Here is a 115,343-nt window from a genome sequence, read left to right on the forward strand (position 1 = left end):
GGCGCTGTCTTGTTTTTTGTGTCTTAACTACTGATTCACAATTAATTAAACCCAAAACTCGCGTTAATAGAATTTACCCTTGACCTCAAACAGGCTAAAACACCTCCGGAAGGCAATTTTCATTTGAATAATTTGAAAGAAAAGGCGCACTTGGTAACAACCAGGTGCGCCTTTTGCCTTTGCTGCTTCACGACCTTCAGCACGGAACCTTCAGGTGCTATCTAAAGTTTACCTACTAACAACCGTTAGAATATATAAAGGTGTTTCACTAGCTCATAACTTTTGCCTTTCTCGCGCTGTTATCTTAACTTGAAGATCTAACCTGCTACTCTGGTACCCTATATGAAAGGACTTTGGCTTTTACTCTTTGCCTTAGTTACAGCCTCATCGGCTTTAGCACAACAGGGTATCACCCCTATCCGCACCAACCTGGAAGCTCTGCAAAACCTATCGGCTGCAGCCGGGAGAGATTACAAAGTAAATCGTGCCAGGGCCATAGAACTGGCCAACAGAAACGGCTGGGTTATAGAAAAAACGTACAAAGACGGTACCCACATGTCGCTGCAGGGCCTCGATGCCAAAGGCCTGCCGATCTACTACATTACCTACAACAACACTCGCGCAGCCGCCACCACCAAAACCGATCAGCTCTGGTCAGGCGGCGGCTTAGGTTTGAATTTGAGTGGCGCAAACAGCAGCGTGAGCTCTAAGTTAGGCGTTTGGGATGCTGGCCGCGTGCTCGAAACGCACCAGGAACTGCGCGGAAGGGTTGTGCAGAAAGACAATGCCAATACAGCCGATGACCATGCCACCCACGTTGCCGGCACCTTAGTAGCCAGTGGCGTAAACGGTTTTGCTAAGGGCATGGCCTTTGGGGTAAGGCAGCTGCAGGCCTACGACTATAACAACGATGTGTCGGAAATGGCAGCCGCAGCCAATAACCTGCTGGTCTCTAACCACTCCTACGGCTCCATTGCCGGCTGGCGCTATAACTCCGACCGCAAAGGCACCAAAGGAGACCCCTTCTGGGAATGGTGGGGCGATGCTGAAATAAGTGACACCGTAGACTATAAATTCGGCTACTACTCCGATGTTGCCACATCCTGGGACCGCATCTCTTATAACGCACCCTATTACCTGATCGTGAAGTCGGCAGGCAACAACCGCAACGACAACGGACCAGCCGTTGGTGAACCTTACTACAAACGGAGCCGCAATGGCAACTTTACGCTGGAAGCTTCGCGACCTGCCAACATCAGCAACAACAACGGCTACGACAACATACCCACCTACGGCACAGCCAAAAACATTTTAACTGTAGGAGCAGTTGCACCCATTCCGAATGGCTATAATAAGCCTGCAGATGTTGCTGTCTCTGCTTTTAGCAGCTTTGGCCCCACCGACGATGGCCGCATTAAACCCGATATTGTAGGCAACGGCGTGGCAGTGCTCTCTACCAGCAGCACCAGCGACTTCGCTTATCGCTCCTCCAACGGCACCTCCATGGCCTCGCCTAATGTGGCTGGCACCTTACTGCTGTTGCAGGAGCATTATGCCAATTTAAACAACGGCGCTGCCATGCGCTCTGCCACCCTGAAAGGCCTGGCTATTCATACTGCCGATGAAGCTGGTCCTGCTCCAGGCCCTGATTACAGGCATGGCTGGGGGTTACTTAACGCCGACAAGGCTGCCTCCGTTATTTCGAACACCAACCAGGCACACCTGCTACAGGAAAGAAGTCTGAACCAATCGCAAACTTACACCTTTCAGGTAGTGGCCTCGGGTTACGGCCCATTGGTTGCCACTATCTGCTGGACCGATCCCGAAGCCACAGCTACACCTATAGGCAGAGAGGCCCTGAACAACCGCACGCCCCGCCTGGTCAACGACCTGGACCTGCGTGTAAGCGGCCTTGGCACCACCCACCTCCCCTGGACGCTCAACCCGCTAAACCCTGCCCAGGCAGCCAGCCCCGGCGATAATACCCTGGATAATGTAGAGCAAATTACGATTGCCAATGCAGTACCCGGCGAAACCTACACCATCCGGGTATCGCACAAAGGCACGCTCCGCAACAGCAGGCAGGACTATTCGTTGCTGGTAAGTGGTATTGGCGGCAAGGCTTATTGCACCAGCGCCCCCTCCTCCGATGCCGGTGCCCGCCTTAACAGCATCTCCCTGGGTTCCCACACCCTTACAATGCCAGCCGGCTGCAGCACCACCCGCAATTACACAGCGGCTGCTCCTATCTTTTTTGAGCCGGGCCAAACGCAGGTGTTCACCTTAAACACTGGGTTCTGCGGAACAGAGGCTCCCACAGCCGCAAAAGCCTTTTTCGACTGGAACAACAATGGCAGCTTTACCGATGCAGGCGAAGAAGCAACTTTTGTTACCGGCACTTCCAATACCTTAACAGCTGCTGTAACAGCTCCTGGCACGGTGGTAGCAGGCAATAAGGTAAGAATGCGCCTGGTACTGCAGGAAACGGAGAACAGCAGTAGCATAAGCGCCTGTGGCTCTTACAGCCGTGGCGAAACGCAGGACTATGTGGTGCAGCTTATAAGGCAGCAAAACGATGTAGGCATCACCAACATATCGATTCCTGGCGGCACCCTTTGCGCTACACCATCACAAGCACTCGTTATCAGGTTGCGGAACTTCGGAGAGGCCGCGCAAACCAACATTCCGGTGTCGGTACGTGTGCTGCAGAATGGGATGGAGGTGGCTACTTTAACCGGCGTTTACAACCGCACGCTGGCTCCTTTCTCAGAAGAAGAAATGCTGCTGGAAAGTACTTTCTCCACAGAGGCTGGTACTACCTACGAACTCGTGGCCACCTCTGCCCTCGAAACCGATGTTGTGGCATCCAACAACCGACTTGCCCGCACCATTACCATCAGCACGCCAGCTGCACCACCACAAGCTTCGGCGGTGCGGTGCGGCACCAGTTCCCAATACACCCTCAACAGCTCGGGCGGCAGCTCCACCTATTGGTACGCCTCTCCTGATGCAGCAATGCCGGTAGCAGCCGGGCACCAGCTGTCGGCAGACCTAGGGCTGGTAGGCAGCAGCCTGTACGTGGCACTCAACGATTTTGCAGCTACAGTTGGGCCTCCTACTAAAAGCTTCGCAACGGGTGGCGGTTATAATCAGTTTACCCCCGATGTGTTGGTTACCACTAATGCGCCTATGCTCCTCGAAAGTGCGCGGCTCTACATTGGCCACAGCGGCCGTATCACGTTCACGGCTTTTAACGCCGATGGTGCCCCCGTCTCCAGTCGCACCTTAAATGTAGTGGCAACCCGAACTACACCAGGCACAGGTGTGCAACCCGACGATCCTGCTGATGCAGGTGCCGTGTATTATCTGGGTCTTGCTTTACCAGAAGCCGGCAACTACAGAATTGGCATAGCCTACGAGGGTGGTGCCACTATTTACAGGAACAACGAAGGTGTAGAAGGTTATCCGTTCGGTTTACCTAATGTTTTCAGCATTACCGGTTCCAGCGCTAACCCCGGCCCACTCAGTTACTATTATTATTTCTATGATTTAAAAATAAAGGCACTGGGTTGCCAGAGCGAACGTGTGTTGGCCGATATAACCACAGGAGCATCAGTTCCGCAACCAGTTGTTACACGCCTCGACAGCACCCTGGTATCGTCTGCGCCAACCGGCAACCGCTGGTACCTCAATGGAAGGCTATTGGTTGGCGCCACCGGCAACACCTATATTCCGCAGGAAACAGGCAGCTACAGCGTGTCAGTTTTAGGGGATGGCTGCATCTCGGAAATGTCGGTGCCGTACACGTACATTTACAGGCCCGATGTGCCGGAGCTGGGGCCAGAGCTACTCGTATCGCCAAATCCAAGTACAGGGCGTTTCAGGCTGGAATTGGAAACAGCCCAGGCCGAAGACATTACCTTTGAAGTAACCGATATGGTGGGCCACCTGCTGTACACAGGCAAAGTAGAGCAACGCAACGGGCAGTTCGAAGGCTTTGTCGATCTATCCGGAAAAGCATCGGGTGTGTACCTCCTGCGCGTGCAGCATGGCAGCAGGCACTACAGCAGAAAGCTGGTCGTGCAGCGGTAGCGTTTCACCTAAGTTAACCCTTGGCGACTTTTAACTCAAAAGTCTTCGGAAGGCTGTTTTCATTTGAATAATTACTGGTTAGTAGACGGCTTAAGCTGAGGTAGTAAGATTAACCATGCAGTACTCTGACGAAAAATCATGTTGTTCTGTTATTTTATAGACAATTTGCAGCTCAATACCTAAAGCTCACCTATACCCTTTACACCACATCTACTTCTCATGAAAAATGTATTCTTTTCGCTGATGCTCCTGTTGCTGCTGGCAGGTTGCACAACTTCGCCAACGGCCCAACGGAAACAACCGGAAACCTTTTACAATAGCCTGGCTGCGTTATGCGGCAACTCCTACCAGGGCACAGTTGTGCACCCCGCCGATGGCACCGACCCTTTTGCAGGCAAAGCACTAGTAATGCATGTGCAAACCTGCTCCGACACCACTTTGCGCATTCCGTTTTTGGTAGGAGAAGACAAATCGCGCACCTGGCTGGTACGACAAACGCCTGAAGGCCTGCAGCTCAAGCACGATCACCGCCACGAAGACGGCACTCCAGACGAGGTTACTATGTATGGCGGCATCTCTACAGCTCCTGCAGCGTCGCTCACTCATTCGTTCCCGGCAGATGCACACACCGCAAAGTTACTGCCTGCCGCCGCCACCAACGAATGGACGCTGGCTCTAAGCTCCGATGGCACTACCTTCAGCTATATCCTCAAACGCGACAACCAACTCCGTTTCCAGGCCGACTTCGACCTGACAAAACCGCTGTAGCCTGGACATCCAAGGGCTCTAAATGCCTTCGGAAGGCTGTTTTCATTCAAATAATTGTACTAAAGAAAAGAGCGCCATACCCTTTGCAGGATATGGCGCTCTTGTTGGGTTACTTTAAAACTGCAGGATTACAGGTCCTCTTCCCGCACCAGCATCAGCACGGCGCTTTGCGGCACGATGTAGTACTTCTCGTTAAGATAGTTAATCTCAATGGCATCGCGCTGCAGGTAAATAGCCAAATCCCCCTCCTTCGATTGAAGCGGAATATACCGTACCATTTCTTCCTCCTCTTCCCGCTCCCACGACTCCTCATCGAAACCATAGTCAGCCGAAATCGGATAGCCTGGTCCCACTTTCATAATGTAACCTTCCTGCACCTTCTCTTTTTCCTGCACACCAGGTGGCAGGTACAAACCACTTTTGGTCTGCTCCCGTGCTGATTTAGGTTTAATCAGCACCCGGTCTCCTACAATGATTATTTTCTCCAGTTTATTCTTTTCAGAAACCCTCATCGGTAATGAACTCAAACTCATAATTATGATATAGCTAATCTACTCCACCCTCTAACAGGTTGGGAATTAACTACAAAATTACACAAAATTTAATTATCCTGGCATTCCTATAGAAATGACCTCCTGCCACTACTTTTCATGCTGCCCTGAATCTGGTTTTGGTAAAACGTCGCAACAGAAGCCTGGCAACTATTACGGTTTATGCCTTCCAGCTCATCGGATATTTTTCATCCAGAAACCTGAGCGCATCTTCTGTTAAATGTAGCGGATTAAAGGTATCGATCATCACAGCATATTCTGTTGTTTCTTTCTTACCAATGCTGGCTTCTACAGTGCCTGGGTGCGGCCCGTGTGGTATGCCACCCGGATGAATCGTAAAGGAGGCTTTGTCTACGCCTTTGCGGCTCATAAAATCGCCATCTACGTAATACAGTACCTCGTCGGAGTCTACGTTGGAGTGGTTGTAGGGGGCCGGAATAGCCAGCGGATGGTAATCGAAGAGGCGAGGTACAAAAGAACAGATAACGAAGTTATGCGCCTCAAAAGTCTGGTGCACCGGTGGCGGCTGGTGCACACGCCCTGTTATGGGTTCGAAATCATAAATAGAGAAGGCATAAGGGTAAAAGTAACCATCCCAACCTACTACATCGTAGGGGCTGAAGTCGTAGTAGTACTGATGCAGAAAACCATCCTTCTTAATTTGCACCAGGTGCTCCCCTCCCGGCTGGTACTCGATGAGCTCGTGTGGCGGTCGCAGGTCGCGCTCACAGTAGGGCGCATGCTCCAGCAGCTGTCCGAAGTGGTTGCGGTAGCGACGCACAGTCTCTACCGGGCTAAACGACTCGATGACCAGCAGCCGAACAGGGCCATCGGCAAATTTAAACTGATGAATAATAGTACGCGGAATAACCAGATAATCGCCTTCGCTAAACTCGAGCTTGCCCATTTGCGAGTATAACACCCCGCTGCCTTCGTGCACGAATACCACCTCATCGGCCTGGGCATTTTTGTAGGAATAGCTCATTTCCTTCTCGGTGGGGCTGCAGATGCTGATGGTTACATCGTTGTTGAGGAGCATGGTTTTGCGGGCACTCAGGTAGTCGGAGCCGGTTTCGGTTTGCTGCAGGGTGCGCAGGTGGTGTGGCGCAAGCTTTACGTTAGCTGCCGCTTTAGGTGCATAGGGTTCGGGCTCTCCTATTTTACTGATGCGTGTAGGCGGGTTAACGTGGTACAGCAACGAGGCGACACCGCTAAAGCCAAGGGTGCCAACGACCTGCTCGGCATACAGGCTACCATCGGGCTGCCGGAACTGCGTATGCCGCTTATGCGGAATGTTTCCTAACTTACAATAGTACGCCATAACATTACCTCCAATCTTAGATCTTATCTAAACGAAGAAACGCTACTTTCAGATACTGCATATCCGAGAGTAGCGTCTCATTTTATCCTGATTTAAAAGTTACCAGTTTCCTAAACCGCATTCCGCCTCAACCCCTTGGCCCTCTACACCCTAAACCACCTTTGGAAGGGTATTTTCATTTGAATAATTGCGAAGGGCTTTATGGTTTGTTTGCTAAATGGTTAAATGGCTGTTTTTTAAAATACTGAATGCCAAAATGAGTGTGTGAGTGAATGGATTATAATTAAACTTTTAACTCTTAACTTTTAACTCTTAACTTATTTAAGCTCCTCCTTTGGCAAGCTGACCAGCTCTGGAGAACTGCTTTAGTGCCTCCTGGAACTCCTCGTCTGACTCGTGCAGCACCGGGAAGAAACCATCGTTGCCATACACGCTGCGCCCGATAAAGGCTTTCAGGTTGTTGCGGAGCAGGTTCTTGGAGCGCTTAAACTGTTCTTCGTCATAATCAATGTCGGCACTTTTCGCCAGTCTTACCACGTCCTGCAGCATTTTGTCGGTTACTTCAAAGTTTTTCTGGAAACGGTCAAACGGCATTTTATCCAGGTCTTTGCGGTTGTCGCGGTAGTAGCTCAGGGTATACTCCCTGATTACGTTTTTGCTGTACAGCTGGCTCATGTAATGCGAGAGCTCTGTTGTATCGCGGGCTACAAACACATCGGGCATAATACCACCGCCGCCATACACGGTGCGGCCACGGGTTGTTTTATATTTAAGCGAATCTACAAACAAGCTGCTATCCGGATGGAAGTATTCGCCACGCTCAAACCTGTGCAGCATGTCGAGCTGGTACTCTTCTGATCCGGCTACATACGGCTTCTGAATAGAGCGGCCGCTTGGCGTGTAGTAGCGCGAAATCGTAAGGCGCAACTCCGAACCATCGTTCATCGGAATGGGCATTTGCACCAGGCCTTTGCCAAACGAACGTCGGCCCACAATCAGGGCGCGGTCGTTATCCTGCAAGGCTCCTGCCACAATCTCAGAAGCAGAGGCACTGCCTTCGTCTACGAGTACAATCAGAGCGCCTGATTCAAATTCACCTTTGGTTCTGGCAAATGTTTTTGAATCGTATTTAGAGCCTTTTCCGTCGGTATACACAATCAGTTTGTTCCCCGACAGAAACTCATCGGCCATGCGGGTGGCATGGTCCATGTAACCGCCGGGGTTGCCACGCAGGTCCAGGATGAGTTGTTGCAGCCCTTTTTTCTTGAGGCCGGTAAGTGCCTGCTTAAACTCTTCGAAGGTGTTGGCTGAGAAACGGCTCACTTTTATGTAGCCGGTGTTGTCGTCTACCATATAGCTTACATCTACCGACCTGGTAGGTATTTTGCTGCGGCTAATGGTAAAGTTAAGCGGCTTGTTGCTGCCTTTGCGCTGAATGGTCATACTTACCTTGCTGCCTTTGGGGCCGCGCAGGCGCTTAAACACACCCTCGTTAGTAATTCCGATACCAGCCACATTCTCGTTTTCTACCTTCACGATCTTGTCGCCTGCCTGTATGCCGGCTGCCTCAGATGGTCCTCCGCTAATAGGCGTCACCACATAAATTGTATCTTTAAAAATATTGAATTCCACGCCAATTCCTTCAAAATCGCCTTCTAGGTAGGAGCGTGCCATAGCCAGTTGCGCAGCCGGTATGTAAGAAGTATGCGGATCCAGTTTTTCCAGCATCTTGGTAATGGCAAAATCAGACAACTCCGAAATGTTAACCGTATCCACATAATCGCGGTCTATGTAACTCAGAATGTCACGAAATTTCAGGTAGCTCTTGGCTGTGTCTTGCGGGTTGCCGGTGCTGGGCGAGAAGGTATTGGCTCCTATGAGTACACCTACTACCAAGGCCATGGCTATGAACAACGGTAACCTTATCTGAAACAAGGAATTACCGTGCCCTTTCCGCTGCGGTGTTGGTGTCTGCTCCTCTTGTGGGGTATTTATTGGCTCTTCACTCATTTCATCAATCTAGCTAAAGAATGGGGTAATATATTAAAAAATTTTGCCTGCCACATCTAAAAAAAAGCAATCAGACTTCTTTCTTTTACCGCTGCAGGAGTGGCTATGTTCTAGGTTAACAGTAAAAGGTACAAACTTTGTTCGTATTATTTTAATTTTATGCGCTTTTGATTTGGCTTTGGCGGTCTTGTTCACCACCACGAACCAAGAGCTTGAAAAAAACTATTACCTTTGTAGTACAAATTGTGTGCTACATCTGCCATACCTGCCAATGTAGCACACATTCAGCTATAGTAATGGGAAGAATTCTGGCCATAGATTACGGGACTAAACGAGTGGGCATTGCCGTAACGGATACGCTGCAGCTAATTGCGAACCCTTTAGAAACCGTTCATGCCAAAGATGTGTTAGTTTATCTGAAAGCTTACCTGCAACGCGAACCGGTAGAGGCTTTTGTGGTAGGCATGCCACGCAACCTCCTGGGTAACCCCACCGACTCTACCCAGCATGTAGTAGGTTTTGTGAGGAAACTGCAGAAAGAATTTCCGGCCACACCTGTGCATACCGTAGACGAGCGCTTTACCTCGCGTATGGCCCAGCAAGCCATGTTGGCAGGAGGGCTGAAAAAGAAAGACCGGCAAGATAAAGGCACGGTAGACCGAGTAAGTGCCGCCATTATTTTACAATCGTATTTAGAAAGCAGAACCATATGATTTACCCGATTACAGCCTACGGCGACCCTGTACTGAAAGAGCACGCGCAGGACATTCCAAAGGACTTTCCTGAACTGAAAGAACTCGTAGACGACATGTTTGCCACCATGTACCATGCCCATGGCGTAGGACTTGCCGCCCCACAGATAAGCAAGAGCATCCGGTTGTTTGTGATAGACTCTGAACCGATGATGGACGATGAAGACGAAGGCAAAGGCGTTAAGAAAGCATTTATAAACCCCGAGATACTGGAGGAAGACGGTGAAGAATGGGGTTTTGAGGAAGGCTGCCTGAGCATACCGGGCGTTCGCGAGGTAGTGTACCGCCCCGAGCGCATCGTTATCCGCTACTTCGACGAAGACTGGAACGAACACACCGATACGTACGACGGCATGACGGCCCGCGTTATTCAACATGAGTACGATCACATCGAGGGTATTCTGTTTACCGACTACCTCTCTGGCCTGAAGAAGCGCCTGCTCAAAACAAAGCTCACCAAAATTTCGAAGGGCTATGTAGATGCCGATTATAAAATGAAATTCCCGGCACTGTCTAAAAAGCGATAGTGGCTAAAACCGGAACAAACTAAAAACCGCCTGCTGCAGCTTTGCAACAGGCGGTTTTTAGTTTTATAAACTTTACCAGCGGCTTTACCTTACTGGCTCGTAAGCTGGGTTAGCTGGTTTATAAGTTTTTCGCGCCTGGCCGTAACAAAGGGGTAGCGCGTGCCATCTTTGGTAACCACATCCAGCCCCATCGGCAGAATAAGCAGCCTGTTCTTCTTCTCAAATCGGTCTATTTCCTTTAACCGCACAAAGGTGCTGTCGCGGCCATGCACATATACCGGAACAGGCCAATACTGGGGCTGCGGCACAAATATCAGCTCATCTTCGGTAGCGGCTACCCAGCCTCTCGCCGGCCAGATGTTTGGCGACTTCCGATGTAGCTCCACATTCTTCTGCACCATCACCAGTTTCTCACCAGATGCCGAGTACATGGGCGTTTTATGCTGGCATCCGAAAGTGAAGAGAGCAGCCAGCATGACCAGGGCAAAGGTCGTTTTCATAAAAAGGCAAGTTCGTAATAAGGCTACGGATTCTTTTCTTTAGACAAGATAACTTAAAAATTGTTTAAACTTAAACATTGGAACATTATTTTATATTTTCCCTGAAAACACCCTTGACTACTTTTATGCTGAAATTCTTTTGGAGGCTGTTTTTATTTGAATAATTGCGTGTGTAACATATTACATTATAATTGCGTGTGTAACATATTACATTGTTTTCATATGATGATAATTTTATAAAGAGGTTCCATCTGGCTTAGCTGCTGCTCAATCCAATGCCCTGCTACAGTTTTTTTGCATAGCCTTGGCTCTGAGCGCTCAGAGCCCTAGCAACGGAGCAAAAAAGCCAGAGGGCACCGAATCAAGCAGAAGCAAAAAGTACTGGAACCAACTACTGGAACCAACTAAAAGAAGCAACCAGTTCTTAATTTTTAACTCCTACCCAAGTAGCTAATCTAAAAAACTATCGGCATAAAAAAGGAACTCCTGAACCTCTGCCTGTTACAAATCCGTACCTCATGGTTATGACAGCTGCGTTTCGGATTATAGCACTTTTTCTGGCCTGCTGGCTCCTGTTGCCGCTCAATGGCTTTACCTGGGGCTTTTTTGCGCATCAGCGCATTAATCGGCTTGCAGTTTTCACGCTGCCTCCTGATATGGTTCCGTTCTACAAAAAGCATATCCGCTACATTACCGAGAATGCCATTAACCCCGACCGCCGCCGCTATGCCGTGGCAGGCGAGGCCCCACGGCATTACATCGATATTGATGTGTACGGCGACAGCGCCATCTACAAAATGCCACGCTACTGGCAACAGGCCGTCGAGAAATACTCCGAAGATACCCTGATGGCTTACGGCATCGTTCCCTGGCACATCAACCGCATGAAGTACCAGCTTACAGAAGCATTCAGAGAACGTAACGTCGACAGGATTCTGCGTATTTCCGCTGATCTGGGCCATTACATTGCTGATGCCTGTGTACCCTTGCATACCACCCACAACTACAACGGGCAGCTAACGGGGCAGCGGGGCATACACGGCTTCTGGGAATCCCGGCTTCCGGAGCTGCTCTCCGACGACTACGACTTTTTTGTTGGACCTGCCACTTACATAGAGCAACCACAACTCCGCGCCTGGGACCTGGTAACCTCCGCACACATGGCCTTAGACTCGGTGCTTCGGTTTGAGCGGGAACTCACACAACAGTTCGACGAAGACAAGAAATATAGTTTTGAAGTGCGTAACAACGTAACGGTGCGTGTTTACTCCAGCGCCTTCTCCAGAGCCTACCACGCCAGGCTAAACGGGCAGGTGGAGCGGCAGATGCGCCTGGCCATACAAACTGTGGCCAGCTTCTGGTACACTGCCTGGGTAGATGCCGGCCAGCCGCACTTAACCGGCGATATTTCGGAACAAGAGATACAACTGCTGAAGATGGAGGAAAAGGATTACGACAAAGGCTCACACAAAGCCCGCGAAGAAGGCGACGCCTCCCTACCTCCACAGCACCAGCACAACCAGCACCTGGTGCTTTGCTGCGGTAGAGAAGAAGAGTAAATAGTTTTGCAGCTGCTGTGCATTAAACACTCGCAGCGTGCGCAGCTCCTGCGAGTGTTTAATGCACAGCAGTTAGAGTGGCGGCAACTGAGCCCCATCGCTCATTCGAGCAATTTTAGTCGCTGTAGCTTCTGCGATTGTAGCAGACACGCTGCAACTATTACTGCTTCTCCTTGCCTGTAAATTTGCTGTAGATAGCCATCCGGAGTTGGCGGAGCAGTTTCAGGGGTAGCGGCAGGTTATTGTATTGCCACATCAGAAACGCAACGGGTGTGGAGCCGAAGCTGGCGTAAAAATGAGAGATACTATCCAGCGAAGGGCTTTCGAAATCCAGCACCCAATCAGAAGAAGCGTTTTGTTTTATCACCTCATCGAGCAGCAGAGTTCGGCCATTTTTAACTCTGCCGGCCTCATTTGCTGCATTAAACAAGTAAATAATCCGGTCGCCGTAGAACACGAACATGGCTGCTGCGTTAAGTGTGCCGTCGGGTGTGGTGGTGTACCACAGCTTCACCAGCTTGCGTTGGAGCAACTCCTGGTACAGCTTCCGCAAGAGGGTGTAGGCTACTTCTGCCACGCCACCATAAATTTTGTGCTGCACGTTTTCCCTGAAAAACCGGATCATGGGGTCCGGATCATCCAGTTCCACCAGGTGCAGGTTTGCCTGCTGCGCGCGTTTCAGGTTTAGTTTACGGTCGCGGGTGTAGTGGCTGCGGAGAGTTTCGTACGGCTCATGGAGTGGCAGGTAATGCGTGAAGCAGGTGGTAAACGCCGGCTGCTCCGGCAATGCCTGTAGCAGGTCGGTGTTGGCCGTGTTAAAGCTATAGGTGGTGCTGAGGCTGAAGTGGCTCCGGGCAATAGCCAGCATCTCCCCTATCTGCTGCCTCTTAAAATGCGGCCTGGCAAAAACCCCTAATTGCTGGCAAAAAAGCGGCTGGCGCAGATAGTGCACCCCCAGCTTTTGGGCCACCGGCAACGGCAGCACCGCCAGGTATTCCCCCTGCTCCTCTTCTACCACGGCCCACCACCCCGGCGACACCACATCCAGGTACCACGAGAGCGCATACACCTGCTTTTCTGCAGAGGCCTCTATGCAGGCATCCCAGGCTTGTTTGTTTAGCTGGTGGTGTCGGAGCAGTTGCGCCAAATCGGGTTTCGGTTTTTATGAAGAGAAAAATTCTTGTGTCTTGTGTCCTGCGTCTAAAAAGAAGAACTACTCTTCTTCGGCTACACCTCTGTTTGGCTTTAAGGCGCGGTAGAGCTTCATGCGCAGGTCCCGGATGAGGCGCACCGGAAGTGGCAGCTTGTTCTGGTGCAGAGCCAGGTACTGCACCTGCTTTGCCCCGAAGCTGGCATAAAACTGGTCTATCTGCTCAATGGCCGGGCTTTCAAAGTCGAAGGTGAAGCCGGAGCTGGCGTACTGCCGTATCACCTCGTCCAGCATCAGGGTACGGCCGTTGGTGACACGCCCTACCTCGTCTGCGGCATTAAAGGTGTAGCTCACCGTGCCTTTGTAGTTGGCAAAAAGACAGCCTGCATTCAGCTTTCCATCTATAGAAGAGTAAAACAGCTGCCCCATCCGGTGTTCCCGCATCTTTGCAAAAATATCGCGTAGCATCTGATAAGTAGGTTCTGCCACACCGCCTACCACTTTATGTTCCACGTGCTCCTTAAAAAACGAGATCATAGGTTCTATGTCTTCACTCTCTGCTATAACCAAACCAGCCCGTTTTGCCCGTTTCAGGTTCATTTTGCGGTCGCGGTTGTAGCCTCTGTAGAGTTCGGCGTACGGCTTGTCGAGGAGCAGGTAGCGGGTGTGGCGGGGCTGCAACTGGTATTGTGGTCTGAGTTGCAGCAGCGCCTGCGTGTTTTCCGTCACAAATTTGTAGTTGTGTATAAACCGGAAATGCCTGGTGGTTTCGGCCAGAAAAGCTGCTGCCACCGCATCTGCTCCACCCGGCTTCACCGACATTATACCCAATTGCTGACAATAGTAAGAGGGGCCAAGGCGCGAGAAGCCCATTTTGGACGAGCCCGGCAGCGGCATTACCGTCAGGTAGCGGCCGTTCTCCTCCTCTACCAGCGCATGCCAACCCGGCGACACAATATCTAAGTACCACGACAGCGCACACAGCACCCCCTCCTCAGAAGCCTCTATGCAGGCATCCCATTGGGCTTTATCTAGCTGGTGGTGGCGCAGGTACCGGATCATAGCAAACTCTCGAAAGTACGCAAGCTAGCAAATAGCAGCATCAATCTGAAAAATTAGGCTAAAAACCCTCGACACCTTACAAGCCAAAAACCCTTCGGAAGGCTGTTTTCATTTGAATAATTTGGGTGTTGGTTCTTGATTGGTAGTTGTTAAATGGTTCAATTGTTAATTGGTTGGGAATAGCAGGTAAGACCTCGCAGCGTGCGCAGCTCCTGCGAGTGTCTGGACTAAACAGATACTCGCAGGAGCTAACCTCAAAGCACATGCAAGAAAGTTTTCAGGATAAATCAACCTGTTTCAGTGGTAACATCGAAATTATTCAAATGAAAATACCCTCCAGAGGATTTTTCATCTGAATTTTGCCAAGGGTCTATCAGGCAGAAAAGGGCTTATGTCCTCTGTCTTATGTCCTCGAAAAAGTTTAACTTGCTCAATGTTTGACGTATTTATTTCCGCATGATGCCTTCTCTACACTACTTTCTACAATTTCGGCACGCTCTTTTGCTGGTGTTTTTTGCCTTGGTACAGGTGCAGACCCAGGCGCAGCAAACGGTTAAACCTGCCGAGTTAGCCACACTCGATGCTTATTATCAACAAGCGCTTAAAGACTGGGATGTACCTGGCATGGCTATCGCCATTGTTAAAAACGATTCGGTTATTTTTGCCAAAGGCTACGGAGTGCTCAACGCTACAGCTGGCGGGCAGGTAGATGCTAACACGGTTTTCGGTATCGCCTCTAACACCAAAGCTTATACAGCGGCAGCCTTAGGAATCCTAGTGGATGAAGGCAAAATAAGCTGGGACGACCCGGTAGCCAAGTACCTGCCTTACCTGCAGCTCTACAACCCTTACGTAACGCAAAGCCTCAATATAAAAGACCTGCTCAGCCACCGGGCCGGGTTCAAAACCTTTAGCGGCGACCTGCTCTGGTACCACACCACCTACAGCCGCCGCCAAATTCTGGAGCGGGCAAAGCACCTGGAGCCGGAATATGGCTTCCGTGATGGCTATGGCTACTCGAACCTCATGTTTATAGCAGCCGGTGAGGTAATAGAAGCTGTTACCGGCAAAACCTGGGAAGCTTTTATACAGGAGCGGTTCTTCCTGCCACTCAACATGACCAGCAGCTACACCTCTGTCACGCAGCTGGCAGGCAAACCTAACATCGCCTCTCCTCATGGCTTCGACGAGAAAGGAAAACCTGTTCCGACCACCTTCCGCCCCTGGGACAGCTGGAACCCGGCTGCCGGCATTTTTACCAGCGTAAACCAGCAGGCCCAATGGATGCGCCTGCAACTCAACCGCGGCACTTACAAAGGCAAACGTATTTTTAGCGAAGATGCCAGCCAGATAATGTGGACAGCACACAATCCGTTTCCGGTAACACGGCAGGCCGAGCGCATGGTGCCATCCACGCACTTTCAGGCGGCAGGTCTGGGCTGGATGATGAGCGACTACGAAGGGCGCAAAGTTATAAACCACGGTGGCGGGCACGAAGGCATGAACAGCCGCACGGTACTGGTGCCGGAAGAAAACCTGGGTGTGGTTATTCTGACCAACAGCATGAGCAGCATAATGACGCCAGTGGCCAATTACACCATCGATAAGCTTTTCGGGAAAGAAAACGGCCGCGACTGGAGCAAGTTTTACCTCGACCTGATGGCCCGTGGCAGGCAAGCTGAAAAAGACGCAGCGGCCAAGGCCCCCAAAGTGAAGCCAGTGAAAGGAAAACCAACCATGCCGCTACAGGCTTACACCGGCACCTACAACAGTCCCTTCTATGGCGATGCCACCATCAGGCTGCAAAACGGAAAACTTGAACTGCACCTGGCACCTGCTCCTACTTTAGGCGGAACACTCAAGCACTGGCAGCATGATATTTTTGATCTGGAGTGGAAGAATAACTATGCCCTGCTCACCCCCACCCGCGTCAGGTTCCTGGTTGGTGAAGACGGTACTATAGCAGGCATGCGCTTAGATGCCAACAACCCTGATTTCCATTTCAGCGAGCTGAAGTTTACAAAGGTGCAATAACTGTAGTAACGGGCGGAAAGCGGTGAGCTTAGCTTCAAAAGGCAGTGTCGCATCTGGTGAGCCTATATATGCAAAAGGCCGTACTTTTAGTGCGGCCTGTATGCATGTAGTTGAGGTGAGAATTAAGTTAAGATAGCTGCAATAGTGCTGATAACAGCAAAATAGCCGGCAATGAGCCAGTAAGCCATCGTTTCATCGCTGTTGTGTAGAGTTTTTTTCATGATTGACATATTTTTGATTTTACAACAATAGAATCATATCAACTTAATGATATTGTTATATTTTTTACGAGTGATAACTACTATTTGTTTGTCAATCAGGAGCTATTTCGAAAGTATTTTATCTATATTTTTGATAAGAACCATTTTATTTAAAACATCATATTATATAAGTATATATATTTTTATATATTATAACTAGTTCTTTTGCTTTTATACAAGCCGTTTTCAAACTGGGAACACGGCTGTTTTGCAGAAAATAAGCAGAATTTCATTTCCCAAAATGGTGCAATTTTCTATTAACAATAGGCGCAGATACAAAAAAGCCTGCTGCATAACTGCAGCAGGCTTTCCCAATTTGATTTAACCTTAATTTATAGTTGGCACCAGCCTAAACCAGTTTTTTGTACCTGATTCGTTTTGGCTCATAGTCACCCAGTCGTTTTTTCTTGTTTTCTTCGTACTCGGTATAGTTTCCTTCGAACCAGTAAACCTGCGAGTCGCCTTCAAAGGCCAGAATATGAGTGCAAATTCTGTCGAGGAACCAGCGGTCGTGCGATATAATTACAGCACAACCGGCAAAGTTCTCCAGCGCATCTTCCAGCGCACGGATAGCGTTTACATCCAGGTCGTTGGTTGGCTCATCGAGCAGCAGCAGGTTACCGCCTTCTTTCAGGGTCATGGCCAGGTGTACCCTGTTACGCTCACCACCCGACAGCTTATCTACTTTCTTCTCCTGGTCGCCGCCCGAAAAGTTGAACTTGCTCACATAGGCCCGCGACACGATCTGGCGACCTGCCATCATCATGTGTTCCGTGCCACCCGAAATTACCTCAAACACCGACTTGTTGCCATCCAGCTGCGCATGTTCCTGGTCTACGTACGATGTCTGCACTGTGGAGCCAACAGTAAAGTCGCCGGCATCTGGTTTCTCCTGGCCGGTTATCAGCTTAAACAACGTGGTTTTACCGGCACCGTTTGGCCCGATAATGCCCACAATCCCACCTTGCGGCAAGGCAAAGCTCAGGTTCTCGAACAACAGCTTATCGCCGTATGCTTTGCTTACGTTGTTTACCTCAATTACCTGCGCGCCCAGCCGTGGGCCATCTGGTATAAAGAGCTCCAGTTTCTCTTCTTTCGATTTAGACTCTTCGCCTGCCAGTTTGTCGTATTGGCTCAAACGGGCCTTCGACTTGGCATGACGTGCTTTCGGAGCCATCTTCACCCATTCCAGCTCACGCTGCAGCGTTTTCTGGCGCTTGCTCTCTGTCTTCTCTTCCTGCGACAGGCGGTTAGACTTCTGCTCCAGCCAGCTGCTGTAGTTGCCTTTCCACGGAATACCTTCGCCACGGTCGAGCTCCAGAATCCAGCCAGCCACGTTATCGAGGAAGTAGCGGTCGTGAGTAACGGCTATAACAGTTCCTTTGTAGTGCTGCAGGTGTTGCTCCAGCCAGTCAACCGATTCGGCATCGAGGTGGTTGGTAGGTTCATCGAGCAGCAGTACGTCCGGCTCCTGCAAGAGCAGGCGGCACAGGGCCACACGGCGCTTCTCACCACCCGACAGGTTCCCGATAATGGCATCTTCCGGCGGGGTACGCAGGGCATCCATGGCACGCTCCAGGCGGTTGTCGAGTTCCCAGGCGTTGAGCTGGTCCAGGCGCTCCTGCACCTCGCCTTGGCGTTCAATGAGCTTGTTCATGGCATCGTCGGTCATTTCTTCGCCGAACTTCATGTTAATCTCGTCGAACTCACGCAGCAGGTTCACCACCTCGCTAACACCCTCTTCTACTACCTCCCGCACGGTTTTAGAGGCATCCAGTTGCGGCTCCTGCTCCAGGTAGCCAACCGTATAACCCGGCGACCACACCACTTCCCCCTGAAACTCTTTATCGACACCGGCAATTATTTTAAGCAAGCTAGATTTACCTGAGCCGTTGAGGCCGAGCACGCCTATTTTTGCGCCATAGAAAAAAGACAGGTAAATGTTTTTAAGTACTTGTTTCTTTGGCGGGTAAATCTTGCTTACCCCAGCCATTGAGAAGATGATGGTTTCGTTACTCATATTGCATTTATCAGTTATACACGTACTCTTTAAAATTTGAACTTGAGGTGCCTGAAAGACAAGCATATCAGGCTTTGACCCTGCTTCTAACATTAAAATGTTCGAAGAATTACAAATATCGGAAAAAATCATGCATTTTGCCTTCACAAAATTGATTTGAAATGACTAAACTTGTAATAACTATGGGTATGCTACACTGGCAGTTGTTTTAAGATGGCAGCATTTTGTATAATTTAGGCTGGTTCATTACCTACAGGCACTACAGCAAACGCATTATTTATAGCTGCGTTTGGTTATTTAGAATTTAGTTTACACCTAGGAGTATGTTTAAACTTCGTCTTTTGCGGTGCAATAAGCTGAAGAGAAACCTGCTCTTACTCCCTTAGAGAGGCAAAACCCTAATCCTTAAATGGAAAACAACGAGCTATTGGAAACAGCCAGAAATTACGGGTTCATTCAGGACCAACAGGTTTGGCTAAAACCCTTCATGAAGTACCCTGCCCGGCAGGTGGGCGATGTAAAAGAGTCGGAAGATGACTCGCTGATTTACTTTGCCAAACGTTTCGAGATGTTTCAGGAAAAGGTAAGCAGCCTGCTACAGCGCATCGACACATCCGAGAACAAGGGCTCTTTCCTGATGAAAGTGCTTCACATGAAAGAGCAGATCGGTGACTACGATGCCCTGGGCGATTTCGAAACCCTCTACCAGCAGCTCAGCGCGGCCGAGACGGAAATAAACAAAACCATTAAGCTTAACCGGGAGAAAAATTTAGCCATAAAGGTTGGCCTGATACAGGAAGCCGAGGCTTTGCAGGAGAGCATTGAGTGGAAAGAGACATCTGACAAGATGAAAGACCTGCGGGCCACCTGGATTAAGACAGGCCCTGTAGACAAAGAAGTAACAGAAGAGATAGAGGAGCGGTTCCGAACAGTGCTGGAAGCTTTTTTTGAACGGAAGAAAAACTTTTTCCTGGATAAGAAGCAGATGCAGAACCGAGCCTACGAAAAGTACCGCAGCCTGATAAACCGGTCGGTGGCCTTGCAAAACTCCGAAGAATGGGAAGCCACCACGATTAAACTGAAGCAACTGCAGAACGAGTGGAAGGAAGTGGTGAGCGGCACACTTTCGCGGAAGGCGGTAACCAACCTCTGGACGGAATTCAGGAAGGCGCACAACCACTTTTTTGAACGCCTGAAGGTGAAGATCAACAACGAGAAGAACCAGTCGAAAGACAAGTTTTATGATACCAACCTGGAGAAAAAACAGGCGCTTGTAAGTGAGGCAGAGCAGCTGATACACACGCACAGCCTGGGTGAGGCCGTAAAACGCGCCAAAGAGTTGCAGGCCGAGTGGAAGAAGGCCGGTCCGGTACACCCTTCTGTGTCTGATGCCATTTGGGAGCGCTTTATTAAAGCCTGCGATAAAGTGTTTGAGATGAGCAGCCTGGAGCACTACATCCGCAAGCGCCAGCAAGCCTCTAACGAGAAACTGAACGGCACCGATGGCATAAACGCACGCATAACTGCCCTGAAAGAGTTTATAAAATCGGATAACCAGGAGCTGGGGCTGCTCGAAACCAACCTCGACAAACTAAGCGACACTCCAGGCAACGAATCGTTCAGGAGCATGCTGCAGGGCAAAATCAGGAATTTTAACCGGAAAATACATACCAAAACAGAACTGATCGAGATGTTTAAAAAACAGCTCACCACCACCGATAACTAAACCACCGTGGTTGTAAGATTGTAAAATGTACCGCTGCAGGCCTTTTAATTAAAAAGAATATTGGGGCAAGTTAGTGGAGGCAAAGGGTAAATTATTTTGGCGCAATAAGAACAATTCTGAACTGTTTGCGTTGTGTTGAAAAAAACAGAACAAAAAAGCAAATTAAAATCTGCAAAAATTTTTGTTTACAAATATTTTCATACTTTTGCAAACTTATTTTTTTAAAAGCCACAAGTTAAGTAAGGAGAACATACTATGTATTGGACATTAGAATTAGCTTCATACCTGGAGGATGCACCCTGGCCAGCTACTAAAGACGAATTAATTGATTACTCAATTCGTTCCGGAGCGCCTATGGAAGTTGTAGAAAACCTGCAGGCTCTTGAAGACGACGGACAGCCTTATGAGAACATCGAAGAAATCTGGCCTGATTACCCTACCAAGGAAGACTTCATGTTTAACGAAGACGAGTACTAAGTTTAATTAGAAATTAAAAATTATGAATTAGAAATTACTGATTCTGGTTCAGCACCGGGCAAACTGATTTCTATTTTTAAATTTTTAATTTGAAGGAACTTGATTATTGAAGTAAAAAATCTGGTTGCGGGCTACGAACAGCGTGTTCTACTCCGCAACCTTTCTTTTTCTGTACCTGCCCCTGCTTTTATAGCCATTATCGGGCATAATGGTGTAGGTAAGAGCACCCTCTTTAAAGCGTTTCAGCAAAAAATACCCTACCAGGGCCACATTCTGATACAGAACCAGGACCTACGCCATATTGCCAAACCCACAGCCACAGGCATACTGGGCTATCTGCCTCAAAAAAACATCGTTTCTTTCCCGATTAAGGTACACGAGCTGGTGGTGATGGGGCTTTTCAGGAAGAAGAAGTTTCTGGAGAATTACGATGCAACCGACTATGCCCAGGCCGCGCAGGTGGTGGCGCAGCTACAACTTTCCGACCTGCTCGACCACGATTTCACGACCTTATCGGGTGGGGAGCAGCAGCTGATCTGGCTGGCGCAACTCATGCTGCAGGATGCCCATATCTGCCTGCTGGATGAGCCATCGCAGCAGCTCGATGTATATTACAAAAAGCAGGTGTACAGTTTGCTACAGGATTGGGTGCTGCAACACCAGAAAACAGTGCTCTGCATTACGCACGACCTGCACAACCTGCTCCCGCTGAAAGGCTACCTGCTCAATCTTTCTAAGCCTGCGCCATCGCTGGAGGTTATTAGTCCGGAGGTAGTGCTGCAAAACCAGGAGTACCTGGAGTCGCACCCGCGCAGGTTATAACTTTTCTTCCTGCAGAAAGGCTTCTGCCAAAACCAGGTCTTCGGGTGTGGTTATTTTGATGTTGCGGTAGCTGCCTTCCACCAGCACCATCTGCTCACCCAACTGCTCCACCACCGAGGCATCGTCGGTAAAGAAGACTTGCTCCGGTTGCTCGTATGCTCTACGCAGCAGGCTTGCTTTGAAGGTTTGCGGTGTCTGCACCAGCTTATACTCCGTTCGTGGCACAGCCTTGCTCCCGCCACCTGCCACCAACTGCCTGATAGAGTCTTTTGGCGACACGGCCACAATGGCATTTCCGTAGGCGGCTGCTTTAAGGTAGGCTTCCTGAATAGTAGCGGTAGAAGTAAAAGGCCGTACGCCATCGTGCACTGCTACCAGCGCCTCCTGCTCCAGCACCATACCCAGGCCATTTTTTACGGAGCCGAAGCGGGTAGCACCACCTGCCACCACCATATGAAACAGCTTGAACCGGTGCTTCTGGCACAGCTCCCGCCAAACATCCAATTGGTTTTCGGGTAGCACCACAATTAACCTGACGGCAGCGTTGTAAGCAAAAAACTGCTCCAGCGTATGCATCAGCACTGGCTTGCCTCCAATTTCGATGAACTGCTTTGGTAACTCGCGCTGCATGCGGCTACCTGTGCCACCTGCCACTACAATAGCATATTCGGGTAATTTATCTTTCATGTGTAGTACGCGTAGTAAGTTAAGAGTTAAAAGTTATGAGTTATGAGTTATCTGGCCAATCCTTCCTTACGCCATCTCCACATCAACCATTTAGCCATTAAACAATTTAACAATCAACAATTAGCAATTATTCTAATGAAAACAAGCTTCAGAAGAGTTTTTGTCTTTTTAGTGCCAAGGGTAAATCGTGCTGTTTTAGCCAAAGTGATTTCAACTCGCCCAGACACTCGCAGGAGCTGCGCACGCTGCGAGGTCTTTGCTGCTCTGACTTAAATCAGCCATTGAACCATTTAACAATTAAGCCATTAAACAATCAGCAACTAACAATCAACAACCAGCAATTATTCCAAAGAAAAAGCCCTTCCGAAGCTTTTCTGCCTGTTTTCATCCAAGGGTCAAGGCATTGGCAATTTAAAACAAAAATGCCCCGGCTGTAGCAGTCGGGGCATTTTTGTTTTAGGTTTGGTCTGACTACAGAATCAGCATTACGTCGCCGTAGCTGAAGAAGCGGTACTTCTCTTTAACGGCTGTTTCGTAGGCTTTCATCACCAGGTCGTACCCACCAAAGGCGGCTGTCATCATCAGCAACGTAGACTCCGGCATATGGAAATTGGTTACCAGGCTGTTGGCAATCTTGAAATCGTAGGGCGGAAAAATGAAGCGGTCTGTCCAGCCATCGTTCGGCTTCAGGCGGCTGTTAGCCGATACCGAAGACTCCAGGGCACGCATGGTGGTGGTACCGATAGAGCAAACACGCTTTTTGTTGTCGAGCGCTTTGTTTACCATTTCGGCAGTGGCACCAGGCACCATAAAGTTCTCGGAGTCCATTTTGTGCTTGGTCAGGTCTTCTACATCTACCGGGCGGAAGGTGCCTAAACCAACGTGCAGCGTAACAGGCGCCACATCCACGCCTTTAATTTCGAGGCGCTTCAATACTTCTTTCGTAAAGTGCAGGCCAGCTGTTGGAGCAGCCACGGCACCTACGTTTTTGGCATATACGGTTTGGTAACGCTCTTTATCTTCTGGCTCAGCCTCCCGCTTAATGTATTTCGGAAGCGGAGTTTCGCCCAGGTCGTTTATGGTTTTGTAAAACTCTTCGTCGGAGCCATCGAACAAAAATTTGATGGTTCTGCCACGCGAGGTTGTGTTATCTATTACTTCAGCCACCAGGTCGCTTTCGCCAAAGTACAGTTTGTTACCTACCCGGATTTTACGCGCCGGGTCTACCAGCACATCCCAGAGGTGAATGTCTTTGTTGAGTTCACGCAACAGGAACACCTCGATTTTAGCGCCGGTTTTTTCCTTGTTGCCATACATGCGTGCCGGAAAAACTTTGGTATCGTTCACCACCATCACATCGCCATCGTCGAAATACTCCAGAATATCTTTAAAGATCCTGTGCTCGATCTTACCTGAGTCGCGGTGCAACACCATCATGCGAGACTCGTCGCGGTTCGGGGAAGGATGATTGGCCAGGAGTTCTTGTGGCAACTCAAATTTAAACTCTGATAACTTCATAAATAGTACGGTATCTAGTAGATCATTTTTTCGATGCTTGAGCGCATTGAAACTTATTTTTATCTTGCAGAACAATAGGCAGGCATATTTCCCTGTTTTATTATATTGGGTTTATTGCCCTGCTTTTTAGAAAATTGTTGCAAAGATACGTTTTTTATCTGATACGGCCGTAAAAATCTGCTGTTTTCGCCATTGCCAAGCCCCGGATTTTTAACGTTTTACTACACCCCGGCTACTTTACTGCAGCTCCTGCGGCTCCCACACCTGCTATATTCGGGGCCTTATTCTGCCGCCCATTATCTTACGCAAAAAACACGTGCCGAATTAAACTCCAACTATCTTAGCCTTTTAAACCTGTGCCTGCTCCTGCAACACCTGAACCTTAACAAAAAAACGATCTGGGGGTGGGGCATATTTTAATTAAATATTGTTAATTTAACAAACTTACAAGCTTCTGCCCTGAACTATGATTTACCTGCGCCTGATAGTTGAAAGTTTCCGGTTTGCCTGGCAGGCACTCAAATCGAACCTGCTCCGGACTATATTGTCGTTGCTGGGCGTTACCATTGGCATTTTTGCTATTATATCGGTTTTCACGCTGGTCGACTCGCTGGAGCGCAATGTGCGCGAGGCCATGAGCTTTGTAGGAGAGCGGGTAATTTATGTGCAGACCCAACCCTGGACCTTCGGGCCGGGCGGCAGGCCTTGGTGGGACTACCTGCGCCGCCCACAGCCAACTGCCCGCGAGTTCAGGCAAATGGAACGCAACATTACTATGGCCGAAGGCATTGCTATCTTCTCCGAAAGGGGCGGCAACACGTTTAAATACCGCAACAGCAGCTACTCCAACGCTATTTTGTCGGGAGCCACCTACGACTTTAATAAGATCAGAGATATTCCTATTGAAAATGGCCGTTATTTCGTGCCGCAGGAAGTAGATGGCTCGCAGAACGTCATTATTATCGGCAGCGACATTGCAGAAGCCTTTTTCCCGAACCAGGATCCTTTAGGGAAACAGATAAAAGTAAAAGGCCACCAGTTTATGGTGATCGGGGTAATGGAGAAGCAGGGCGAAAGCATGTTTGGCATGTCGAATGTAGACAAGCAGGGCATTATTCCGTTTGGGGCCTATAGCAAAATTTACACCATGGGCCCGAAAGGTATGTATGCCACCATTGCCTTAAAAGGGCGCGAAGACGACAAGGGCCTGCAGGAACTGGAGTACGAAACACAAGGCCTGCTGCGCAACATCAGGGGGCTACGGCCACGCGACAAAGATAACTTTGCCCTGAACCGCTCCGAAATGGTGGCCGAGCAGGTGACCAGCCTCTTTAGTGTAATTGGCGTGGCGGGTTGGGTTATTGGCGGCTTTGCTATTTTGGTAGGAGGGTTCGGCATTGCCAACATCATGTTTGTGTCGGTAAAGGAGCGAACCAACATTATTGGTATACAAAAATCGTTGGGTGCCAAAAACTTCTTCATCCTGTTTCAGTTCCTGTTCGAGTCGGTGTTTCTGAGCTTGTTAGGTGGTGGCTTCGGCATTTTACTTGTGTTCCTGCTCACGCTTATTCCGCAGGACATGATGGAGATTATGCTATCTTTTAGCAACATCGTGCTGGGGCTAAGCGTATCGGCGGTGATAGGGATGCTCTCTGGTATAATACCGGCTGTGCTGGCAGCGAACCTCGATCCGGTAATGGCAATCCGCTCAAAATAAATCCAGACAAAGCACTAATAACGGGCCTTTTTGTTGCGTGCTTGCCGCAAACGAAAGAAAGGCCTTCAATTTATTTACACATAATGGCATTGGCAGCTCTTGCGGTGCCGCAGGAGCTGGTCTCCTGAAGACGAAATTACTATGACGAAACTTAGAAAAACAAGCAAAACCAAACTCAACGACGAATCTCTTAACACGGGTAGCGGGCAAACCATTTTACAGCCAGATGCCAACGAGAACAAAGCCAAAACAATTACAGACCTGCGCGAGAGTGGCGAAGTAACGGCTCCCCCAGCTTCCGAAGAAGATATCAGAATTAGAAGAGCCTTTGTAGATAAAGACTGGAACGAGATAAAGATTGCCGACTCCTGGCAAATATTTAAAGTGATGTCGGAGTTTGTGGAAGGCTTTGAGAAACTGTCTAAAATCGGCCCTTGTGTGTCTATTTTCGGATCGGCACGCACCAAGTCTACGCACAAATACTACCAGATGGCCGAAGAAATTGCCGCCAAACTGGTGCGCCACGGCTACGGCGTTATAACAGGCGGTGGCCCCGGCATTATGGAGGCTGGTAACAAAGGAGCGCACTCAGAAGGCGGCAAATCTGTCGGGCTAAACATACAGCTCCCGTTTGAGCAGTTCAACAACATCTACATCGACTCCGACAAACTCATTAACTTCGATTACTTTTTTGTGCGCAAGGTGATGTTTGTAAAGTATGCACAGGGCTTTATTGTAATGCCTGGCGGCTTTGGCACACTCGACGAGCTTTTTGAGGCGATTACGCTGATCCAGACAAGAAAAATCGGCGCTTTCCCGATTGTGCTGGTAGGCCGCTCTTTCTGGGAAGGTTTACTTAAATGGGTAGCCGACGTAATGCTGACCATGGAAAGCAACATAAGCCCGGAAGATCTGGACCTGGTGCACATTGTAGACGATGCCACAGAAGCTGTAAAAATAATAGACGACTTCTATAGCAAATACCTGCTGTCGCCAAACTTCTAAGGCAAATTATTTAAATGAAAATGCCCTTCAAAAGCAAAAAGCGCTATTTTGATCCAAGGGTGTGAGTAAACCTGATTCGAATTTAATTTCTGATATTTTCTAAACATTTATAAAGGCAGGCCAAGTGGTCTGCCTTTATTGTAACTATTCTTAATCGTCCGTTACCTCGCCGTGTATTTTCAGAGCAGAGTTCTGGGCAAACCTGCCGATTCCGGCAAATAAGGGAATTAGCTTCAGGACCTCAAAAGGTTCTCAGAACACAGAAACGGCCGGGTAGTACCTGGCCGTTTCTGTCTATACCTGCACAGCCAGAATCCCCATTTTTAGCTGGAAAATACGGGCGATGTTCTGGGCCTTGAACTTAATGTCTTCTGCTTTTTCGCCTTTATACAAGGCATCTACAGTGGAGACAAACAGCTCTACCCACCGCTCGAAATGCTGCTCCTTTACCGGCAGCCGCAGGTGTTTTGGAAATGGCTGCCCTTTGTAGGCCATAGATCCGAACAGCACCGTGCTCCAGAAGTTGTACATAACTGGCAGATGTGTTTCCCAGTTTACCTGCGCAAAATCGTTAAAAACAGGCGCCAGTAGCTCATCCTGGTTTACCTGCCCGTAAAAACTGTCGACCAGAATCTTAATATCCTCTTCTCGTTCTATATCTCTCATAGCACACCTCCTTTTATGGCAGCTTAAGCCGCACCTTTTGAACTAACCCGAAGGTAACGCAATAGAACAGGAAGTAAAATGACATTTATCAGCAGGAGTACTTTATAGTATGGCAACATGATGAGCAGCGTGCCGTTTTATTACAAAAGGCTTAACTTTAACCGTAGTTCACACCGCTACACCAACTCCTCTGCATGGCCGATAACCGCTCCCTTATTCTCGACTGCTCCTTAAAGTTGTTTGCGGCAAAAGGCTACGATGCTGTAGGCGTGCAGCAGATGGTGGAGGCAGCGGGCATAAAAAAGCCAACCTTGTACCACTACTTTGGAAGCAAGCGCGGTGTGCTCGAAGCCCTGATGCAGGAGCAGTTCGCTCCTTTCCTGACGCAGCTCAACAGTGCCGCCACCTACAGCGGAAACCTGCCGCTTTCGCTGCGGAAGGTGGTGGAGTGCTACTTCAGTTTCGCTTTAAACAAGTCTACGCTCTACCTGATGCACCTGGCCGCCTGGTTTGCAAACCCCGACAATGAAGCATCACAGATTATAACGCCTTACATTCTGCAGCAGCACCAGGTACTCGAAACCCTCTTTCAGGAGGCTACGCACGACCATGGCAACATGCGTGAACGCCATAAAGTATATGCCGCTACCTTTCTGGGCACCATAAACACGTACATTGTGCAGGCGCTGCACCAGCAGCTAGACCTGAACGAAGCTACTGTGCAGCAGGCAGTGCAGCAGTTTTCTTACGGCATTTATTCCTGAGCATTAAATGAACTAAAAGATTATCATTTATGTACCTAACGGTATGTATATTTAAATTATTTTGTTCTCATGAAAAATACGAATGCTTCCTGGGCTGCAGATGCGACCTTCTATCATATTTATCCATTGGGTTTAACAGGCGCTCCAACACAAAACAACTTGGTAGCCGCACCAGACCCCCGGCTGGCCGCTGTGCAGCAGTGGATTGGCCACATAAAATCGCTTGGCTGCGATGCACTTTACCTGGGGCCACTCTTCGAATCGGGTACACACGGCTACGACACTATTGATTATTTTACGGTAGACCGCCGGCTGGGCACGAACCAAACACTGCAGGAACTTATAGAGCAGTTGCATGAGCAGGGCATAAAAGTGGTGCTGGATGGCGTGTTTAACCATGTTGGCCGCGACTTTTGGGCTTTTAAAGATCTGCAGGCCAATGGCCAGAACTCTGCGTACAGGCATTGGTTCGCTGGCGTTAACTTTAACCACAGCAGCCCTTACAACGATGTATTTAGCTACGAAGGTTGGAACGGCCATCACAACCTGGTAAAACTGAACCTGCAACACCACGAGGTTCGGGCTCATTTATTTGCAGCCACCAAAATGTGGATAGAAACTTTCGGGATAGATGGTATTCGGTTAGATGCTGCTGATGTGATGGACCACGGCTTTCTGAAAGATTTAGCCAGTTTTTGCCGTAGCCTCCGCCCCGATTTCTGGCTGATGGGAGAGGTTATTCATGGCGACTACCGCAACTGGGCCAACCCCGACATGCTTGACTCCACCACCAACTACGAATGCTACAAAGGCCTCTACTCCAGCCACAACGACCGCAATTATTTTGAGTTAGCTTTCTCTTTAAACCGCCTGTTTGGCGAGCAGGGCATCTACAAGCACCTGGCGCTCTACAACTTCGCCGATAACCACGATGTAAACCGCATCGCCAGCACGCTGCAGAACCAGGCGCACCTCTACCCGCTGCACGCGCTGCTCTTTACCATGCCGGGCATACCAGCTGTGTACTATGGCAGTGAGAGTGGCATAAGCGGCACAAAACTGCCACACACCGATGCTCCTCTACGCCCGACCTTTGCCTCCCCTGATATGCTGCAGCAGGCACCGCATCCGGAGCTAGCCACTGCCATCAGCCAGTTTGCCAGCATAAGGAAGAGAAGCCACGCCCTGCGCCACGGCACCTACAAGCAATTGTTTGTTGCGCACCAGCAGTTCGCCTTTGCCCGCCACTCCAGCCACGACGATGTAGTAGTAGCTATAAATGCGGCAGAGGCACCGGTAACACTTACCCTACCAGTAGATTTACCTGACGGAAGTGTGCTGAAGAACCTACTCGACCAGCAGCAGTACCGGGTGCAGAACAGGCAACTTGTACTGGAAAACCTGCCGGCCAACTGGGCCTGTATCCTGCAGCGCCAGTAAGTGCGACAGGCGCCGTTTAAGCGCGTTTTAATGGTTGCCGCTAATTTGTTTTTACTCCTAAAACTCTCTGAAAGGGCAGATAAAGCACTAACCTACACAGCAACAGCTACCGTATATAGTTTTATGGGAATAAAGGAGATACTGACCCGAAAAGCCAGACGAGACTTAAGAAAAGCGATAAAGCTCAAAAAGCAGCAGAACATGGAAATCCGCGATAGCCTGGCTATGGAGCGGACCAAGCTGGCCAACGAGCGCACGTTCCTGTCGTATGAACGAACGGCTGTCGCCATGATTCTGGGCGGGCTCACCTTTATTAAACTTTTCGACGATCTAATTTACGTTGGGCTGGGTATTCTGGCTATTCCGGCGGGCATTGCCATCGGTGTGTTTGGCTACATGCGGTTCAGCCGGAAACGAAGTGAAATTCTGCACCACACCCGCGCCTACACCCCCACCAGCCCCGTACTTGCCGAAGTAGACGCTGAGGAGGAAGACGAAGAGGAGCAGAACAGGCCTGCTTCAAAATAAACCTTTTGCGGAGGCAAGGACAGAAGAAATTTTAAAGGAGTGATTAAAGTATCTTTTAACCCTTGACCATCAAAAGCCCAAAAAGCTTTTAGAGGCTATTTTCATTAGAATAATTAGTTGTTGATTGTTATTTGCTGAATGTTTATAGTAAATGGCGGCACAACTTATCGGAAATCAACATTTGAATTTGTCCATTTCAACAGGATAAAATAATCTTATGTCTTGTGTCCTTTTAAAGGTGGCAGTGCAATTCCAAAATCCGATAGGTAAAGACGAAGTCTATAATGGCTGATTCTGGAACTTGAGAAGTGACAAAGACCTCGCAGCGTGCGCAGCTCCTGCGAATGGCTGGGCAAGAGCAGCAATGACCTTGGCTAAACACGACACCATTCACCCTTGGCACTAAACTGGCCAAGTTCCTTTTGGAAGGCCATTTTCATTCAAATAATTTACAGGCTTTTTGTGTCTACTCGATTTACAAACAATTAATTTAACCAGGCACAGAAGCAGCTAAACCTATTTCGTTAATAATCTGTTAAGAAGGGTTAGTGTCTTGCGCAGCAGAACACTAGTAATTTTGTACCTTTGCTTTTTAAAATCAACATATCCTGAATGGCTTTTAACCAAGAGCAAACTGATAATACGGGCATCGCTACTGCTGCTCCCTCTCTTAACGGAGATGCGCAACAGATAGAAGTATATGGCGCCCGTGAACATAATCTTAAAAATATCACCCTGCAGCTGCCCCGCTACAAGCTGGTCGTGTTTACGGGCATTAGTGGCTCCGGCAAATCATCGTTGGCCTTCGATACGATTTATGCCGAAGGGCAGCGCCGCTACATGGAGACCTTTTCGGCCTACGCCCGCAGCTTTATGGGTGGCCTGGAGCGCCCAGATGTAGACAAAATAGAAGGGCTCTCGCCGGTAATTTCGATTGAGCAGAAAACCACCAGCCGCAACCCCCGCTCCACGGTAGGCACCATTACCGAAATTTACGATTTCATGCGCCTGCTCTGGGCCCGTACCGCCGATGCCTACAGCTACGAAACCGGAGAGAAAATGGTGCGCCAGAGCGATGACCAGATCGTGAGCCATATCATGGAAAATTTCGATGGGAAGCGTCTGGTTATACTGGCACCGGTAGTAAAAGGCCGCAAAGGGCACTACCGTGAGCTGTTTCAGCAAATCCGGAAGATGGGTTTTATACGTGCCCGTGTAGATGGTGAGCTGGTAGAGATCACGCCTAAAATGCAGGTAGACCGCTACAAGATCCACGACATCGAAATTGTGATCGATAAAATTGTGGTGAAGGAAGACGACCGCTTCCGCCTTTCCAGTTCCATCCAGAATGCTCTGACACATGGTAAAGGCATGGTGCTGGTAATGGATGCGGATACGAACCAGACGCACTTTTTCTCGCGTCACCTCATGGACCCCGCCACCGGCATCGCTTACGATGACCCGGCTCCGAACTCCTTCTCCTTTAACTCCCCCTATGGTACCTGCCCTGTGTGCAATGGCCTCGGCGAAATTCAGGAAATTACCGAAGAAACCGTTATTCCGGACAAAAGCCTGAGCATTCGCCGTGGTGGTATTGCTCCGCTCGGCGAGTACCGCGACATCTGGATTTTTAAGCAGGTAGAAGCGCTTTTCAAGTATTTTAAGGTATCGGTTGCCACGCCTATTAAAGACCTGCCGGAGCATGTGCTAAAGGTGCTGCTTTATGGCCTGGAAGAAGACCTGGAAGTAAACACCAAAAAGGGCAACTACATTATCGAGTTCGAAGGCATCATCCATTTCCTGAAAAGCCAGATGGAGTCTGATTCCGACAACATACGGGCCTGGATAGAAGACTACACCCAAACCACCACCTGCCCCGAGTGCAAGGGCTATCGTCTTAAAAAGGAATCGCTGCACTTTAAAATTGATGGCAAGAATATAGGCGAGCTTTCGGTTGTAGACATCAACAAACTGGCTGCCTGGTTCCATAACCTCGAAGACAGGCTGAGCGAGCGCCAGAACACCATTGCAAAAGAACTCCTGAAAGAAATCCGGAAGCGCATCGGCTTTTTGCTCGATGTAGGCCTCGACTACCTGAGCCTGCACCGCCCTGTGCGCACGCTCTCCGGTGGCGAAAGCCAACGCATACGCCTGGCCACCCAAATTGGAACGCAGCTGGTGGGCGTGCTCTACATTATGGATGAGCCCAGCATAGGCCTGCACCAACGCGACAACGAGCGCCTGATAAACGCCCTGAAAGACCTGCGCGACCTTGGCAACTCCATTATTGTAGTGGAGCACGACAAAGACATGATCCTTCAAGCCGACTATGTGGTAGATATTGGTCCGGGAGCCGGTATACACGGTGGCCAGATTGTGACCGCAGGCACTCCGGCAGAGATGATGGAGGCCGGCACCACGACAGCCAATTTCCTGAGCAACCGCCGTGGCATAAAAATACCACGCGTAAAACGACCAGGCACCGGCGAGTGGCTGAAGCTGAAAGGAGCCACCGGCAACAACCTGAAAAACGTAACGCTGAAGCTGCCATTGGGCAAAATGATTTGTGTAACAGGCGTATCGGGCAGTGGCAAGTCGTCGCTCATCCACGACACGCTGTACCCGATCCTGAACCAGCACTTTTTCAGGGCCAAACGCGAACCGCTGCCTTACAAGAACCTGGAAGGGCTGGACCTGATAGACAAAGTAATAGAAGTAGACCAGTCGCCGATTGGCCGCACGCCACGCTCGAACCCTGCCACCTACACGGGTGTGTTCGGAGAGATCCGCTCTCTGTTTGCCTCGCTGCCAGAAGCCAAGATCAGAGGCTATACTCCCGGCCGCTTCTCTTTTAACGTGAAAGGCGGACGTTGTGAGGCCTGCGAAGGAGCTGGCATGCGCACCATCGAAATGAACTTTTTGCCGGATGTGTACGTGCCTTGCGAAACCTGCAAAGGCAAGCGCTACAACCGCGAAACGCTTGAAGTACGCTTTAAAGGCAAGAGCATTACCGATGTGCTGGACATGACTGTAGAGAAGGCAGTAGAATTTTTTGATAACCAGCCACGTATTCTGCGCAAGATCGCCACACTCAACGATGTGGGCCTTGGCTACATTACGCTAGGGCAGCAGGCTACAACTTTGTCTGGAGGAGAGGCGCAACGGGTGAAACTGGCGACAGAGCTCTCAAAGAAAGACACAGGTAAAACGCTGTATATTCTTGATGAGCCTACCACTGGTCTGCACTTCCAGGACATTGAGCACCTGACAGATGTGCTACATAAGCTCACAAATAAAGGCAACACCGTGCTAATAATAGAGCACAACCTCGACCTGATTAAAATTGCAGACCACATTGTGGACATCGGCCCTGAAGGAGGTGAAGCAGGCGGCACCATAGTTGCCAGCGGCACCCCCGAAGAAGTAGCAGCTTCCGGCAAAGGCTATACCTCCAGGTTCCTGGCCGAAGAACTGAAAACCAGCCATTACCAGGAGCCGGAGCAGGAGGCTTAACAGCAGCAGAAGTTGCACAGAAACAACAAAGCCGTTACCTATGCAGTAGCGGCTTTGTTGTTTTTAAAAGTGTGGTGAGGAATATCTTTCTTTAATTAGATGTTCTGCACCTTTCTCTCCAGTGCCTGGGCTGTTTCCAGGTGCTGCCGCAGGAGGGGAACCTGCCTGGAGGCATATTGCTTTACTTCCATAGTAACGCCATTGTCTGCCATAGCTTCGTGCCGCTTCAGCAGGTTCTGGTGTTCCTGCACAATGGTTTTAATATAAGATAAGTCGAAAGAAAGACCAGACCGTGCTGATACATTATCCAGTGATTTCTGATGTGCAGCACCAAGCTCTGTAGGGAGCACAAAATTACTTTGGCTGGCCATTGTCTGGAGTTCGTCGGTCATGCGGCCATGGTCTGCGGCCATACGCTGGGCCAGGCCTTTTACCTCCGGGCTCACGGCCTGCCCTTCGGCTAAACCAGCCAGCTGCACCTGCAGCATGTTGGCACTGGCAGCCTCTGCTACAAACAAGGCATCGTTGTTCATATTCTGCACGCCAGCCTCCTCAAACTGCTGCACACTCTGCTCTGTGGCCCGGTATATGCTGTCGTCGGGGGTGCAGCTGCTGATGCCACATACCAGAAGAGCGAATGCAAAAAGAGTCGTAAATGTTCTGTTCATCGTATTTTCCATAAACCAGAAGCATCTGCAGGTTTAACCCACAGATGCTTCTTTTTTAACTTCTGTTACTAATGATTATTGTCGGCTGGGAGTAGCACGATTGGTGTTAGTACCTGCGGTGTTCCCCAACTTGTCGTCTAAGGTTTTAGCGTGTTCGCGGTGCTGTTGCAGCACTGGCAGCGTTTTAGATGCAAAGGCTTTTACTTCAGCATCTTCCAGATCTTCAGCGGCATCTTCAAAAAGGCTGACAGCTTTATCATGCGCATCAACCATGGCATCTACATATTCTTCGTCGAACTCAGCGCCATTTTTATCTCTCAGGCTTTGCAGCTTATCCATGTGCTCGCGGCTCATGCTGTCTGGTAGCGTAATGCTTTTCTTCTGGGCGAGCGCCTTCAGTTCGTTACTGGCCTTTTGATGGTCGGTAACCATTTGTCCGCCAAACTTCTTCACTTCTGCGTTCTGTCCTTTTTGCTGCGCCAGTTTACCGGCTTCAATCTCAAACATACCATCGCTGGCGGCTCTGGTCATAAAGTCAGACTGATCTATTTTGCGGTCTTCCATGGAAGTATCCTCAAATGCCTGCTCGTTTGTTTCCTGTGCCTGGTCTACATTGTCTTTGTTCTCGGATGTGCAAGAAGCTGTGCCAAACAAAAAGGCACTGGCTATAAAGGCGGTTAGTGCTAATTTTTTCATAGTATTTAAGATTGTTAGTTTTATTAAACTGATTATAATTCAAATTTTATTTCAAATTACTTCATATACGCCCTTGCAGCTAAGTAGTTCTGTTTCCGGCTAAACCTGCTGCTTGTAATTAACAGCAGGCTCTGTTACAAGCCAATGCGCTGCATCTAAACACGGGGCAACGCAGAGCCTGCTGCCAATACGTAGCATAAACATAAATTTTACGCAACAAACCAATGTTGCAACTTTGCTATAAAATTCTGGTACTTTTGTGAAGAGCTGTGCCTCAAGGCCTTGGCGCACTTCTACCACAGCCGGTTCTTTTATACTCTTATTGTTCTATTATGAAAGTAAACACACTTAATAAAGTAGTTAGCTTGTGTAGTTTTCTGCTGGTACTGTCGCTTGTTTCGGTGCAGGCGCAGCGACTTGACTCGCTGGAGGCCAAATTTGAAGCACCTGCCAACCCAGGGCATGACAAGGTTATAAAGCTACACCCAGTTCAGCTGGCACTTGGCGAAATTTATTTGGGTTACGAACGCGCACGCACGCAGTTTGTCAGCAACGAAATCGGGTTTAGTTATATTCACCGGATTTACCTGAAAGATGGCGATTCCCACACATCGCGCGACCTGCCTCTGAACACCCATGGTGTAGGCATCAGAATGAGCCAGCGGCATTATACATCAAAAAAAGGAAACGCTCCGTTCGGCTTTTTTCACGGCCCATCGTTTGGTTACCGGTTTATCTTGTTCCAGGACAGCAGCTATGAGATTTTAGGCTTACCCGAACCTAATCAAACGGATCCGGATGCGCGTTATGTAGGCAGGCTCTACCTGAACACGTTCGACCTTACGTACCAGTTGGGCGGCCAGTTTAAACTAAGCAACCACTTTACGCTGGAGGTAGCCGGTGGCATTGGCGGCAGACTGAAATACGCTTACGCCCGTGATGCCGATGAGCTTCTGCATGACCTTTTCGTTGGAAAAGAAGTGCTCAGCGATACAAACGGAGCATTTCTGGTAACGCCACTCCCGCAGCTGAAGCTTTCGGTAGGTTATTCTTTTTAAACGCAGCAGTTTCTTAACCCGAAGCCTTAAACTAGGAGTACCCTTGGCCTTCCGGAGTCTAAAAACCTTGGGAAGGCCATTTTCATTAGAATAATTTGATTGTCTATAACTTAAGGAGCTTCGCCAAATTAGAAATTCAGGATTAGAAATGTTGAAAAAGGTACTTCAATGGCCCGTTCAGAAGCATTTTCAGCCGTTTTTTAGTTAGGAGTTGCTGATTTGTTATGTCAGCTTTACTTAGATAGTAGACCCTGTCAGGAGTTAAGAGTTAAGAGTGATTCATGATCCATTCATCTACTCAATTACTCATTCAAAATTTTCTCCATCTTCAAATTTTCAAATCATCACATCTCTAAATCAACAATTTAACATTTAACAACTAACAATAGGCAACCAGCAATTATTCAGATAAAAATGGCCTTCCGAAGCAATTTCAGCTTAAACAGGTCAAGGGTTTTAGAGGTAGTGCAGCGTTACTGACCTTTAAATTTCGGCTTTCGCTTTTCGTTAAAGGCACTTACACCTTCGTGGTAGTCTTCGGAGTTACCGGCAATTTTCTGGCAATAGGCTTCGTACTCGAGCATTTCTTCGAGCGAGGAGTGGTACGATTTGTTGAGCATTCTCTTTATAAGCCCTATGGCTTTGGTGGGAGCTGTTGCATAGCGGGCGCTGAGTTCTGCCACTGCTGCATCGAGTTCGTGCGGCTCTACCACTTTGTTTACCATGCCCAGCTGCAGAGCCTCTGCTGCTGTTACTTTAGAACCCAACGTACTTAGCTCGAAGGCTTTTAGAGAACCAACTAACCGTGGCAGAAAAAAGGAAGACCCTGAGTCGAGCACCAGCCCTATGTTTATGAACACCTCTATCAGGCTTGCTGCCGATGATGCCACAATTACATCGCAGGCGAGCGCCAGTGAACAACCGGCTCCGGCTGCCACACCGTTTAGCTTACAGATAATAGGCTTTGGCAGGTGGCGCATAGCCTTTATTATAGGGTTGTAGCGTTTCTCCAGCGACTCCGACAAGTCGCGCTGGCTGGCTGTAGCGGCAGCCTTCAGGTCCTGGCCCGAACAAAAAGCCTTGCCGGCACCTGTCAGCACCACTACCCGTACCTGCTCCTGGCGGGCAACCTGCTTTAGCGCATCCTGCAGTTCGTAGCTTTGCTTGTCGTTGAAGGCGTTGAACACAGCCGGCCGGTTTAAAGTAATAGTAGCCACGCCATCCTCTAAATCAAAAAGTAGGCACTCGTAGGTCATAGGTTTATGGATTTATTCTAGGTTATAGTGGCAGTTTAGATGCCTGCCTTCAAAAGAAAAGCTGCTCTGTGTCCGGTTATGAACATTGTGTCCGAAAAAGGACACTTCAGATCTATATTATCCTACTTCTCAATTCATTTTACTATTTATGGAGCAAATTATAATTAAACTGTTCTGAGAACTACTATTACGTTTATTTGGTATATTTTAATTATTAAATAAAATTTTTTACCTGTAAATATACCTTTTCTTTATTATTAGCATCATTTTTGTTTATGCTCAAAAGCTGCAGCTAATTATTTATAATTCGTTGTCTGCTACTTCATTACATACGCGCTAAATCACTTTATCTATAAAACTATGAGAAATTTACATGCCATATTCATGGCAGGCCTGTTGCTGTGCACTGGTTTAGGAGCCGAGGGGCAGCATATTCAGAACAACTCGGTTAAACTGCCAAACACTACGCCTGCATTACTGCCACAGGCACTTAACCCACAACTCCGTACTACCTCCACTACTATTCAGGTTCCGCAAACCGAACTGGAATATAGCTGGTCTGCAGCCACTGCTGCCTGGACACCGGTATACGAAAAAACCTACGAGTACGACAACAGAGGCTGGCCTACCCAACAGATTACAAAAGACCTTGCCGAAGACAAACCCTCGACCTTAGTCATGCATATGTACGATGCACAGGGCCGAGACACCTTACTTACCGTGCAGGAAGACGCAAACGGCACGTGGGTTAATGCCAGCCGCATACGAACAAAATACGATGCACACGGTCATTTAACGTATATGGGTGCTTTTAGGTGGCATAATGCTGCATGGCAGTTGGTGCATGCCAACCGCTATACATACACTTTTGGCCCCGGCAACCGGGTGGAGCAGGTTGTAAAGCAGCTGTATAGCGGAACCAACTGGACTGATATGAGCAAAGAAGGCTTTACCTATACTGGCAACAGCGCGCTACCCGGCACCAAAACCGAGTACATAAACACCGAGATCGGCTGGATGCCTACTCAGCGGTTCGTTAATATAACTTATGTACCAGAAAACCAACGGGAACAAAGCTATACCAAACAAAGCTGGGTTGGTGCGGCATGGCAAAATGTAAGTATGCATACCTTTACCTACACCACCAACTCCACCACATTTGCTAACATTACCGAAGAGGAAGTATACCGCTATACCGGCACCAGCACGGTGTTAGAAAGAAAAATTATGGAAGAATACCTGCCTAGCGGCCAGTTTATGCAGCACAAAGAAGAAGTGCTGATAAATGGCAGGTGGTTAGTAGACACTGAAAACAGCCTAATGGGCTTTGGCGTTAACGAGCCCCAGGGCGGAGGTTTTACTGAGTTTACCTACCAGACCTTTAGCTACACGCCTCAGGGCCACCTGAGCTACATTAACTACAAAAAGCACACCTACAGCAATTTTGTGAACATACTGGTAACCAGCCATGGCGAAGAATTGCCCGCAACAGCAGTAACGCTGTACCCGAACCCTACTAAAGATATGCTGCACATTAGCCTCCATGCCACTACTGCAAAAGAGGCTGCAGTTAGTATCTATAACTTAACCGGCCAAAAAGTAGCTAAAACAGCTATTATACATAGCGAAGGCACAATTAATTTAAGCCACTTACCGAGCGGCATTTATGTAGTAAACGTAAAAGACAATAATAGCAGCAGCATGACTAAAAAAATAGTAAAACAATAATTTTACTAGCTTTATTAACATTTTTAATATTACCTTTGTAATAGCACCTACTGCTGCTTGCTTACCTTATTTTCTGACTCCCCTTTACGCTATTTTACTGGCCTGAAAGATGCACCCTCCTCTTTTCCGGTGCTATGCCATAAGCTAGCTTTTTTCTTGAGAAAGCTGTAGTTAAACCTCCTTCTTTACCATTTCTTCTCCACAACGTTCTGGTGCAACCTATCAACGGATCTTCATCATCATTACAATTCCTAACCTTTTTTCTGAACCATTTATCTCTATGAAAAGAATTCTAATTACTTTTTCGGGTGCCTTTCTGGCACTTTCTGCCACTCTCTGTGCAGCACAGCCAACTATGGCCCCTTCCACAGAAAAACTGCAGGCTAAATTTGTACAGGCTGCCATGGCGCATAAAGCCGAACAGCTGGCCAACAAGAGATTAGCCAGCATGCGGGTGGCCCAGCAGGAAACACAGTCTTTCTGGGACGCTGATGAGGAAGAGTGGGTACCGACTGTGCACTATACCTACACCTACAACACGCAAGGTTTCTGGGAAACTGTTACAGAGAGAGCTCTGCCAGAAAATGAGCTGACCAAACGCAGCATCGACATTACCTACGATGGGCAGGGGCAGGAGCTACAACGTATTAACCAGGTACGTACTGGCACCGCCTGGGTAAACCACACCCGCGAGCGCACCGAATATGATGCTATAAATAATATGCTGAAACTCATGGTTACAGACCAATGGGTAGCCAATACCTGGCAACTGCAAGGCGGCAGCAGGCACACCTACACTACCGGCGCTGGTAATCGCATAGAGCAATCTTTAACCGAAGAATACGAAAACGGAGCGTGGGTAAACGATAGCAAAATAGTTTACACCTTCAGCGGGTCTGGCACCATGCCAGTTGGCAGCACGACCTCCGAATGGCAAAACGGTGCCTGGGTAGAAACATCGCGTACATCGCAGATAGTTTACGAAAATGGCCAGATGGTGAGCGCCGTGGAAGAGTATTACGACGACGAAGAAGAAGAGTGGATGTCGTCGAAATCTACCATTACTTTCTCAGCAGATGCCACCAAGCAAACCGCTACCACGGTTATTACGCAAGCAATGCAGCTAGGTCAGGACTGGTTTCCTGTTTTAAGACTTACGCTCACCACCTTTACCTCCGGCGAAACTTACCTGGGCCCTCAGAATATTTCGGAGATAAAAACGGAAGTGAACATGGGTACAAGCTGGGCTATTTTTACACACCTCACAACCGAGATTACCCGCGACAACGATGGCCACATTACGCAACTGATCGCGAAAAACTATGATGAAGAAACTGAAGAGTATGTAAATCTGAGCCGCTTTGTTTACAGCGATTTCATAACCCTGAACACAACCTCTGCCGAAAACGAGGTATTGGCTGCCGCTTTACAACTCTACCCGAACCCGACCCAAGGCAACCTGAAAATTGCACTTGACCCGACCAAGGTGAAGGATGCCAGCCTGAGCATTCATAACCTTACGGGGCAGAAGGTGTACGAGCTGGCCAGTGTACGCGGCGAAGCGCTGGTAGATTTGGGCCAGCTGCCAAGCGGTATATACATGGTGCGTGTGGCAGGTGCTAACAATGCTGCCATCACCCGAAAAATTGTGAAACAGTAAAAGTAGCCCTTGACTAAAAATGCCCCAAATTCTTTTGGAAGGGCAATTTTATTTAAATAATTCCGACGTTTACAAGCCTGCAGGCATGGTTAGCTACGCGTTACCTTGCTTTTAACGCAAAAGCTCCGACCAGTTTGGCCGGAGCTTTTTATGTTAAAAGGTTCCTAACTTTAGAGCGCTAAGGCAGCTGCAGTCAGGGCCAGCAGCAGGCCGCTCCCGAAACCGGCATACACCTGTGCCGGCGTGTGCACATGCAACGAGAGCCTGGCCGACAGCACCGCACCTGCAATAAAAATAGTAAGGGCCAGGGGCGGCACCATATCCGAATCTGGCGACAGCCGGCTCAGCACCAGCAGCAAACCCAGAGCGCCTCCTACCCCTATGCTGTGCGCACTTATTTTCCAGAAAAGCGAAATCACAAACGCCAGAAACACCGAGGTGGCCAGAATAACCATGATCACGAAAAAGAGCCGGTCGAAGATGTTCTCGCGGTGCAGCAGGTAGGCCGTTACCACATAGCAAACGCCCGTAAACAGCAGTGGCAGGCTGCGTTGCTCCCGCCGGTCCATCTCCAGAGAATCTACGTGCCCGGCACGCACCATAGTGTAGGCTCCTAACCCCGGAATGATGAAAGTTGTAAAAAAGATAAGGCTTAAAACCACCCAGCGGCCACGCAACGGCAACGACACCAGAGGTGCCGGCAAATAATAAAACAGGAAAGCGAAAAGGTAAGTAGGCAACAGCAGCGGGTGAAAAACCACCGACAATAACCTGGCAAGAGAACGGCTCACAAATCTACGATATTAAAAATTTAGTGTGGGTACATGAAAACCTATACGAAGAGCAGCAGCAGGTGGCAACTTTAAGAACAGCAATAACAGGCGCTTGTAAACATTTAAATTACCCTTGGCACAAAACAAGGCTCAGGCCTTCTGAAGGGTCTTTTCATTAGCATAATTTGGTTGCTCCTGATTTCTGAGCGTATTGTTTCGGCTGCTGAACCTACTTTAGCACCTACAGCTCTTTGCGCAGGCGGGCCACCGGAATATTGAGTTGCTCGCGGTATTTGGCCACGGTACGCCGGGCAATGTTGTAGCCTTTGTCGTTGAGCATTTTCTCGATCTTCTCGTCGGATAGTGGCTTGCGCTTGCTTTCCTTGTCGATGATCTCTTTCAGGATGTGCTTTACTTCGCGGCTACTGGCATCTTCGCCGGAGTCGGTGGCAATGCCTTCCGAGAAGAAATACTTCAGCGGATAAATACCAAACTCGGTCTGCACGGCTTTGCTGTTGGCTACGCGGCTCACGGTACTAATGTCCATGCCGATGTCTTCGGCAATGTCTTTCAGGATCATGGGGCGCAGCAGGCTTTCATCTCCCTCTACAAAGAACTCGTGCTGGTATTTTATAATCGACTCCATGGTGCGGAGCAGCGTGTTCTGCCGCTGCCGGATGGCATCTATAAACCATTTGGCGGCATCGAGCTTCTGCTTCACAAAGGTTACTGTCTCTTTCAGCTTCTTGTCCTTCTTATCCGATTTCTCATAAGCATCGAACATATCGGCGTAGGAGCGGCTAATGCGCAGGTCAGGCGCATTGCGCGAGTTGAGCGAGAGCTGCAACTGCCCGTTCTCGTTGGTAAGTATAAAGTCTGGTATAATGTACTGCACCCGGGTCATGCCGGCACCGGCGCCACCTGGTTTGGGGTTCAGCTTTATAATAAGGTCTACTGCCTCTTTTAAAGCCGCATCTGACACGCCAAACCTTGCCTGTATTTTGTGGTAGTGCTTTTTGGTAAACTCATCGAAGGCATCGGAAATAATGCGCTCGGCCAGCCTGGTCGTGCTATCCTGCTCGCGCCGCATAAGCTGCAGCAACAGGCATTCCGGCAGGTCGCGGGCGGCAATACCGGCCGGGTCGAAGGTCTGGATCATCTGCAGCACCAGCTCTATTTCTTCTTCGCTTGTTTCTATGTTCTGCGAAAAGGCCAGGTCGTTGGCAATGGAGCTCAGCTCGCGCCGTATGTAGCCATCACTGTCTATGCTGCCGATCAGTTGCATGCCAATGGCATACTGTTTGTCGTCGAGGTTCAGGAAGCCCAGCTGGTCAAGCAGGTTATCGGTGAGGCTGGTGGTAACGGCAATTGGCATTTCGCGGTCATCTTCGTCGTCGCCGCCACGGTCGCCCTGCATTTTGTAACCGCTTATTTCATCTTCGTTAATATAATCTTTTATATCAACGTCGTCGTTGCCATAGTCGTCGTCTCCCTCGTAATCGTCGCCAGAAGTATCGTCAAAATTATCCGTATCGCCTTCCTCGCGGCCTTCTTCCAGGGCAGGGTTTATCTCCATTTCCTCTTTTATGCGCGCTTCCAACTCAACAGTAGGTATCTGCAGCAGCTTGATAAATTGTATCTGCTGCGGCGATAACTTCTGAGATAAAAGTTGTCTTAAATCGAGTCGCTGCATAAGGTATAAACTAATCTGGATGTATGGTACACTCCTTCAAATTTAGGATAATTTTACTCTCATTTACAAAAAAGGTTAAAATATCGTTACTTTGAGGGATTATAGCTAACTACCAGGCCTCCAGGAAAGGTTTAAAGGCAAAATATGCTTTGTTTAGCTGGTGCTGCTGCCTGTAAGCCGCAGCAACGCATGCCATTACCTGAAAAGGTGCTGTATAAGTTACCTTACAAAAAGATCGACATACGCTATTTATTATACAGATGCAACGCACAAAAATAAAAGAACTGCTAACAGGTGCCGAGGTCGGCAACGATGTGCTGCTGAAAGGCTGGGTCCGCACCAAGCGCGGCAACAAATATGTAAACTTTATCGCCGTTACCGATGGCTCCACTATTCAGAACCTGCAGGTAGTGGCCGATGCCGAGAAGTTCCCGGAGGAGACCCTGAAAGACGTGACTACAGGTGCCAGTGTGGCCATAACAGGCGAACTGGTAGCCTCGCAGGGCAAAGGCCAGGCCTACGAAGTTATTGCCAAAACCATAGAGGTGCTCGGCAAAGCAGACCCCGAAACCTACCCGCTGCAGAAAAAGGCGCACTCGCTCGAGTTCCTGCGCGAAATTGCCCACCTGCGCTTCCGCACCAACACGTTTGGCGCTGTGTTCAGGGTGCGCAACACGCTGGCTTTTGCGGTGCACAAGTTCTTTAACGAGCGCGGCTTTGTGTATATGCACACGCCTATCGTAACTGCCTCCGATGCAGAGGGAGCCGGAGAAATGTTCCGGGTAACTACCCTGGACCTCGACAACCTGCCCCGCACCGATGAGGGTAAAATAGATTTTGAAGAAGACTTTTTCGGGCGTGCCACCAACCTGACAGTTTCGGGGCAGCTGGAGGGAGAGCTGGCGGCCATGGCTTTCAGCGATATTTACACCTTTGGCCCCACCTTCCGGGCCGAAAACTCCAATACCGCCCGCCACCTGGCTGAGTTCTGGATGATCGAACCTGAGATGGCTTTCTATGACCTTAAAATGAACGCCGACCTGGCCGAGGACTTCATTCGGTACGTAATCCGGTATGCCATGGAGCAGAACCGCGAAGACCTGGAGTTCCTGGCGCAACGCCTGCAGGAAGAAGACAAAGCCAAGCCGCAGCAGGAGCGCCAGGAAATGACTTTGCTAGAAAAGCTGGAGTTTGTAGTGAGCAACCAGTTTGAGCGCATTACGTACACCGATGCCATCGATATTCTGGTAAACTCACCGGCTTACAAGAAGAAGAAATTCCAGTACGAGGTGGCCTGGGGCGTAGACCTGCAGAGTGAGCACGAGCGCTACCTGGTAGAGAAGCACTTTAAGAAACCGGTAATTGTAACCGATTACCCCAAAGACATAAAATCGTTCTACATGCGCCTCAACGACGACGGTAAAACCGTAGCCGCCATGGACATTCTGGCCCCTGGCATTGGCGAGATTGTAGGAGGCTCGCAGCGTGAGGAGCGCCTGGAGCTGCTGACCCAGCGCATGGACGAGATCGGCATACCAACCGAGGAAATGTGGTGGTACCTCGATACCCGCCGCTATGGTGGCTGCCCGCATGCCGGTTTCGGCTTAGGTTTTGAGCGATTGGTGCAGTTCGTAACGGGTATGGGCAACATCCGCGATGTAATTCCTTTCCCGAGAACGCCGAAGAATGCTGAGTTTTAAACTTGCAAAAAAGCCTGATGTATTTATCAGGCTTTTTTTTATACCTTAGGCCCAAAATCTTAACTAAGCAGGAAGGATATAACTTGCCTCGCTTACAACTAATAAACCGACACGTGCCATTTCGGTATGTATGGCACCACTATATTTTCAGACAGGCTTATAAGCTAGTGATCATCTAAAATAGCAGAGCATATGCCCTTTACAACCTTCTACGAATCGGACTTCTACAAAATAGAAGTTGACACAGCCCGTAATCTGCTGCAGGCTATGTGGCTGAGACCAGTAACTGGCACAGAACTACAGGAAGGAGGAGTTAAGCTCTACGAGGTGCTTCGCGATACAGGAGTAGAGTTGGCAGTAGCCAATGCTAAAGTTTTAACTTCCTTGTCTGCCGAAACCAAAGCCTGGATGTCGAGCACATTTTACGAGCTTTTGTCTCAGACGCAGCTCAAGCGCCTGGCCCGCGTACTCCCCGATAATATGTTTCACATGATCGCCCTGGAATCTGTGGTAACCAGAGCCGAGGCTTTGGGTGTTACTAAATTCGAAGTAAAAAACTTTTCAGATCCTGTAGCTGCTTTTAAATGGGCAACCACCTCCCTTACCCCTTGAATAAAAACAGATTAAAAACCTTCTGAAGGGCTTTTTTATTTGAATAATTGCTAGCTAATTGTTACATGACTGCATGGTTAACTAGTTAATTTAGGGGAAATATAAATTTTAAGTGAGAACCTCTAACTTAACACGAAGCAGTTCTGTTGCAGGCGAACGGCAGAACCATTATATAAAGCTTAAGAGCCAACACCTAAACTTCTTCTGCGGAAAACTATAAACAGTAGCAGTATTTTGGTCAGCTAAGTTTGGTTCGAAGCCATTTTACAGGCAGTGGCTTGAGTAAAAATCAAGAATTAAAATAATCTAATATAAAGTCCTCATTCTTATTTAATTAAAAGCAGGTTTTTGTCTTTATATTCTTAAAAAAGGCTTATACTTTGGCTGGAATTTTGCTCGTTATACCTCTACATTTACTTTACATAAATCTTATGCGCAAATTTCTTTTAACCATGCTCCTGATGGTCACTTTTGCCACGTTGGCAAGTGCCCAGAAAGAGTTTGCAAACCTTGATTTGCCGCTGCGCCGCGCCGAAGACCTCGTAACGCTGGCAGATGACAGAGGAAACGTTTGCATTTACTTTTTCCAGAGCAATACTTTATATTTTAACCTACTCTCTCCTACCGGCGAGGTACTGGCTACACACGAAATTCCGTACCGCTACAGCCAGCAGCCACATGTTTTCGGCACACGGGTAACAGAGGATGAATTTATATTCTACAGCCGCTATATGAACGGCCGCAAAGAGTATGTGCGCCCCTTCGCTATTCACCGAGAGAATGGTGGGTTCCGCAGCATTCAGGACCTGGAGGTGGTAAAAGGCCGGAACGAAACATTTTTGGGTGGCTTTGCCGATGTTAACCACCTGTACATGCTCTACTCCGACACCAAAAACAACCTGGTGGTGCACCGCAGCAGCGACTATATCAGCAAACTCGAAAAGAAAACATTCGAAGATGTGATGCCTAAATCCAGAGATCGGCTGGACAGGGAGAAGCAGCTGATATTTGTGCACCCCGACATGGACAACTCTGTGTATTCGGGCCACCACCGCAGCAAGATCTATACCGATGACGAGCACATTTACATGATCTTTGATGGGTATATGATTAGAGGCCAGGGTTCTAAAACAACTACCGAAATCCTGACGCTGAACTGGAACGAAGGCAAATCGAATTACCGCACCTTACCTGTTCTTGAGCAGAAAGGCAGCCTGGCTTTTAACTCTTTTCTGCACCAGGGCAAAATTTTCAGGGTTGTAATGGAGAAGGACAAACTAAACCTAACGGCTTACGACTTTAACACCTTAGCGCCTCTGAAGGAGTATAACTACACTTCTGAAGAAGAGATAGCCATTAAGGCCACACCGGTCTATCAGAAGGGTGCCAAAGGACTTTTCTCTGCCGATAACACGGTAATAGAAAAAACCTCTAAGGTGATGAAGAACCTGGCAAACGGTATACCAGCCATTACAGTGGCAACAGATGCAGACAGTACTTTACAGCTTACCATTGGCTCTTACCAGATGCCATCGGGCGGCAACCGCAACCAGGACTTGAACCGCATGGTGCGCACTCCTGACCGCTATATTCAGACATCGCGCGGGCTCATGATGCTGCCAGGCCGCTGGACACCGGCTTATAACATACCGAGCTATTACCTGAACTCGCCGTTTTATAACAATTATTTTTACGACCCTTACGGCCGCAACGGCAGCATGCCAACCGGCCCCGGCACCAGCACCTACTTCAGGGCAGTGCTCGATAGCAACACGCTTAACAAAGTAGAATCGAAAGAGGGAATGGTACTGCTCGAAGATAAGCTGGAGAAATATGAGCAGGAGCTAAAGCCAGAGCCTGAACTCAGAACGGTTTACCGCTACGGCAACAAATTGCATTACGGCTACTACGACAGGCGCTCCAAAACATTTAAAATTGTAGAATTCGCAAAAAAATAGCTTTAGTTTGAACCTCAATAAAACAGCGCGGCCTCCCTAAGTTTAGGGAGGCCGCGCTGTTTTATTTAATTGGCTTGTAAAAAAGGTTACTCTTCTACTACAGCTAACATGCTTTGAATTTTAGCCTGCACCGAAGGATCTTCCTGGTAAGCCATCATAACTTTCTCGTATTTTTCCATGGTCATGCCGTCTTGCTCAATAGCTCGCTGCACCTCTGCCTGTACGGTTGGCTGCAGTTCAATAATACGCTCGGCCACCTTTGTAAAAGCTTCTTTCTCGGCTTGTGTTGCTTCTGCCTCATCTATGCGTTCTTCCTGGTAAGCAATGGCCAGCTCGTTAAACTTATTTACATCCAGTTTCTCTTCTTCCAGAATGTTGAGCATGGCTTTTTCGTTTTCCTGCTGCAGGACCATTATGCGTTCGCTGGCATCTATAAACTGCTGCAGTTCTACTTCAGTAAAGATGGGGGTAGTCTGCTGCTGGCTTGCCTGTGGTGCTGTAGTTTGCTGTGCAAAGGCTGCATCCGAAAAGCTAACCAGCCCTAACGTAAGTGCAGCTATAATCATCCCTTTAAATTTATTTTGTAATTTCATAAAATTCGATCCTGTTGATGATAAAACAAAAATTGAATATATCCTGACATAGTGGGCAGAAATATCAATCTATCTATACTAATAATTGGATAAAATAGTTTATAGCGTCTAAACAATTTTATTATAAAAATTGAACTTTACCAATAGAACAAATATTCAATCAACTATATTACCTTTTCTGAATTTGTTTAAATAAAAACGGCTTTTGCTATTTTGACCACCATAGCCCCCATATTACCATATCATTCTAAAAACATGAAAAATTACGAAGAAGGTCTGTTTAAGCTTTGCCCGTTTTCCACTTCTGGCAGTTAACTTCCGGGTAGGCACCTGCCTTTACCAACGCTTGCCTGATCTGCGGCCAAAACCTACAGTTCGTCTGCGATATGCTGCAGTTCGGCAACTTTTATTTTTAAAAACCTCGCCACTATGGCACCTTTGAAGAAACAAAGACACAACTACTATGGGAAAAAATAAGCACGCTCATGCTCCACCTCCTGCTACTATACCTGGCCTGTTAGCACAAGCTACCGTTGCCTTACTAGCTAAACACATATTGTTTGTAAGCATCTTTGGTAACTTCGGAGGCAAAACCATTTTGCATTAGCCTGCACCAGATTTTCCGGGAATGCACCTCCTACTTCTTCAAAAAGAGTCGGAGCAAACTATTTACTTTAATCAGGAAGAGAAACTATAGCATTTAGAATTCATGAAAAAGCAACTCCTTGTTCTTGCCACTGCTCTTGTCGCAGCTTTTACTTTTTTGACTACACCCGGCACACAGGCCCAAAACGGAAACCACGAAGCCGCCATCGCTAAAAATCTGCAGGCCATGCAGGCAGCTAATACCCTCGAAGAAACACAGCAGGTAGCCAATGCTTTTGAGCGCATTGCCAACACTGAGCAGAAAGAGTGGCTCCCGTTATATTATGCTTCTATGAATTACATTTTGTTGGGCACTAAAGAGAAAGAGGGCAGCAAAAAAGACAAGTACCTCGACAAAGGCCAGCAGCACCTGGACAAGGCCCTGAAGCTGGCGCCAAAGGAGTCGGAATTGTTTGCGCTGCAGGGGTGGCTACACCAGACCCGCATCCAGGTTTCGCCCATGATGCGCGGCATGAAGTATAGCAGCCTGGCGAGCGAAGCACTTGAGAATGCAAAAAAACTAAACCCGAACAACCCAAGGGCTTATTACCTGCTCGGAGCCAACTTGTTTTATACGCCTAAAATGTTTGGCGGCGGTGCCGATGCCGCCAGGCCAGTGCTGGAGCAGGCCAAAGCTAAGTTTGAGCAGCAATCGAAACCTGCCACTGCCATAGCTCCGGGCTGGGGCCTGAAACAAACCCTCGACCTGCTGGAGCAATGCAAGTAGTATGGCACAGTATTAACTTCAGGTAAAAATTCTTTGGACTAAAAGACTATTTACCTGAAGTTAATCTGAAATTGAATACCAGCTGCGCCGCACAAGTCACGACACCTCCCCGAAAAGACTTTATAATATCAGTTTACAGGCTAAAACAACAGAAGCCATTTCCTGATAAACAGCAGCCTTGTTTCTTATACCCGAAAGTAGCGGGTTACCTACAGGTGCGAAACCGGGAGTAGACGTAGCCGGCAAATGGCCAGACGAGTACCCTTGATGTACCGAGCACGAAAAACCTTCGGAAGGCTGAGTTCATTAGAATAATTGAGCACCAGCAGCACAAACAGGTATAAGGCGGGAGTAAGTAGCGGCAAAAATGGCAGTTCATCCGGCTCTTTCTACAGTTCAGCAACCTTTAATTTCGGAATCAGCAGCGCTTTTGCACCTTTGGGTTAAAGTTAAACGACTATGGAAATCTTCTTCAAATCCCTTCTTGCACTTCATATTGCAGCCGGAGCTGTAAGCCTGCTAACTGGCCCTGCTTCTATGCTAAACCGCAAAGGTGGTAAGTGGCACCGCCTCACCGGAAAAGTGTTTTTCTATGCCATGCTGGTGGTTGCCTTTACAGCTGTTACTATGGCTTCGCTGCCAAACCACCACAGCCCGTTCCTGCTCATTATAGGTGTATTTAGCGCCTACCTCGTTAGCTCCGGCTACCGGGTGCTGCACCTGAAAGGACTGGCAACGGGGCAGAAACCAAAGCTGCTGGATTGGGCTATTGCCATGGTTATGGCTGCCTTTGCACTTTATTTTGTAGGCATGGGCCTGAAAAGCCTGGGCAATAACGGCGGAGTAGTTTCGGTTGTTTTCGGTAGCATTGCGCTGGGGCTGGTGGCAAAAGATGTCCGAAAATACACCCAGGCTCCCACCGACAAAAAATTCTGGCTCTACGACCACATTACCCGCATGGTAGCTGGCAACATAGCCGCTTATACTGCATTTTTAGTCGTAAACAACGCGGTGCTGCCGCAACTGGTGGCATGGCTGGGACCAACCGTTATCGGGTCGTTGGTTATCAGCTACTTTATCAAAAAATACAAACGAAAGCCAAAGGCTGGCGAAACGACAAAGGAATTAGAATATTTCGGGTAATAGTTCATTGTTAAAGGGCTTAATGGCTGTTTGGGAGAATTGCGAATGAGTGATGGAAAAAGATCAACTAACTCAACACCCTTGACTAAAAAGCGCTTAAAATCTGTTGGAAGGCTATTATGATTGGAATAATTCATGGCTGAGTCAGATACTCCTTACCCCAACAGGAGGCTTCTAGTTTCTGCTTCCGGCCCTGCACATTAGCTCCACAAAAGAGAACCGGGCAACAAGAAGCTTTTGCCAGATTAGCAGCAATAATGATTCGTTTCTCTTAACTTAACAGTATGTTCAATACAAAAGGAGCTACCAGTGCACCACCCCTACCCGTGCGTACAACTACATCGTCAGAAGCAGCTGCCATACAAGAAAAAAGAGCGGCCGGAGGCAGAAAAAAAGCCTGGGCAAGGGAACTGCTGGGCTGGGTGCTCTCGGCTATAGGAGCCTTTCTCATTGGTCCTTCGGTTTTAGGCAAACCGCTGCACGATGCCATTTACCATTTCCTGTTTTCATATACCATCTTTATTCTTATCTGGAAAGGCAACAGCAGCCTGCTTGTACCGATGCTGGCCAAACATTACCCATGGCTGCACAACCCCACCAAGCGGCTCTTTATCAGCATAGTAGCCACTGTATTACTCACAGTAGTTATTGTGGTGTTTGTTACGGTTGCTTTTCTGACTTATAGAGGTTTTACGCCGCAGGAGCTACTGGCGCGGAACTGGAGCGGCACCTTGCTACCTCCTATTGTGGCCACCTTCCTGATCTCGTTGAGCTTCCATAGCTGGCACTTTCTGCAAAGCTGGCGACAAACCGCCATTGATGCCGAGCGGCTTGAGAAAGAGAATATTGCCTCGCAGTACGAATCGCTGAAGGCGCAGGTAAACCCGCATTTTTTATTTAACAGCCTCAACGTACTCACCAGCCTTGTGGAGACAGACCAGAAGCAGGCCGTAAAGTTTATCCGGAAATTATCGGAAGTGTACCGCTACGTGCTCGACAGCCGCCAGAAAGAGGTGGTGCCGCTGCAGGAGGAATTGGCTTTTCTGGAGTCGTACATCTACCTGCAGAAGATCAGGCACGGGGAGGCGCTGCAGATACAGAACAACCTGCCCCCTCACCTCAATCCTATGGTCGTGCCGCTGGCCCTACAACTGCTCCTTGAAAATGCGATTAAACACAACATGGCCCTGGAGGAGGAGCCACTACTGGTGCACCTGTTCGTCTCTAACGATAACCTGGTGATGCAAAACAACCTGCAGGAGCGCCGCGTGCGCGAAGAATCTACCGGCACCGGACTGGCAAACATTATAGCCCGCTACAGTTACCTTACCAGCAAGCCGGTGCAGGTGCAAAAAACAGATCAGGCTTTTATTGTGAAACTTCCGATGCTTGAACTCAGAAAATAATGCGCGTATTTATTGTAGAAGACGAAAAACTGGCAGCCATCCGCCTCGCCAGTATGCTGCAGCAACTCAATGCTGCCATAACTGTAGTTGCCACGGCACCCTCTGTGCGCAAAGCCGTTGAAACGCTGCAGCTAAGGCCGCAGCTCGATCTCATTTTTATGGATATACAATTGGCCGATGGCCTGAGCTTCGAGATATTTGACCAGGTGCCGGTGGAGGTGCCTGTTATTTTCACGACTGCCTACGATGCCTACGCCATTAAAGCCTTTAAAGTAAACAGCATCGATTACCTGCTAAAACCCATAGACGAAGCGGAATTGCAGGCAGCGCTGGAGAAGTACCAGAAGCTGCATACCAACCAAACATCAGCTTCTGCCAACACGGCATCGGCAGTACAGCAGCTGGGGGCACTGGAACAGGCGCTGCAATTTCTCAACGGCAGCAAGACCTATAAAAGTCGCTTTATTGTTAAAGTAGGCGAGCACCTGCACATGATCCAGATGGAGGAAGTCGATTATTTTTACAGCTACGAGAAGGCTACTTTTCTGCAGTGCAGCAGCGGCAAACGCTATGTTATCGATTACAGCATGGAGCAGGTAGAGCAGTTGGTAGACCCAAAGCATTTTTTCCGGGTAAACCGTGGCTACCTTATTTGTACAAAAGCCGTGAAAGACATAGTGGCCTGGTCGAACAGCCGCCTGAAACTGGAGTTACGGCAGGCCCCAAAAGAAGAGGTAGTGGTGAGCCGCGAAAAGGTGCAGGCATTTAAAGCCTGGTTGGACAGGTAACTTTTGTAAAGAAGACCCTTGGCACATTTTAAATGAAAATGCTTTCGGAGGCCTGTTTCATTTAAATAATCTGATATCGACTCAACAATTAATAATTTGTAATATGCCTAAATATATGGAAGAAAAACATGTTGGGTAGACCCTTGACAAAATTCTGATGCAAAACCTTCTGGAGGCTATTTTCATTCGAATAATTTAGATGCTTCCACTGAAACAGGCATAGATTATCCGACGGAACTTCCGGGCATGTCTACAGCTTTTCTATTTCCTCTTTTGTTAGCCCTGTAGATTTTTCTATCACCTCAACCAGAACACCATTTTGCTTCAGAATTTTGGCAATTGCTATGCGCGCTTCATGTTTTCCTTCCTGTCTACCTTCCTGTCTACCTTCCTGTCTACCTTCTTCAAGCCCCTTTTCTCTTGCCATTTTTTTAGCGTATTCCATGGTGTTTTGGTTGTCTCTGTAAATCTTTAGACTTTGCTCGTATGCATTCATATCTTCCGGATTTAATTTTGCTATTTCTGCCTGTTCAAACAAACGCTTAAAAACCTTTTCCTGCAACCTGGCAGGTCGTTCCTGTAACCGCGGCAGGTGCCTTAACACGTACATCCACTTATCGAATTGTGTTTCCAGCTCCTCTTCTTTTTTTCTGAAGTTAGGCATCTCCAAGTATATAAACGTAAGTTTGTCATAAAACACTTCGTTTGTCTGCCTATCCATCAAAAGAATTTCCCGCAAAAAACGTTCCTGTTTGCCCTCATCCGGAAAAGTAAAGTTAAGGATGCCAACAGTATAAACCGCTTTAAGTTCGTAGTTCCAGTTGCTGCCTTTGCTCGCCTGACTTTGAATGGGAAAAGTGGCGTAGTAAATGCTCCTGTCCTTAAAATACTGCTGGCTCACGTTCTGAAGCTCAATAATAAATTTCTCGCCCCGTTCATTTTCGCAGTACAAGTCATACACGGCTTTTCGGTCTGCCTCTGTTTTGCCTAGTTGCTCGGTGTTCAGGTACGTCAGGTGCTGTATCTGCTCCTTGCCCTGTAGCACCTGGTTCAGAAAGTCTGTCAGCAGTTCTTTGTTGAACTCAGTGCCGAACAATTTTTTAAAACCGAAATCTGTAAAAGGATTTATATAGCGTTCGCTGATTTCCATATAAAACTTAACCAGTTAGTTTAGTTATTTTACTTTACTATACGGCTTTAACCGTTCCTCCTCCTGCAGCAACTTATGCAGCAGGTCCTGCACCTCCTGCTTCCCGAAATCCTCTGGTGCCTGAATATGTGGCATTACCAATTCCATAATCTCATCCTGCTTACGGCCTGTTTCGAGGGCATAAGAATATGGCAGGTCGGAGAAGGTAACCATGGAGTAGAGCGGCAGCCACGTGTGAGGGTACTTCTCATTTATTTTAGCCTCTATCTTTTTGCGGAGCAGGAAACGCGGGTCTGCTACTTTGTCGCGCATTTCTATAAAGTTGAGCACTGCCAGATCGGCAATGGCATCGGCGTCGGGTTTGCGTTTGCGCTCAAAACGCTCAAACAAGTCGCGCCAGTCGCCGGTAAAGTTGTCCAGCATCTGGTCGAGTACGGTTATGTCTTCGAACCCGGCGTTCATGCCCTGCCCGTAAAACGGTACTACGGCATGTGCGGCATCTCCGATGAGCATGGCTTTGCCCTCAAAAGACCACGGGAAGCACTTTATGGTGACCAACGACCCAACCGGGTTGGCGAAATACTCCTGCGCCAGGTCCGGCATAAGGAGTATGGCATCGGCAAAACTGTTCTGAAAGAAGGCAAAAAGCTGCGTTTCTGTTTTAATGGACTCAAACGAGAGAGGGCCTTTGTGCGGGAAAAAGAGGGTACAGGTAAAGCTGCCATCTATGTTAGGCAGCGCGATCATCATATAATTGCCGCGCGGCCAAATGTGCAGGGCGTTTTTATCGAGTTGCCAGCCACCACCTGCAGCTGGCGGAATGGTTAGTTCTTTGTAGCCGTACTCCAGGTAGCTCTGGGAGTAATCGTAAAGTTCGCGTTTGTGCATTTCGCTCCGAACAGCCGAGTAAGCACCATCGGCCCCGAAGAGTATGTCTGGTTTAATGCGCTCCACTTCTTCTGTATCCCGGTTGCGCAGCTGCAGCTCATTTATCCGGACATCGAGGTGGGTGAGCTGCCGGTTAAAGTGCAGTTTCACGTTTTCTTTTTTTTCTGCCAGGTTCACCAGCGCCACTGTTAGCCCTGCCCTGGAAACCGAGTAAATAAACTGGCCTTCTTTACCATAAGGCAAGAAAGAAAGGTTTCCTTTGTCGTCGTGCATCATGCGGCCGTGCATGGGCACTGCCACCTGCCGCACCTCTTCTTCTATGCCAATGCCGCGCAAGGCACGCCAGCCTCTGTCGCTCAGAGCCAGGTTTATAGAGCGCCCGCCGTCTTCGGCGAACTGGCGCTGGTCGGGACGCCGCTCATATAAATCTATTTTGTGGCCTCGCTTCGCCAGGTATAACGAGAGCAGCGAACCAACAAGGCCGGCTCCTACAATAGCGATATTTTTTCTTTCGGTCATATGGTAAAGGGCACCAGTTGCAGGGCGTAAGGCAAAGAAGTAGCACCTCCTCCTGCGTCTGAATTATATGAAGGTTCTAGTTCCGGTTCAGAAGAGACAGGTAACGCTGTCTTCTGTTTTTTTTCATCAGAATAAACCTGTTTAGTTTGTAAAGTAACGGCTTAATTTGACAAAGGCAATTAAGAAAGCAGCGCACTTAATATACAAACCTGAATGTGAGGTTGATGCGTGGTTCTACGGCTGTTGCGGTTTTGGGGATGCTGTGTTGCCAGAAATGTTGTGTAGGCCCCTGCATGAGCAGCAAACTACCGTGTTGCAGCGTGAGGTAATGGTTCTTTTGCTCCTTATTTTGCCTTTGCCGGAAACCAAACCTACGGGTGCCGCCGAAGCTCAGGGAGGCTATGCTTGGGTTCTGCCCCAGTTCCGGCTCATTGTCGGCGTGCCAGCCCATGCTGTCGGAGCCTTGGCGGTAGTAGTTGAGCAATACGCTGTTGTAGTGGTTGCCGGTGCGCAGTTCCACAGCCTGTTTCAGCTCCAGCAGCAGCGGTAGCCAGGGTTTCGGTTCGTTTTGCAAACCAGAATAGGTGTAGCCTTTGTCTCCGTACCAGGCGGTAAGCCGCGGCATTGCCACCTGCCTGCCAAACATACGGATGTGCTCCTGCTGCCAGCCTACCTGCTGTTGCAGCTCGTTAAAATAGCGGTTGCTCTCCTCTTTACTGAAAAAAGTCGGCTCATAATAAACCTCTGCATCGGGCATGGGCAAAGGTTGCCAGGTTTCTGCTTCCATTACTGGTCTGTCTGCTTAGTATCCTCTTCTTCTTGTGCCACCTTTTTTAGCAGCCTTCTTCTCATCTTTCTTCACTTTACCCTGGAACATATCAGCTACCTGCGCAGCCGAATCTTTGAAGGGCTCCAGAATATATTTTACGCCGGTTTCCTTTAATAAGGCAGCATCGTCTGCCTGGTAACCCATCCGGAACATAGTTCCTGCTTATGCATAATACGTTTGGAGTCGCCCAGCGGAAGACGCCAAACAGCAGAGATAAGTTGTGCCGCTATGAATAGCAAGATTTAGGCCCCTGCCGGGAGCATACTCATGCAAATTATTCTAATGAAAATGGCCTTCCGATGGATTTAAGACATTTTTCAGGCCAGGCTTTGAATACTATTTTTTTGTCTGAATCAGGATTTTCAGGATTAAAGGATGCTTTCAATTTTCAAAGATCCAAAACTTCACATCTTTCAATCTTGAAGTCAGCCATTAAACAATTTAACGACCAGCAATTAACAACCAGCAATCAGATTATCCGAATGAAAATGGCCTTCCGAAGGAGTTTTGGCTTAAAACCATTCCAGGGTATGAAGACCTAAGAGTGTTTATATGGCTTACTCCTGCCCGTCGCTTTGCACGAACCTGGTGGTTGGGTAGGCGAACCGAATGTCGGGAGAGGCTAAGAATTGCATTAGCATCTCCTCCCATATTTTGTTCTCGCTTTCGCGGCGGCCATTCAGGTTGCAGAGGTAGCGAATGGTAAGTTGTATGCCGTTTTCTTTTACTTTGGAAAACACACGCGGTTTAAAGTCTTTGTAAAAAATGAGGTGGTGCTGTGCGTTTTTCCGGATTATTTCCTGTGCCCCTTCGCTTAACTGCACAGTGTGTCTGGCAGCAATTACCAGCAGTAGCTCGCGCGCTTTTTGCCAGTTGCTCTCGAATGTTACCCGCACCTGCAGTTCGTGCCACAGAAACGGGAAGGCATAGTTGTAATTGATCTGCGATTTCGTAAACACGTGGCTGTTCGGAATATGGACTACCCGCCCTGTTGCCTGCTCCGAATCGACCCACTGCCCGAGTTCGTTCAGTGTGAACTGGAAAAAAGCAATATCGATTACATCGCCGGTATGTTCGTTTATCTTTATTCGGTCGCCTACTTTAAAAGGCCGTTTCCAGATCAGGAACACCCAGCCAAACATGTTCATAATAGGGTCGCGCAGGGCCACCACCAAGCCGGCAGATAACAGCCCCAGGTACGTAGCAATAGACTGAAAGCCATTGAACCAGATATTGGCCAGCGCCATGACACCCAGCCCGGTAACAATGTAATTTGTCGTCTTTTTCCATTGGTACAGCTTTCGGGAGTCTGTTTGCCGCCTGGATGCCACCCGCAACAGTAGCCTGCTGATAATCCAAAGCCCGACAAGCACAAATACCGACGAAATGATATCTTCCTGAATGGAAGGTGTAAGACCTAAAGCTTCTTCTATCCAATGTTGTACTCTACGCATGTATCCTGTTTTTTATCTTCTAAACCAAGTTCTTTTTATATTGAATTTTTCGCTACCTGGGTACCCGGCCATACCTCTTCTTCCGAATTTTAACGATCAGGCTACTTTAGCACGTATACTTACTTAACAACACGAAACCATGTTCAGGATACTTGTACTCTCTAATTTTTCTCAGAACGCTCATAATGCGCCAGGCGTTGCCATGTAGCTTGCTCAGCATTACGGTGGCAAAGTAATTTTTGTGCATGTTATGCCGAAACCAATAGTACCAGCTACAGCCCCACAGAGTGTTTAATGCGGAGTTTATTTAAGGAGCGGAGCAGGCTAAGTGACAGGAGAAGCTCTCTAAAGATGTGCAACAGGCTTAGAGAGCAATTGCACATCTGCCATAAAAGGCTATGTACCAGGCAAAAGTGCTGTTTACTTCGTTTATTGAATCTGTTCTGCACCTGGCAGAGCAGCGAAATGCCGATTTTATTGGTATGGGCAACACAGGCTTAACCGGCCTGCAATGCGTCATTTCCGGGAGCAATACCCAGCAAATAATTAAGAGAACAAATAAGCCTTGGCCCATTATTCCCAAAGATTTCAGGTTTAAAGGCTTTGTTACTAAACACTACCTTCGTAATCAGGCCGCAGCGCTTTGAGTACAGGTCGGGCATTAACCCGGCATTTAAGTTTGCCAGCAGCTATAGCTCTAACCTGCACTTACTGTTTATTTTACACAATACTACCAATAAACCTGAGCCTCGGACCTTCTTGCTACAGCAGCAGCTGGAGGAACGTGTGCAGGAGTTCGCTTTTGATTCTTCTTTTATTTTCAACTCCAATAAAATAAAGAAGCTGAAAGAGCATGTAGCGACAACAGCTACAGACCTGCTGCTTTTTTTCCTAAGTACGAAAAGCCTTTGGGAAGACTTGTTCACTGACAGCATTACACATGAAATGGCTTAAACGACCAGGCTCTTTTACTGGTATTGCTAAAAAACAAGAAGCAAAAGACTTAAACATGTTCCTTGCCTTTGGTAGCTTCCAGCTGCTTTATGCGCCAGGGGCTACCCACAATCCAGAGCAGATCGCCTTCCTCAAACACCAGCTCAGAGTCAGGGTTCAGTATACGCTGGCCGTTTTTCTCGATGCCCACAATCAGGCCTTTGGTTTTTTCCCGCACGCCCGACTGCCGTATGGTTTTATGCAACAGCACAGAGTCTGACGAAACCATAAGCCCTTGCAGCTTTATTTCTTCTTTTTCGAGCTCGTCGTCTGATGTTCGTGTTGCTTCTGCTTCAATAAACTCCTTAAAAGAGGCTATCTGCTCATCTGTGCCGAAGATGTAGACCTTGTCGTTTGGCAGCACCCGCTCGTGCCGGGTGGGCGCCATGAGGGTACGCTCACCACGCTCAATTACTGCCACATTTACCCCGAATTTCTCCCGAATCTGTAACTCCACCAACGTTCGCCCCACTACCACCGATGTGGCCGGTACCTCAAAGCTGGTCAGGTGCACATTCCAGGGGGTAAGGGTATGATGCAACTTTCTCGCTTCGCTACGCTCGCGCTCGTTCAGGTTCGACATAAACCTGTTCTCTATTTTGATGTAAAAGCTCTGGATTCTTTTTGAAAAAACACCCATGAGTGCAATAATAACCAACCCCACCAGAATAGCCACCTGCACCGAAAAGAACTGGTGCAGCAGAAACCCGATATACAAAATAGCAATAACTATTCTGGCAAACTCCAGCACTATAATCAGGCTGCGGTAATTTCGGTTGGCCCAGATGCGGCCCTGCGCCTCTTCCTGCGGGTGGTGCACAGCCAGCGCCCATAAAAAAGGAGCCATAGACACAAGTGTAATGGCAGTAGTCACCAGGTCGCCCATGTTCCCGTTCATAAAAGTTTCTGAGATAAACGGATTCAGGTATTGCGCTGAGAGCAAGACAATAGCAATAATAATAACAGAGTACACCACCAGGTTAATGGCATAAGACCGTAGCACCAGTTTCCAGTCGCTGGTGGTGTTTATGGTTTGGGCGCCGGAGCTGTATTCGTTGAGAGAGGCAATCCATCTAGCTGGCAGCACAGCCTCCACCGACCGGTAAAGTGGCTCCGAAAACCGGATCATGTAAGGCGTAGTAAACGTGGTGATAGCCGAAACCGCCACTGCCACCGGGTACAGAAAATCGCTGGTCACGTTCAGGGTAAGACCCAGTGTGGCTATAATAAACGAGAACTCCCCAATCTGCGACACGCTCATGCCCGACTGAATAGAAGTTTTTAAGCCCTGTCCTGCAATAAGTCCGCCGCCTGCAATGCTGAGGAACTTGCCAACCAGCGTTACCACTGTAATAATGGCAATAGGTCCGGCATAGGTCACGATCATGGCAGGGTCTATCAGAATACCCACCGATACGAAGAAGATGGCTCCGAACAGATCTTTAACGGATGTTATCAGGTGTTCAATTTTCTCGGCTTTGGTTGTTTCTGCCAGAATAGACCCCATAATAAAGGCCCCCAGTGCAGGCGAAAAGCCAACCTGGGCAGCCAGTATAACCATCAGCAGGCAAAGCGCGATCGACACGATCAGGAGTGTTTCGTCGTTCATGAGCTTGCTGGCCCTTTTCAGGAAAGTCGGAATCAGGAAAATACCAGCCAGAAACCACACAATCAGGAAGAAGGCCAGTTTAAGCACGGCAGCCAGCATTTCGGAGCCCGCAAACTGCTGGCTCACGGCCAGCGTCGAGAGCAGCACCATCAGCAAAATAGCCACCAGGTCCTCCACAATGAGCACGCCAAACACCAGGCCCGCAAACCGTTGCGACTTTACGCCCAGTTCATCAAACGCCCTGATGATAATGGTGGTAGAGGAGATAGAGAGAATGCCACCCAGGAAGATGCTATCCATAGTAGACCAGCCCATTAGTTTGCCGGCCAGGTAGCCCAATAAGAGCATTACCACCACCTCCACGAGCGCCATAATAGAGGAGGCTCCTCCTACTTTTACCAGCTTTTTAAAACTGAACTCCAGGCCCAGGCTGAACAGTAGAAATATAACGCCTATTTCGGCCCATATATTTATGTTCTCAATTTCGATGATGGATGGGAAAAGAGCTATATGAGGACCGACCAGAATACCTGCAATAATATACCCCAACACCAGCGGCTGCTTAAGTTTCTTAAAAAGCAGCGTCATAATACCGGCAGCTCCGAGTATTAAGCCAAGATCTGTAACCAAGTGTGGTAAATGTGCCATCTACTATTTTATAATTAACTTCTTTAATATTTATAAAAAACCGCTGGAGCCAGGTTTGCCCCACCTACAAGTTAGCGAAAAATTATAGGTGTAGCTCCCTGAAGCCAAAATACCTCCGGAATGCCATTTTTATTCTAATCATTCGGTTTATGGCTACCCTTGTACGCATGGTGCCTGACATACTGGCCCGGCAATTTTTAAAACCATTTCTTAAACGAGAACAAAGCAGAGAGATTTGCCAATCATCTGCATTTATGCCATAATTTTTTACTCGATGCACAGCCTATGGCAGGTGCATTGTGCAAAACAGCAACAGGCCGTAAACAAGCACTGCTTTTAATCTGCTCTTTTCATCAGTGTTCCAAAACAGGCTGACTTTCGGAAAGAACATACCTGCCAAAATTCCTAGAACAGTAAAACTGTCTTAACAAATCAGCAACTCCCAACTAAAAAACTGATGAAAGTGCTTCTAAATGGGCCATTGCAGTACCTTTTCCATTATTTCTAATTTGGCGAAACTCCTAAGAGAGCCAGAAGATCCGGGCTGAGAAATTCATCATCTTGCTAGGGTAAAATTTCTGACAGAGCAGGCAGCACAACAGCCTCCCGCCTTACAGGAAATACATTGTAAAAGAGGGGTGCGGGAGCATGCGTTTTCTTTGCAGCCAGCTCTGCAAACCTGTTTAAATCAGGTGAAAACAGTCATAAAAAGACCTATGCCATACCAGTATCGATATGTTACAGCTTGGCCAGGATCAGCAGGAAGAGGATGTGTATTAGGGAGCGTTGGGCAGTACAGCAACTGCCAGTAGCTGTTGCAGGAGAATTGCGCCTGCTGTGGTTACAGGGCAATCAGCAATAATTTGTGCTACAGGAAAAGCACAGGCAGTCGGCAGCAATGGGTTATGCAGCGCCTGTTGCAGGTTTACAACAATAGCAGAAGAGGTTTTGGCATCGAGAAACACCTGTACCGCCTGCTCTGTAACAGTGGTTTTACCTGAGTATTCGGCTCTTAGGCTGTGGGTAGTACTGGCAACTGCACCTTTAACCAGAAAACGGTATACTTCTACCTCCTGCCCTGGCAAGGTAAACGCCCAGAGCAGCATAACCGCCATTAAGGGGTAACGCAAAAAGTAGCTTATGTTCTTCAGGTTTAGCATCTCTAACCGCGAATTTAGCTTTTTTTGCGCCAAAAAGAAAGCCGTGCTTTTAATTTAGCATACATACTTGCACAGGTCTATAGGCCTAATGCCTGGTTAACTTTTACCAGTTCTTCTTCGTCGTCTACCATTACCAGCAGTTTATCGTCCTCTTCCAACACAGTAGCACCGTTGGGCGTCACAAACTTGCCACCTCTGTCTATTAACACAATAAGCGAGGTTTTCGGAAACTGCAGTTCTACAATAGATTTTCCAATTGCCGTACTTTGGCTTTGCAGTACCAGTTCCACCAGCGCATTTTTGGCATCGTAGCCCATCTCCTCCCCCAACCGGATTCTCTTAGGCCGTGTATCATGCTCACTCAGGTTGAGCCATCGGGCTACTACTGACAGGGTGGTACCCTGCAACATAACAGAGGTAAGCACAATAAAAAATACGATATTAAAAATCATATCAGACTTTTCGACACCAGCCAACAAGGGGTAAGTTGCAAACACAATAGGCACAGCTCCTCTTAGGCCAACCCAGGATATATACAATTTCTCTTTGTTCGAAGACTTTGAAAAAGCAAGACCAATGTAGACACTTATCGGGCGGGCCACTAATATAAGAAACATAGATATAAGTACTCCTGTGCCTATTACTGGTATTATCTGCGACGGAAAAACCAGCAACCCCAGCGTGAGGAACATCAGAATCTGCATGAGCCAGGCCACTCCGTCGTAAAATTTAATTAAACTGCCTTTGTGTATGAAGTTCTTATTGCCAAGGATTACACCCGCCACATAAACCGCCAGAAAGCCATTACCGCTAATAAGATTGGTGAAGGCATACGTAAAAATAACCATCCCTAGAGTTAGAGCAGGGTATAGCCCATCTTGCTCTAATTTGATATTATTAATAACCCACGCCATAACCCGCCCCATTACCACGCCCATTACAGCGCCAATACTCATCTGAAGAAAAAACATGGGCACCAACTGCAGAATGCCAGCCTCTTCCTGGTTCATTACCAAGTATGTAAGGCTAACAGTAAGAAAGTACGCCATGGGGTCGTTACTGCCCGACTCCAGTTCCAGGGTAGGGCGCAGGTTGTTCTTTAGTCCGATGTTTTTGGAACGAAGAATAGAGAATACCGCAGCCGCATCGGTCGAGGAAACAATAGATCCCAGTAGCAAGCCCTCCAGCAATGTAAAGTCCGCGACTAAGGAAACAAATGTACCGAGCAGCATCGCCGTAATAAAAACCCCCAGCGTAGAAAGCGACACGCCACGCCACAGCACAGGCTTTATGCTCTCCCAGCGCGTATCCAAACCACCTGAGAAAAGGATCAGAGTTAGTGCGATGGACCCGATAGATTGTGCTGAGAGAGGGTCGTTAAAATGAACGCGGCCAATCCCTTCTGAACCAGCCAGCATGCCCACTCCCAGAAACAGGATCAGGGCAGGAATGCCAAACCTTCCCAAACTTTTACTAATTACTATACTGATAAGCAGTAAGGTTGAGGCTCCAAGTAATATGTCTTCGATCGTAAAATTCATCTGCTGCTGTTTTTCATCATAAATTTAATTCACAAAAGTTCATATTATTTAAATTATTCTAATAAAAATGTCCTTCCGAAGATAAAAAGTCCTTTTAGCCCTCAGGGTTGCACAGGGCTGGTATCTGCCTTACAGCTTTCCGGTTAGGCAAACGCGCAACACTTCGGCAAAACGGTATACTTCTTCAAAGCTATTGTACAGGGGCGTGGGTGCCACCCTGATAACGTTGGGCTCGCGGTAATCGACAATAATGCCCGCTTCCATCAGCAGGTCGAAAAGCTGGCGGGCGTTCTGCTTCACCAGCAACGAAAGCTGGCAGCCACGTGCCTGCGGGTCGCGGGGCGTAATTACCTCCAGCTGGCTTTTGTCTGCTCCTATCTCATCTATCAGAAACTCCAGGAAACCGGTTAGTTGCTCGCTCTTCGCCCGCAACTGCTCCATACCGGCTTCATCGAATAACTCCAGCGCGGCACGATGCACAGCCATGGGCAGAATCTGGGCGTTGCTTAGTTGCCAGCCAGCCGCACCAGGCATGGGTATAAAGCCCTTCTTCATCTGGAACCGCTCTTTTACCTCGTGGCCCCACCAACCGGCAAAGCGCGGCAGGGCAGCGTTGTGGGCGTGGCGCTCGTGCACAAATACGCCGGAGGTGCCGCCGGGGCCGGAGTTCATGTATTTGTAGGTGCACCACACGGCAAAATCTACGTTCCAGTCGTGGAGGTGCAGCAGCACGTTACCGGCAGCGTGTGCCAGGTCGAAGCCTACAAAGGCACCTGCCGCCTGGCCTGCTTTGGTAATAGCCTCCATATCGAACACCTGGCCGGTATAGTAGTTAATGCCGCCCATCATTACCAGCGCCAGTTCCTCTTTGTGAGCTTCTATACTTGCCAGAATATCTTCGGTTCGCAGCGTGTGCTCACCCTCCCGCGGAAACAGCTCCACCACTGCCTCATCGGGGTTATAGCCATGGAACCTTGCCTGCGACTCCAGCGCATACTGGTCCGATGGGAAAGCACCACCTTCGGTTATAATTTTGAAGCGCTTGCCCTGCGGCCGGTAAAACGATACCAGCATGAGGTGCAGGTTTACGGTGAGCTGGTTCATAACTACCACCTCCAGCGGCCTGGCTCCTACTACACGGGCTGTTGCCTCTGTCAGCAGCTCGTGGTAGTGCAGCCAGGGTGTGTCGGTTTTAAAATGGCCTTCAACGGCAAAATCGGCCCAGTTCTGCATTTCGTGGTCGAGGTAAGCCTGCGCCGATTTTGGCTGAAGCCCCAGGGAATTGCCGCAAAAGTAAATCGCGTCCTGCTTGTTTAGTTGAGGCGCGTAGAAACGATCCTTTAAATGCCGGAGCGGGTCTTTCTGGTCCTGTTCCTGCGCAAAGGCAAGGGTATTGCTGTAGTTCATGCGGTTGTAGCTGTGGTAGTAGGTTTGTTTTGCAAGTAGTGTTTAGTACTCTTTTCGGCTAATATAGTTAATTGTGGTGGTTTAGCAGAGGCTGATCGTGTGTCTCAAACTAATGATTGGCCCTTACCCGGTAGTTTACAGGATGAACAGCATACGGTAAATCTTTAAATTAAAGAGTCAACCATTTAGCCATTAAACAATTTAACAATCAACAACTAACAATTAAATTTTTCTAATGAAAATGGCCTTCCGAAGGTATTTTGCTAAAAGGAGGTCAAGGGTATAAGGACGAAAACTATCTTCTTGCTGAGCTGGTGCTGGCTTTCACGAACTGCTCTTTCTGCAGGTTAAGCCACTCCAGTGCCGTGCCGTGCAGCAGGCGTTCTTTCTCAGCAGCATCGTATGCCATCGACTCGATGAGTTTGCCAGGTGCTGCCTCTCCAAGCGGAAAAGGGTAATCGGAGCCGAGGGCGATACTGTTGGAGCCGAGGGTTTGCACCAGGTAGTCGAGGGCCAGCGGGTCGTGCACCAGCGAGTCTACGTAAAAGCGGCCCAGGTACGATCGTGGGTTCACGTTGTTGTCTACGGCACAAAGGTCGGGGCGCACCTCGAAGCCATGCGCAATACGGCCAATGGTAGCCGGAAAAGAACCTCCACCGTGCGCAAAAGCCACCCGCAGCTTTGGCAGCCGCTCCAGCACACCGCTAAATATGAGGGAGCAAATGGCCATGGTGGTTTCGGCGGGCATGCCTACCAGCCAGGGCAGCCAGTACTTGGTCATGCGTTTTTTGCCGAGCATATCCCAGGGGTGCACAAAAATGGCGGCCCCCAGTTCTTCTGCCGCCTGAAAAACAGGAAAAAGCTCAGGTGCATCTAAGTTAAACTCGTTCACATGCGTGCCGATCTGGATACCGGCCATGCCCAATTCCTTCATGCTGCGCTCCAGCTCCTTTATGGCCAGGTCGGCATCCTGCATGGGCAAGGTGCTCAGGCCCACAAAACGGTCGGGGTAATCGGCTACCACACCGGCAATGTGGTCGTTCAGCATCCGCGACAGGTCGTAGGTGTGTTCCGGTTTGGCCCAGTAGTTAAACATGACCGGCACCGTAGACAGCACCTGCACCCCCACCTTTGTACCGTTGCAATCGTGCAGGCGCACAGTTGGATCCCAGCTGTTGTCCTGAATTTCGCGGAAGAACTTGCCATCCATCATCATGCGGGCGCAGCAGGGCTTGTGGTGCTCCAGCCGCACAAAACCGCCATAGCCATAGCGCTCCCGCAAATTCGGCCACGTTTTGGGCAGGATATGCGTGTGTATGTCGATCTTCAACAGATCGGCAGGAGGCAGTATAGAAGGCGTTTGTTTTGGCATGTTGGAGTAAAAGGAAGTGGCGGAGCTAGTATATACGAGCGGTACCTACTGAAGCAACAATTAATTATGGCGCGAGCGTCCTCGCTCGTGTCTACTATTCTGAGGCTTCCGCCCGAACTATGGCTTTACTTTCATGCGGCCAGAGGCCCCGAAATAAGCATCACGAGCGAAGACGCTCGCGCTAGAAATACTTTTGACTAACGTAAAACCAAATTATTCTAATCAAAAAGCCCTTCCAAAGCTTAAACAGATCAAAAGGGGTCAAGGGTTTAGGCAGGTTTGGAAGGTGGTGCCATAACCTCGCCGCAGTTTTTGCAGGTGCGGCGTTCTTCGTTTTCCCAGAAATTGTTCATAATTACAGGCAGCTGCCCCACTATGTCGGTTACGTCGGCATATTCTTCGTAAAGTTTGGTGCCGCAGTTCTCGCAGAACCACAGAAAACCATCTTGCTCGCCTGCCTTGCGGTAGCGCTCTATTACCAGGCCAATGGTGTTGGCGGGGCGGCGCGGCGAGTGTGGCACTTTGGGCGGCAGCAAAAATATCTCGCCCTCCTTTATCGGGATATCCACAGGTTTGCCGTCTTCAATAATCTTGAGTACAATGTCGCCTTCCAGCTGGTAAAAAAACTCCTCGCCTTCGTCGTAGTGGTAGTCTTTGCGGGCGTTGGGGCCGCCTACCACCATCACAATAAAATCGTCGTTGGCTTTAAAAACCTGCTGGTTTCCTACAGGTGGTTTCAGCAGGTGCCGGTGGTCTTCTATCCATTGCTTAAAGTTGAAAGGTTTTGCTACAGCCATTTTCTCTTCTTGTTTTTGATGATAACCCAAGTTACGAAAAAGCGGCAGAAACAGGCAAAAGGCTCCTCCAGGTAACCAAGATTATCTGAACAAATAACACTTGCCAGGGCAGCACCTGTGGCTCCTGAAAATCTTTTAAACTCAGGACCCGATTAAAAGTATATAAGCAGAACAGCCAGGCAGCCAGTTTTCCGGATCACACGCTATCTTAGTAAAAAAGTACCGTGTGTGCAGGCCCTGCTACTTGTACCCAACAATCATGAAACACGCTTTACAGGCCACCCTACTTTTTATTTGCGCACTCAATATCTTCTCCTGCCGAAGCAGCAAAATATACTATGGCCCCGAAGCCGGCAACTGGCAGGAACAGCAGCTACCCGATACCGCTGAGCTGGCTTACACGGTGTATTTGCTGGGCGATGCCGGCGCTCCCAAACCAGAGGAACCCACATTTAAACTACTCAAGTCGCAGCTGGACCGTGACCCGAACAGCACGCTGGTAGTGCTTGGTGATAACCTCTACCACAACGGTCTTTCAGAAGAAGGTGCGGCTGGCAGAGACGTGCAGGAGCAACGCCTCGACGACCAGATAAACCTGGCAGCTGATTACCAGGGCCAGGTGTTTTTTGTACCCGGCAACCACGACTGGGATTATATGGGCCCCAAAGGTCTGGAGAAAATTAACAGGCAGGAGCAGTACGTGGAGCAGAAGCTGAACCGTGGCAACACCTTTGTACCCGACAATGGCTGCCCCGGCCCCTTTACCGCTACCCTGCACAACGATGTGGTGTTTATTGGCTTCGACTCGCAGTGGTGGCTGCACCGGCACGAAAAACCTTACGGCCCCAACAGCGGCTGCCAGGCCACCAACGAAACAGAAATGCTGCAGAAAATAGAGCAGATACTGGAGCAGAGCAAAGGCAAGCACGTGGTGGTATCGGCGCACCATCCGTTTTTCAGTAACAGCAACCACGGCGGCTACTATTCTATTCTGGACCACCTGTTCCCGCTCCGGCTCATCCGCGATGGCCTGTACATACCCCTGCCGGTTATTGGTTCGCTTTATCCTTTCTTCCGGAAGTTTGGAGGTGTAGACCAGGATATTCCGCACTTCCGGTACCAACAGCTCATTAACGAGCTTACCCGCATCTTTACCCGCTACGACAATATTATTTACACGGCCGGCCACGACCACAACCTGCAACTGCACCGCACCGATCGGTTTGTGCACATCATCAGCGGGTCGGGCTGCAAATCGAACCATACCGAAAGAGGCAACAACGCTACCTTTGTGCACAACGAGAAAGGCTTTGTAAAGCTGCTTTACTACAGCAACGGCGATGCCTGGACCGAGTTCTGGACTCCTGAAGGTGACGGTACAACCGGCCAGGTTAATTATCGTGAAAAGCTCTACAACAGGAAGTTTGCAGACGCAACTACTGTTTGCCCCGACACCCTATTGGCCGACAGCCACACCACCCTTACCCCCAGCCCCAACGGGCTGGACAAGCACCCGCTGGCCGGGCTACTGCTCCGTCGCCATTACAAACAGGAATGGAACACGCCAGTGCAGGTACCCCTGCTGAACCTGGGCAGTCCGGAGCACAAACTGGCACCTTATGGCGTCAGCACAAACCAGGATAAGTACCTGCTCCGGCTGCAGAACACCAATGGGTTTGAGTTCAGCTTCAGGCCCCTGCTCCGAAACTCGCTCCTGACGGTGCCCATGCGCTACCGGCACGCGGGCTCCATAGAACAGCTCCGCGATACCTGGCTCCCCTCGCAGCACCCTTACGCGCCGCTTGTAGTCAGCCACCTCGAAAAAGCAGCCTGCATTCTCACCACCTCTCCAACGCTCTATTTTTTGTCGGAAGAGGCATGCCTGGGGCTATACCAGGAGCAGTTCAAAAATAAACTCGGCTACCTGGAACCAGATGCAGAAGATTACCATGCGGAGTTGCTTTCTGATAAACCTTCTCCTCCGGTGCTTAGTTACAACAGCTTATTGCTGGAACTGGAGCGCAACCACCAACACGTTATAGATGCCAGAGCCTTCGCTAAAGTCCGCCTCCTCGACATGCTTGTTGGCGACTGGGACAGGCACGAGGCGCAGTACGACTGGGCACAGACAAGGCAAAACGAGCATATTGTGTACCTGCCTATTCCGGAAGACCGCGATAATGCCTTTTTTTACTTTAACGGGCTTGTGCCTTGGCTGGCAAGCCGGGCATGGGGGGTACGGGAGCTGCAGCATTTCAGCTACAACATCACGCGCCTCAAAGACCTGAACAACGAAGCCCGTAACCTGGACCGGCGCTTGCTCGGGAGCCTGACTCCTGCCGATTGGGTAGCCATTGCCGATTCTTTGCAGCAAGCGCTCACCGACCAGGTACTGGATTCGGCGGTGCGCCAGATGCCACCGGAAGTATACCATTTTCATGGAAATGAGATAGCCGCCAAGTTAAAGTCGCGGCGCATGCAGCTGCAGGAGGTAGCGCAAAAATACGCGCACCTGCTCTCCCGGTATGTAGATGTGTACGGCAGCGAACAGCAGGAGCGGTTTGAGGTAGTACGGCAGCAGAATGGTACGACCCAAGTACGTGTTTACGCCATCGGCAACACTCCCGACTCACTGCTTTACAGCCGCACCTTCTCTCCTTCCGAAACAAAAGAAGTGCGCCTGTATGGCCTGGGCGGTCAGGACCAGTACCACATCAGCGGTAGCAAACCAGCTAAAAAAGACATTCTTGTTCGCATTATCGGGCACAGAGGACATGGCCGCTACCAGAACACCTACTCCGGCGATACACTGGCTGCTCCACATGTAGAACTTTATAATGTTCATAACCCTAACAACGATGCTCTTTTAGTAGACAACACAACCGAAACAGAGGCCGACTTTACATCTGGCGAACTCATTAACAGCCCTGCTTCCGACAGGTTTTTCTACACGCATTTCGGCCCCGGCATGAGTTTGCTGTACAACCAGGCCGATGGTGTAGTGGTGGGGGCTGGTGTGCAGTATCGTTCCTACAAATTCAGGAGCAACCCTTACGGCTCGCGGCATACGTTTCTTTATCAGCGGGCGCTCTCCACGGGCATGGCCCGCCTGTTTTACGAAAGTGAGCTGAAGAACTTTGCTTATGACCTGGACCTTATTAACAAGGCCTGGGCCTACGCCCCCTATTACAGCATGGGGTTTAGTGGCTATGGCAACAATCCTGCCCCCGCCGATGCCCCTGATCTGGTGCAGCAGGTAGAGTTCCGGACGGTGCATTTATCGAGCGCCCTGCAAAAGCCTTTTGGTTCTTTCTTTGCAGTTGGTGCAGGTCCTCTGTACGAATATTACCATCTGAGTGAGCGCCGCAACAGCTGGGTAGCAGACTATTTGCCGGAGCAAGACACCAAGCTTTTTGGCCATAAGCATTACTTTGGTGCCAGCGCCTTTTTTAAAACCAGCGTAAAAGACAACGACAACAACCCGATGCGCGGGTTGGTTATAAACCTGGAGGCAAACTGGCTGCAGGGGCTGCACAGGGGCGTCGGGCGCTATAGCCGTTACCAATACGAAGTGCGGTACTACATGAGCCCGAGCCTGCCGTTTCAGGTAACTTTTGCCGGCAGGTTAGGTGGCGTGGTTAACACCGGAAAATACAGCTTTTACCAGGGCAGCATGCTGGGCGGAGGCATACTGCCAGACTTCAGTCAGAACCTGCGCGGCTTTTACCGATCCAGGTTCATTGGCGACAGGAGCCTTTATACGAACCTCGAAATGCGAGTCTCCTTGTTCAATTACCGGTTATACCTTTTCCCTGGCAAAATAGGTGTGCTTGGCCTTTACGACAATGGCCGCGTCTGGACCCGCACCAACCATACCGGTGGCTGGCACAGCGCCTATGGCGGGGGCATTTGGATGTCGCTTTTTAACCGCATTGTACTTTCTGGCACTGTCGCTCATTCTGACCAAGGTTCCTTCATCAATATACAGCATGGGTTCTACTTCTAATATCCCTGCAGAAAAAATCCTCAATTAAATGAGCAGAGTGAGCTGTACCAGTACTTACGAATTTATATACACAGAGCTTTAAAAGCACCTCCGCTTCAGCAGATATATCTTGTGTAGTAACATAGAATAGATGATACAATTATTAACAGCGGAAATATTTCATCATCTAAGAATTTAACAACTTTAAAAAACGCTTTATATAGGATTTTTTATATTAAAATGATTTCTATAATATTTTAAATTTTTTGAATTTAATATAAATTTAATACGTAACTCATAAGGTTTAAATCATCCAATATCAGCTTAACAAAACAGCCACCACACGCCAAAATAGCACATTTTAAGTAATTTTCTTCGTCCAGGCAACAGCTACTCCTTCTTTTTTTTCATACAGGAATGTTTCTATTTAAAATAATAGTATAATTTTGAACTTATTACTTTAAATTAAACTTAACCCAACAAGTTTTATCTTGTTATACTTCAACAGAATTTCAACCGTTTCCGATTCCAAATCAACCTCAAACAAACTTAATGTATGATTAGAATTCTACACTTCCTGTTTTTAGGTTTACTGCTGCTGCCTCTTACATTGCTAGGAGAAGGTTCTAAACAACTGACGCCTAACTTAAATTCGCTGGCTCTTACCAACCCTGGCAACGACAGAGCTGGCTATCTGGCGCATGATGCGAACTTCCCGAGTGCATCAGGAGTAGGTATTACCTCACTTAGCTTCCTAAAACCAGCCGGTTTTAGCCGAAATGGCGCCACCTATTCCAGAGATCACCGGCTTTACATTCGGGTAAAAAATGGAGAGAGAATGTATTATGGCGTACGTCGTGCCATTCACGATCAGACATCTGCCAACCAGGCTAATTTAACTATTACTCTACGCCGTACGAATGCTGCTACGGGTGTAGATGATCCTAACTATTCTTACTCGGTTACCCTGAATGCCAATATTAATTCTACCAGAGCCATGCTTTTGCTAACAAACCAGGCTGGTGTTATTAATACGCCTGCACTGGCTTTAGCTGGTCCTACCCGCCCGGCTATAGGCCAAGCTTCGGCAGTATCTGGCTATAATCCATTGATGATCAATAATAACACAGGTACAGACTACGATTATTATGTGGAGTTTACACAGGCAGGAGAATCTACCTGGACAGACGATGGCCGCCGTTTCTCGGTGTATGACCTTTGGGATTTTACAGTAATAGAAAACTCGACAGGTGCTGAACGACAAGGCCGTATGCGGAGTAAATTGTGGTCTTTTTCTGCTGGTGGAGCAGATAACGTGTTTTCAAAAGACTTCAACATGTTTCCGCTTATTCCGAGCGAGAACCAGACAAACAGTTATTTTGTAAAAAAGATCGAACTAGCTGGCATTGCCCCACAGAACTTTTTCAGGTTTGTGACCAACCGCTTCGGCTCTAATTCAAGTACGGGATCTACGTTTGCAGAAAGACGAAAAAGCCAGACCGGTGCTACCGATTACCCTGAGTTTTTCAACTTTGTAAACGACCCTGACCCTAGTATCTAGCCCAGTGCTACTGCACCAACCTTTTCGGTAACGCAGGTAAACAGCTGTAACACCGCTACAGGAGGTGGTAAAGCTACCTTTACTGTTAACAGCAGCGAGAACAGTACCTTCCTGGTATATATTGAGCGTAACGGCACCGCAGGCTACCAAGCCAACACAGCTGATGTGCTAATCGAATCGTCAGGATCGAGCGGCAGCAGAACAGTTGAATGGAGTGGCTTAGATGGTTTGGGCAACAGAGTCCCTACCAACACAACTTTAACGTACAACTTTAAAAATGCCTCTGCCCCAATCAACTTCCCGATGTGGGATGCCGAGTGGAACGATGGCTTCAGAGTGGCTGATGTAAGGCCGCTGCCCAGTTCAGGCTACACTTCTGAACTGTACTGGGACCACACCAACCTGCCTACTTCTGCCTTTCCTACACCACAAAGCAACTTGTTTGGCTCGGCTCCAACCAGTACCAATACAACAGGCATAAACCCTTGGGGCTCATCCTCTAGCTTTGCCGGCGACCTTAGAACCGTAAACACCTGGACCTACGGCTTTACCAATGTGCAAAACACCACCAGCACCTTCACTTATGATTGTAGTGCCGACGTAGGTGTGACCAACGTAGCTTCTGCTGGCCCTTATACCGTAGGCAAACCATTTACCTACACGGTTACAGTCACCAACAACGGCCCTATAGTGGCTACCAATGTGAGAGTAACAGATTTGCTCGATCCTAATCAGTTAAACTTTATAAGTTCTTCTGTTGGCTCGGCTTATAATGTGAATACTGGTGTCTGGACTGTGGGTTCTCTGGCAGTTGGCGCCACGCAAACCATGACCATTACAGCCAGCCCGCGTGTAACAGGCACTATTTCTACCACTGCCACGCAAACGCACACAGAACCCGACAATGTGACAAGCAATAATAGCGCCACGGCCACTATTACCGTTGTGCCAGCTGCCGACATAGAGGTCAGGAATACCGCCAGTGGAACCACCTTTAACAATGGTGACCTGGTGACCTACACCGTTACAGCACGCAACCTTGGCCCCAATGCAGCTACAGGCGTTGTGGTAACAGACAGGCTTCCGGCTGGTTTAACCCTGGAAGGTGCAGTACCTGCCGGTTACGATGCGGCCACCGGTAACTGGACCGTTGGAAACCTGGCCGTAAACGAAACGAAAACCTTAACCCTGACAGCCAGGATTTCTACTTTGGGTTCTATTACCACCACCGCTACACTAGGCAGCCGAGCTAATCATCAACTTGATGAAAACGCAAATAATAACACAGCTTCCAATACGATTACGGTTACGCCATCGGCTGATGTGGCGGTGACCAATGTAGTCTCCAATGCTACCCCAAACCAGAATGGTAGCATTACCTACACCATACAGGCAACGAACAATGGCCCTAACAATGCCACAAATGTTATTCTAAGTGGAGCCTTACCTGCAGGTCTTAACTTTACAGGCTTTACAGCATCGCTTGGAACAGTGACTTTAGCAGGCAGCACAGGAACCTGGACAGTTGGTACCATCCAACCGAACACTACACAAACCCTTACTTTAACAGCAACTCCAACTGCGACAGGAGTCATAAACCTAACACTTGCCCAAACTCATACTGAGTTCGATAATAACGCAGCCAATAACTCGGCTACCAGCACCATTACTGTAGGCGCCACAGCCGATGTAGCTGTTACAAACACAGTTTCTGCTCCGGCCGATTTAGAAGATGGTTATACAACAAATGAAACGGTTACCTACACAGTAGAAGTAAAAAACAATGGTCCAAGTGCAGCCACCAATGTGGTGGTAACAGATAAACTTCCTGCTAACCTCACATTCCTGGAAAGTACAGCAACGACAGGCTCATATGTAGCAGCTTCTGGCATCTGGACTGTAGGTACCTTAGCCAATGGAGCCTCAGCTACCCTAACTATAAAAGCTACTATAAATGAAAGTGCGGTAATTACAACTACTGCTACACAAACGCATACAGAATTCGACAACGTTGCCGGTAACAACAGCGCCTCCAACACCATTACATCAGGTTCTGGCGTCATCACAGCCGATATTGCAGTAACTGTTTCTACACCACAAACAAACTACTACACCGGCAACGAGGTACCTTTCCGTGTTTTAATTACCAACAATGGCCCGGATGCTGCTACCAATGTTAACATTATGGCTGCACTTCCGGCTGGCATGACCTTCGTTAGCGCAGATCCAAGAGGAGGAACTTATTCAAATACAAACAATACCTGGACCATACCTGCACTAGCTTCAGGAGCCTATACAGAACTATTCCTGATTGGCAAGCCAGCCCCAGACACCAGTGTACCTGGTGCAAAAACGTATAACTTTACAGCTACTGCTTCGGGAACACCGGCTCAGGCCGACAGCAACCCGAACAACAACACGGCTACTACCTCCATTACGGTTAATAAGCAGGTAGATGTAGCTACTACTGTAACCGTTACCAGCAACGATCCGGAAGGTAATTTTTACCACAATGTAACGGAGGCTACCTTCAGAATGACCGTTACGAACAACGGTCCGGATGTAGTGACGAACCTGAAAGGGATGGATACCCGAACCGGTACTCTTAACTTTATCCTGCCAAGCCTCACCACCTCCCCCGGCACTACCTACTCTGTTGCAACCGGTATATGGGATGTAGGCACCCTGGCTCCGGGCGAGTCTGCTTATCTTGAAATTACCGGTGTACCCAACAGAACAGGCCGCTTAAACCTGGGAGGTGGTGTAACAGAGAAAGACCAGACTGATTTAAATCAGGCAAATAATACCGCTGTAGCTTTACTGAATGTGCTACCTGTTGCCGACCTGGCCATTACCAACACAGCCTCTTCTGCAACGTTTAACAACGGAGAAGAAGTAAGCTTTACAGTAGTCCTTCAAAATAATGGCCCCGATGCGGCTTCAGGTGTGGTGATTGCAGATGTGCTGCCGGACGGCTTAACTTTTGTGCGTGCCACTGCTACCGCTGGTGCTTATGATGCGACAACCGGCCTCTGGACCCTCGGCACCGATGTACTGCCTGGCGAGGCTAATGCCCAGACGCTCGTGCTAACGGTAAGGCCACAGGCTGCTGCCTCGTACACTACCACTGCCACTGTTCAGTCTTCCGAGCAGTACGATAACAATGCCAGCAACAATAGCCAGTCAGCCACCATTCAGGGAACTGCGAGTGCCGATATTGCCGTAGGCAGCTCTGTAGTTAGCGGTCCGTATTATGTTGGTGGCCAATATCAGGTTACCATTACGGCCAGCAATATTGGTCCCGACCCCGCCACAGGTGTTGTTATAGCAGCAGGCGTTGCTCCTGGTTTAATACTGGTTCCTGGCAGCGGCAGGCCTAGCAAAGGCACCATCGATCCGGCTACAGGCCTCTGGACAGTTGGAAATTTAGGAGTAAATGAAACAGATACGCTTACTTTGCTGGCCCAGCCAACCCGCTTAGGTGAATTGAACAGCATCGGCTATAAATATGCCGCCAATGAGTTCGATTCGAATGGTGGAAACGATAACATAAACCCAACCGGCAACAACATTACCTATATCTTTATAACAGCTGTAGACCGACCTGTAACTTACGAAGTAGTACGTCCTGTTATTCATATGTTCTCGGTAAGAGTAGGTTATAACATTGCTGAAGTAACCGACCCGGATGGTCCTATTGTAAGTGCAAAGGTAGTGGAAGGCACTTTACCCGCAGGTATTCGTTTGTTGAGCAACGGTGAATTAGAGGTAGAAAGGCGTACACTACTTGTACCCGGCACCTATACTTTGTCTATTGCAACAACCGATGCCAATGGCAGTGTTGATACAAGCCAGGTTTCCTTTACCATCTCTGACGATTTTGATGGAGACGGTGTACCTGACGCACAGGATATAGACAGAAACAACGACGGCCTCGTTGACAACATGCTGGGTGGCATCGATCCTTTGGCAGATGAAGACGGAGACGGAATACCCAACTTCCTCGATACTGACTTCGTGCACCCTCTATACGGTGCCTTCCGCGACAGGAACAGCGATGGTATAAACGATATTTTCGATATGGACCTCGACGGGCAAATTATCGGCTTCGACATAGATGAGGACGGAGACGGCATTGTAAACGCAGTAGAGGCAAACAGAGGTGTTGTACCAACTGCTGCTGGCTACGATGCTATCAGAGGCATATTTACAGGTGCTGTAGCAGCAAACGGTATGCCGGTAGCTGCTACAGCTGCTAATCTTCCTAACCCTGATACAGACGGAGACGGAAAACCTGATTACCAGGATGTGGACTCTGACAATGACGGCATACTCGACAACATTGAAGCACAGACAACTGCTGGTTACATTAACAGCTTAGGCACAGACAGCAACCTGAACGGCCTTAGAGATGGCTACGACCCAGCTGTGGGTGGTGTTGCCATAGTGCCAATAGACACCGATGGCGATGGCATACCTGATTACCTGGACCTGGATAGTGACAGCGACCTAGTTCCTGACTTTATAGAAGCCTTTGATGATAATGAGAATGGCCAGTCTGGTGATGACCTGATTGAGCGGGCAAGAATTTTTGAACTGGCGAACAACAGAGGCTGGTACCTGCAAACAGGCTTGAACGCCGATGGTATTCCGGCATGGCTGCAGCAGGCGCCAGGCCAGAGCCGCCCGGCCTACCTGACACCAGGCAACCCCTATTACCACGACACAGACAACGATGGTATTATCGACTTATTCGACATCGATAATGGAGGTCGCGGAGCATCACTGCAAATTCAGACCGAAATAGAGGGCCTGTATGAATATTCTTTCAGAGCTATTGATGTTCAGACAGTGCTGCCGGTTACCTTGATCAGCTTTAGCGGAAGTGCCCAAAAAGATGGCGTTCAATTACGTTGGGCAACAGCTACTGAAAAAGACAACGCCTATTTTGAAGTACAAAGAAGCACCGACGGCAAGAACTTCCAGACCATTGGAAAAGTAGCCGGCAAAGGCAACTCCAGCGTGCGCATCAATTATGCTTATATAGATGCCAAGCCCGTTTCCGGCACTGTCTTCTACAGGTTAAAGCAAGTCGATTTTGATGGAGCTTTTGAGTACAGCTTCGTAATTTCGGTTTCAACAAGCAACCTTCAGCAAGCGCCAAAGGCAAAGCTTTACCCGAACCCGGTTGCTGCTATTGCACACCTGGATATGACGATGTTGCCAGCCGGCCAGTACCAGATCCGCATCATCACCATGGAAGGCAGAACAATTCAGCAGAAAGTGCTTAACAGTGAAGTAGAGCAGCAACTCGACCTTCGCAACCTGTCTACCGGAAAATACATCCTCCAGATTCAGGGAGCAGGAACCAACCAAACCATCAGCTTTATAAAACACTAAGCAGGTTCTGATACCGACAAAAAAGGCTTCTCATTTAGAGGAGCCTTTTTTTATGAAGCTCCTGGTGGAGGTGCGGTCAAAAGATAGGTAGACCCTTGACAAAATTTTGTTAAAAACCCGTTGGGAGGGCAAAATCATTAGAATAATCTGGTATGTGGCAACCATTTAAAGTTTCCTTAATAACCATTTAATAGGGCAATCCTTTAACATCAACAACTTTCAAGCAACTGAATTATTCTAATGAAATTGGTCTTCCAAAGGATTAAATGGCATTTCTTGCCAAGGGTAAGAAGTAGGTTTAGGAAGAGATCATGGTTCCTTTTACAGAACACCAACTCCTAAGACAAGCAATTTTTAAAACATCTGCTTATATTTAAAAAAGCAACAGAAGGAGAAAGAGGTGAGAGATAACGTACATCTTTACCTCAACTCACTCCTCCACACACTCAAAACGCCACATTAAACCATGAACTTAGACCTGAAAAACAAACAAGCTATTGTCTGCGGCAGCACACAGGGTATTGGCAAAGCAGTAGCCGTAGAACTTGCCTTGCTTGGAGCAAACGTAACACTTGTAGCGCGTAATGAGGAAAAACTACAGGAGGTGGTACAAGAACTGGCGCAATCCGGGGAGCAGCAACACGATTATTTTGTTGCAGATTTCGCCAACCCGCAGGCGGTACAGCAGCAGATAAAAGCTTATGTGCAGCAACGGGAAGCGGTGCATATTCTGGTAAACAACACCGGCGGACCGGCAGGCGGCCCTATTACCGAAGCTAAACCAGAGGAATTTCTGAAAGCCTTTAACATGCACCTGCTCAATAACCACCAACTGGTACAGGCGGTGCTGCCACTCATGAAAAAAGCTGGCTATGGCCGCATTATCAATATCATCAGTACTTCCGTAAAAGAACCTATTCCGGGTTTGGGCGTGTCGAACACAACGCGTGGTGCTGTGGCCAGTTGGGCCAAGACATTGGCAAACGAGCTGGGCCAATTCGGTATAACGGTAAACAACGTGCTCCCTGGCTCCACTAAAACCGGCCGCATTTATTCGCTCGTAGAGAGCCGCGCCGAAAAGTCAGGACGCAGCAAAGAAGAGGTGCAGCAGGAAATGGAAAACGCCATACCAGCCCGCCGCTTTGCCGAACCCGAAGAAGTAGCCGCTGCCGCTGCCTTTCTGGCCACACCTGCCGCCGCTTACATTAACGGCGTTAGCCTGGCTGTAGACGGAGGCAGAACAGGAGCTATTTAGATGGTAGATACTAGATTTTATATGAATAAGATTTTCAAGCTATCTCATGAGCGATTTTCAATAGAGATACACTTACCTAAAAATAAGGTATTAGAGAGTATAGCTTTGAAGAAAAAAAAGGAGAATGACCAATTTCACTTTCTAACTAGCAGTCCTGTTGACTTTAATGAAATCACAGTAATCAACAGCAACCTGATTGAGATACATGTAATGCCGAAGATGTTTAATCCATACAGAGGAACAGGCAAAATACATATGGCGCTGCACCAAAACGGCTGTAATTTAAAAACTAAAGTAAAAGGTGAGATCGTACCTTATAGCAGTACCTACATCTTTGGCTTCTACATGATTATTGGCTTTTTATTATTATGGACAGTAGTAGCGAGAGCTATCAGTACAAGCGTCCACACCATTATTATGCTACTAATCGGCTGGATGGTATTTCCATTCATTTTATATCTAATTCCTTTCTGGAATAGAAGCAGGCTAAGAAGGTACAGAGATTCATTTTTGACTATGTTGAACTAATTGAGATAATATTCCTCGCTGTTGTTTGAGGTCTTCCGTAGAGCGACTCAAAAAAGCAGGGTAAATTTTAATTGAATGAATGAGAAAATGATTGAATTAAAATATAACTCTCAACTCATAACTTTTAACTCTTAACTTATTAACATCTTAAAAAAGGAACTTGCTGAAGCTGAAGAACTATATAAACGGGGAACTGGTGGCACCAGTGGCGGGGCAGTATATCGGCAGCTATAATCCGGCTGTGGGGGCTATGCATGCGCTCCTGCCCGACTCCGATGAGCAGGATGTGGAGCTGGCGGTGCAGGCAGCTTTGGCTGCTTTTCCGGCATGGGCTGCTACTGCTGCAGAAAAACGCGGACAGCTGCTGCTCCGGCTCGCCGACCTGATAGACCTGCACCTCAACCGCCTCGCCGAAGCCGAAGCAACAGACACCGGCAAACCGCTTTCTTCAGCCAAAACCATGGACATACCGCGTGCCAGCAGCAATATGCGTTTTTATGGCACCGCTATACAGCACTTCGCTTCGGAGGCGCATTACATGGCGGGTACAGCCATTAACTACACGGTGCGGCACCCGCATGGGGTGGTAGGCTGTATCTCGCCCTGGAACCTGCCGCTGTACCTCTTCACCTGGAAAATAGCCCCTGCGCTTGCCGCTGGCAATTGTGTGGTGGCCAAGCCATCGGAGGTAACGCCCCTAACAGCTTACCTGCTCTCGGAGCTGTGCCAGGAGGCAGGGCTACCGCCGGGAGTGCTGAACATTGTGCATGGCTATGGCCATAAAGTTGGTGCAGCTATGGTGGCTCATCCTAAAGTTCCGGTTATCTCGTTTACGGGTGGTACCAAAACCGGGCGCAGCATTGCGGCCACGGCCGCTCCTATGTTCAAGAAACTATCTTTGGAGCTGGGTGGTAAAAACCCGAACATCGTATTTGCCGATTGTAACTTCGAGGAGGCGGTGGTTACCTCTGTGCGTGCTGCCTTTGCCAACCAGGGCCAGATCTGCCTTTGCGGCTCCCGCATCTTTGTGGAGCGGTCGCTGTACGAGCAATTTAAAGCTGCCTTTGTAGAAAAAGTAAATGCCCTGGTAGTTGGCGACCCACTGCAGGAAAACACCAGCCAGGGAGCCATTGTATCGGAGGAGCACCTGCAGAAAGTGCTTTCTTACATAGAACTGGCTAAGGCAGAAGGCGGCACTATTGTAGCTGGCGGGGAGCAGGTGCAGGTAAAAGGCCGCTGCGAAAAAGGCTGGTTTGTTGCCCCCACGGTTATAGAAGGCCTCGCCCACAACTGCCGCACCAATACCGAAGAAATTTTCGGTCCGGTGGTTACGCTTACACCTTTCGATACAGAGGAGGAAGTACTGCACTACGCCAACTGCACCGACTATGGCCTCTCCGCCACCATCTGGACGCAGGACCTGACGCGTGCCCACCGCGTAGCGCACCAGGTGCATGCTGGTATTATCTGGGTAAATACCTGGCTGCTCCGCGACCTCCGCACGCCGTTCGGCGGCATGAAAAACTCGGGTGTAGGCCGTGAAGGAGGTTTTGAGGCATTGCGGTTTTTTACGGAGCCGCAGAATGTTTGTATAAAGCTGTAACCATGGAGGCAGTACCAGTACACACATCGTTTGAGGAAACGTACAGGCAGCTGCTGTTTATAGATAGGTTTATACTGGCTGCCTTAAAAAAGAAAATCCTGAAAAGAAGCTTTTTTTACCTGGGGCTTACAGCCGTTATGGTGGCTGCCTTCTTTTTTACAGATAGTAACGTTGGAGCTGTCGGGTTATTTTTGTCGCCGGTGCTCTGGCTTTGCTTTGGCCTTTACCTGCTGTACCTCCGCTGGAAAACCCATAAGCGCAGAAGTGTCACTCTCAGAGACTTGGCTACTTCCATTGTAGCAGAAACCGACTCAGAAGCCAAGCTTTCGTTTACAGAGGAAGCCATTAACTTTATGCTGGCTACAAAAACGCACACGCTGAAGTGGAGCGAGTTTCAGGCTTACTTAGAAGAAGAAAACACCGTGTACCTTTTTCAGGACAGCCCGTATGCTGCCTGGTCTTTTTCTGACAAAGAGATTGCCGCCACTGCTGTAAAAGCTCTGAAAGAACTGGCAAAACGAAAGTTGCCGGTTCTTTCAGTAGCTTAGGTTTTATTTCTCTCTTGTCAGCACCTCGTCTATAATACCGTAGGCTCTGGCTTCTTCGGCTATCATCCAGTAATCGCGGTCGGAGTTGTCATGTACTTCCTGGTACGTTTTGCCGCTGTGCTTCGAAATAATATCATAAAGCTCTTTCTTCAGTTTCAGGATTTCGCGGGCGGTAATTTCTATATCGGTTGCCTGGCCCTGCACACCGCCCAGGGGCTGGTGAATCATGACACGGGCATGCGGAAGAGCCGAACGCTTACCGGCTGCACCGCCACACAGCAATACCGCTCCCATAGAGGCCGCCAAACCTGTGCAAATAGTAGCTACATCGGGGGCTACATATTGCATGGTATCGTAAATACCAAGGCCGGCATACACAGAGCCGCCGGGGCTGTTAATGTAGAGCAGCACATCTTTTTTAGCATCTGTAGACTCCAGAAAAAGTAGCTGCGCCGTAATAATGTTGGCAATGTTCTCTTCTACCTGTGTTCCTAAAAATATGATGCGGTCCATCATCAGGCGCGAAAACACATCTATTTCACGGAAGTTCGTCGGGCGTTCTTCGATAACAGAACGTGTCATGCCCTCTATGCGGTGAATGCCTGCTGCGTTTTCGACCTGGCGGAAATACCGGTCCATGTTGGAGCCACTGATGCCCCGCCCCTGCACGGCATATTTTCGGAATTCGTTTTTATTGTATTCTGAACTATTCATAGTACCTGGTCAAATTAGAAATTAAAAATTAGAGATTAAAAATTGGCTTACCTAGGTTGGCTTTGCTGCTGCTTTAGATTAGCTTCATCATTAGAAACAAATTTGGCAATATTTTAACCTGTTGTTTAGCTAAAGGTAATAAATTTTAGGACACAAGTATCAGGACACAAGACACAGGATCTTTTTGTTTTTGTGCTTCAGTCTTTCGTCTTCCTGAATGAGCCGCTTCATTAGCGTGTGGCTCTATTTTAACTAGAAGAGAAAGTCTTGTGTCCTGCATCTTAAGTCCTTAAAAAAAGTCTATTGTGAATTGCCTGCAGTTCCTGTCGCAGTTGCTTTCGCCCGGCCTCCTGTACAGCCCGATAAGCCAACTCCTGCAGCTTCACTTTCTGTTGCAGGCCCTGGTCCCAGAGCAACTGTATTTCCAGCTCCTGCTCCTGCTCCTCGTGCAGGCTGCCTCCCAAAAAGGCTTCCAGCAGTTTTATTTCTTCCAGTTCCGGCCTCATTATTTTATCTGAAATGGTGTATGCTAAAACCTTGCAACGACTTGCGCAGGCGCTCCAGGCACTTAAACTTTTGCACAGTGGCCGAGCGCACGTTTCGGTACTGGTGCTGTTGTGCTATCTGTTCCAGTTGCTGGCCCAGGTAGTAAAATGCCACTAGGGTAGCGCGGCACTTTTCTCCTAGCTTATCCACGAAAGCGGCCAGTGCAAAGGCCGGAGCCTCCAGAGCAGATTCCTCCTGCAGTTGCTCCCCTACCTCCGGTGAGAGCTCCTGCTGCCGGTTACGCTTCTCCAGTTCATGTCGCCAGCGGTTTTTGCAAACTGCCATGAGGTAAGTAGTGGGTGCAGCGGTTAAGGTCAGCTTCTGGTGCACCACCTTCTCATAAAACAAAATAATAGCGTCTTGTAAAAGGTCTTTGGCATCGTCGGGGGAGCCGTGCTGCTGCTTTACGTAGTGCAGCACCATCGGGTATGCTTTGGCATACAATTTTTCGAGTGTTTTCTCCCGGTGCTGCACCAAGTCCTCGCGTATATCTGTAGCTATTACAGGTTGTTCTAGTGTCTGCATGTGCTTTTTTTATTGTTAATCCGGCAGATGGCGCAAGTATCACCTCCCAGTTCGGAAAAATTTCTGATGTTATCGACTACGTCTTCACTTATCGGGAATAGAAATTGCATCGCCTTGAAAAATACGACATACCTAGCACGATTCACGATACACAATTTTTTATGATTTGTATAAAAGGTGTAACAGTTTGCGATAACTTATATCGTCAATCTATCAGGTAAGTTTATAACGCTGGCAAAGCTCCTTTGTGGTATAGTTCTAGATGCCCTTTGAATGAGCACCTCTCTAATTTTTAATTTGGCACAGCCAGCAAATTATTCTAATAAATTTGGCCTTCCGAAGGCTTTTTGCTGCTTTTTGGCCAAGGGCAACAGGCAGTATGGCCTGTTGCTGCAGCTTAAACGGGTTGTTTGTTGCAGACCTGCTGTCAGACTTCTTATCTTTGCACAAATTTTAACCTCTTGTGGTGTAAAGCTTTACTCCAAAACAAAGGCCTTTATACCTGTAACAGCATACATGAAAAAAATTAAGCGTAACTACAGAATAGCCAGATACGTGGTGTACCGACAAACGATCATTGACCCGACAGATCATATCTGGACATTTATCGGCTCGTTGCTTGGAATCGGTATTATCGGGTTTGTGCAAACGCAAAACTCATTTGTTTCGAGTTCAGACCAGCTTTTCCTGATAGGTTCTTTTGGTGCTTCGGCCGTGCTGGTTTACGGCGCTACCAACAGCCCGCTGGCGCAGCCCCGCAACCTGATCGGAGGGCACCTGCTAAGTGCCATTGTGGGAGTTTCGGTTTACAAAATATTTAATAACCCGGATCTGATCTGGCTGTCTGCCGCCTTGTCTGTTTCTGTTTCTATTGTGCTGATGCAGATAACCAAAACATTGCATCCTCCGGGTGGTGCTACAGCACTTATCGCCAACATCGGCTCCGAAAAAATAAAAGCGCTTGGTTTCTATTATGTGCTTCACCCGGTTTTATTTGGCGTATTGGTTTTGTTCGTGGTAGCCATTCTGGTAAACAATATTCCGAAGAACAGAAACTACCCTTATAACCCGTACAAGGCGCTGATGCCCTGGAAAAAGCACCTGAAACATCATAAATCAAAGCCTGCTGCAGCAAAGCAACCCTCGCAAAATGCTGTAGCTGAATAGTGGGTTTATATGAGTTAAGAGTTATGAGTTTAGAGGTGTGAATATTTCATTCCATAATTCTAAATTCTTACTTCTTAAATTAATTAATTAGCACATTGCTGGCATCCTTCTACCTCTAGCTTTGCTCCAAAAACATATTGCGGCAGGTAGCAACAGAGCAGACAAAGTAGCCAGGTGCATAGAATGAAAATAAACTGTTTGAGCGTTCAGCGAGTTTTTATTTTCTTGATTTTTTTTGTTCTTTTTGTATCAAGACAAAAAGAACAAAGACTTGGGCTATGAAATAACTTACCTCTGAGAGTATGTTATCAAGTGGCTATGCGAACTTAAACTTTAAAGCAAATAGCCATCGCCTCTGGCTCTTGCCCACAAGATCCTTTCAGGAGGACAAAAAGTGAGTTACTTTAAGTGGAGATGAAGCATTACACCGGCTACTGTACAACCAATTATTTAAATTAAAACACCCTTCCGAAGGGTTTTTGCCCTGGAAGCACTCAAGGGTAACAAGGTAAATTTGAGCTGGTAAAACAGCAAGGCCCGCCAAAAAGCGGGCCTTGCTGTTGTTATGCTGTTTCTGCTACTGCGCTACCTGATTTGTTGGGTTGAGCAGGTTTCGCTCCAGGAAGTTGGTCATCATGCGGAAGCGGTGCAGTGAAGTAATGCCTCCTCCTACACCGTGGTTTCGGTTCGGGTAGTAAAAGCTCTCGAACTGTTTGTTGGCACTAATCAGGGCATCCTGCATGGCAACTGCATTCTGGAAGTGCACGTTATCGTCGCCGGTGCCGTGTATCAGGAGCAGCTCTCCCTGCAGTTTGTCGGCATGTTGCAGCGGTGAGTTATCGTCGTAGCCGGCGGCGTTATCTTGTGGTTTTTTCAGGAAACGCTCTGTATAAATAGAGTCGTAAAAGCGCCAGCTCGTAACGGGTGCCACCGATATGCCCGCTCTGAAAATACCCTCGCCTTTTGTTAAGCCGAGCAAGGCCATGTACCCGCCAAAGCTGTGCCCCCAGATACCGATCCGGTCTTTATCTACATAGTTTTGCTGCCCCAGCCATTTCGCTGCTTCTACCTGGTCTTCAATCTCGTATTTGCCCAGGTTGGCGTATGTTACCTTTTTAAAGGCTGCGCCACGGGCACCTGTTCCACGGTTATCGACACTCACTACAATGGCTCCTTTATCGGCCAGCACCTGGTACCAGAGGTAGTTGGCGCCACCCCAGCTGTTGGTAACAGTCTGCGAGCCGGGTCCGCCGTAAACAAACATCAGCACCGGGTACTTCTTTTTCGGATCGAAGTCAGTCGGCTTTATCATCCAGCCATTCAGTTGCGTACCATCTGCAGTCTTCATCGTAAAAAACTCCTGCTTCGCGATATTGTATTGCGCCAGCGTATTTTTGAGCTTCTGGTTATCTTCGAGCACCTTTATCAGTTTACCGTCTTTGGCTGTGTGTAGCCCTACAGTAACAGGCACATTGGCAGCCGTGTGGTAATCGAGGTAATATTTGTAGTCGTGGCTCATGTTGATGGTGTGTGTACCGGCGGCAGGTGTCAGGCGCTTTTTGCTTTTGCCTTTGCTGCTGATGCTGTACAAATGCCGGTCGAGCGGCGACACTTCTGTCGACATGTAATAGAGCACATCGTTTGTCTCGTCGAAGCCAATAAAGCTGCTCACTTCCCAGTTGCCACTCGTGATCTGGCGCACCAGTTTACCGCTCATGTTGTAGAGGTACAGGTGGTTGTAGCCATCTTTCTCAGAAGAATGAAGAAAGCTTTTTCCATCTTTCAGATAAATAAGATCATCGGTAACATCTATGTAAGCTTTGTCTGTTTCTTTCAGCACTACGGTTGCCTTGCCAGTGGTAGCGTTGGCGTGCAGCAGCTCCAGCGTGTTCTGCAGGCGGTTCATTTTCTGAATCGAGAGCAGGTTGCTGTTGTTCGTCCACTTTATGCGGGGCAGGTACATATCTGTTTCGTTGCCGGTGTCCATCTTCACAGTTTGCCCGCTGCTCAGGTTGTACACCGATACTGTTACCACAGAGTTTGCCTCTCCTGCTTTCGGGTATTTAAATTTGTAGTCCTGCGGGTAAAGCTCTCCCCAGAGTTGCATGTTAAACTCCGGCACCTGGCTCTCATCAAATGTATAAAAAGCGATTTTTGAGCCATCCGGTGACCAATGGAAGCCCTGGGCAAAGCTGAATTCTTCTTCGTAAACCCAGTCGGCATATCCGTTAATAATAGAATTAAACTTACCGGTGGTGGTAATCTGTGTTTCCTGCATGGTACCCAGGTCTACTACAAACATGTTGTTGTCGCGGGCAAAGGCCACCCGCTTAGCATCCGGAGAGAAAGTGGCATAGAGCTGTTTGCCACCATTACTCAGCTTAGTCAGTTTTTTAGACGGAATGTCGTAGATATAAAAATCTGCTTTAGAGGACCGACGGTAAATCTGCTCAGACTCAGTGGCGAACAACACCTTTTGCTCATCAGATGAAAAAGAATAATCGTCGAACTGAATAGGCTGGCTGCTCCCCTCCGGCTTCAGGTCCTCTCCTTCTATAATGGTGGCAACAGCCTGCCCGGTAGTTACATCGTATTTTATGATGTCGTACACACGGTTTTGCTGGTCCTGCACCTGTGAGCTGTAGTATCGCCCATCGTTCATCCAGTTCACACCGTAAACCGATTTGGCAGCAAACGTACCTTTTTGGTAAATATCTTCGAGGGTAACCTGCTTTTTCTGCTGGGCCTGCATAGTAAGGGCCACGCTGCATAGCCATATGACCAAAACGGCCGATTTAATTTTTAATAACATAGATGTAGTTTTAGAGTTGATGGAAAAGGCACGTGTGCTTCAGCAAATTAGAAATTAGAATTTAGAAATTCAAAATTATGACAGATGTGCCTGTAAGAGCTTGGTCGAAGTTGGTTTTTGCAGGCACAGGGTTCCGGTGAAATAGTTTGTGAGCTTCTTGTTTTGGGCATAAGGCAAAAAAGCATGAACAAGCTGTATTTATAAGCGGATTAAAACAAAAAAAGAGGCTGTTCCGGTTTCCCGGGCAGCCTCCTTATCAATAAAAACAGGAAAGTTATATTCTTAGAAATTGAATCCTAGCGTAAAAACAACATTGTTGAACCTGTTGTCGATGTCTATTTCTGGTGATGTACCTGTATCAAACGTATATGGTGAGTAAGCAGTTCCTAAGCTGGTGTTAGTGTAAGCTACATCTACAAAGTAGTTCTGCAGCCGTATGCCTGTACCCAACGAGAAGGTGCTGGTGCTACCATCCAGCCCTGCTGCTTTGTAAGGATTTCCTCCGTGAGCGTAACCTGCCCTGAACCTGAACACTTCGTAGCGGGCTTCAGCACCTATACGCACATTTACAGCAGACTGGTAGGTGTCTTTGATACGTGTATTTATTGTTCCAAAATAATTGCCGCTGCCACCAAAGTCGCTGTCACGCTCCCGGAACCGCATGCCAGCATAATTTACATACTCTACATCAGCAGAGATAAAGCCGTATTTGTTGATGAAGTACGCTAAACCACCTGTAGCCCGGAAAGGTGTGGTAAGGCCATATGAGGATTGGCCAGGTATTATTGATTCAGTAATTCTACTTGAACCAGTATAATCAACAGCAAGAGAGGTTGAATACGATTCGTCAAAGCTAAAAGAAGTAGGTGTTTGAATAGATGCTCCTAATCTTAATGCATCATTAAACCTGTATATCGCTCCTAATTTTAAATTTATTCCAGCACCTCTTGAGGTATAATGATCTCTAAGAGCTAAGCTATAGTTACCATCTGATTCTATTTCATCATTTTCATTTAGTCTTTCAATATAATAACCAGATTCTCTGAAAATTCGCTCCTGTTCAAAATTTGTAGAAATAATACCTACAGAAGCGCCTAAGTATAGTTTTTCCTTATAACTTGTACCAACCCCTATATCAAACTGATTTTGTGAACCTCTACGCTTGGTTTGTTCCTGTTGATCAATACTTCCTAAACTATAAATTGGGTCAGCATTTTGTGTTGGGTTTCCATATACATCATTGAAATTGATCAAATATGTACCATAAGCCAAACCTTCAAATGTACTAAGCCCAGTATCATATTCAGCATCTAAATCCACTTTATCTCTACCAAATATATTTGCTTGTTCAGCAAAATAATCTACAATCGTATTAGGTGGTTCTGTAGTATTTCTATAACTTATTTGTTGATTAAAGTTGTTAAGCCGAGTAATGCTTAAACCAATGCTGGTGCCGCGCCAGTCACTCCCATCGTTGTCAGCCTTTCTTTCAGAAAATACAATGCCCGCTTGGGGAATTCCGATAGAGTTACGACTATCTGATACATTGGGCCCAAAATAAGAATCGGGATTAGCGATTCTGGTGTTGGCATTAGCGGTGCTGAAGCCTGGGCTAACGGTTATTTCAGACCGTCGGAACATACCTAAACCGGCAGGGTTTACAAACATACTGGAAATATCGGCCCCTAATGCTGACTGTGCGCCACCGATACCCTGAATTCGAGCAGAACCTGATATGCCTAGTTGTGTGTAGCGCAGTGCGTCTACCTCACTTTGGGCAAAAGCGGTTCCACTCCAGCCTAGCAGTAACGCTAAGCTGGCTGAAACAATTTTATTTGACATAATGAATTGAAGCTAAGTTTAATTTCCTCTATCGGATTGGCCGACCGCCGCCGCCGCCGCCTCTTGATGGCGCAGGTCTGGAAGCTGGACTACTTTGCATTGGTGAGCTGCTACGCTCATAGGTACGGCTCGGCGTGCTGCGCTCATAGCTTGGGGTACTGCGCTGTATATTCTGCTCCCGCTGCTGTGGCTGCACACGCTGTCTGGCAGGTGCTGTTTCTCTTGTAGTACGTTGCGGACGATCGGGCTGCGTGGCAGGTACCTGCGGTGTTGATGGCAGCGTTTGTTTTACTCCCTGCTCCTGCTGGCCACTTATTGCCTCATTGCCACGTGATGGCCTGGCGGGGCGCCCAGGATTAACAGTATTTGCTCCGCCTGGTGTAACAGCACGTTGCTCGTTCGATAAGCTTTGGCGGTCTGGTCTGCCAGATGCGCCACTTGGGCGAGCCGGTTGTGCGCCAGTAGTGCTTCTGTCGATGCGGGGACCATATTGCACTCTGCGAGTCTGGCCAGGGGCATCGAAGAAATAACCGCCACCTGCATAAAGACCTCGGTTAAAGCCACTGTAGTAACCGTTGTAGAAGCTGTTATAAGCGCCAAAACCGCCCATTCCCATATACGGGTTACCCCAACCCATCATGTAAGGGTTGCCCCACATACCCATGCCTCCCATCATAAAGGGATCCATGTAAGGGTTATAGAATCTTCCCATACCCATTCCCATTCCCATACCAAAGCCAATGTTCATACTGAAACGGCTATACGGTCTGTAAGGGCTGTAAAACGGATCGAAGAAGGGGTCGTAAAAGGCAGAACCAAATCTGTTAAAGCTACCGAAACCAGGATGCACGGCGGCTCCCCAGTATGGGTCGATAAACGAATGATTCAGGTTTCTTCCTTCGTTATAAGTACGGCCGTCGTAATATTCATCGGCATAATATTCTTCTGTGCCATCGGCCACATACTCATCTCCGGCTTCTGCGTTAGATCCGGATCTGAAGTCTTCCATGGTGGCTTCAGGTGCCGCAGCTGCATATTCTGTTCTATCGGAAGAGGAGTAATACATATCGTCGTACTCGGAAGTCTGCAAGGCCATGGGGCTGTTGCAGCTTACCACCAACAAACAGAGGGCAGGGGCTATGGCTAATAAATTTATCTTTTTCATGGGCTTCCTGTAATAGTTGATGTGCGAATATCACTATATCAAAGATAACAGACATTCATACAAAATGTTACTAATAGTATTATTTATTAACGTAATTTTGTACGAGAATGATATAGTTTTATTTGCATTAACTACTGCAAAATCCATTCCAAACTAAAGTTAATTAGTTACAATACACTATAATACTACATAAAACATGAGCAAAGGGCTACCTAAAAGAAGCGAAGACTATTCGTTGTGGTACAATGAGCTGGTAAAAAAGGCCGGTTTAGCTGAGAATTCTGCTGTGCGCGGCTGTATGGTTATCAAACCTTACGGCTATGCTATATGGGAGAAAATGCAGCGTGTGTTAGATGATATGTTTAAGGCTACAGGTCATGAAAATGCTTATTTCCCTTTGTTTGTTCCTAAAAGCCTGTTTGAGGCCGAGGAGCAGAACGCCGAAGGATTTGCCAAAGAATGCGCTGTAGTAACCCACTACCGCCTGCAGACCGACCCCGATAACAAAGGCAAGCTCCGCGTTGACCCGGCTGCCCGCCTGGAAGAGGAACTGATTGTGCGGCCTACCTCTGAGGCTATTATCTGGAGCACCTACAAAAACTGGATTCAGAGTTACCGCGACCTGCCTTTGCTCGTGAACCAATGGGCTAACGTGGTGCGCTGGGAGATGCGTACGCGCCTGTTTCTGCGCACAGCAGAGTTCCTGTGGCAGGAAGGCCACACAGCCCATGCCACTGCCGAAGAAGCCATTGCCGAAACCGAACAGATGCTGCATGTATATGCCGACTTTGTAGAGAACTACATGGCTGTGCCTGTTGTAAAAGGCATTAAAACGCCAAACGAACGCTTTGCAGGTGCCCTCGAAACGTATTGTATCGAGAGCCTGATGCAGGATGGCAAGGCGCTGCAGACCGGCACGTCACACTTCCTGGGTCAGAACTTCGCCAAGGCTTTTGATGTAAAGTTTGCCACAAAAGAAGGTGGCCTGGACTATGTATGGGGAACCTCATGGGGCGTGAGTACCCGTTTAATGGGCGCCCTTATTATGACGCACTCCGACGACGAAGGCCTGGTACTGCCACCAAACCTGGCTCCTATACAAGTTGTTATTGTGCCGATCTACAAAGGCGAGGAGCAGCTGGCACAGATCAGCGAAAAGGTAAACCAGCTAAAGAAGGAGCTACAGGCAAAAGGCATCAGCGTGAAGTTCGACAACCGCGACACCGAAAGACCAGGCTTTAAGTTTGCGGAGTGGGAGCTGAAAGGGGTGCCGGTGCGCATTGCCATAGGAGGCCGCGACCTGGAGAACGGCACCGCCGAAGTAGCCCGCCGCGACACCAAAGAGAAAAGCACCCAACAGTTCGATAGCCTGACAACTTACATTCCGGCTTTGCTGGAGGAGATGCAGGCCAGCATCTTTAACAAGGCGCTTCAACACCGGGCAGAGCATACTACCAAAGTAGACAGCTACGAAGAGTTTAAGCAAGTGCTGGAGACCAAAGGAGGCTTTGTGCTAGCGCACTGGGATGGCTCACCCGAAACAGAAGAACGCATAAAAGAAGAAACCAAAGCCACCATCCGTTGCATCGCCCTCGATGCCGAGGATGAAGACGGTGTAGACATGCTTTCGGGTAAACCATCTAAAAAACGCGTTTACTTTGCAAAGGCATATTAGGGCTGCGCCAAATTAAAAATCAGAAATTATGATGGCGCGAGTTTCCTCGCTCGTGATGACTATTCCACGGCATTCGGCCGCTTCAATTATATAATCGGGAACATTCGTTTTCTGAAAAATAAGCCTGTCTGTATACCAGCCAGCAAGTGCAACCACTTTAAAAGCCACTCTTCCACCTATCAGGAGAGTGGCTTTTTTGCTTTCACAGCACCTTCTGCTTCCTCAACCTCATCAACTACCCTTGGCTAGGAATGCGTAAAAAACCTTCCGGAGGCAAGATTCATTCGAATAATTTGATCAGCACAGGCAGGCACTGTTGTGAACTAGCTGTAATTTAATAACAAGTTTAAACAGGTATTTCATAATCAAATTGCTATATTTACTAAATCTGCAAGGAGGCCTTATGGTACTAGATTGGGTAACGGTAATACTGCTGATCGGAATCGGACTGGTTCTGATTATTGTGGAACTTATATTTATTCCGGGCACCACCATTGTCGGGGTGCTGGGTTTTGCATTGGCCGCCATTGGCATCTGGATCGGCTATGTCGCCCTGGGCACTACCATTGGCCATATTGTGCTGGCACTTTCTGTCTTGGCCTCTGGTGTTGCTGTTTTTTATAGTTTCCGAAACGATGCCTGGTCGCGGTTCGCGCTGAAAGGCAGCATTTCGGGGAAGGTGAATGACGATGTGCTGCACACGCTGCACGTTGGCGACACAGGCAAAACGGTTTCTGCGCTCCGCCCCCAGGGAACCGCTATTTTTCAGGAACAGCATTTCGAGGTGCAGACGCAGGGAGAATTTATTGACTCTAATGCCGCTATCCGCATTATAACCTTAACTGCAAACAAAATTATTGTTGAAGAAATAAGTTAAAACAACCAAATGGAAAACTATTCAGTGCTGTTTCTGATTGCAGGTGGTCTCATCCTGCTCATGATCTTTTTATATTTTGTCCCGATCAGTCTCTGGATCACCGCCTTGTTCTCTGGTGTACGAGTTGGCCTGCTGGAACTGGTGTTTATGCGTATCCGGAAAGTGCCGCCCAGCCTGATCGTCAACTCCATGATTAACTCGACCAAAGCAGGCATCAACCTGACAACCACCGAACTCGAAACCCATTACCTGGCTGGTGGTAATGTGCCAATGGTTATTAAAGCACTGATCTCTGCCGACAAAGCCAATATTCCGCTGACCTTTAAGCAAGCCACTGCCATAGACCTGGCAGGCCGTAATGTGTTCGAGGCTGTAACCACTTCTGTAAACCCGAAGGTTATCAATACACCCAAAGTAGCCGCCGTGGCGCTAGACGGCATACAACTGATGGCGCAGGCCCGCGTAACAGTGCGCGCCAACATCCGCCAGCTGGTAGGTGGCGCCGGCGAAGAAACCATTCTGGCCCGGGTAGGCGAAGGCATTGTAACCTCCATCGGCTCCTCGATCTCGCACAAGGCAGTACTCGAGAGCCCCGATATTATTTCGAAGCTGGTGCTGCAAAAAGGCCTTGATGCCGGTACTGCTTACGAAATTCTCTCGATAGATATCGCTGACATAGACGTAGGCGAGAACATTGGGGCCAAACTGCAGATAGACCAGGCAGGTGCCGACTTAAAGGTAGCTGAGGCCAAAGCAGAAGAGCGTCGCGCCATGGCCGTAGCCGTAGAGCAGGAAATGAAAGCCAAGGCACAGGAAGCCCGCGCCTCCGTAATTGCAGCCGAAGTAGAGATTCCGCAAGCTATTGCAGCAGCCTTCCGAAGCGGACACCTCGGCATCATGGACTATTACCGCATGCAGAACATCCAGTCAGATACCGATATGCGCAACTCTATTGCCGACCCGAACGCTGGCCAGAACAAGCCGAAGTCGTAAAACAAAGCCTAAAAAAGTTAATCGCCCGCACAGCTTTGCCTCCAGCAAAACGGTGCGGGCGATTTTTTTATGATGGTACCCCATAAACCCTTGACCTGGTTAGAGCCAAAATTGCTTTGGAAGGCTGTTTTCATTGGAATAATTTGATTGTTGGTGATTGCTGATTGTTTATTGCTGGATGTTAGTGGCTAAATGGTTTATCTGGTAATCTGAAGAGGGTGAAGGAAAAGTATATACTGCAAAAAACACCTTAGAAGCTACCTCGAAGTACATTCCTCTAAAACATCTCTGCCAGGTTAACCCTTGACAAAATTTTGGCGAAAAGCCTTCTGGAGGCCATTTTTATTTGAATAATTTATAATCTGAGTCTGAGAAAGGTTTAATTTAGCTGGCACAACTTCTTTGCCTGAACGTGGGCCTTCAAACTCAAAAAGGAAAGCATCCTGAGAAGCATAAAACATATATTTTCAGCCAACAAAGGTTCTGAAAACAACAACATCTCCTGTTAACTAAAAAAGACCTCCGGCGAGCCTATATAGCTGCCGGAGGTCTTTTTCAAGTTAGAAACAGTTATAACTTATGAACTTGCGCTTAAGGTAAAGGTGCGGGTTACGGTGTTAAATGGCCCGGGAATGACAGTACCGTTGTTGTCTATCAGTTCAAGCTTGATGGTGTTTTCGCCCATTGGCATACCTTCAATAATATATGGCAACCATCTGTCTAACGTAAATTCTGTTCCGTTTATGGTAGCACGCACTTTGTTACCGGTAGTAGAAAGTTCTGTATTTACCAGGTAGAAATCGAGCATAACGCGTTCTGCATCAGCGCCAGTATACGTGTCTTTAGGGCGGCTATAGAACAAGTGCGGTGCGTTGGCATCGAACTCCATGCGCTGCTGTGGTCTACCAACGGTTATCATGCGCAGGTCGTAAGCGCCTTTGTGTTTCAGGCTCTCGTGGTAAGACCTCGACAGGAACGAAAGCACCACGTGGTCGCCTTCTTCCAGCTCTTTCGTAAACTGCGTTTCGTAGTGGGCCGTGTAAGGCTGGTTATCTACGATGTTATGAATATGCTGGCCTTTTTCGGAGTTCGCAAGGTGTTCTGAATTGGTGTGCGATGTCATGCGAGTCAGCTGAAAGTTGCTCAGGTCGTAAGAGAACTCAACCGCACCTGTTTGCACCACACTACCGGCAGCCGGCGAAGAAAGGCGCAACTGCGATTCCGGAAAAGTAGGAGAATCGTTGAAAGCATACACACGTAAGCCATCTTTAGACATAACAGCTCCACTGGGTGTTGGACCTGATCTTTCGCCGGTAACGTCTGTCGCCATCTGGGCTTCATTTTCCTGGGTCTGGCGCGTGGTATCACAAGCAGTGGTGCCAACCAATAAGGCAGCTGCCAGGAATAAGTAAGTCTTTTTCATTTATAATTATGGTTTGGTTGATTGAGGAAACTAATTTAGCATTTTAAATTTTGTATATTGCGAACTACGTGCGTATTAGGAAAAAGTATACAGCAAATTAATTTATGAGTGAGATATTGTTTGATGAAGTTCCTTCATTAGACCTGGCCGATTTTACATCAGGAGACGAAGGAAGAAGGGCTAAATTTGTTCAGCAGCTTGGTGAGGCCTATCAGAACATCGGTTTTATTGCTTTACGCAACCATGGCTTAAGCGATGAGCTAACGCAAAAGCTGTATGCTGCCACCCAAAAGTTTTTTGCTCTACCCGACGAGGTAAAGCAAAAATATGAAATTGCCGGACTTGCCGGGCAACGCGGCTATGTGGGCAAAGGCAAAGAAAAAGCGAAAGGTTTTAACACAGGCGACCTGAAGGAGTTCTACCATGTAGGCCAGGACCTAAATGGTATACCCGACACCGACCCTATTAAAACCGAGTACCCCGCCAACGTATGGCCTGCCGAGGTAGCTGAGTTTGAAGCAGTAACCCTGGAGGCCTACCGAAAGCTCGAAGCAGCAGGCAAAGAAGTACTCAAGGCCCTGGCTATTCTGCTGGAGCTGCCCGAGAATTATTTCGACGATAAGGTGCAATATGGCAACAGCATTTTGCGCGCCATCCACTACTTCCCTATCGAAAACCCTGACAGTGTGCCAGCCGATGCTGTAAGAGCTGCCGAGCACGGTGACATTAACCTGATTACCCTGCTCATGGGTGCCAGCGCCGATGGCCTGCAGGTGCTGCGCCGCGATGGCAAATGGATACCGATTACGGCCCTGCCAGAGCAGGTAGTGGTAAACGTAGGCGACATGCTGGCCCGCCTTACCAATAACAAGCTGAAATCAACAATACACCGGGTCGTAAACCCACCGCGCGAGCTCATGCATACCTCCCGGTTCTCGATTCCGTTTTTTATGCACCCACGCTCCGAAATGGACCTTACCTGCCTGGAGAGTTGCATAAGCGAGCAAAATCCCAAAGCCTACCCCGATGCTACTGCAGGCGAATACCTGAACGAGCGCCTGATAGAGCTAGGGTTGAAGAAGGTCTGATATTTCTATTTCCTGAGTAGAGAGATTGCCTGCTGTGGTGGTCTCTCTATTTTTTGATCTGTAAGCATGAGCCTGCGCTATTACATCTTTCTCAAAGACGTCCTGGTACTTGCCCTTACTTCGTTTGGGGGGCCACAGGCGCATGTGGCGCTCATGTTCAAGATGCTGGTCGACAAACGGCATTATATTTCCGAAAAAGAGCTGATAGAACTAAACGCCCTCTGCCAGATTCTGCCCGGCCCCACTTCTACCCAAACTATAACCGCCCTCGGCTATAAAATTGGGGGGGCCAACCTCGCTTACCTCACCCTGCTGGTCTGGATTACACCTGCTGCCACTATCATGACGCTGGCCGGACTTGGCATCTCCTATCTGCAGCAAAATAATATTTCGCTGGGTTTTCTGAAGTTTATTCAGCCTATGGCGGTGGGTTTTGTGGCTTATGCCGCCTACATGATCAGCTCTAAAGTAGTAAACACAAAACTTGCTATTGGCCTGATGGTGGTGTCGGCGATAATCGGCTATTTTTACAACTCCCCGTGGGTTTACCCCCTGCTCCTGATTGGCGGAGGTGTTATCACAGCATTCCGGTTTAAGCAGCACCCGGAGGAAATGGGGCAGAAGCTTAAAATACAGTGGGCTAATTTTGTGCTGTACGTAGCCGTATTGGTAACAGCCGCTGTGCTAGGCGGTGCCACCTCGTTTCTCCCGATCAGGCTGTTCGAGAACTTTTACCGCAACGGCAGCCTGGTGTTTGGCGGAGGCCAGGTGCTCATCCCGCTGATGTACACGGAGTTTGTAGATTTCAAAAAATACCTTTCTGCCGAAGAGTTTCTATCCGGCTTCGCTATAGTGCAGGCACTGCCGGGGCCGGTGTTCGCCTATTGCTCTTATATTGGCAGCCTGGCTATGCGCGGCTATGGCATTCCGGGGCAATTGCTTGGGTCGTTTGTTGCCACAGTGGGCATTTTCCTACCCGGCACGTTCCTGATCTTCTTCGTCATCCGGTTTTGGGATGGTTTAAAGAAGTTCAGGGTGGTACGGGCCTCGCTGGAGGGCGTGAGCGCGGTTAGTTCCGGCATGGTGGTGTCCGCAGCCATTATGCTCTACCACCCCATCGACAATACTCTCCTGAACTTAGGATTAGTAATAGCTACTTTTTGCCTGCTGTTGTTCACCAAAATACCGCCTCCGGTCCTCATCCTGACGGGGCTGTTGATGGGCTTTTTGTTTGGGTGATGGGCTTCTTGCTCCATCGAGGTTAAACTGCCTTTGCAATGCAAAATTATTTAAATCGAAATAGCCTTCAAAAGAAAAAACTGTTAATCCAAGCCAAGGGTTAAACGTAATAACTAAACTTTCGGGCAGGCCTGATTATTTGCTGAAGGAGCGCCTAAGGCCTTCTGTTTAGTTGCTACAGCTCATTACAGCCTGTAAAATTTAATTGTTTTATATACGCCGGTTGGTCCTACAAACCGGATCAGGTAAAGTCCTTTTTGCAGGGCAGAAAAATCCAGATGTTGCGTTTCGTCATCATTCAGCCTGAAACTCATAACCACTCCACCCGAAAGCGTGCATACCTCTACCAACGCACCCTGGAAAGCAGGCTCCAGTTTAATTACGATTTTGCCGTTATCTGATGGGTTCGGGAACAGCTCTACCTCTTGTTCCGTCTCCGGCTCTGGTGTCGGTTCTGGCTCTGGGTCTGGTGCAGGCATGTTCACTCCCCAAATAAACAACGAGTCACTGGCTGCGCCTTCGTAGTTCGTCTCAAGAATGGTTGCCTCTACCAGGTAGGATCCTGCAGCAGCAGGGGGGTTAGTTTTCCCGTTATAGGTTACCTGCACCTGCAAACCTTCCGGCGATGTATTAACTGTCGCCTCAATGGCTTTACCGGTATGCTCATGCCATAAACCGGAAAGTGAAACAAGCGCCTTTTGCTTTATAATAGTAAGGGTTCCGGTTACATAGTGCAGCTCATAATTACTGTCGGCACCTCCTGTTACAAGTAGTGGGTATTTTCCTGCGTTGCTTTGCAGCGTTGCTTCTGTTGTAACCTCTGGCTGCTCCTGCAGATACGTCGCATCCTGGCCCTTCACGAAGCCTTTATAAGCCAATGTAAAAAGAGGGTCAGGCTGTTGATATTCTCTTGATTTATCTTCTGCAGTAACCGTAAGTTGTTTTTTCTTTACAACGAAACTTTGCATAACGGCAGGTGCAGGCTCATAAACGCCATCGCCTGCCTGATAGGCAAGTACCACCACTGTGCCTGTACCTGTTACGTCTAGCAACATGTTTCCTGCGGCTCCCTCTACCACAGCAGCCGGCCCGCTAAATACTGCAAAGCTTACCGGAAGGCCACTTGAGGAGGTAGCTGCAGGCAGAAAAGGAGCATCTCCGAACGTTTTTTCGCTTACAGGCCCAAAGGACACCTGTTGCGGCTGGCGCTACATAGTCAGAACTATTAGTCTAAAAGCAGCCTTATACAAGTCATTTTCTTCGACGTTGGCTTTAATTGTAACGTAGCCTCCTTTTATAATTTTAACATGGCTGTTATTTTCTCCTGAAAGTTCTACCTGCCCGTTGCCTGCCACTACACTGTAGGTTACAGGCGCAGTAGAGTTGGTTTTTGCGTTAAGCTGAAAAGGTGCGGCACTTGCCTTTAATACTATATCTTCCAGGTTTGTGATAGTGGTCTCCAATCGGGTGCCTTGCCCGCCCAACTTAATGACCAAGGGGCTTTCTTCATCGGAGGTAGGCAGCAGCAACTCCGCAAATCGTGGGCCTCCTGCAGCAGGTTTAAAAGTGATGGTAAAGGTAACCTGTGCGCCAGGTGCGAGTTTAGCAGGCATCGTGCCCAGGTCCAGTGAAAAGTCGCCGGGGTCACGGCCTGTTATAGTAGCGGCCGGTGTACCCGTCAGGTGCAGGTCCTGCAGCCCAACGTTGGTGAGCGTAAACGGGACTGGGGTGCCTTGCTCCAGCACACGCACCGCACCAAAGCTATAGGTTCGTTCTTCGGATAAGTAAATGGTACTGCCTTGCGTAAGTTCAGCCTTGGCGGCCGGCTCTCTTTTAAATTTCTACACACGCCCATTGCGCGCTTCCGTTACGTAAACATCTCCTGCTCCGGTAACGGCTACGCCAACCGGATGCTGCAGTTGCCCGTTAGCGTGGCCTGGGCTACCAATCTTACCCAGGGTGCTATAGAGCTGCACCTCATCCCGAATGTACCTCGCCACTATCAGATTACCTTCTTTGTCTATGGTCAGCTTTTCTTCGGCAAGTGAGATCTGGTCATAAGCATTGTACAAGGTCCATCTTTTAACAAAGCTGCCATCGGGTTTATGTTTATATATCTGGCTAAAGCTCAACACATATATAAACCCTTCTGCATCAACAACCACATCAACTGGCCGAGTAAACTTGTCGTTGCCAAAGCTATTGTACCCTACCACCAGCAAAAATTTTCCATTTGGGTCAAACTTCTTTACATCGTCCATGCCTGCCACAAACAAACATCCCTCCTTATCTACATGTATTCCCAGCGGAAAACTCACCCTTCGGTCTGTTGTTCCTTTAAACTCAGCGAGCCACTGCCCGTCTGCACTAAACTTCTGCACATTGTGGTTATACTCATCCGACACGTACACATTTCCGCTGGCATCAGTTGCCACATCGGAGGGGGTTTCGAATTGGCTTTGCCCTTTACCATGACTCCCCCACTCTCTGAGCAGCTTTCCGGTGCTGTCGAAGTGCTTTACTTTACGCGTAACATCAATTACGTAGAGCTCATCTGCAGCATTAACCGCTACAGCCTTCGGCGACAAGAATTCATCTGGTGCAAAGCCGGCCCCTCCTATCGTCTGGATCAGTTCCGGGAAAATACCTTTTTGTGAATACACTTGAATTCGTCGTCCGCCCCGATCGGCGACATAAACCTTGCCGTTTTTGCCTACGGCCACACCACCCGGTGAGCTGATGGTTGCGGGACCATAATGGGAGCTGCCCCAGGTGTACACGTAGCCGCCCTCTTTCGTCAACTTTGTAACCTCACCGAAGCCAACCACATACACGTTCCCTTCCTCATCAAAATCGATGCTGCGTAAGCTTTTGCTGCCTACACGTAAAATTGTGCTCAGCCGCTTGCCCTGGTTATCGTAACGTTGCACATAATCTTTGTTCAATTCTACTACATGCACATTTCCGTCTTTTGTTACAGTAATGCCTTGCGGGGCCTGCATTTCGGAGGCATAGTACATTTCGTTGCCAAACTGCAGCAGGTAATTCCCTTCTTTGTCGAACTTCTGGACACGCTTGTTCTGGGTATCGGCCACGAATATGTTGCCTTCCTGGTCCAGGTCAAAGTCGTTCGGGAAATTCAGCTGCCCATTTCCTGTTCCTGGTTTTCCGAATGCCAGCAGGAAATTGCCTTGCGGGTCGAACTTATGGATATTGCCCTGTGAGCGATCTAGTGCATAAATGTTGCCCTGCGCATCTACGCGAACAGCCGCTATTGTATGGAATCCACCATCAAAATACCCTTTCCTGCCGAAGCGCAGAAGCAGGTTTCCTTCTGGGTCGAACTTCCGGATACTGAAGTTATGGGTATCGGCTACATACAGATTACCGGCGGCATCTACTTCCACACCTTCGACTGCACTTAGCTGCAGCAGGTTCTTACTTCCTGCTCCTAGCTGGCTCTCGTAAGTAAATTTATATTGCCCCCGCACCGAGAGTGGCGCAAGCAGCATTAGAAGAGCTAGCAACATCAGGGAGGTTGCATTTTTTTTGCCTCATTATCTTTTTCATCTGGAAATAGAAAAGAGGTAGCTGAAAGACGAGATATTCATATAATCCTGCTGCAAAAACGAAATGCGGTGTAGAAAAAACTAATAATTAGTATTGAAACAGGAGTACAGCAACCTACTACTCCTGCTACTTAAAAACTTCACCTCTGGGCTCCTAAATTTGGTTTGGGGGCAGATGGTACCCAGCTTTGCATGAGCTGCTGCATACCCACTTGTGCATGCAAGCTTATGCAGCTTGTTCTACATAAGCTTGCAGGCACTGTATGACTACAGTGTACATTTACTTGTAGGCTGCGACTTCACTTTTCAAAGTCATAAATTGTATCGACTTAAAAGTACGACAAACGATTTTTTATTATTTGTAGAAAAAGGTAACTAACCCCGATAAGTTGTATCGCAGTCTATAATGTAGTAAATATTGGAGGCGGTGTAATGTGTATCCAGATAAAACTCTTTAAAATTTTTGGTAATTGCATTTGTACATGCTGCTCCTGATGGCTGCAGCACAGGGTGCCAGTATGCTTAGTAAGCCTACAATGCCCTATGTTATATCAACAGCACACACTTAACCAGGAGGTATAAAGTTGACCCTTGACGGTAACTAAGCTAAAAAACTTTTGGAGGCCTTTTTCATTTAAATAATTCGAATACCAACTTCCACACTAGCATCAACGGGTCAGGCAGTGTTTGCTTAGCTGTATCTATTGCTCCTGCAGCCGAGTATGAATAGCTTTTGCTTAAACATTTCGCTGCAGGAGCAATAACAGGATAATACTATCGCAGCAGGTTCAGCAGGTAATCGCCGTAGCCGCTTTTGCGGAGCGGTTCAGCTACACGCTTCAGCTGCTCTGCATCTATAAAGCCCATGCGGTAGGCCACTTCTTCAATAGAACCGATTTTCAGGCCTTGCCGCTCTTCTATTACCTGCACAAAAGTAGCAGCCTGCATGAGCGACTGTATGGTGCCGGTATCGAGCCAGGCGGTGCCTCTGTCTAAAATGCCTACTTTAAGATTGCCCCGGCGCAGGTACTCTTTGTTGATGTCGGTTATTTCGTATTCGCCACGTGGGCTGGGCTCCAGGCTTTTCGCTATCTCCACCACCTCGTTGTCGTAGAAATAAAGGCCTGGCACTGCATAATTCGATTTTGGTTCTTTCGGCTTTTCTTCTATAGAAACGGCTTTCAGATCCTGATCAAACTCTACAACGCCGTAGCGCTCCGGGTCCTGCACATGGTAGGCATACACCACGCCGCCATCGGGGTCGCTGTTCTGCTGCAGCAGCTTGCTCATACCGGAGCCATAGAAAATATTATCGCCGAGCACCAGCGCTACCTTGTCATCGCCTATAAAATCTTCCCCTATCACAAATGCCTGTGCCAGTCCGTTGGGCACCTCCTGCACCGCATAGCTGAACTTGCAGCCCACATTGGCACCATCGCCCAGCAGGCGCTGAAACTGCGGCGTATCGTGCGGCGTGGAGATGATCAGGATTTCCTGGATGCCGGCGAGCATCAGCGTCGACAGCGGGTAGTAGATCATGGGCTTGTCGTACACAGGCATCAGTTGCTTACTTACAGCCAGCGTTAACGGGTGGAGTCTTGTGCCAGAGCCTCCGGCAAGAATAATTCCTTTCATTTGTTTTCGGTAATGTTTATCTTTTCAGAATGGGCTAGTGCGCTTCCAATGTAGTTGCTAGTAGTTACTGCTTTACCTGGCAAAACAGAGGTGAGGGTTTTAACACCATTTCTAATTTCAAATTTTGAATTTGCCGCAGCACTAATGTGCCTGCTCCAGCAGTTGTTTCTGTAATTTAAACCATTTAAACGTACGCTGCAGCCCCTCCGGCATGCTTACCTGCGGGTTGTAGCCCAACAATGCTCGTGCTTTCGAAATATCGGCCAGGCTGTCTTTTATATCACCTATGCGTGCGGGCTTAAAATGCGGCTCCTGCTGCACACCAGCGGCTTTTCCTATTATTTGGTATACCTCCAGCAGTTTGGAGCGCACACCGGTTGCAATGTTGTACACCTGGTTCAGGGCCTTTGGGTTTTGCACCAGCGCTGCCTTTATGTTGGCCTGCACACAGTTTTCTATGTAAGTAAAGTCTCGTGTTTGCAGCCCATCGCCGTTAATCTGGGGAGCCCGCCCTTGCAGCAAGGCCTCCATAAACAACGGAATAACACCTGCGTACTCTGCTTCCGGACTTTGCCTGTTTCCGAAAATATTGAAGTACCGTAACCCGATAATCTCCATGCCATAGGTTTTAGCGAAAACATCGGCATACAGCTCATTGGCGCGCTTGGCAACCGCATAAGGCGTAAGCGGATTCCCCACCTGTGTCTCTACCTTTGGTAAGGTTACGCTATCGCCGTAAACAGATGAAGATGAGGCGTATACCACCCGCTTTACTTTCTGATCTTTGGCCGCAGTTAGCATGTTTACAAAACCGCTAACATTTACCTCATTACTCATGGCCGGATTATGGATGCTCCTGGGCACAGAGCCCAAGGCCGCCTGGTGCAGTACAATATCCACTCCCTCACAGGCTGCCAGGCAGGTAGCCAGGTCACAGATGTCGCCTTCTACTACCTCTAATGCCGGATTACCTGCAAAAGGTAACAGGTTTTGCCGAAATCCGGTCGAGAAATTATCCAGTACGCGCACACTGCCTGCGCCATGCAGCAGCAGGTACTCTACCAGGTTTGAGCCTATAAAGCCACCGCCACCTGTTACCAGAAAGGTAAGATGGTTTATAGATGTTGTATGAAAAGGGGTACTATACAAAATTAGTAAGCTATTATCGGTGCGTGTATTGCTGCTCGTAGTAAGCTTTGTAGTTGCCGGATGTCACATTATTCAGCCACTCTGTATTCTCAAGGTACCAGTCTACGGTTTTGCTGAGGCCTTGCTCAAAGGTTACAGACGGAGCCCAGCCCAGTTCGTTCATCAGTTTAGAAGAATCGATGGCGTAGCGCAGGTCGTGGCCGGCACGGTCTTTTACAAACGTGATCAGCTTTCTCGACTCTCCGGTTGGTCTGCCCAGTTTCTCGTCCATCTGGTCGCACAGCAGCTCTATCAGGTCGATATTGCGCCACTCGTTTACACCTCCAATGTTGTAGGTTTCGCCTATGTTTCCTTTGTGGAAAATATCGTCGATGGCACGGGCATGGTCGAGCACGTAGAGCCAGTCGCGCACATTTTCGCCTTTGCCATAAACAGGCACGGGCCGTTCGTTCTGAATGTTATAGATGGCCAGCGGAATCAGCTTTTCGGGGAAGTGATTCGGTCCGTAGTTGTTCGAGCAGTTAGAAAGCTTTACGGGCAAGCCATAGGTATGGTAATAAGCCCGTACAAAATGGTCGGAGCTGGCTTTGGAGGCAGAGTAAGGCGAGCGTGGGTCGTAGGCAGTTTCTTCTGTAAACAGGCCTTCTTCTCCTAAAGAGCCATACACCTCATCAGTAGACACATGGTAGAACAGGTGGTCCTGCAGGTTCGTTTTCCAGTGCTTGCGTGCCGTGTTCAGCAGGTTTACCGTACCGATAACGTTGGTATACACAAAAGCCAGCGGGTCGGCAATAGACCGGTCTACATGCGACTCTGCCGCCAGGTGAATAACTGAATCGAACTTGTGCTCCTCAAAAATGCCTTCCAGGTAAGCCGGGTCTACAATATCGCCTTTCAAAAAGGTATAGTTTTCGCGTTCCTCTATATCCGACAGGTTGGCCAGGTTACCGGCATAGGTCAGGTTATCGAGGTTGAAGATCTGGTACTCAGGGTACTTTGTAACAAACAACCTTACCACATGCGATCCGATAAAGCCGGCACCACCAGTTATTAATACTTTCATTTCTGCTATTAAAAATTAATCTATTATTTATTTTGACTCCTGCAACGACACTTGCCAGTCCCAGGCGCTTTTCATGGCTTCTTCCAGGGTTTTGGTTGTTTTATAGCCAAGCACTGTTTCTACCTTTGTAACATCAGCAAATATTTTGGGTACATCGCCGGCACGGCGCGGCCCAATTTTATAATTAAGCTTTACGCCGGTGGCACGCTCAAAGGCCTGCACAGCCTCTAACACGGTTACACCCTTTCCTGTTCCTACATTGTAGAACTCCAGGGCTTCTCCGGCACCTGTCAGCAGCCTGTCTATAGCCATTACGTGTGCTTTTGCCAGGTCTACCACATGCAGGTAATCACGCACGCAAGTACCATCGGGGGTATCGTAGTCGTTTCCGAAAATGGTAACCTGCTCGCGCATGCCAATGGCTGTTTGCGTAATAAATGGCACCAGGTTGCTCGGAATGCCCAACGGAAGCTCACCTATTTTGGCAGAGGCATGTGCCCCGATCGGGTTGAAATAGCGTAGCGCAATAGAGCTGATGGCACTGCCGCTGGCAGCCACATCGGTCAGAATTTCTTCGCAGATTTTTTTGGTGTTGCCATACGGGGAGTTAGCTTTCTGTACGGGCGTCTGTTCCGTAACAGGCAGCTGCTCCGGAATACCATACACGGTGCAGGAGGAGGAGAAAACCAGCTTGGTTACATTAAACTCGCTCATAACCTGCAGCAGCACCACCAGCGAACCTACGTTATTGTGGTAATAATTCAGCGGTTTTTCTACTGATTCGCCTACGGCTTTGTAAGCGGCAAAATGGATAACGCCTGCCAGATCAGGTTCTTTCTGAAACACATCGCGCATAGCAGCAGCATCTGTGCAGTCGATTCGGTAGCAGGACACCCGCTTGCCTACAATAGATTCGATACCTGCCAATGCCCGTTCTTCTGAATTATTGAAATTATCTACAATTACGGGTTCGTAGCCTGCCTCTATAAGTTCTACTACGGTGTGGGAGCCTATATAACCTGCTCCTCCGGTTACCAAAATCTTTTTCAATGCTGCTTACTTTATAAGTGAGAGACCAAATTAATTGATCTTTTTATGTTGTGAAAGGTTATAAACCGTTAAATCTACAAAAACTACCCAATTTCAGGTAACAAAATTATATCTATTTGGATTATATAATCTTTATAATTTATAAAGCCCTGACACCTGAAACATTTATCTGGTACTCATTGGCTTGTTCATCAGGCTTTTCTGCGCTCACAAATGTAATGTTTTCCGTTAACTCCTACTAATTTCTACTTTTTTTGCACCACAGCGTAAACTTCCAGGCTTAAAACAGCAGGCAACCCTTGAAGCAGATTGACCAAAATGCCTTCGGAAGGCCATTTTCATTAGAAAAATTTAACTTTTGCCCCAAACAGCTGCCACCATACGCTCCTTACCGAAAAGGTCCTGCAGCACTTTTACCTGCTTATACCCTGCCTGCTCCAGCATTTGCTGCGTGGCCTGGCCATAGCGTTCGTTTATCTCGAAGTAGAGGCCGCCACCCGGCTTCAGAAGCTGCTGCCCCAGCACGGCAATTCTATTGTAGTATTTCAGGGCATTGTTGTCGGGCACAAAGAGGGCCAGGTGCGGCTCAAATTCCAGCACGTTGGCACGCATCAGCTCCATCTCCGACTCCAGCACATATGGCGGGTTGCTGATCAGGATGTCGAGGGAGTGTGCGGGTATGGCTGCTACAGGCTCAAAAACATCTTGCTGCAGCCAGGTAATGTTTACCTTGTACTTTTCGGCATTGGCGCGTGCCACTGCCAGGGCATCGGCCGAAACATCGAGACCACAGACCTGCGCACCCTGCAGGTTGGTAGCCAGCGCAATAGGTATGCAGCCGCTGCCGGTGCCGATATCGAGTATGTGGAGGTGCTGCCTCCCTTTATGCTGCTGTAGAATCAGGTGCACCAGTTCTTCGGTTTCGGGCCTGGGTATGAGCACACGCTGGTCTACTAGCAGTTCCAGGTCGTAAAAGTGCGCCACTCCCAATACATACTGCAGAGGCTCCTGCTGCAAAAGGCGTTCTGTTATTTTCTGGATAGCTGCTAAATGCTGCTCCTCTACCTCCTGCTCGCGCGTCAGGCTCAGTTCCAGCCTCGATTTCTGCAACACATGCTCTACCACCTGCTGCGCCATAGCACCTGCCTCTGGTGCCGGGTACAGCTGCTGCAACGTTTCTTTTAAAGATCTGGTCGTGTCCTGAATGGTTGCCACTATTTTGATTGTTAATTGTTACTTGTTGTAGATAGACGTAAGTAGCAGGGATTTTAAACCTTAAGTGTCTTTCAGGGCCGCAAGCGTTTTGCCGGCGAACCGCCTTGCTACTTGTGTCCTATTACTTACCTTTGCCAAAGTTACAAACTTACCATGACATCAGCCGACGAACTATACATGCGCCGGGCCCTTGAACTGGCGGCGCTGGGCCGTGGCACAGCAAGCCCTAACCCGATGGTGGGCTGCGTTATCGTGCATAACAACGTTATTATCGGGGAAGGATGGCACCGGCAGTATGGCGGCCCCCATGCCGAGGTGCATGCCGTGCAGGCTGTGCAGGACAAAAGCTTGCTGCCCGAGAGCCGGGTATACGTAACGCTGGAGCCCTGTTCCCATTTCGGCAAAACACCGCCCTGCGCCGATCTGCTCATCAGCAGTGGCGTGCGCGATGTGGTTGTCTGCAACACCGACCCTAACCCGCTTGTTTCGGGGCGAGGCATAAAAAGGCTGCAGGAGGCGGGCATACAGGTGCAAACCGGGTTGCTGGCGGCCGAGGGACTGGAGCTGAACAAGCGCTTTTTTACGTTTCAGAACCTGAAGCGGCCTTATATTATTTTAAAATGGGCCGAAACCGCCGATGGCTTTATTGCCGGGCCAGGTTGTGAGCGGGTACAGATTAGTGGCAAGCTGGCGCGAAGGCTGGTGCACAAGTGGCGCACCGAGGAGCAGGCCATTATGGTTGGCACCCGCACCGCCCTCCACGATAACCCGCACCTCGACACGCGCCACTGGCCCGGCCATAACCCACTGCGCATCGTCATAGACAGGCAACTGCAGTTACCCGAGCACCTGCACCTGTTCGATGGGAGCCAGCCCACACTCGTGTATAACTACCTGAAGCAGGAGCAGCCCCAGGAGAACCTGACCTTTGCGCAACTACAGCAGGAGCAGGACTTGCTGCCGCAACTGTTCCAGGACCTCCACCAGCGTAATGTGTTGTCGGTACTGGTAGAAGGTGGCACGTACCTGCTCGAGAGCCTGCTGCAGCAAGGCCTCTGGGACGAAGCCTTCATCTTCAAAAACACCGCCAAAACCTTAGGGGCAGGCATAAAAGCACCCGTAATGGTTGGCGGCAACTTAAAGAACAGCCAAACCTTTGGCACAGATTTGTTGTTCCAGTTTGGCAATTTAAATGAGTGAGAGAAATAAATTTTGAGTGAATGAATATGAGATAGAGTGAATAAAAAGCGAACGAAAAACATTAACTTCAACAATTTTCAATTGACTTTAGATAATCAGCAGATACACTTTTACCAACAGTATAGCGGCAGCAAGTCTACTCACTTTTATTATATTCACTCACTCAAAATTCTTAATTGAAAAATCACTCAATCAAAACTCACAATTAAAAAGATGGCTGAATCACTTTTAGTAGACGCGACGCTTAGCAAAGAAGAAAAATATAAAAGCCTGCTGCCTCAGATAGAGGCGCTGGTAACCGGCGAAACCGACCTGATTGCCAACATCGCGAACCTGGTGGCTGCGCTGAAGCAGGCGATGGGCTTTTTCTGGGTTGGGGTGTATTTTAACAAAGAGGGGCAGCTGGTGCTGGGGCCATTTCAGGGGCCGGTGGCTTGTACGCGCATTCCGTACCACAAAGGCGTTTGCGGTGCCTGCTACACCCAACAGCAAACCATACTCGTGCCCGATGTAGAAGCGTTTCCGGGGCACATAGCCTGCAGCTCCGACTCTAAATCTGAAATTGTGGTTCCTGTTCTAAAAGATGGCGAAGTAAAACTGGTACTCGACGTAGACAGCGACAAACTGAACGATTTCGACGAAACCGACCAGCACTACCTGGAGCACCTCATGAAACTAGTAGCCAACTGGTACTAAAACAGCAGCTACCCTTGACTAAAATCCTCTACAACTCTCTCGGAAGGCCATTTTCATTGGAATAATTGCTGGTTGTTGGTTGTTAATTGCTGATTGTTTTATGGCTAACTGGTTAAATTGCTGCATTAAAGGTAAAGCAGGTAAGACCTCGCAGTGTGCACAGCTCCTGCGAGTGTCTGATAGAAGCAGTAAGAAGGAGGAAAACCAGCTTTAAAAACAGTCTAGCCCCTGAGGTCTAAAATCTATAAAAAGCTTCTGAAGGCTAATTTCATTTGAATAATTTAAAGCACAGCTAATGGCAGTGCACTTTACAGCTAAACCGTATGAATAAGAATAACCTATTTTTAGTACTGGCTGCTTTTGCCGCCATGGCAACTGCCTCGTGTTCGAAAAAGCCTTTTGATGTGGAGCGTGTGGAAGTGGCACAGGGCCAGACTTTTAGCATTTGCCTGGACCAGGCACTGCCACCGGAGCGACAGTATTTCTACTCCATCCAGTTTGTGACCAAAGACAGCCTGCGCTATACCACCGTTGGCCCCTTAACCGCCGATTCAACTGCCACCGACAACTGCTTTACCGAAACCAAGTTCCGCTACAGTATGAGCGCTTACGCCGACGAAACCATAAGTGCCATCGAGAACATCAGCAACCAGAACCTGGATACCTGCCGCGTACAGATTTATACTGACCGGCAGCTGGAGCAAGGCAAAATGGTGCTGGAGAAGGTGTTTACTGCTGAGGATTTTAAGTAAGGGTTGTGGCTGGGAATGGTTTTCTAATATCAACATTTTTGATTTTGAATAACCAATCTGGTGAAGCTCCTAAGCTGCTATAATTATTTATCTAAATCGTTCTTAGAAAGTAATGCTTGGTTGTGGAAAGGTCAATTGTAAGCAGCAGGGGAGGCTAACAGCCGATGAATTACCCAATTATTTTATTTTATGCGTTTTTATTTTTTAGTAAAGATGGTTTTGAAGTATTCGCACACGATGACCATGTTTTCGTTGAAATGCTCTCCATACGGTTTCATTTCCCTTGCATAATATGCTTTATGCACTTTTCTCCAGTATCCTAATGACTTATCACCTTCGCCTTCTGCCTGAGCGAATGCAGCAGATACTTTGTTGTAAGGGACTTGCTTTATCTTTGTCGTTTCTATTATTGCCTTTGCATTTCCGGCCCAATCAGTAACAACATACTGGTCCCCAACTTCAGGTAACTGCTCCTTGTTTCTCTGGTACCACCAAAGAGAAGTGGCTGTAGCTTGTTTTATACCTTTCACCACCAACTCGGCACACTCGTCAGCATCCTTCTTGTTATCACAAAAGTAAAATGAAACAGGTGTTTCTTTGATGGGGTTATCAGGAGTCTGAGCTATGAAACCAGTCCAAAGAGTTTCAGCTGAAGTATAATTTTCTTCTATTCCGTCCACTTAAATTTTCTGTTTTCTCTAAATAACGCTAATAACTTGAGAAAAGGCAATGCTGACAAGCGGCATTCTATTCTGCTTATTTTTTGTAGAAGGCGGCACAATCTATTGGTGTAAGCGGCGACGAGGCCGTTAGCAGAAGCACAAAGCCTGCACAATATTGTAGCCACTTTTACTTCATTTTTTCCGTCAGATAAATTCTATATCGTTTGTCATTCGTTAAAGGAAAGCATGCTTTCACCATTCCATTATCTTCTTTTGTTCGAACAGTTATAAGAGTTGCTTTGCTTTTATCAGAGAATCTAAATATGTGCCTTACCGTCGCCCGATCAAAAATCCGAGGTTCAGCCCCGTCAGTGGCGTAACTCTATTTTCACCTAAATAATTTTTAGTGTACCCTGCTCCTAACGTCAGCGTTAAACTGAATCCGTTGTTATAGTTTCTTTGCATTCCCCACACCGGCCCAACACTAAAGGAGGCTTGGTTTACGGAATAGTCATTTTTTAAAATGGAGGCGGTGCTTCCAGATGTACTAAGTGCTATAAAGTTGCCAGAGTTATAAGCGGTGTTCTTTTCCTGCTCCTGCCTTTTAGATAAATTATAATACTTGCGTGCCTGTACTTCCAATGAGGGAAACAAAAAGGCTCTAATACCAATTTCGTTATGGTAACGTATTCCAAAATTAAGTTTAGGATTAATATTCACTGTTGTTAATTCGGCAATTCTTCGCTCATACTCCAGACCGGGAGTACGAAAGTTTAATTTGAAAAGGCTTCTGACAACTGTGGCAGGCTGCTCGCTCTGTGCCTGTACAGCACCAAATGATGCCAGGATAATAGTTAAAGTAAATAGTAGTTTTGCTTTCATATGTGCTTATAGATTTGATTTAGCGTATCATGTAGATTTCTGCAACGGCTCATGCAATTTCACTTTCCAGCTCAACTGTACTATCTCTCCAAGCCTTTCCCTCACAGAATAAACGCAGTAATAATCTAACTGGTCAGGAGCCCCTCTACTATTGCATAATCTCAAGGCAATATACAACTTTAAGCATATTGCTACTATAACACCAGCTACATTTTTCACGCAACTGCAGAGCCAAAAGCAGCAGGGGCTGCCCCGAAGATCCGGAGCAGCCCCTGCTGTATAATCTAGAGTTGCGGTCTTTTATGAAAACAGCGAAGGCGTTGGCGTTTTGAGCTGGGCAATAACAGTTTCGCCACCTTTTGTTTTTTGGCCTAGTTCTACCTTAATTTCTGTATCGAGGGGCAGGAACACATCTACGCGGGAGCCGAACTTTATGAAGCCGAACTCTTCGCCCTGGCTTACTTCATCGCCTTCCTTCACATACCACACAATACGGCGCGCCATGGCTCCGGCAATCTGGCGAAAAAGCACTTCAGGGCCAGCCGTAGATTCTACTACTACTGTGGTGCGTTCGTTCTGGGTACTGGACTTTGGGTGCCAGGCCACAAAGTAGTTGCCTGGGTGGTACTTAAAATATTTTACGATGCCAGAAACCGGGTTACGCGTTACGTGCACGTTTATAGGCGACATAAAAATAGAGATCTGCTTGCGCCTCTCCTTAAAATACTCCGGCTCTTCAATTTCTTCTATCACCACTACCTTGCCATCGGCGGGAGCTACAATCAAGTCTTCGTGCAGGAGCAGGTTACGGTAGGGGCTGCGGAAGAACTGCAAAATCAGCAGAAAAACAATAACTGAAATAGCAGAGAAAATTCTGTTAAACGTCATGTTGGCTGCATTGTAGTTATAAAGCAACAGGTTAATGACCAACAAGATCAGCAATGTAAAAAAAAGTATTCGTCTTCCTTCCTTATGAATTTTCATCCGTAGTTTTATTAGCAGCAGTCACTTTAATATTCTGCAATGGTTTCATCTATAAATAGAGCAAACCAATATCGGGGATAAAATTAGATAAACTTTAGCTTATTTGGCAATAAATTATTAGAAACTGCACATAATCCCCCTGCACGCGTTTTTGCTAAAATATTTTAAGAAATGCCACTATAAACGGAATGGCCAGCAACAGGCTGTCGAAGCGGTCTAATATACCACCGTGGCCTGGCAACAAAGTACCGGAATCTTTAACGCCTAAACTCCGCTTCAGCATCGATTCTACCAAATCGCCCAGCACTCCGAAAACAGATATGATAATGGCGGTGCCTATCCATTGGTACAGTTCCAGGTCAGGAAAGAACATCGAGAGCACATAAGCTACTCCTACAGCCGTTAGCACCCCTCCGGCCCAGCCTTCCCAGGTCTTGCCCGGCGATACCCTCGGCAGCAGTTTGTGCTTGCCAAAGCTTTTACCAAATGCATACGCTCCTGTGTCAGAAGCCCATATAAGAAGCAGCGCACCCAATATAGGTTGCCAGCTATAGTCGCCCTGCAGGTAGCCCAGCAGGTGCAAAAGGCCAAACGGAACACCTATATAAAGCGCACCCAGCATGGTAAAGGCAATATTGGTGAATGGCTGTGCATGCTTGCGGTATAGCTCCAGCACCGGCACCATAAACAGTGTTGGCGGCAGCAGGTAGAGTATTTCCGGGGCTACAAATTTCTTTTCAACCACAAACACGCTTACATAAATCAGGCAGCCCAGTGTTAAGCCCACGCCCCTGTGCGGCTTAATGCCCTGCGCAGCCACCAGCCGGTAAAATTCCAGTATACCCAGCAGCGTGAGCCCCAGAAAAAGCGCAAAGTACGTCCACTCGCTATACAGAATACCGCCTATAAAAAGCGTGGCGCCTAGCACCCCCACAATTATGCGCTGCTGCAGGTTGTTAAGAGAAGCTAATTTTTGACTCATGTAGTGTGTTTGATCCGGAGGTGCAACTATGGCAAAAATAGGGTTTAAATAGAGAATGCCAAAAACTTAAACATCGTCCATTCTGTCGGGTGAGCTGCTGGTATCGGTTAGGTTGGCGGCAGGCTCAGGTTCTGCTTCCCGCTTCTGCAAAAGTGGCAGCTTCATGAACTCGTTGTAGAGGTAGTAGAGCAAAGCAGCACTCAGCACAACCGACATGGCCACGCTGTAAATCGGCATTGGTTCCGACGATTCTATATCGGCCTCTATCCTGCCGGTTTGGTAGAGGTACAGGAGCAGCACCGTAAAACCATTGTTTACAAAGTGCGCCACAATGGGCACGCTAATTCTGCCCGACCACCAGTACAGGTAGCCAAACAAGGCGCCTAGCACCATGCGGGGCACAAACCCGAAGAACTGCACATGAATGGCACTAAAGGCGATAGCTGCCACCCAAATGCCTACATGCCCATTGCCGGACCAGCGCTGGATCTGCCGCTGCACCACCCCTCTGAATAGTAACTCCTCGCCTATGGCCGGAATAACAGCAATTACCAGCAGCCCCACCAGCAGCTCCGGAACAGTGGTGAACTTGGCAAACAACTTGGTGAGTTCGGCAGCATACTCTTCTTTCTGCCGGGCCCATTCCTCAAATGTTTTCATGAACTCAGGCAACGACATGTTGGCATTCCAGTAAATAATGAGCGAGTTGGCAGGCATGATCACGATAATCAGCAGGCCGCTCAGCAACACCAGGCCAAGCATAGGGCGGCCTTTCCAGTTCAGGTAGCGGCCCAGGTCGTAGCCCAACGACTGTATGAGCAGCAACGGAGCCAGCACAAACATGCATATCGACACAATGCCCTGGTAAAACATTATAGCATTGCGCCCCTGCGGGAACTCCGTCGGGTTTTTCAGGGCCCTCTCTAGCTCAAACATACCTACTCCAAACAGCATGTCGCCAAATACGGCATATAAAAAAGTGGCTACAAAAGCCCCTCCTATCACAAAGGCAATCAGCAACAGCAGCACCAGAAATGGACTTGTTTCTTTCGGGATGAAACCTTTCATAGAGAAGTTTAGGTTTAATTGATGTAAATTTACGTGAAAAAATAAATTAAGCTTTGGTAAAGATAGCGAACATAGAACTTGGCGAGTTTCCGCTGCTGCTGGCACCTATGGAAGACGTAAGCGATCCGCCGTTCCGGAAGGTGTGCAAAGCAAATGGCGCTGATTTGATGTATACGGAATTTATCTCGTCGGAGGGTTTGATCCGGGATGCAGCCAAAAGTCTGCAGAAGCTCGACATTTTCGATTATGAGCGCCCGATCGGCATCCAGATTTTCGGCTCTGAGATAGATTCGATGCGCGAAGCCGCCATTGTATCGACACAGGCAGGCCCCGACCTGATTGATATAAATTACGGTTGCCCTGTAAAAAATGTGGCCTGCAAAGGTGCCGGAGCCGCCCTGCTCCGCGACATCCCGAAAATGGTGCAGATGACTTCCGAAATCGTGAAGGCCACGCACCTGCCGGTAACGGTAAAAACACGCCTCGGCTGGGACGATAACACCAAAAACATTGTAGAAACAGCCGAGCGCCTGCAGGATATCGGCATTAA

The 115,343-nt window shown here is 48.4% G+C and carries 93 protein-coding genes (1 of these 93 running past the window's edge); 46 read left to right on the forward strand and 47 right to left on the reverse strand.

All coding sequences use genetic code 11. The features are described 5' to 3' along the window. The first annotated feature begins 342 nt into the window (after positions 1–342). Positions 343–4,092, forward strand: a complete 3,750-nt coding sequence (locus FVR03_RS00005; protein ID WP_147919700.1) for a S8 family serine peptidase — start codon at positions 343–345, stop codon at positions 4,090–4,092. Between the two features lie 219 nt (positions 4,093–4,311). Further along, positions 4,312–4,860, forward strand: coding sequence for a hypothetical protein (locus tag FVR03_RS00010; RefSeq protein ID WP_187269976.1), 549 nt, complete (start codon positions 4,312–4,314; stop codon positions 4,858–4,860). A gap of 128 nt (positions 4,861–4,988) precedes the next feature. Here FVR03_RS00010 and FVR03_RS00015 read toward each other — a convergent pair whose 3' ends face one another. The 3 genes from FVR03_RS00015 to FVR03_RS00025 all read right to left on the reverse strand — a co-directional run bounded on the left by FVR03_RS00015 (position 4,989) and on the right by FVR03_RS00025 (position 8,742). After that, complete coding sequence (locus FVR03_RS00015; protein ID WP_147919701.1) at positions 4,989–5,372, reverse strand: co-chaperone GroES; 384 nt, start codon at positions 5,370–5,372, stop codon at positions 4,989–4,991. Between the two features lie 199 nt (positions 5,373–5,571). Beyond that, positions 5,572–6,732 (reverse strand): homogentisate 1,2-dioxygenase, encoded by a 1,161-nt coding sequence (locus FVR03_RS00020; RefSeq protein ID WP_147919702.1) that lies wholly within the window; start codon positions 6,730–6,732, stop codon positions 5,572–5,574. Positions 6,733–7,053: 321 nt separating this feature from the next. After that, entirely contained in the window at positions 7,054–8,742 is a 1,689-nt protein-coding gene (locus FVR03_RS00025) for a S41 family peptidase (RefSeq protein WP_147919703.1), read from the reverse strand. Between the two features lie 296 nt (positions 8,743–9,038). Between FVR03_RS00025 and ruvX the strand changes: the two genes are divergently transcribed. Further along, a complete protein-coding gene (ruvX, locus tag FVR03_RS00030) occupies positions 9,039–9,455 on the forward strand; it encodes a Holliday junction resolvase RuvX (RefSeq protein WP_147919704.1) in 417 nt (138 codons plus the stop codon). After that, positions 9,452–10,021: a peptide deformylase gene (def, locus tag FVR03_RS00035; RefSeq protein WP_147919705.1), complete on the forward strand. Its 570-nt coding sequence runs from the start codon at positions 9,452–9,454 to the stop codon at positions 10,019–10,021. Before ruvX ends, def begins: the two co-directional genes overlap by 4 nt. Positions 10,022–10,110: 89 nt before the next feature. On the opposite strand, the gene FVR03_RS00040 is transcribed toward def, so the two are convergent. Continuing rightward, a complete protein-coding gene (locus FVR03_RS00040; protein ID WP_147919706.1) occupies positions 10,111–10,521 on the reverse strand; it encodes a hypothetical protein in 411 nt (136 codons plus the stop codon). Between the two features lie 524 nt (positions 10,522–11,045). Here FVR03_RS00040 and FVR03_RS00045 point away from each other — a divergent pair. After that, positions 11,046–12,080, forward strand: a complete 1,035-nt coding sequence (locus FVR03_RS00045; RefSeq protein ID WP_147919707.1) for a zinc dependent phospholipase C family protein — start codon at positions 11,046–11,048, stop codon at positions 12,078–12,080. Between the two features lie 160 nt (positions 12,081–12,240). Here FVR03_RS00045 and FVR03_RS00050 read toward each other — a convergent pair whose 3' ends face one another. Next, entirely contained in the window at positions 12,241–13,227 is a 987-nt protein-coding gene (locus tag FVR03_RS00050) for a GNAT family N-acetyltransferase (protein WP_147919708.1), read from the reverse strand. 66 nt (positions 13,228–13,293) lie between these two features. Then, positions 13,294–14,292 carry a GNAT family N-acetyltransferase gene (locus FVR03_RS00055; RefSeq protein ID WP_147919709.1) on the reverse strand — a complete coding sequence of 333 codons (999 nt, stop codon included), beginning with the start codon at positions 14,290–14,292 and terminating at the stop codon, positions 13,294–13,296. 456 nt (positions 14,293–14,748) lie between these two features. On the opposite strand from FVR03_RS00055, the gene FVR03_RS00060 reads away from it, so the two are divergent. Next, complete coding sequence (locus FVR03_RS00060) at positions 14,749–16,326, forward strand: serine hydrolase (protein WP_255473969.1); 1,578 nt, start codon at positions 14,749–14,751, stop codon at positions 16,324–16,326. Positions 16,327–16,935: 609 nt separating this feature from the next. Here FVR03_RS00060 and ettA read toward each other — a convergent pair. Next, positions 16,936–18,606 (reverse strand): energy-dependent translational throttle protein EttA, encoded by a 1,671-nt coding sequence (gene ettA, locus FVR03_RS00065; RefSeq protein ID WP_147919710.1) that lies wholly within the window; start codon positions 18,604–18,606, stop codon positions 16,936–16,938. A gap of 409 nt (positions 18,607–19,015) precedes the next feature. Between ettA and FVR03_RS00070 the strand changes: the two genes are divergently transcribed. From FVR03_RS00070 to FVR03_RS00080, 3 genes are all read left to right on the forward strand, one after another. Then, positions 19,016–20,332, forward strand: a complete 1,317-nt coding sequence (locus FVR03_RS00070; RefSeq protein ID WP_147919711.1) for a DUF349 domain-containing protein — start codon at positions 19,016–19,018, stop codon at positions 20,330–20,332. 255 nt (positions 20,333–20,587) lie between these two features. After that, entirely contained in the window at positions 20,588–20,809 is a 222-nt protein-coding gene (locus FVR03_RS00075) for a DUF2795 domain-containing protein (RefSeq protein WP_007652164.1), read from the forward strand. A 99-nt stretch (positions 20,810–20,908) separates the two neighbouring features. Next, positions 20,909–21,631 carry an ABC transporter ATP-binding protein gene (locus tag FVR03_RS00080; RefSeq protein ID WP_147919712.1) on the forward strand — a complete coding sequence of 241 codons (723 nt, stop codon included), beginning with the start codon at positions 20,909–20,911 and terminating at the stop codon, positions 21,629–21,631. Here FVR03_RS00080 and FVR03_RS00085 read toward each other — a convergent pair. Beyond that, positions 21,626–22,318 carry a 2-C-methyl-D-erythritol 4-phosphate cytidylyltransferase gene (locus FVR03_RS00085; protein ID WP_147919713.1) on the reverse strand — a complete coding sequence of 231 codons (693 nt, stop codon included), beginning with the start codon at positions 22,316–22,318 and terminating at the stop codon, positions 21,626–21,628. The genes FVR03_RS00080 and FVR03_RS00085 overlap by 6 nt on opposite strands. A 471-nt stretch (positions 22,319–22,789) precedes the next feature. Next, on the reverse strand, positions 22,790–23,836 hold the full coding sequence (gene queA, locus FVR03_RS00090; protein ID WP_147919714.1) for a tRNA preQ1(34) S-adenosylmethionine ribosyltransferase-isomerase QueA: 1,047 nt from the start codon (positions 23,834–23,836) through the stop codon (positions 22,790–22,792). Positions 23,837–24,302: 466 nt separating this feature from the next. Here queA and FVR03_RS00095 point away from each other — a divergent pair, with 466 nt between their 5' ends. Then, positions 24,303–25,553, forward strand: a complete 1,251-nt coding sequence (locus tag FVR03_RS00095; protein WP_147919715.1) for an ABC transporter permease — start codon at positions 24,303–24,305, stop codon at positions 25,551–25,553. A gap of 141 nt (positions 25,554–25,694) precedes the next feature. Then, entirely contained in the window at positions 25,695–26,558 is an 864-nt protein-coding gene (locus tag FVR03_RS00100; RefSeq protein ID WP_147919716.1) for an LOG family protein, read from the forward strand. 294 nt (positions 26,559–26,852) lie between these two features. Here the strand turns inward: FVR03_RS00100 and FVR03_RS00105 are convergent, their stop codons facing one another. Next, positions 26,853–27,224 (reverse strand): group III truncated hemoglobin, encoded by a 372-nt coding sequence (locus tag FVR03_RS00105; RefSeq protein WP_147919717.1) that lies wholly within the window; start codon positions 27,222–27,224, stop codon positions 26,853–26,855. Between the two features lie 194 nt (positions 27,225–27,418). Between FVR03_RS00105 and FVR03_RS00110 the strand changes: the two genes are divergently transcribed. From FVR03_RS00110 to uvrA, 4 genes are all read left to right on the forward strand, one after another. Then, complete coding sequence (locus FVR03_RS00110; RefSeq protein ID WP_147919718.1) at positions 27,419–27,988, forward strand: TetR/AcrR family transcriptional regulator; 570 nt, start codon at positions 27,419–27,421, stop codon at positions 27,986–27,988. A 69-nt stretch (positions 27,989–28,057) separates the two neighbouring features. Next, positions 28,058–29,428: an alpha-amylase family glycosyl hydrolase gene (locus FVR03_RS00115; RefSeq protein WP_147919719.1), complete on the forward strand. Its 1,371-nt coding sequence runs from the start codon at positions 28,058–28,060 to the stop codon at positions 29,426–29,428. 123 nt (positions 29,429–29,551) lie between these two features. Beyond that, positions 29,552–29,956, forward strand: a complete 405-nt coding sequence (locus FVR03_RS00120) for a DUF202 domain-containing protein (protein WP_147919720.1) — start codon at positions 29,552–29,554, stop codon at positions 29,954–29,956. 612 nt (positions 29,957–30,568) lie between these two features. Then, positions 30,569–33,469 carry an excinuclease ABC subunit UvrA gene (uvrA, locus tag FVR03_RS00125; protein ID WP_147919721.1) on the forward strand — a complete coding sequence of 967 codons (2,901 nt, stop codon included), beginning with the start codon at positions 30,569–30,571 and terminating at the stop codon, positions 33,467–33,469. A 95-nt stretch (positions 33,470–33,564) separates the two neighbouring features. On the opposite strand, the gene FVR03_RS00130 is transcribed toward uvrA, so the two are convergent. Both FVR03_RS00130 and FVR03_RS00135 read right to left on the reverse strand, forming a co-directional pair. Continuing rightward, positions 33,565–34,149 carry a DUF4142 domain-containing protein gene (locus tag FVR03_RS00130; protein WP_255473970.1) on the reverse strand — a complete coding sequence of 195 codons (585 nt, stop codon included), beginning with the start codon at positions 34,147–34,149 and terminating at the stop codon, positions 33,565–33,567. A gap of 63 nt (positions 34,150–34,212) precedes the next feature. After that, positions 34,213–34,833 carry a DUF4142 domain-containing protein gene (locus FVR03_RS00135; RefSeq protein WP_147919722.1) on the reverse strand — a complete coding sequence of 207 codons (621 nt, stop codon included), beginning with the start codon at positions 34,831–34,833 and terminating at the stop codon, positions 34,213–34,215. A 332-nt stretch (positions 34,834–35,165) separates the two neighbouring features. On the opposite strand from FVR03_RS00135, the gene FVR03_RS00140 reads away from it, so the two are divergent. After that, positions 35,166–35,891 carry an ABC transporter ATP-binding protein gene (locus FVR03_RS00140; protein WP_147919723.1) on the forward strand — a complete coding sequence of 242 codons (726 nt, stop codon included), beginning with the start codon at positions 35,166–35,168 and terminating at the stop codon, positions 35,889–35,891. 473 nt (positions 35,892–36,364) lie between these two features. Here FVR03_RS00140 and FVR03_RS00145 read toward each other — a convergent pair whose 3' ends face one another. Beyond that, positions 36,365–37,147, reverse strand: a complete 783-nt coding sequence (locus FVR03_RS00145; protein ID WP_147919724.1) for an enoyl-CoA hydratase-related protein — start codon at positions 37,145–37,147, stop codon at positions 36,365–36,367. Positions 37,148–37,507: 360 nt separating this feature from the next. On the opposite strand from FVR03_RS00145, the gene FVR03_RS00150 reads away from it, so the two are divergent. Together FVR03_RS00150 and FVR03_RS00155 are read left to right on the forward strand one after the other, a co-directional pair. After that, positions 37,508–38,875, forward strand: coding sequence for a T9SS type A sorting domain-containing protein (locus tag FVR03_RS00150; protein WP_147919725.1), 1,368 nt, complete (start codon positions 37,508–37,510; stop codon positions 38,873–38,875). A 280-nt stretch (positions 38,876–39,155) separates the two neighbouring features. Continuing rightward, the gene (locus FVR03_RS00155) at positions 39,156–40,535 is read left to right on the forward strand and encodes a T9SS type A sorting domain-containing protein (RefSeq protein ID WP_147919726.1); all 1,380 of its coding nucleotides are present in this window, start codon (positions 39,156–39,158) and stop codon (positions 40,533–40,535) included. 170 nt (positions 40,536–40,705) lie between these two features. Here FVR03_RS00155 and FVR03_RS00160 read toward each other — a convergent pair whose 3' ends face one another. Beyond that, complete coding sequence (locus tag FVR03_RS00160; protein ID WP_147919727.1) at positions 40,706–41,326, reverse strand: hypothetical protein; 621 nt, start codon at positions 41,324–41,326, stop codon at positions 40,706–40,708. A 223-nt stretch (positions 41,327–41,549) separates the two neighbouring features. Further along, positions 41,550–43,001, reverse strand: coding sequence for an RNA polymerase factor sigma-54 (gene rpoN / locus FVR03_RS00165; RefSeq protein WP_147919728.1), 1,452 nt, complete (start codon positions 42,999–43,001; stop codon positions 41,550–41,552). Between the two features lie 260 nt (positions 43,002–43,261). Between rpoN and asnS the strand changes: the two genes are divergently transcribed. The 3 genes from asnS (at position 43,262) to FVR03_RS00180 (ending at position 47,271) form a co-directional block, all read left to right on the forward strand. Then, positions 43,262–44,701, forward strand: a complete 1,440-nt coding sequence (gene asnS, locus FVR03_RS00170) for an asparagine--tRNA ligase (protein ID WP_147919729.1) — start codon at positions 43,262–43,264, stop codon at positions 44,699–44,701. 192 nt (positions 44,702–44,893) lie between these two features. Beyond that, a complete protein-coding gene (locus tag FVR03_RS00175) occupies positions 44,894–45,313 on the forward strand; it encodes a hypothetical protein (RefSeq protein WP_147919730.1) in 420 nt (139 codons plus the stop codon). A 431-nt stretch (positions 45,314–45,744) separates the two neighbouring features. Beyond that, positions 45,745–47,271, forward strand: a complete 1,527-nt coding sequence (locus tag FVR03_RS00180) for a hypothetical protein (protein WP_147919731.1) — start codon at positions 45,745–45,747, stop codon at positions 47,269–47,271. Between the two features lie 86 nt (positions 47,272–47,357). On the opposite strand, the gene FVR03_RS00185 is transcribed toward FVR03_RS00180, so the two are convergent. Beyond that, entirely contained in the window at positions 47,358–47,864 is a 507-nt protein-coding gene (locus tag FVR03_RS00185) for a DUF4168 domain-containing protein (protein WP_147919732.1), read from the reverse strand. A gap of 463 nt (positions 47,865–48,327) precedes the next feature. On the opposite strand from FVR03_RS00185, the gene FVR03_RS24175 reads away from it, so the two are divergent. The 5 genes from FVR03_RS24175 (at position 48,328) to FVR03_RS00205 (ending at position 52,573) form a co-directional block, all read left to right on the forward strand. Further along, positions 48,328–48,471 carry a hypothetical protein gene (locus FVR03_RS24175; RefSeq protein WP_187269977.1) on the forward strand — a complete coding sequence of 48 codons (144 nt, stop codon included), beginning with the start codon at positions 48,328–48,330 and terminating at the stop codon, positions 48,469–48,471. A 102-nt stretch (positions 48,472–48,573) separates the two neighbouring features. Further along, a complete protein-coding gene (locus tag FVR03_RS00190) occupies positions 48,574–49,236 on the forward strand; it encodes a tetratricopeptide repeat protein (RefSeq protein WP_147919733.1) in 663 nt (220 codons plus the stop codon). A gap of 459 nt (positions 49,237–49,695) precedes the next feature. Then, positions 49,696–50,379, forward strand: a complete 684-nt coding sequence (locus FVR03_RS00195) for a DUF2306 domain-containing protein (RefSeq protein ID WP_147919734.1) — start codon at positions 49,696–49,698, stop codon at positions 50,377–50,379. Between the two features lie 284 nt (positions 50,380–50,663). After that, a complete protein-coding gene (locus tag FVR03_RS00200) occupies positions 50,664–51,785 on the forward strand; it encodes a sensor histidine kinase (protein ID WP_147919735.1) in 1,122 nt (373 codons plus the stop codon). Then, complete coding sequence (locus tag FVR03_RS00205; RefSeq protein ID WP_147919736.1) at positions 51,785–52,573, forward strand: LytR/AlgR family response regulator transcription factor; 789 nt, start codon at positions 51,785–51,787, stop codon at positions 52,571–52,573. The genes FVR03_RS00200 and FVR03_RS00205 overlap by 1 nt, the downstream gene beginning before the upstream one ends. Before the next feature lie 250 nt (positions 52,574–52,823). Here the strand turns inward: FVR03_RS00205 and FVR03_RS00210 are convergent, their stop codons facing one another. From FVR03_RS00210 to FVR03_RS00230, 5 genes are all read right to left on the reverse strand, one after another. Continuing rightward, entirely contained in the window at positions 52,824–53,723 is a 900-nt protein-coding gene (locus FVR03_RS00210; protein WP_147919737.1) for an Rpn family recombination-promoting nuclease/putative transposase, read from the reverse strand. A 24-nt stretch (positions 53,724–53,747) separates the two neighbouring features. Then, positions 53,748–55,130: an FAD-dependent oxidoreductase gene (locus FVR03_RS00215; RefSeq protein ID WP_147919738.1), complete on the reverse strand. Its 1,383-nt coding sequence runs from the start codon at positions 55,128–55,130 to the stop codon at positions 53,748–53,750. Between the two features lie 196 nt (positions 55,131–55,326). Then, entirely contained in the window at positions 55,327–55,917 is a 591-nt protein-coding gene (locus tag FVR03_RS00220) for an alpha-ketoglutarate-dependent dioxygenase AlkB family protein (protein WP_222707153.1), read from the reverse strand. 15 nt (positions 55,918–55,932) lie between these two features. Beyond that, positions 55,933–56,112 (reverse strand): hypothetical protein, encoded by a 180-nt coding sequence (locus FVR03_RS00225; protein WP_147919739.1) that lies wholly within the window; start codon positions 56,110–56,112, stop codon positions 55,933–55,935. 404 nt (positions 56,113–56,516) lie between these two features. Then, entirely contained in the window at positions 56,517–57,413 is an 897-nt protein-coding gene (locus FVR03_RS00230) for a mechanosensitive ion channel family protein (protein ID WP_147919740.1), read from the reverse strand. A gap of 398 nt (positions 57,414–57,811) precedes the next feature. On the opposite strand from FVR03_RS00230, the gene FVR03_RS00235 reads away from it, so the two are divergent. Together FVR03_RS00235 and FVR03_RS00240 are read left to right on the forward strand one after the other, a co-directional pair. Further along, the gene (locus tag FVR03_RS00235; protein ID WP_147919741.1) at positions 57,812–58,060 is read left to right on the forward strand and encodes a universal stress protein; all 249 of its coding nucleotides are present in this window, start codon (positions 57,812–57,814) and stop codon (positions 58,058–58,060) included. Further along, the gene (locus tag FVR03_RS00240; protein ID WP_147919742.1) at positions 58,017–58,367 is read left to right on the forward strand and encodes a hypothetical protein; all 351 of its coding nucleotides are present in this window, start codon (positions 58,017–58,019) and stop codon (positions 58,365–58,367) included. Before FVR03_RS00235 ends, FVR03_RS00240 begins: the two co-directional genes overlap by 44 nt. 49 nt (positions 58,368–58,416) lie before the next feature. Here FVR03_RS00240 and FVR03_RS00245 read toward each other — a convergent pair whose 3' ends face one another. The 5 genes from FVR03_RS00245 to FVR03_RS00265 all read right to left on the reverse strand — a co-directional run bounded on the left by FVR03_RS00245 (position 58,417) and on the right by FVR03_RS00265 (position 66,143). Continuing rightward, on the reverse strand, positions 58,417–60,663 hold the full coding sequence (locus tag FVR03_RS00245; RefSeq protein WP_147919743.1) for a monovalent cation:proton antiporter family protein: 2,247 nt from the start codon (positions 60,661–60,663) through the stop codon (positions 58,417–58,419). A gap of 776 nt (positions 60,664–61,439) precedes the next feature. Next, a complete protein-coding gene (locus tag FVR03_RS00250; protein ID WP_147919744.1) occupies positions 61,440–61,793 on the reverse strand; it encodes a hypothetical protein in 354 nt (117 codons plus the stop codon). A 107-nt stretch (positions 61,794–61,900) separates the two neighbouring features. Then, positions 61,901–63,364, reverse strand: coding sequence for a potassium/proton antiporter (locus FVR03_RS00255; RefSeq protein WP_147919745.1), 1,464 nt, complete (start codon positions 63,362–63,364; stop codon positions 61,901–61,903). Between the two features lie 129 nt (positions 63,365–63,493). Beyond that, positions 63,494–64,771 carry a kynureninase gene (gene kynU, locus FVR03_RS00260; protein WP_147919746.1) on the reverse strand — a complete coding sequence of 426 codons (1,278 nt, stop codon included), beginning with the start codon at positions 64,769–64,771 and terminating at the stop codon, positions 63,494–63,496. Positions 64,772–65,066: 295 nt separating this feature from the next. Beyond that, positions 65,067–66,143 (reverse strand): amidohydrolase family protein, encoded by a 1,077-nt coding sequence (locus FVR03_RS00265; protein ID WP_222707154.1) that lies wholly within the window; start codon positions 66,141–66,143, stop codon positions 65,067–65,069. A gap of 66 nt (positions 66,144–66,209) precedes the next feature. On the opposite strand from FVR03_RS00265, the gene FVR03_RS24860 reads away from it, so the two are divergent. After that, positions 66,210–66,344, forward strand: coding sequence for a hypothetical protein (locus tag FVR03_RS24860; protein WP_255473973.1), 135 nt, complete (start codon positions 66,210–66,212; stop codon positions 66,342–66,344). A gap of 68 nt (positions 66,345–66,412) precedes the next feature. Here FVR03_RS24860 and FVR03_RS00270 read toward each other — a convergent pair whose 3' ends face one another. Then, positions 66,413–66,940, reverse strand: a complete 528-nt coding sequence (locus tag FVR03_RS00270) for a 3-hydroxyanthranilate 3,4-dioxygenase (protein WP_147919747.1) — start codon at positions 66,938–66,940, stop codon at positions 66,413–66,415. Positions 66,941–67,199: 259 nt separating this feature from the next. Here FVR03_RS00270 and FVR03_RS00275 point away from each other — a divergent pair, with 259 nt between their 5' ends. From FVR03_RS00275 to FVR03_RS00305, 7 genes are all read left to right on the forward strand, one after another. After that, positions 67,200–70,946, forward strand: a complete 3,747-nt coding sequence (locus FVR03_RS00275; protein ID WP_147919748.1) for a metallophosphoesterase — start codon at positions 67,200–67,202, stop codon at positions 70,944–70,946. 535 nt (positions 70,947–71,481) lie between these two features. Then, on the forward strand, positions 71,482–72,486 hold the full coding sequence (locus FVR03_RS00280) for a hypothetical protein (protein ID WP_147919749.1): 1,005 nt from the start codon (positions 71,482–71,484) through the stop codon (positions 72,484–72,486). Between the two features lie 165 nt (positions 72,487–72,651). Next, on the forward strand, positions 72,652–77,886 hold the full coding sequence (locus tag FVR03_RS00285; RefSeq protein ID WP_147919750.1) for a T9SS type A sorting domain-containing protein: 5,235 nt from the start codon (positions 72,652–72,654) through the stop codon (positions 77,884–77,886). Between the two features lie 466 nt (positions 77,887–78,352). Continuing rightward, positions 78,353–79,141 (forward strand): SDR family oxidoreductase, encoded by a 789-nt coding sequence (locus FVR03_RS00290; protein ID WP_147919751.1) that lies wholly within the window; start codon positions 78,353–78,355, stop codon positions 79,139–79,141. Between the two features lie 21 nt (positions 79,142–79,162). After that, positions 79,163–79,669: a hypothetical protein gene (locus tag FVR03_RS00295; RefSeq protein ID WP_147919752.1), complete on the forward strand. Its 507-nt coding sequence runs from the start codon at positions 79,163–79,165 to the stop codon at positions 79,667–79,669. Positions 79,670–79,829: 160 nt separating this feature from the next. Beyond that, the gene (locus FVR03_RS00300; RefSeq protein ID WP_147919753.1) at positions 79,830–81,272 is read left to right on the forward strand and encodes an aldehyde dehydrogenase; all 1,443 of its coding nucleotides are present in this window, start codon (positions 79,830–79,832) and stop codon (positions 81,270–81,272) included. A gap of 2 nt (positions 81,273–81,274) precedes the next feature. Then, positions 81,275–81,820, forward strand: coding sequence for a hypothetical protein (locus FVR03_RS00305; protein WP_147919754.1), 546 nt, complete (start codon positions 81,275–81,277; stop codon positions 81,818–81,820). A 3-nt stretch (positions 81,821–81,823) separates the two neighbouring features. On the opposite strand, the gene FVR03_RS00310 is transcribed toward FVR03_RS00305, so the two are convergent. The 3 genes from FVR03_RS00310 to FVR03_RS00320 form a co-directional block, all read right to left on the reverse strand. Then, on the reverse strand, positions 81,824–82,534 hold the full coding sequence (locus tag FVR03_RS00310; RefSeq protein WP_147919755.1) for a ClpP family protease: 711 nt from the start codon (positions 82,532–82,534) through the stop codon (positions 81,824–81,826). A 281-nt stretch (positions 82,535–82,815) separates the two neighbouring features. After that, complete coding sequence (locus FVR03_RS00315; protein WP_147919756.1) at positions 82,816–83,040, reverse strand: hypothetical protein; 225 nt, start codon at positions 83,038–83,040, stop codon at positions 82,816–82,818. Between the two features lie 4 nt (positions 83,041–83,044). Continuing rightward, a complete protein-coding gene (locus tag FVR03_RS00320; protein ID WP_147919757.1) occupies positions 83,045–83,605 on the reverse strand; it encodes an RNA polymerase sigma factor in 561 nt (186 codons plus the stop codon). A gap of 516 nt (positions 83,606–84,121) precedes the next feature. On the opposite strand from FVR03_RS00320, the gene FVR03_RS00325 reads away from it, so the two are divergent. Beyond that, positions 84,122–84,772 carry an HPP family protein gene (locus FVR03_RS00325; RefSeq protein ID WP_147919758.1) on the forward strand — a complete coding sequence of 217 codons (651 nt, stop codon included), beginning with the start codon at positions 84,122–84,124 and terminating at the stop codon, positions 84,770–84,772. A gap of 577 nt (positions 84,773–85,349) precedes the next feature. On the opposite strand, the gene FVR03_RS00330 is transcribed toward FVR03_RS00325, so the two are convergent. The 3 genes from FVR03_RS00330 to FVR03_RS00340 all read right to left on the reverse strand — a co-directional run bounded on the left by FVR03_RS00330 (position 85,350) and on the right by FVR03_RS00340 (position 90,591). Next, positions 85,350–87,584 (reverse strand): S9 family peptidase, encoded by a 2,235-nt coding sequence (locus FVR03_RS00330; RefSeq protein WP_147919759.1) that lies wholly within the window; start codon positions 87,582–87,584, stop codon positions 85,350–85,352. Between the two features lie 282 nt (positions 87,585–87,866). After that, the gene (locus FVR03_RS00335) at positions 87,867–89,426 is read right to left on the reverse strand and encodes an OmpP1/FadL family transporter (protein WP_147919760.1); all 1,560 of its coding nucleotides are present in this window, start codon (positions 89,424–89,426) and stop codon (positions 87,867–87,869) included. Between the two features lie 28 nt (positions 89,427–89,454). After that, on the reverse strand, positions 89,455–90,591 hold the full coding sequence (locus FVR03_RS00340; RefSeq protein WP_147919761.1) for a hypothetical protein: 1,137 nt from the start codon (positions 90,589–90,591) through the stop codon (positions 89,455–89,457). 196 nt (positions 90,592–90,787) lie between these two features. Here FVR03_RS00340 and proS point away from each other — a divergent pair, with 196 nt between their 5' ends. From proS to floA, 3 genes are all read left to right on the forward strand, one after another. Beyond that, positions 90,788–92,266: a proline--tRNA ligase gene (proS, locus tag FVR03_RS00345; protein ID WP_147919762.1), complete on the forward strand. Its 1,479-nt coding sequence runs from the start codon at positions 90,788–90,790 to the stop codon at positions 92,264–92,266. A gap of 403 nt (positions 92,267–92,669) precedes the next feature. Further along, complete coding sequence (locus tag FVR03_RS00350; protein WP_147919763.1) at positions 92,670–93,143, forward strand: NfeD family protein; 474 nt, start codon at positions 92,670–92,672, stop codon at positions 93,141–93,143. A gap of 9 nt (positions 93,144–93,152) precedes the next feature. Then, the gene (floA, locus tag FVR03_RS00355) at positions 93,153–94,136 is read left to right on the forward strand and encodes a flotillin-like protein FloA (protein WP_147919764.1); all 984 of its coding nucleotides are present in this window, start codon (positions 93,153–93,155) and stop codon (positions 94,134–94,136) included. 577 nt (positions 94,137–94,713) lie between these two features. Here the strand turns inward: floA and FVR03_RS00360 are convergent. Further along, a complete protein-coding gene (locus FVR03_RS00360) occupies positions 94,714–95,559 on the reverse strand; it encodes a hypothetical protein (RefSeq protein WP_147919765.1) in 846 nt (281 codons plus the stop codon). A gap of 104 nt (positions 95,560–95,663) precedes the next feature. On the opposite strand from FVR03_RS00360, the gene FVR03_RS00365 reads away from it, so the two are divergent. After that, entirely contained in the window at positions 95,664–96,647 is a 984-nt protein-coding gene (locus tag FVR03_RS00365) for an isopenicillin N synthase family dioxygenase (protein ID WP_147919766.1), read from the forward strand. 66 nt (positions 96,648–96,713) lie between these two features. Next, positions 96,714–97,886, forward strand: a complete 1,173-nt coding sequence (gene chrA / locus FVR03_RS00370; RefSeq protein WP_147919767.1) for a chromate efflux transporter — start codon at positions 96,714–96,716, stop codon at positions 97,884–97,886. A gap of 185 nt (positions 97,887–98,071) precedes the next feature. On the opposite strand, the gene FVR03_RS00375 is transcribed toward chrA, so the two are convergent. The 8 genes from FVR03_RS00375 to prmC form a co-directional block, all read right to left on the reverse strand. Then, a complete protein-coding gene (locus FVR03_RS00375; protein WP_147919768.1) occupies positions 98,072–99,079 on the reverse strand; it encodes an MBG domain-containing protein in 1,008 nt (335 codons plus the stop codon). 15 nt (positions 99,080–99,094) lie between these two features. Continuing rightward, positions 99,095–99,676, reverse strand: coding sequence for a choice-of-anchor D domain-containing protein (locus tag FVR03_RS00380; RefSeq protein WP_147919769.1), 582 nt, complete (start codon positions 99,674–99,676; stop codon positions 99,095–99,097). 51 nt (positions 99,677–99,727) lie between these two features. Continuing rightward, positions 99,728–101,416 (reverse strand): SMP-30/gluconolactonase/LRE family protein, encoded by a 1,689-nt coding sequence (locus FVR03_RS00385; RefSeq protein WP_147919770.1) that lies wholly within the window; start codon positions 101,414–101,416, stop codon positions 99,728–99,730. A gap of 813 nt (positions 101,417–102,229) precedes the next feature. Then, positions 102,230–103,090: a glucose-1-phosphate thymidylyltransferase RfbA gene (gene rfbA, locus FVR03_RS00390; RefSeq protein ID WP_147919771.1), complete on the reverse strand. Its 861-nt coding sequence runs from the start codon at positions 103,088–103,090 to the stop codon at positions 102,230–102,232. Between the two features lie 141 nt (positions 103,091–103,231). After that, positions 103,232–104,239, reverse strand: coding sequence for an SDR family oxidoreductase (locus FVR03_RS00395; protein ID WP_147919772.1), 1,008 nt, complete (start codon positions 104,237–104,239; stop codon positions 103,232–103,234). A gap of 13 nt (positions 104,240–104,252) precedes the next feature. After that, complete coding sequence (gene rfbB / locus FVR03_RS00400; protein WP_147919773.1) at positions 104,253–105,302, reverse strand: dTDP-glucose 4,6-dehydratase; 1,050 nt, start codon at positions 105,300–105,302, stop codon at positions 104,253–104,255. Between the two features lie 27 nt (positions 105,303–105,329). Continuing rightward, positions 105,330–106,352 carry a UDP-glucose 4-epimerase GalE gene (gene galE, locus FVR03_RS00405; protein ID WP_147919774.1) on the reverse strand — a complete coding sequence of 341 codons (1,023 nt, stop codon included), beginning with the start codon at positions 106,350–106,352 and terminating at the stop codon, positions 105,330–105,332. A 351-nt stretch (positions 106,353–106,703) separates the two neighbouring features. Continuing rightward, on the reverse strand, positions 106,704–107,567 hold the full coding sequence (gene prmC, locus FVR03_RS00410) for a peptide chain release factor N(5)-glutamine methyltransferase (protein ID WP_147919775.1): 864 nt from the start codon (positions 107,565–107,567) through the stop codon (positions 106,704–106,706). 153 nt (positions 107,568–107,720) lie between these two features. On the opposite strand from prmC, the gene ribD reads away from it, so the two are divergent. The 3 genes from ribD to FVR03_RS00425 all read left to right on the forward strand — a co-directional run bounded on the left by ribD (position 107,721) and on the right by FVR03_RS00425 (position 110,215). Further along, positions 107,721–108,767, forward strand: coding sequence for a bifunctional diaminohydroxyphosphoribosylaminopyrimidine deaminase/5-amino-6-(5-phosphoribosylamino)uracil reductase RibD (gene ribD, locus FVR03_RS00415; RefSeq protein ID WP_147919776.1), 1,047 nt, complete (start codon positions 107,721–107,723; stop codon positions 108,765–108,767). Positions 108,768–108,980: 213 nt separating this feature from the next. Continuing rightward, entirely contained in the window at positions 108,981–109,463 is a 483-nt protein-coding gene (locus FVR03_RS00420) for a free L-methionine (R)-S-oxide reductase MsrC (RefSeq protein ID WP_147919777.1), read from the forward strand. A 323-nt stretch (positions 109,464–109,786) separates the two neighbouring features. Next, the gene (locus FVR03_RS00425) at positions 109,787–110,215 is read left to right on the forward strand and encodes a hypothetical protein (protein ID WP_147919778.1); all 429 of its coding nucleotides are present in this window, start codon (positions 109,787–109,789) and stop codon (positions 110,213–110,215) included. A gap of 197 nt (positions 110,216–110,412) precedes the next feature. On the opposite strand, the gene FVR03_RS00430 is transcribed toward FVR03_RS00425, so the two are convergent. From FVR03_RS00430 to FVR03_RS00450, 5 genes are all read right to left on the reverse strand, one after another. Beyond that, complete coding sequence (locus tag FVR03_RS00430) at positions 110,413–110,895, reverse strand: ASCH domain-containing protein (RefSeq protein WP_147919779.1); 483 nt, start codon at positions 110,893–110,895, stop codon at positions 110,413–110,415. Between the two features lie 312 nt (positions 110,896–111,207). Then, a complete protein-coding gene (locus FVR03_RS00435; protein WP_147919780.1) occupies positions 111,208–111,759 on the reverse strand; it encodes a hypothetical protein in 552 nt (183 codons plus the stop codon). 300 nt (positions 111,760–112,059) lie between these two features. Then, complete coding sequence (locus FVR03_RS00440; RefSeq protein ID WP_147919781.1) at positions 112,060–112,743, reverse strand: phosphatidylserine decarboxylase family protein; 684 nt, start codon at positions 112,741–112,743, stop codon at positions 112,060–112,062. A gap of 154 nt (positions 112,744–112,897) precedes the next feature. Then, on the reverse strand, positions 112,898–113,725 hold the full coding sequence (locus tag FVR03_RS00445) for a phosphatidate cytidylyltransferase (protein WP_255473975.1): 828 nt from the start codon (positions 113,723–113,725) through the stop codon (positions 112,898–112,900). 66 nt (positions 113,726–113,791) lie between these two features. After that, complete coding sequence (locus FVR03_RS00450) at positions 113,792–114,793, reverse strand: CPBP family intramembrane glutamic endopeptidase (protein ID WP_147919782.1); 1,002 nt, start codon at positions 114,791–114,793, stop codon at positions 113,792–113,794. A 53-nt stretch (positions 114,794–114,846) separates the two neighbouring features. Between FVR03_RS00450 and dusB the strand changes: the two genes are divergently transcribed. Next, on the forward strand, positions 114,847–115,343 hold the 5' portion of the coding sequence (gene dusB, locus FVR03_RS00455; protein ID WP_147919783.1) for a tRNA dihydrouridine synthase DusB. It continues 487 nt past the right edge of the window; only the first 497 of its 984 coding nucleotides appear in the window; its start codon is at positions 114,847–114,849; the stop codon falls past the right edge of the window.

Origin of the sequence: Pontibacter qinzhouensis (genome assembly GCF_008017455.1) — a bacterium.
Taxonomy (GTDB): domain Bacteria; phylum Bacteroidota; class Bacteroidia; order Cytophagales; family Hymenobacteraceae; genus Pontibacter; species Pontibacter qinzhouensis.

What these genes read in the sequence shown, in the direction of transcription:
- FVR03_RS00255 (WP_147919745.1), bottom strand. Translation starts at nt 63,364, where the DNA reads ATGAATTTTACGATCGAAGACATATTACTTGGAGCCTCAACCTTACTG.
- FVR03_RS00235 (WP_147919741.1), top strand. Translation starts at nt 57,812, where the DNA reads ATGTACCAGGCAAAAGTGCTGTTTACTTCGTTTATTGAATCTGTTCTG.
- FVR03_RS00445 (WP_255473975.1), bottom strand. Translation starts at nt 113,725, where the DNA reads ATGAGTCAAAAATTAGCTTCTCTTAACAACCTGCAGCAGCGCATAATT.
- FVR03_RS00205 (WP_147919736.1), top strand. Translation starts at nt 51,785, where the DNA reads ATGCGCGTATTTATTGTAGAAGACGAAAAACTGGCAGCCATCCGCCTC.
- FVR03_RS00085 (WP_147919713.1), bottom strand. Translation starts at nt 22,318, where the DNA reads ATGAAAGATAAATTACCCGAATATGCTATTGTAGTGGCAGGTGGCACA.
- FVR03_RS00310 (WP_147919755.1), bottom strand. Translation starts at nt 82,534, where the DNA reads ATGAATAGTTCAGAATACAATAAAAACGAATTCCGAAAATATGCCGTG.
- uvrA (WP_147919721.1), top strand. Translation starts at nt 30,569, where the DNA reads ATGGCTTTTAACCAAGAGCAAACTGATAATACGGGCATCGCTACTGCT.
- FVR03_RS00045 (WP_147919707.1), top strand. Translation starts at nt 11,046, where the DNA reads ATGACAGCTGCGTTTCGGATTATAGCACTTTTTCTGGCCTGCTGGCTC.
- FVR03_RS00315 (WP_147919756.1), bottom strand. Translation starts at nt 83,040, where the DNA reads ATGAGGCCGGAACTGGAAGAAATAAAACTGCTGGAAGCCTTTTTGGGA.
- FVR03_RS00145 (WP_147919724.1), bottom strand. Translation starts at nt 37,147, where the DNA reads ATGACCTACGAGTGCCTACTTTTTGATTTAGAGGATGGCGTGGCTACT.
- FVR03_RS00105 (WP_147919717.1), bottom strand. Translation starts at nt 27,224, where the DNA reads ATGAGAGATATAGAACGAGAAGAGGATATTAAGATTCTGGTCGACAGT.
- FVR03_RS00440 (WP_147919781.1), bottom strand. Translation starts at nt 112,743, where the DNA reads ATGAAAATTCATAAGGAAGGAAGACGAATACTTTTTTTTACATTGCTG.
- FVR03_RS00150 (WP_147919725.1), top strand. Translation starts at nt 37,508, where the DNA reads ATGAGAAATTTACATGCCATATTCATGGCAGGCCTGTTGCTGTGCACT.
- FVR03_RS00365 (WP_147919766.1), top strand. Translation starts at nt 95,664, where the DNA reads ATGAGTGAGATATTGTTTGATGAAGTTCCTTCATTAGACCTGGCCGAT.
- FVR03_RS00215 (WP_147919738.1), bottom strand. Translation starts at nt 55,130, where the DNA reads ATGACCGAAAGAAAAAATATCGCTATTGTAGGAGCCGGCCTTGTTGGT.
- FVR03_RS00275 (WP_147919748.1), top strand. Translation starts at nt 67,200, where the DNA reads ATGAAACACGCTTTACAGGCCACCCTACTTTTTATTTGCGCACTCAAT.
- FVR03_RS00210 (WP_147919737.1), bottom strand. Translation starts at nt 53,723, where the DNA reads ATGGAAATCAGCGAACGCTATATAAATCCTTTTACAGATTTCGGTTTT.
- FVR03_RS00025 (WP_147919703.1), bottom strand. Translation starts at nt 8,742, where the DNA reads ATGAGTGAAGAGCCAATAAATACCCCACAAGAGGAGCAGACACCAACA.
- FVR03_RS00095 (WP_147919715.1), top strand. Translation starts at nt 24,303, where the DNA reads ATGATTTACCTGCGCCTGATAGTTGAAAGTTTCCGGTTTGCCTGGCAG.
- FVR03_RS00100 (WP_147919716.1), top strand. Translation starts at nt 25,695, where the DNA reads ATGACGAAACTTAGAAAAACAAGCAAAACCAAACTCAACGACGAATCT.
- FVR03_RS00225 (WP_147919739.1), bottom strand. Translation starts at nt 56,112, where the DNA reads ATGTTCCGGATGGGTTACCAGGCAGACGATGCTGCCTTATTAAAGGAA.
- FVR03_RS00265 (WP_222707154.1), bottom strand. Translation starts at nt 66,143, where the DNA reads ATGCCAAAACAAACGCCTTCTATACTGCCTCCTGCCGATCTGTTGAAG.
- FVR03_RS00135 (WP_147919722.1), bottom strand. Translation starts at nt 34,833, where the DNA reads ATGAAAAAATTAGCACTAACCGCCTTTATAGCCAGTGCCTTTTTGTTT.
- FVR03_RS00155 (WP_147919726.1), top strand. Translation starts at nt 39,156, where the DNA reads ATGAAAAGAATTCTAATTACTTTTTCGGGTGCCTTTCTGGCACTTTCT.
- FVR03_RS00305 (WP_147919754.1), top strand. Translation starts at nt 81,275, where the DNA reads ATGGAGGCAGTACCAGTACACACATCGTTTGAGGAAACGTACAGGCAG.
- FVR03_RS00040 (WP_147919706.1), bottom strand. Translation starts at nt 10,521, where the DNA reads ATGAAAACGACCTTTGCCCTGGTCATGCTGGCTGCTCTCTTCACTTTC.
- FVR03_RS00070 (WP_147919711.1), top strand. Translation starts at nt 19,016, where the DNA reads ATGGAAAACAACGAGCTATTGGAAACAGCCAGAAATTACGGGTTCATT.
- FVR03_RS00200 (WP_147919735.1), top strand. Translation starts at nt 50,664, where the DNA reads ATGTTCAATACAAAAGGAGCTACCAGTGCACCACCCCTACCCGTGCGT.
- ettA (WP_147919710.1), bottom strand. Translation starts at nt 18,606, where the DNA reads ATGAGTAACGAAACCATCATCTTCTCAATGGCTGGGGTAAGCAAGATT.
- FVR03_RS00195 (WP_147919734.1), top strand. Translation starts at nt 49,696, where the DNA reads ATGGAAATCTTCTTCAAATCCCTTCTTGCACTTCATATTGCAGCCGGA.
- FVR03_RS00245 (WP_147919743.1), bottom strand. Translation starts at nt 60,663, where the DNA reads ATGGCACATTTACCACACTTGGTTACAGATCTTGGCTTAATACTCGGA.
- FVR03_RS00175 (WP_147919730.1), top strand. Translation starts at nt 44,894, where the DNA reads ATGCCCTTTACAACCTTCTACGAATCGGACTTCTACAAAATAGAAGTT.
- FVR03_RS00280 (WP_147919749.1), top strand. Translation starts at nt 71,482, where the DNA reads ATGATTAGAATTCTACACTTCCTGTTTTTAGGTTTACTGCTGCTGCCT.
- FVR03_RS00120 (WP_147919720.1), top strand. Translation starts at nt 29,552, where the DNA reads ATGGGAATAAAGGAGATACTGACCCGAAAAGCCAGACGAGACTTAAGA.
- ribD (WP_147919776.1), top strand. Translation starts at nt 107,721, where the DNA reads ATGACATCAGCCGACGAACTATACATGCGCCGGGCCCTTGAACTGGCG.
- FVR03_RS00055 (WP_147919709.1), bottom strand. Translation starts at nt 14,292, where the DNA reads ATGATCCGGTACCTGCGCCACCACCAGCTAGATAAAGCCCAATGGGAT.
- kynU (WP_147919746.1), bottom strand. Translation starts at nt 64,771, where the DNA reads ATGAACTACAGCAATACCCTTGCCTTTGCGCAGGAACAGGACCAGAAA.
- FVR03_RS00420 (WP_147919777.1), top strand. Translation starts at nt 108,981, where the DNA reads ATGGCTGAATCACTTTTAGTAGACGCGACGCTTAGCAAAGAAGAAAAA.
- FVR03_RS00320 (WP_147919757.1), bottom strand. Translation starts at nt 83,605, where the DNA reads ATGCAGACACTAGAACAACCTGTAATAGCTACAGATATACGCGAGGAC.
- FVR03_RS24175 (WP_187269977.1), top strand. Translation starts at nt 48,328, where the DNA reads ATGGGAAAAAATAAGCACGCTCATGCTCCACCTCCTGCTACTATACCT.
- FVR03_RS00425 (WP_147919778.1), top strand. Translation starts at nt 109,787, where the DNA reads ATGAATAAGAATAACCTATTTTTAGTACTGGCTGCTTTTGCCGCCATG.
- FVR03_RS00020 (WP_147919702.1), bottom strand. Translation starts at nt 6,732, where the DNA reads ATGGCGTACTATTGTAAGTTAGGAAACATTCCGCATAAGCGGCATACG.
- floA (WP_147919764.1), top strand. Translation starts at nt 93,153, where the DNA reads ATGGAAAACTATTCAGTGCTGTTTCTGATTGCAGGTGGTCTCATCCTG.
- FVR03_RS00230 (WP_147919740.1), bottom strand. Translation starts at nt 57,413, where the DNA reads ATGCGTAGAGTACAACATTGGATAGAAGAAGCTTTAGGTCTTACACCT.
- FVR03_RS00330 (WP_147919759.1), bottom strand. Translation starts at nt 87,584, where the DNA reads ATGTTATTAAAAATTAAATCGGCCGTTTTGGTCATATGGCTATGCAGC.
- ruvX (WP_147919704.1), top strand. Translation starts at nt 9,039, where the DNA reads ATGGGAAGAATTCTGGCCATAGATTACGGGACTAAACGAGTGGGCATT.
- FVR03_RS00270 (WP_147919747.1), bottom strand. Translation starts at nt 66,940, where the DNA reads ATGGCTGTAGCAAAACCTTTCAACTTTAAGCAATGGATAGAAGACCAC.
- FVR03_RS24860 (WP_255473973.1), top strand. Translation starts at nt 66,210, where the DNA reads ATGGCGCGAGCGTCCTCGCTCGTGTCTACTATTCTGAGGCTTCCGCCC.
- FVR03_RS00290 (WP_147919751.1), top strand. Translation starts at nt 78,353, where the DNA reads ATGAACTTAGACCTGAAAAACAAACAAGCTATTGTCTGCGGCAGCACA.
- FVR03_RS00190 (WP_147919733.1), top strand. Translation starts at nt 48,574, where the DNA reads ATGAAAAAGCAACTCCTTGTTCTTGCCACTGCTCTTGTCGCAGCTTTT.
- FVR03_RS00325 (WP_147919758.1), top strand. Translation starts at nt 84,122, where the DNA reads ATGAAAAAAATTAAGCGTAACTACAGAATAGCCAGATACGTGGTGTAC.
- FVR03_RS00015 (WP_147919701.1), bottom strand. Translation starts at nt 5,372, where the DNA reads ATGAGGGTTTCTGAAAAGAATAAACTGGAGAAAATAATCATTGTAGGA.
- FVR03_RS00450 (WP_147919782.1), bottom strand. Translation starts at nt 114,793, where the DNA reads ATGAAAGGTTTCATCCCGAAAGAAACAAGTCCATTTCTGGTGCTGCTG.
- queA (WP_147919714.1), bottom strand. Translation starts at nt 23,836, where the DNA reads ATGAAGTTATCAGAGTTTAAATTTGAGTTGCCACAAGAACTCCTGGCC.
- FVR03_RS00295 (WP_147919752.1), top strand. Translation starts at nt 79,163, where the DNA reads ATGAATAAGATTTTCAAGCTATCTCATGAGCGATTTTCAATAGAGATA.
- rfbB (WP_147919773.1), bottom strand. Translation starts at nt 105,302, where the DNA reads ATGAAAGTATTAATAACTGGTGGTGCCGGCTTTATCGGATCGCATGTG.
- FVR03_RS00110 (WP_147919718.1), top strand. Translation starts at nt 27,419, where the DNA reads ATGGCCGATAACCGCTCCCTTATTCTCGACTGCTCCTTAAAGTTGTTT.
- FVR03_RS00185 (WP_147919732.1), bottom strand. Translation starts at nt 47,864, where the DNA reads ATGAAATTACAAAATAAATTTAAAGGGATGATTATAGCTGCACTTACG.
- FVR03_RS00075 (WP_007652164.1), top strand. Translation starts at nt 20,588, where the DNA reads ATGTATTGGACATTAGAATTAGCTTCATACCTGGAGGATGCACCCTGG.
- FVR03_RS00350 (WP_147919763.1), top strand. Translation starts at nt 92,670, where the DNA reads ATGGTACTAGATTGGGTAACGGTAATACTGCTGATCGGAATCGGACTG.
- FVR03_RS00180 (WP_147919731.1), top strand. Translation starts at nt 45,745, where the DNA reads ATGCGCAAATTTCTTTTAACCATGCTCCTGATGGTCACTTTTGCCACG.
- FVR03_RS00005 (WP_147919700.1), top strand. Translation starts at nt 343, where the DNA reads ATGAAAGGACTTTGGCTTTTACTCTTTGCCTTAGTTACAGCCTCATCG.
- FVR03_RS00340 (WP_147919761.1), bottom strand. Translation starts at nt 90,591, where the DNA reads ATGAAAAAGATAAATTTATTAGCCATAGCCCCTGCCCTCTGTTTGTTG.
- FVR03_RS00140 (WP_147919723.1), top strand. Translation starts at nt 35,166, where the DNA reads ATGAAAGTAAACACACTTAATAAAGTAGTTAGCTTGTGTAGTTTTCTG.
- chrA (WP_147919767.1), top strand. Translation starts at nt 96,714, where the DNA reads ATGAGCCTGCGCTATTACATCTTTCTCAAAGACGTCCTGGTACTTGCC.
- rfbA (WP_147919771.1), bottom strand. Translation starts at nt 103,090, where the DNA reads ATGAAAGGAATTATTCTTGCCGGAGGCTCTGGCACAAGACTCCACCCG.
- FVR03_RS00335 (WP_147919760.1), bottom strand. Translation starts at nt 89,426, where the DNA reads ATGTCAAATAAAATTGTTTCAGCCAGCTTAGCGTTACTGCTAGGCTGG.
- FVR03_RS00385 (WP_147919770.1), bottom strand. Translation starts at nt 101,416, where the DNA reads ATGTTGCTAGCTCTTCTAATGCTGCTTGCGCCACTCTCGGTGCGGGGG.
- FVR03_RS00220 (WP_222707153.1), bottom strand. Translation starts at nt 55,917, where the DNA reads ATGGAAGCAGAAACCTGGCAACCTTTGCCCATGCCCGATGCAGAGGTT.
- def (WP_147919705.1), top strand. Translation starts at nt 9,452, where the DNA reads ATGATTTACCCGATTACAGCCTACGGCGACCCTGTACTGAAAGAGCAC.
- FVR03_RS00010 (WP_187269976.1), top strand. Translation starts at nt 4,312, where the DNA reads ATGAAAAATGTATTCTTTTCGCTGATGCTCCTGTTGCTGCTGGCAGGT.
- FVR03_RS00360 (WP_147919765.1), bottom strand. Translation starts at nt 95,559, where the DNA reads ATGAAAAAGACTTACTTATTCCTGGCAGCTGCCTTATTGGTTGGCACC.
- FVR03_RS00435 (WP_147919780.1), bottom strand. Translation starts at nt 111,759, where the DNA reads ATGAAAGCAAAACTACTATTTACTTTAACTATTATCCTGGCATCATTT.
- FVR03_RS00060 (WP_255473969.1), top strand. Translation starts at nt 14,749, where the DNA reads ATGATGCCTTCTCTACACTACTTTCTACAATTTCGGCACGCTCTTTTG.
- rpoN (WP_147919728.1), bottom strand. Translation starts at nt 43,001, where the DNA reads ATGCAGCGACTCGATTTAAGACAACTTTTATCTCAGAAGTTATCGCCG.
- FVR03_RS00115 (WP_147919719.1), top strand. Translation starts at nt 28,058, where the DNA reads ATGAAAAATACGAATGCTTCCTGGGCTGCAGATGCGACCTTCTATCAT.
- FVR03_RS00130 (WP_255473970.1), bottom strand. Translation starts at nt 34,149, where the DNA reads ATGGAAAATACGATGAACAGAACATTTACGACTCTTTTTGCATTCGCT.
- proS (WP_147919762.1), top strand. Translation starts at nt 90,788, where the DNA reads ATGAGCAAAGGGCTACCTAAAAGAAGCGAAGACTATTCGTTGTGGTAC.
- asnS (WP_147919729.1), top strand. Translation starts at nt 43,262, where the DNA reads ATGCAACGCACAAAAATAAAAGAACTGCTAACAGGTGCCGAGGTCGGC.